The sequence below is a fragment of the Mesorhizobium cantuariense genome, from assembly GCF_042647205.1.
Lineage (GTDB): Bacteria > Pseudomonadota > Alphaproteobacteria > Rhizobiales > Rhizobiaceae > Mesorhizobium > Mesorhizobium cantuariense.
This window is the reverse complement of sequence record NZ_JBHRVD010000001.1, coordinates 6799116-6910883: the sequence shown is the minus strand read 5'-3', so window position 1 is coordinate 6910883 and position 111768 is coordinate 6799116. Positions and strand designations below refer to the sequence as shown.

The window sequence follows — 111768 nt, the reverse complement described above, 5'->3', positions numbered from 1 at the left end:
TTGACGTAGATCGTCGCATGGGCCGGCCCCAGATTGTTGATGCGGACCACCGGCGTGTCGCCGACGGTGTCGAGAATGCTGTCGAACAGGCGGCCGCGGCCGGCGGTCGTCCTGATTTTCTGCTGATGCAACATTTTGATCTCCTCGATTGTCATCGTGTCTTGTCATCACGGGGCCGGTTACAAACCGACGGGTTGGGCGGCGAGGTTTGGTGACCTTGCCGCGCTAGGACTGACATGCCGCACTGCGGCAATGACGGTGTCCGGCGCGTAAATCCGCTGCCGGATGCGCCGTGTCGTGTTTGGTGATACAGGAGAGGCCGACAGGCCAGCGTGGGAGCAGGCGTGGAAACGCACGTGGAATCCACCCGATCGAGGCCGGACGGCGACATGCCGGTCCTTTCCGTGCGCCTGCTCGGACCGCTGATGATTTCCCGCAACGATGTGCCGGTGGCGCTGCCGTCGTCACGCAAGCTGCGCGCTCTGTTCGCCTATCTGGCGATGGCGCCGCATCCAGTCGGCCGCAGCCGCCTGTGCGAATTGCTGTGGGATGTGCCGAACGATCCAAGGGGCGAGCTGCGCTGGTGCCTGAGCAAGCTGCGCGGCGCGCTCGACGCGCCGGGCCGGCACCGGGTCGCGACACAGGGCGACACGGTCGCGCTCGATCTCAGCGATTGCCTGGTCGATGCGCTGGAGATCAGCCAGGCCGCCACGCAGGGGCTCGGCACGCTTGATGTCGAGCGCTTGCGCGTGCTGGCCGGACTGTTTGCCGGCGATTTCCTCGACGGGCTGGAGCTCGAGCGCAGCCCGCATTTCAACAGCTGGCTAACCACACAGCGGCGCCGTTTCCACTCGTGCCACGCGGCCGTGCTGGAACAGCTCGTCGGCAGCCTGCCGGGCGATTGCGACGAGGTCATCGCCCACCTCGACACATGGGTGGAACTGGCGCCGTTCGACACGCGTGCGCATGCGGCGCTCTTGGCCGGTCTGGCCGAGCGCGGCAAGATTGGCGCGGCCGAAGCGCATCTGGCGGCGGCGGAACAGTTGTTCCGGTCGGAGGAGCTGGATTTCGCACCGCTTCGCGCGGCCTGGCGAGCAATCCGTGACCAACGGCCCGGTGCCTCGCTCCGGGCGGCCTGCCTGTCCACACTATCGCCATTGGTGGCGACGCCTGCCGCACCCGGCCCGGTGGAGCCCAGCCATGCTTCGCTGGCGGTGATGCCGTTTGTTGAGGAGATCGGCGGCACGCGCGGCGGATTGGCCGACGGTTTCACCCACGACATCATCACCCGTCTCGCCAAGCTCAGGGACTTCTTCGTCATCGCGCGCGGATCGGTGTTTGCGCTGGCCGAGAAGAACATCGCGCCCGAGGATGCCGGTCGCCGGCTGAATGTCGACTATGTCGCTACCGGCACGGTGCGTAGCCCGCCGGGCCGCCTCATTGTCAGCGTCGAACTGATCGAGGTGCGCACCGCCAGAATCGTCTGGGCCGAGACGTTCGAGCGCAGGCCCGATGATATCTTTTCCGTGCTCGACGATATCGGCAACAGCATCGTCTCCTCGATCTCGGCCGAGATCGAAACGGTCGAGCGCAATCGCGCCATGCTGAAGGCACCCAGTTCGCTCAACGCCTGGGAGGCCTATCATCGCGGCCTCTGGCACATGTACCGCTTCACCCAGGCCGAAAACGAGCAGGCGCGGCATTTCTTTGCCCAGGCCTTGCAGCTCGACCCGACCTTTGCCCGCGCCTATGCCGGCCTCTCCTTCACCCATTGGCAGAATGCCTTCCAGCGCTGGGGCGACCGCGACCGCGAAAGCGCGCTGGCCTTCGAGAGCGCTGGCCACAGCCTGCTGGTCGACGACCACAATCCGGCAGCGCACTGGGCGATGGGCCGGGCGCTGTGGCTGCGCGGCGAGCAGGACAGCTCGCTGATCGAACTGGAACGGGCGGTGGACCTCAGCCCTAATTTCGCGCTTGGCCACTACGCGCTGTCCTTCGTCCACTCGCAGTCGGGCGACCCGCAGGCGGCGATCGGCTCCTCCGACCATTCGCGTCATCTGAGCCCCTTCGACCCGCTGCTGTTCGGCATGCTGGGGGCGCGCGCCATGGCGCATGTCCGGCTCGGCCAGTTCGAGGAGGCGGCCGAATGGGCGCTGAAGGCAGCGGCGCGGCCCAATGCGCACGCCATCATCCTGGCGATCGCCGCGCACTGCCTGGCACTGGCCGGACGGCTCGATGAGGCGCGCGGCTTTGCCGCCGCCATCCGCAAGACATTGCCGAGCTACGGCGTCGACGATTTCATCGGCACCTTCCGCTTCGAGCCGGACGCCGTGGCGCTGTTCCGGCAAGGGGCAAGGCGGATCGGGCTGGGCTGAAGCCTGGGATCGCCTGAGAATTTGGCCTCAATTCCGCCCGGTTAACACTATCGGAAGGGGTTGCTTAACCGTTCGCGGCTATGTCAAGGCCGGGGGTCCGACAAAGTGAGTATGATGAGCAACAGCCCCGACAAGCGCAATGAATGGCGCGCCATCTTTTACGTGCAAGCCCGCATTGCGATCCTGTTTGTCCCGGTTGTTGCCAGCCTGCTGATCATAGCGGCACTCGCCGGCAACGAACGCAAATCCGTTCCCAGCACGCTCGACCCGACCGTCACCGGCTCCGTGCGATAAATGCATCAGACGGCGTTACCCCTGTCGGGGAGAGCGCCTTCTTTTGCCGGAACCCCACGCACCGTCGGACATTGTGTTTCCAGACATGGAGGACATGATGACCAGAGCCCTCGACGTGAACGAGAACACCGAGCAAAATCCAAAGCGCCCGCCGCAGCAACAGACCGGCGACACGCTCAAGAAAAAGAAGGTTGAAGGAATAGCCTTCCAGATCAACGAGAACAGCGTGGACAACCAGGAACTCGCCCCGGCGCCAGCACGGCGAGACTGATCGAAATCCCGGACGGAAAACCGTCTCACATTTTCCCGGACTTGCTCTAAGAGCCCGTGCCTTCCGGCAGCATTCGCTTGAGCACGTCATCCTTGCGGATGAAGTGGTGCCACAGCGCCGCGGCCGCGTGCACTCCGGCGAGGATGAGAATGGAATTGGCGCAGAGGCTATGCAGTTCCCTGATGAACCGAGCCGTGTCGCGGTCGGGCGAAACCGGAGCCGGGATGGTGAAGAGGCCGAAGAAACTCAAGGCGTCGCCCCTGTACCAGGTCAGCAGGATGCCGAGAACCGGAATGGTCACGAGCAGCGCATAAAGCAGCAGATGCGCGATCTTGGCCGACCATCGTTCAAGTTCCGACATCTCCTTCGGCAGCCCCGGCGTTCCCAGTGTCAGGCGCAGGCCGACACGGATGACAACCAGCGCAAACAGCAGCAGCCCGAACGAAATATGAAACCACCAGACGAGCGCGCGGCCGGGATCGCCGCGCGGAAAAAGCTCCTCCACATAGGTCAAGCCATAAAGGCCGACGACCAGCAGAAACACCGCCCAGTGAATGGCCTTTTGCGTGCTTGTATAGGTGGGATGCATGCGAGCCTTCCAGTTTTGAATGCTTCTAAACTAGCCGCGATCATGTCAAAGCTTTGTCGGGCTCTGGTGATCGTGAGCTGGCAGACACTGGAACGGGTAACCTGTCAGTTCGCTGACAGTCGGGCATCAAGCGGCGATTATGCTTGGACAAAGAAAGGCCCGGGCGAACCGGGCTCCTTCTTCGGGTCTCTCCAGCACACCTCAAACAAACCGCGGGATCGGACCGTTCTGCGGGGTCACGTCGTCGCCGAGGTCGACAAACACCTCGTCGACATAGCACCATGCCCAGCCTTCCGGCGGATCGTAGCCCTCGATGATCGGATGCTTGGTGGCGTGGAAATGCTTGGTGGCGTGGCGGTTGGGCGAGTCGTCGCAGCAGCCGACATGGCCGCAGGTGCGGCAGAGCCGCAGATGCACCCATTGCGACCCGCTCTTCAGGCATTCCTCGCAGCCGAGCGCACTCGGCGTCACCTTCCTGATATCGCGCGTATGCCTGCATTCATCCATCATGGTCTCCCGGCCGTTTGAGGTGCGTCGGCGTTGCCGCGCGCAAGATATGCATGCAAGGCCGCGACCACCTGGGCGCCTTCGCCGACAGCCGCCGCGACACGTTTGACCGAGCCGGCGCGGACGTCGCCGATGGCGAACACGCCGCTGCGGCTCGTCTCCATCTGCGCCGATCCCAGGTCCGGTCCGGTGCGCACGAAACCCTTGGCGTCCAGCGCCACATCGCAGTTCGCCAGCCAGTCGGTGTTCGGGTCGGCACCGATGAACAGAAAGAGATGGCGGATCGGTCGCGTCGTTTCCGCGCCGATGGCGCGGTTGCGCCAGCGCACCGTGCCAAGATTGCCCTCGTCGCCTTCCAGAGCCTCGACCTCGGTCCCGGTCAGCACCTCGATGTTCGGTTGCGCCCTGATGCGCTCGACGAGATAGCGCGACATGCTGGCATCGAGGCTGCCGCCGCGCGCCAGCAGCACCACTTTGCGCGCATGGCTGGCCAGATAGACAGCTGCCTGTCCGGCCGAATTGCCGGCGCCGACCAGCGCCACTTCCTGGCCCGCGCAAAGCCGGCTTTCGATGGGCGACGCCCAATAATGGACGGACGTTCCCTCGAACTGCGCCAGATTGGCAATATCGAGGCGGCGATAGCGCGCGCCGCTGGCGATCACCACGCTGCGCGTGCGCACGGTCTCGCCATCGCCGACATCGAGCCTGTAACGAGCGCCGTCGGTGGCGGCACTCAGCAGCTTCGCCTCGTCCGGAATCGCCATTTCGACGCCGAATTTCTGCGCCTGGTTGTAGGCCCGCGCCATCAGCGCCATGCCCGAAATGCCCGTGGGGAAACCGAGATAGTTCTCGATGCGCGAGGAGGCGCCAGCCTGTCCGCCGAAGGCGCGGCAATCGAGCACGATCGTCGACAGCCCTTCGGAGGCCGCATAGACAGCAGCCGCCAACCCCGCCGGTCCGGCGCCGACAATAGCGACATCGTACAGTTTGTCGGCATCGATCGGCCGCAGCAGGCCGATGCAGCGGGCGAGGTCCTTTTCGCCGGGGTTCATCAGCAGCCTGCCGTTCGGACACAGCACGATCGGCAGATGGTGAGGGTCGACATGAAAATGCTCGATCAGCGTTTTGGCGCACGGGTCGCTGTCGGAATCGAGCGCCCGGTGCGGTTGGCCGCTGCGGGCGAGGAAACCCTGCAGCCGCAACACGTCGGCATTGTCCTGGGGTCCGATGATGATCGGCCCGCTGGTGGCGCTCTCCAAGAGCCCGACCCGGCGCAGGATCAGCGCCCGCATGATGCGCTCGCCGAGGTTGGCCTCCTGCACCATCAGGTCGCGCAGCCGCTGCGAGGCGATGACGAACGCCTCCACCGGCTCGGCGGCCTGCGCATTGACCAGCGAGGGACGGGCCGAAAGCTGGGCCAGCTCGCCGACAAAACTGCCGGGGCCATGGGTGACGATCGTTTCGCGCCGACCAAGCCCGCCGTCTTGGATGATGTCCACCTCACCCGACAGCACCACGATCAGCCCCGGCGCCACATCGCCAGCCTTGAAGATGGGCTCGCCGGCGGCATAGAAGCTGGCCTCGCCGAACCGGCGCATGCGGTCGATGTCCGCCTCGGCCAGCGTCGGAAAGGCCTGGTCGCGACGGGCGCCGAAGATCGCGGTGCTGGATTGAGACATGGCTTCGAGCGTAGCGAAGCGGGCGTAGAGTTTGAAGCAGTTTGTTCGGCGCCTGGCCGCAAGGGTAGGCTGGCGGCAAAGAAAAAGCCCGGACGAACCGGGCTTTTCTCTAAGTTTCTGAACCGTCGAATGGTTCGAAACGGGAATTTGGTGCCCAGAAGAGGACTCGAACCTCCACTCCTTGCGGAACACGGACCTGAACCGTGCGCGTCTACCAATTCCGCCATCTGGGCTGGTGCGGGCTCATGTAAGCGGGCAAGCGATGTGTGTCAACGCGCTTTTTTGATGCGTTGCTCGGTTGCCGGCCCAAGAGACCATCAGCCCTCCAGCACTTCCTTCGAAGCCACGGTCGAATCAGCGTTCAGCTCGTAGATGACCGGCACGCCGGTGCCGAGTTCCAGCTTGACGATCTCCTCGCCCGACTTGCCGTCCAGCGCCATGATCAGCGCGCGCAACGAGTTGCCGTGCGCGGCGACCAGCACGGTGCCGCCGCGCAACACGTGCGGCTGCAGGTCGTGCAGATAGTAGGGCCAGACGCGGGCGCCGGTGTCCTTCAGGCTTTCGCCGGCGGGCGGCGACACGTCGTAGGAGCGGCGCCAGACATGCACCTGCTCCTCGCCCCATTTCTTGCGGGCGTCGTCCTTGTTGAGGCCCGAAAGGTCGCCATAGTCGCGCTCGTTGAGCGCCTGGTCGCGGATGGTTTTCAGATCGCTCTGGCCGACCGCGTCGAGAATGTGCTGGCAGGTTTTCTGCGCCCGGATCAGCGCCGAGGTGAAGGCGATGTCGAATTTTAGCCCGCGCGCCCTGAGTTTTTGCCCGGCGGCCTTGGCCTCGGCGTGGCCCTGCTCGGTCAGGTCGACATCGCGCCAGCCGGTGAACAGGTTTTTCAAATTCCATTCGCTCTGGCCGTGGCGCACGAGCACGAGGGTTCTCGACATGTTTGCTCCGTTCAAGAGCAATTCCAGGAAAAGTGTGAAGCGGTTTTCCGTCCGGAATTGCGTTAAAACTAAAAGAGGTGTGGATTGGCCGCTCAGCTGAGGCCGAGCACGTCCCGCATCGAATACAGTCCTGGCTTCTTGCCGCGCGCCCAAAGCGCCGCCCTGACGGCGCCACGGGCGAAGATGGCGCGGTCCTCGGCATGATGGGCCAGCGTGATGCGCTCGCCGGTGCCGGCCAGCATCACGCTGTGATCGCCGACGACCGAGCCGCCGCGCAGCGTGGCAAAGCCGATCGAGCCCGTCTTGCGCACACCCGTGTGGCCGTCGCGGACCCGCACATCATTGCCGGCCAGCGCGATACCGCGCCCGGCGGCGGCGGCCTCGCCAAGCAGAAGTGCGGTGCCCGACGGGGCGTCGACCTTGTGCTTGTGGTGCATTTCGAGGATCTCGATGTCGAAATCGTCGGCGTCGAGCGCGCGCGTCGCCTGTTCGACCAGCACCGCCAGAAGATTGACGCCGAGGCTCATATTGCCCGACTTGACGATCGTCGCGTGGCGCGCCGCCGCCGCGATCTTCGCATTGTCGTCGGCCGAGCAACCTGTCGTGCCTATGACATGGACGATGCGCGCCTGCGCCGCATAGCCGGCGAATTCGACTGATGAGGCCGGGGTGGTGAAATCGAGCACGCCATCGGCCTTGGCAAAGACCGGCAGCGGGTCGTCGCCGATCGGCACATCGATGCGGCCGACGCCGGCGAGCTCGCCTGCGTCCTTGCCCAGATAGGGCGAACCCGCTCGTTCGACCGCGCCGATGACACGAGCACCGGGGATGGAGTGGATGGCGCGGATCAGCGTCTGGCCCATGCGGCCGGCAGCGCCCACCACCACCAGGCCCATATCGCTTGCCGGTCTGTCGGTTGCTGATGTCTCGCTCATCTCGTGCTCCCGGCGATGCTCTGCGTCTCGATGTTGCGAGCCGAAGTCTGGATCGGCGCGCTGTCGTCGACAAGGCCCAGGCCCTTGACGCCCTGGATGCGGTGGAAGCGGGCATAGACGCTGTGCGGATCGGCCATCAGCGAGGCGTGCGTGCCCTCCTCGACCAGCCGGCCCTGCTCCATGACGATGATATGATCGGCATTGACCACCGTCGACAGCCGGTGCGCGATGACGATGGTGGTGCGGCCTTCCATGACCTGGGTCAGCGCCTGCTGGACACGCGCCTCGGCCTCGTTGTCGAGCGCCGATGTCGCTTCGTCGAGCAAAAGGATCGGCGCCTGCCGCACAATGGCCCGCGCGATCGACACGCGCTGGCGCTGGCCGCCAGACAGCGTCACCCCGTTCTCGCCGACCGGCGTGTCGTAGCCCTGCGGCTGCTGGCGGATGAAGTCGTCGGCCGCGGCCTGCCTTGCGGCCTGTTCGATCTCGGCGTCGGTGGCGCTCAGCCGGCCGTAGCGGATGTTGTCGCGAATGGTGCCTTCGAACAGATAGGGCGCCTGCGAAACATAGGCGATGGAGCCGCGCAGCGACTGTTTGGTGACCTTCGAAATGTCCTGGCCATCGATCTCGATGCTGCCCGCCTCGACGTCGTAGAAGCGCTGCAGCAGTGCCACCAACGTCGTCTTGCCGGCGCCCGAAGCGCCGACGATGGCGGTCACCTTGCCGGCGGCGGCGACGAAGCTCAGATCGTGCAAGACCGGCGCCTCCTCGACATAGTGGAAGGAGACATTGTTGAAGCGCACTTCGCCGGAGGTGAATTTCGCCTCGGCGGCACCCTGCGCGTCGCTCTGCTGCGGCTCGATGTCGAGCAGCTCATAGATCATGCGCGCATTGACCAGCGCGCGTTCCATGCCGACCTGCATGCGCGCCAGCCGGCGGGCCGGATCATAGGCGAGCGTCAGCGCCGTGATGAAGGAAAACACCGCACCCGGCGGCTGGCCGAGAACGGTGGCCCGGTAACCGGAATAGGCGATGACGCTGGCGAAGGCGATGCCGGCCAGCAGCTCGGAAACCGGCGTCAGCCGCTCCGAGACGCGGGCGATCTTGTTCGACCGCTGTTCCGCATCCTCGGCGAGCTTGCTGATGCGGCGCGACAGCTCGTCCTCCATGGTGAAGGCCTTGACTATGGCGATGCCTTGCGTCGCCTCCTGCATGGCGCCGATCAGCCGCGAGTTGATCTGCACCGATTCGCGCGTGATGCGTCGCACCCGCCGCATCAGGTAGGTGACGGTCAAGATCAGCGGCGGCCCGATCAGCAGCGAGCTCAGCGAAAGGATCGGATCCTGGTAGATCATGACGCCGACCAGGCCGACCAGCGAAACGGCGTCGCGCGCGGTCGAGGTCACCGTCATCGACAACAGATCGCGAATGCCGTTGACGTTCTCGTTGACCTGCGCGGCCAGCCGCCCGGACCTTGTGTCGTTGAAGAAGGAGACGCCGAGCTTCATCAGATGGTTGAAGATGCGCTGCTGGTAGCGCGCCACCAGATTGTTGCCGATCCTGGCCATCGTCACCGCCTGGCCGTAGCCGGCAAGGCCGCGCAGGATGAAAGCGCCGAGCAGTGCGGCGCAGATCCACGGGATCAGGTCGCCGCGCCGTTCATAGAAGATCTGATTGACGACCGGACTCATGATCCAGGCGGCAAGCGCCGTCGTCGCCGACACGGTCAGCAGGCAGAGGATCGTGAAGACATACGCGCCCCGATATTCGCGGCCGTTTTCCTGGAGAATGCGGCGGATGACCGCCACGATCTCGCCCGCACGGGGTTTCGACAGATTGGGGGGCTGAAATGTCAAATCGGAGCGCTTCGTAGGTTTCCGCTTCCCGCGGCCGGGCAATTTGGCACCCCTCTTAACGCCAAGGAGCCGGCTTGCCTATGCCTTGGGGTGACTAACTTCGTCGCGCCACCGCCGACCCTCCGTCTGGACGCCGAACAGCGAGGGGTTCCTGGCATAGGCGGCAAGGCCCAGAAGGGCGGCCAGCGGGTGGGTGATGACATAGACCGGCATGGTGCGCATCAGCGCGCTGTGCGGCGCCTTGTCCTCGAAGGCGGCGCGGAAATTGCCGGCCTTCAGCGCCGGCACGATCTTCTGCGCGATGCCGCCGGTGAGGAACACGCCGCCACGGCTCATGAACACCAAAGCGAGATCGCCGGCGGTGCGCCCGAGGCAAGTGACGAACGTCTCCAACGCTTCTTCCGCAACCGGATCGGTCTTCGCAAGTGCCGCGGCAGTGACTTCCGCCGGCGTGGTGAAAGGCGACGGCTTGCCGTCTGCCTTGGCCACCGCCCGGTAGACGTTGACCAGACCGCGCCCACACAGGATCTGCTCACCCGAAATGCGGCCTTCGAGCTTCTCGATATGCGGGAAGACCTCGAAATCGCGGGCTGAGCGCGGGCCGATGTCCATATGGCCGCCCTCGCCGGGCACCGGTATCCAGTGGCGTAGCGCATAGACCAGCCCGGCGACGCCGAGCCCGGTTCCCGGTCCCAGCACGACGCGACCGGCGTTAGGCTCCGGCGTGCCGCCGCCGATCTTTTCCATGTGCTCCTCGCCGAGCGCGACGACGGCGAGCGCCTGCGCCTCGAAATCGTTGAGCACGACGATGTCGCTCAAGCCGAGATTGGCGAACATCTTTCTCGGCTTGACGATCCACGGGCAGTTGGTGAGCTCGATCTCGTCGCCGTCGACCGGGCCGGCCACCGCCAGCACCGCCGAATTGGGACGGACGGATGAGCGGTCGAGCACGGCCGCCTGGATCGCCTCGTCGATGGTGTTGTAGTTCGCCGTCTGGACGATGATCGGCTCGCCCGCCTCGGAAGTGGCGTCAAGCACGATCGAGAAGCGCGCATTGGTGCCGCCAATGTCGCCGATCAGGATCGGAAACCGCAACAAGGTATCGTCGTCGCCTGTGCCTGGCATGCTCTCGTCCGTCTCCGGCGCCCCCGATGGCGTATCGCCGTTCTCCCGTTGACTAGCGCATGAGTTTGAAAAGGGAAACGGTTTTCGAACCCGGCGGCGCGCTGAGGCCGGCTCTGCGGCCAAACGGCCACTGTTTCGCAAAACCGGATCGCTAAACCGATTGAGCCTGCCGCTGGCATCAGCTCCCTGGCGGCCGTGGCCGCGGCAGCGGGACGCCGATCTCGGGCGTCGCGGTGAAGGCGTTCACGGAGCTTGGCAATCCGGCCGCGACCGGGGTGGCGGGCAGCGAAGGCGCTTCGGGTTCAGGCGCGGCAACGGCCACCGGCGCGCCGCCGCCGTGATAGGTCGCCGCCTCGGCGGACGCCGGCCCCGGCGCGTCGAGCACGACGCGGCATTCGCTCGGCAGGTTCGCCATCGTCATCAGGTCTCGGGCTTTCGGCGCATCCGGGTTCTTGTTGGGCCGCCACGGCTCCTGCGTGAACCACCAGGCCAGCGGCTCGCCGCAACCATCATCGGCGGGCGTCGCTTCCTGCGCCTTGCAGCCGGGCGATCCCGGCTGGCAGCCGATGCGCATGTGGAAATGATAGTCGTGGCCCCAGAACGGCCTGACCTTGCGCAGCCAGCTGCGGTCGCCCTTGACGGTGTCGCAGAGCTTTTTCTTGATGCCCGGGTTGACCAGGATGCGCTCGACTTGGCTGTAGCTCGCCGCCCGCTTCAGAAGCCTTGTGTGCGCCGGCGTCCACAACGCGTCCTTCACCAGGTGGGTCTTCTCGTCGACCATCAAGGTGGCGCTCATCGATTCGCGCTGCGCCGTCGACAGCGGGCGGCTGGGCATCGGCGTCAGCCAGATGTCGGCGTCGAGCCCTATCTGGTGCGAGGCGTGCCCGGTCAGCATCGGGCCGCCGCGCGGCTGCGAAATATCGCCGATCAGCAAGCCCGGCCAACCATCGGCCGCGGCATCGCGCGACAGTTTCTCGATCACCGCGATCATCGTCGGATGGCCCCAGCGGCGGTTGCGTGACGGCCGCATCACCTCCCAGGTCGGACCATCCATGGGTATGGCGACGCCGCCGGCGAAACAACCCTTGGAATAGAAGCCGATCGACTGCGCAGCGGTCGCGGCCGGCAGTTTCTTGGCGCCGAACAGGTCCTTCGCCCGCTCCTCGGCGCTCGCCGGTTGCGCGGCGAACCCGACCAAGGCAGCCAAGCCAAATGCCGCGGCCAGGATTGCGACTCCGCCCAGCGACAATGGCTTCGATGCTTTCATGAATCCCACCTCCACAGCTCGACCCGCCGAATCATAGCATGCCCGACGCACGGCTTCGATCGCTAGCGCTTCATCTGGCTGCGCGCCTCGCCGTCACGCCAGTCGCCGCTTGCCCACATATGGTCGAAGGCGGCGCGGTAGTCGCGAAAGCGAAAGCGATAGCCCGCCGCCTTGATCGCCGCGTTGGCGACACGCTTGTTTTCGCCATAGAAGGACCGTGCCATGGGCGAAAGTTGGGCGGCGTCGAAGGGAATTTCGGGCGGCGGTGTGACACCCATCAGGGAAGCGGCATAGGCGACGACATCCTGCGGCGGCGCCGGCAGATCGTCGGTGACGTTGAAAATGCCGCCTGTATTGCCTTCGATCAGCTGCCAAAGCGCACCGGCAATGTCGTCGCAATGGATGCGGTTGAACACCTGGTCCGGCTTGACCAGCCGCCTTGCGCTGCCGTTTTCCAGATTGACAAGAGCGTTGCGGCCGGGGCCGTAAATGCCGGAAAGCCGCAGGATCGCCACCGGCCGGCCGATGTCCGTGCCCAATTGCTGCCAGTCCTGTTCGGCGGCAACCCGCATCACCGAGCGCTTCGACACCGGCCGGCATTCGGCCGTTTCATCGACCCATGCACCGTCATAATTGCCATAGACGCCGACGGTTGAGAGATAGCCGATCCATTCAAGCACCGGCATTTGAGCCAGGATTACCGCTCGCGCGGCCCTCAAAACGGGATCGCCGGCCTCTTCCGGGGCGACCGAGATCAGCAGATGCGTCGTTTTTCCCAGCGCATCGCCGATTTTGTCGGTCAGCGCACCGTCGAACAGCAGCGGCGTGATGCCGGCCTGGCGCAACACCTCAAATTTGTCCGCCGAGCGCGTCGTGCCGAAGATCGCCGCGGCGCCTTTGTTAGCCCGAGCAAAAGCCCTGCCCGAATAGCCGGCGCCGAAGATGAATATCCGTTTTTCGCTCATGCATGCGCCCTGGTTGACCGTGCCAGACGCCATTCGTCGCGCACGGCTTCGTCACTCTCGGTGTTCAGGCCGGCAGCGGCCCGTTCGGAATATTCGGCGTCCAGCACCAGCCGCGCCAGCGCCCATATTGCCGCGCCCCGCACCAATGGCGAGGCGTCGGCCAGCAAGGCACGCACCATGTCGGCAAGTGCTGCATCGCCGGAATTGCCGGCGGCGATCAGCACGTTGCGGACAAACCGGTCGCGGCCGATGCGTTTTATCGGCGAACCGGAGAAGAAGACGCGGAAGGAAGCGTCGTCCAGTTGCAACAAATCGCCAAGCGGCGGCTCGCGCAGATCGTCCCGGGCGGCGAGCTTGGCTTCGGAAGCTGCCCGGGCGAACTTGTTCCACGGGCAGGCAGCGAGGCAGTCGTCGCAGCCATAGATGCGGTTGCCGATCTTCTCGCGGAATTCATGCGGGATCGGTCCCTTGTTCTCGATGGTGAGATAGGAGATGCAGCGCCGCGCATCGAGCCGGTAGGGCGCCGGGAAAGCATCGGTCGGGCAAGCATCGAGGCAGGCGCGGCAGGAGCCGCAATGGTCGATCTCGGCGCCGTCGGGCGCAAGCTCGGCCGTGGTGAAGATGGTGCCGAGGAACAGCCAGGAGCCATGCTCGCGGCTGACCAGATTGGTGTGCTTGCCTTGCCAGCCGAGCCCAGCGGCTTCCGCCAGCGGCTTTTCCATCACCGGCGCGGTGTCGACGAACACCTTCACATCACCGCCGGCGCGCGCGACGATCTTGCCGGCGATTTCCTTCAGCCGGCCCTTCATCACCTCGTGATAGTCGCGGTTCTGCGCATAGACCGAGATCGCGCCACGATCGCGCTTGGCCAGCACGCCGCGCGGATCACGGTCGGGACCATAATTCATCGCCAGCACGATGATCGAGCGCACTTGCGGCCACAGCGCCGTCGGTTCGGCGCGGCGTTGAAGCGTCTCGGCGATCCAGCCCATCGAGCCGTGAAAGCCGTCGGCGACGAATTCGGCCAATCGGGCAGGCGCCAGCGGGATTGCATCGGGGGTGGTGACGGCGACGGCATCGAAGCCGGCGCGGCGCGCCTCCGCGTCGATCAAGGCGCGCAGTTTTGCGGCGTCAGAAGTCGAGGTCCGCATAATGCGACACCGGCGACAGGCCGCGCACCCGGTCGGTCAAAAGCGGCCGGAAGGAGGGCCGCGACTTGACCCGCGTGTACCATTCGCGCGCAGCGGCGTGTTCGCGCCAATCGATCTCGCCGAGATAATCGAGCACCGACAGCGTCGCCGCGGCGGCGAGGTCGGCATAGGTGACCCTCGAGCCGGCCAGCCAATGGCGGGTGCCGGCCAGCCAGTTGGTGTATTTCATGTGCTGGCGGATGTTGGCGCGCGCGGCACGGATCGCGCCTGAATCGGGCGAGCCGCCGCCCGCCGTTTCCGGCATGACCGGCTTCAGCACGCGCTCGCGCACCAGATGGCGGGTGACTTCGCTTTCGGCCTTGTTGAGGTACCAGTCGATCAGCCGGCGGATTTCTGCGCGCTGCATCGGATCCTCGGCGAACAGCCGCTTGTCGCGCTTCAAGACGCCGCGCGTTTCATCGAGATACTCCGATATCACCGTTGCTCCGACGATCGGCACGTCGCCTTCGGCCAGCAGGATCGGCAGCGTGCCGGCCGGGTTCAGCGCCAGGAACTCCTTGCGCCGTGTCCACGGCTTTTCCTCGATCAGGGCCAGCTCCTCGCCATACTCGCCGAAAGCGAGGCGGACGAAGCGACAGGTGGCGAACATGGGATGGTGGAAAAGCGTCAGCATGGTTCCGCGATGATAAAGCGCACTGGCGAATCGCAGGGCGCACCGGTAAGTCTTTGCCGCCCGGTTAGCGGGCCGTCAGGGTGTTGCGACCTATAGGGGGACTTGCACGCCATGACAAGCAAGCCGTTCTGTCAGCCGTCACGCAAATGCCGAGGTAGCCATGGAAAGCCAGACCATCGTCGAAGCCCTGCTGCTCGGCCTGCTGGAGGGGCTGACCGAGTTCATCCCGGTGTCGTCGACCGGCCATATCCTGCTCGCCGGCCATTTCCTCGGCTTCCACTCGACCGGCAAGGCCTTCGAGATCCTGATCCAGCTTGGTGCGATCCTGGCGATCCTGAGCGTCTATTTCCGCCGGCTGTGGCAAATGCTGCTCGACCTGCCGCATGACCGGCTGACGCGGCATTTCGCCATCGGCATCCTCATCGCCTTCCTGCCGGCGGCGATCATCGGCGCGCTGGCGCATGATTTCATCAAGACGGTGCTGTTCGAATCGCCAAGGCTGATCTGCATCATGCTGATCATCGGCGGCGTCGTGCTACTGGCTGTGGACCGCATGAACTTCAAGCCCGTCTACCGCGACGTCGAGCGGTTCCCGACCCGGCTTTACCTGCAGATCGGGCTTTTCCAGTGCCTCTCGCTGATCCCCGGCACCTCGCGCTCGGGTTCAACGATCGTCGGCGCGCTGCTTTTGGGCGTCGACAAGCGGGCGGCGGCGGAATTCTCCTTCTTCCTCGCCATCCCGACCATGGTCGGCGCCTTCGCCTTCGACCTGTTCAAGAACCGCGACGTGCTGAGCAGCGCCGACCTGCCGATCATCGCTGTCGGCTTCGTCGCCGCCTTCGTCACGGCGCTCATCGTCGTGCGCTTCCTGCTCGATTACGTCTCGCGCAAAGGCTACGCGCTGTTCGGCTGGTGGCGGCTGGTGGTCGGCGGTGTCGGACTGGTGGCGTTGATGATCTGGGGGTGAGCTTACCCTCCCCCTTGTGGGCATATGCGCTAAGATAGGTGTTGCAGTGGGGAATCGGTTGTGATTCTACGCTGCGATGACTCACGAATCGCTTGTAGATGACGGCTGGGCCGAGACGATTGAGCTCCTCGGCGGTGAAGAGTTGATTGCAGGGAGTGCCCGCGAGACGAAGGCGTTTCTGCGGCCGCGGGGCGTCAGGTCGGCTACTGATCTGTTGCGCCTGACACTGGCTTACTGCCTTGGCAAGGTGGGCATGCGGGGCGTCGTGGCCTGGGCGGCGGCAAGCGGGATCGCCGACATCTCGGACGTGGCGTTGCTCGGCCGGCTGCGCAATGCAGGGCCGTGGCTGCAGCAGTTGATCGGGCACCTTTTGAAGCGCGAGGAGGAAGGCTTGCCTAAGGGCCGGCTGATCCGCATCCTCGATGCGACATCGGTTGCCAAGGCGGGTGTGCATGAGAAGAAGAACAATGGCCTTTGGCGTATGCACTGCGCCTTCGATCTTGAGCGCGAGCAGTTCGATTTCCTCGAGATCACCGACCAGAGCGAGGCCGAGCTGATCGACCGCGTGCCGGTGGTGCCGGGCGAGATCCGCATCGGCGACCGCGCCTATCTGCAGGCCGAGCGGATCGCAAAGGTCATGGCGCAAGACGGCGACGTTGTCGTGCGCGCGCCGTGGAAGAATGTGCGATGGCTCGACGCCAACGGCAAGGCGTTCGATCTCATCGGCCACCTGAAGAGCTGCCGGGAGGAGGTCATCGAAACGCCTGTCTGGCTGGGCCTCAAGAAGGGCGAGCCCCTGAAGATGCGCCTGATCGCCTTGCGCAAATCCGAGGCTGCGACACAAGAAGCGCGGCGCAAAATCAACAAGGAAGCCAAGGCCAAGGGCAAGCAGGTTCAACCGGAGACGCTGATTGCCGCCGGCTTTGTCATCCTTGTGACCTCGCTTGACCAGGAGGAGTTTCCCTCCGGCACAGTTCTCAAGCTCTATCGCATGCGCTGGCGCATCGAGCTCGCCTTCAAGCGTCTGAAGAGCCTGATCGGACTGCGCGCGCCTCCAGCCAAAGACCCAAGGATCGCAAAGCCTTGGATTCTTGCCCACTTCCTCATCGCGCTTGTGACCGAACCCCTTTCGCAGGAGTTGGGTGTCTCTCCCCCTTGAGCGACGGGCGCCCGCTGCTGTGGCGCGCCACCCGCCAGATCGTCGCCTCTCTGATCGCAGCGATCTTTGCTCAACCTCCCTTGGCAGCCCTGCGCCAAAATCTCCATGCCTTGCGACATCGATGGCGTGAGCCACCACGAAAGCGCAAATTTCAGTCCATGCCGAAGCTATCTTAGCGCATATGCCCTTGTGGGGAGGGTCGATCCGCAAAGCGGATCGGGGTGGGGGTCGGCGCCATACCCCCGCCCCGCCAACGACGCTTCGCGTCCCTTGCTTGCCGACCCTCCCCACAAGGGAGAGGGTAAGCTACTCAATTCCTTCCATAAAACACGTTTTCGACATGCACCGGCCAGCGCCAGGGCAGCACCGCGACCATGTCGAAGCGCATCGACAGTCTGCCGTAGTCCGCTTGGCGTGACAGCCAGATGTCGGCCGCACCTTCTATGCGACGCTCCGATTCGTGACCGATCGCCTCCATGGCTTCCATCAGAGTGCGGCGCGCCTTGACCTCGACGAACAGCACCAGGTCGCCGCGCCGCGCGATTAGGTCGATCTCGCCGAAGCGCGTGCGATGGCGGCGCGCAAGGATCCTGTAGCCCTTCAGCATCAGCGCCGCAGCCGCCAGCCATTCGCCGCGGTGGCCGCGTCGATAGGCTTTCAGGCGGCTGGCGCTCGGGCGCTCAGCCACCATCCTCTCCGGAGGCATCCTTGAGTTCCAGCAGACGCCGATAGAGCGCCTGTTTCTGGCCGCCGGTCATTTTCGCGGCTTCCGCCGCCGCCTTGGAAGCCGGCATCTCGGCGGCGAGCGACAAAAGCAGGCGATCGATGTCGGCCGGTTCGTCGGCCTTGGCCTCGGCCGGACCGACGCAGACGACGATCTCGCCCTTTGGCGTATCGGCCGCCGCATAGTGGTCGGCCAGCACCTGCAGCGTGCCGGTGCGCATCTCCTCGAAGGTCTTGGTCAACTCCCTGCCGATAGCCGCCTTGCGCTCACCGCCGAGCGCTTCGACCATGGCAGCCAGGGAGTCGGCCAGCCGGCGCGGCGATTCGAAGAAGATCAGCGTCGCCGGCACTGCCTTCAGTGCCTCCAGCCGCGTCAGCCGCTGCCCTGTTTTTACTGGTAAGAATCCAGCGAACATGAAGGCATCGGAAGGCAGGCCGGACGCCGTCAGCGCGGCAAGTGGCGCCGACGGGCCGGGGATCGGCACGACGCGAATGCCGTGGTCGAGCGCCTCGCCGACCAGCCGGTAGCCGGGATCGGACACCAGCGGCGTGCCGGCATCGGAGATCAGCGCAATGCTCTGTCCGGCCTGGAGAGCCGCGATCAGCTTCGGCCCGGCCTCGCCGGCATTGTGCTCGTGATAGGCCGTGGTGCGGCGGCGGATGCCGTAGCGGTCGAGCAGCACGCGCGACACCCGCGTGTCCTCGCAGGCGACGATGTCGGCGGCGGCCAGCGTTTCCAGCGCGCGCAGCGTGATGTCGGCGAGATTGCCGATCGGCGTCGCCACCAGATAGAGCGCCGGCTCCAGCGGCCGGGCCGCGATCTCCGTCTGACCGACCACATAGCTGCGCTTGCCCGTCTCGCCGGTCACTGATGCCTTCTCCATTCAGAACCTGTTTGGCACGGCTGACGTCGGCTTGCAAAAGCTGACGTTGCGTCTCCCCCGCCATTCCTTTGCCACAGTAGGGAACGAAACCAGCTACGGCAGATTTACCCCCTGATTCCCGAGGAGGACAGGATGGATAGCCTGAAGATACAGGACGCTTTCGAGCCCTATTATGCCGACCGCAAACGCGTTGCCGCACCCAGGGACAAGCGCCTGCCTGCCAAGACCGAGCACAGCCCGACCAAGCAGGCCGCCTTGCCTACGAACGTCAGGCTTTGCGACAACAAACCCGACAGCACGACGGAGCACTGACCGGACGATGCCCAATCGCTTCGATATCTTCATCACCCGTCTTGAAACAAAAAGCGCCCGCAACGGCGTGCCGCTACCCCCGGTAGGCGACCAGCACCGCGCCCCCCGCGATAAGGGCGACGCCAAGCCAGTTCGCTCCGGACAACCGCTCGCCGAGAAAGGCCGCGCCAAACACCGCCACAAGCACGACGCTTAGCTTGTCGATCGGCGCCACCTGCGCCGCATTGCCGATCTTCAGGGCGCGAAAGTAGCAGAGCCATGAGGCGCCTGTGGCCAGACCGGACAGGCCGAGGAACAGCCAGGTCTTTCCCGAGATCGTCGCCGGCGACTGGAACTGGCCGCTGGCAAGCAGGATCGCACCAAGCACCACCAGGATGATGATCGTGCGGATGAAGGTGGCGAAATCGGAATTGATGTTCTCGATGCCGACCTTGGCGAAGATCGCCGTCAAGGCCGCGAAGGCAGCCGACAGCAATGCCCAGAATTGCCAGGAGGTGACGGTCAGGTTCATGCTGGTGGCCTTCGCGGATAGCGTCTCAGCTGAGATACCGTGAAACGCGGGCCTTCAGAAGGCCAATCAGCTCCAGGTCCATGAATTCATAGTTATCAGGTATATCGAGACAAATGACGCGGGCCTTTTTCAAGCTCGTCTTGAATTTTTTCTGCAGCTTGGTGCGGTGCACCTTTTCCATGACGAAGATGATGTCGGCCCACGCCACCAGCTCATGCGTCAACGGCGTATCGGCATCATGGTTGGTTCCCGCCGACGCGACCTCGATATCCCCGCGTTTGGAGAACACCTGCTCGGCGGTCGGGCTGCGCAAGCGGTTCTGGCTGCAGACGAAGAGGATGTTCTTCAACAGCTTTGATCTTTGGTTTGACTATTGCCCCAGTCGAAAACCAAATCGTGCTCTGTCGAAGGCAATTACTCCTCCCATATTTCGCGTATAGTTTTTGTTAGAGGAATGTACTGGTCCATAGTAAGTCCATATAGCTCGAATTCTATCGAATCGTCTTTGACGATCGCTCTAAGCCTGATCCCTATGTAGGTTATAAAGCTGGTTAGAACGCTAAATTCGCTAAGATTGCTTATCTTTCTCCTGGCCAGGACTTTTCCATTTTTGATGAAAATCCCCTCTGCCTCGTAGAAATCTTCCTGTTCCGACGGTCTGGAGATCTCACCTAGTCCAAACTCGAACACATCATCCGTGTTCAATGTCCGCAGCGTCTCGTGGAATAGGAATTTCATCGAGGACCCATATTAGATGCGGCGCGACGCGCCTTCGGCCAAGCAAGCCGAACAATAGCATCCTTGCTCCAGTCGACAAATTGTCCACCCTACCGCGCCAGATCGGCGACCACGGCGTCGAGCACGATCATGCCGGCGGCCGTGGCGCGCAGGCGCGCATTGCCGATCGACGCCACCAGCCCCTCGCCCTGCAGCATCGACAGCAGCGCGCTCGACAGGCCGCGTCCGGAGAACGCCTCGTAGCGGGAGAGATCGATGCCCTCGGCCAGCCGCAGGCCCATCAGCAGGAACTCGTCGGCCTCCTCCGAGCGCGTCAGGATCTCGCCGCCGGTGACGCCGTGGCCCTTGGCCTCGACCAGATTGGCCCAGGTTTCCGGCATCCGCTCGGCGATCGTGACCGTGCGGCGGCCATTCTCGACGAAACGGCCATGCGCGCCGGGGCCGACGCCGACATATTCGCCATAGCGCCAGTAGGTCAGGTTGTGCCGGCTCTCGGCGCCCGGCCTGGCGTGGTTGGAAATCTCATAGGCCGGCAGACCATGCGCCGATGTGATCTCCTGCGTCAGCGCATAGAGGTCGGCGGCGTGGTCGTTGTCGGGAATGATGAATTTCTTCGCCGCATGCAGCGCGTGGAAAGGCGTGCCTTCCTCGATGGTCAGCTGGTAGAGCGACAGATGGTCGGCGGCATGGCCGATCGCCTGTTCCAGCTCCGATGCCCAAGCCTCCGGCGTCTGGCCGGGCCGGGCATAGATCAGGTCGAAGGAGAGCCTTGGGAATATTTCCCGCGCGAGCCCGATCGCGTGCAGCGCCTCATCGACATTGTGCAGCCGGCCGAGGAAGCGCAAATCCTTGTCGTTCAGCGCCTGCACGCCGAGCGAGACGCGGTTGACGCCGGCCGTCCGGTAGCCGCGAAAGCGTTCGGCCTCGACCGAGGATGGATTGGCCTCCAGCGTCACCTCGATGCCGTCAGGAACGGTCCAGTTCTTCGCCACCGCGTCCAGAACCCTGGCCACCGTTTCCGGTTTCATCAGCGACGGCGTGCCGCCGCCGAGAAAAATGCTGGTCACCTCGCGCGGCCCGGTGCGCTCGCGCATCGTCGCCAGCTCGGCCTCGAAGGCGCTGGCGAAGCGGTCCTGATCGACCGGCTGGTGGCGGACATGGCTGTTGAAGTCGCAATAGGGGCATTTGGCCGCGCAGAACGGCCAATGGACATAGACGCCGAAGCCAGGCGTCCGATCGAGCAGCATGCTCATGCCGAGCCCAATCTCGCTTTGGCGAATTTCTGGAAGGCGCGGGCGCGGTGCGACAGCGCCGTCAGCTGGCCGGGCTTCCAGCCGTGCTTTTCCTCAGCGCTCATCTCGCCAAAGGTTTTTTCGAAGCCATCGGGCAAAAACACCGGATCGTAGCCGAAGCCGAGCTCGCCGCGCGGCGGCCAGACCAGCGTGCCTTCGGCCTCGCCCCGATAATATTCCGCCTCGCCGTCAGGAAACGCCAGGCAGATGACGGCGACGAAGCGCCCCTTGCGCTGTTGCGGCAAGGCCGCGCCGACTTCCTGCAACGCCACTTCGGTGCGCTGCATGGCCATGCCGAAATCGCGCGATCCATCCGGGGTTTCGGCCCAGTTGGCGGTGTAGACGCCGGGCGCGCCGTCGAGCGCGTCGACGCACAGGCCGGAATCGTCCGACAGCGCCGGCAGGCCGGTCGCCTTGGCGGCGGCCAGCGCCTTGATGTAGGCGTTCTCCTCGAAGGTGGTGCCGGTTTCATCCGGCTCCGGCAGATCATACTCCTTGGCCGATTTGGCTTCGAAGCCGAACGGCCCCATCAGGTCGGCGAATTCGCGCAGCTTGCCTTCATTGTGGCTGGCGACGACGATCTTCTTGCCATCAAGAGAATGCATCAAAGGCCCCAGATTCTTGGCTCGGCAAATTCGATCGAATTGCCCGAGGGGTCGCGTATATAGATCGAACGGCCGCCCTGCGGCCACTCGAATTCGCTTTCGATGGCGATGTTTTTCGCCTCAAGATGCGCTTTCCAGCGCATGATTTCGTCGGCTGTCGCCGCAAAGCACAGATGGCCCTCGCCGACCGCGCCATGCGGCGGCACCGGCAGCCTGGCGTCGGGCGCCGGCGGCACTTTCGTCGCGTCGGCGTTGAAGACGAGCAGCACGCCCGGCCCGCAGCGGAAGAAGAGGTGGCGGCCTTCGACCTTGCCGAGGAGGGGGAGGCCGAGGATGCCGGTGTAGAAGGTTTCGGCGGCGGTTAGGTCGGTGACGTAGAGGGCTGATTCAAGGATGGCAGAGGGAGTCACGAGGCGCCCCCCTCTGACCTGCCGGCCATCTCCCCCTCAGGTGGGGAGATTGGCAGCTTCGACGCGTTCACGCATCCCGCGCCGCCGATGGTTGGCGAAGCCCCATCGGCTAGCTGATCTCCCCCCTTGAGGGGGAGATGGCCGGCAGGCCAGAGGGGGGCATTCACGCTCGGCATTCGAAACCTCAGGCCACCGCCATCTGTTGCAAACTCACCAGCCTCTGGATGCCTTTCTTGGCCAGACCCATCAATTCCGCGAACTGCTCTTCCGAGAAAGGCTCGCCCTCGGCGGTGCCCTGAATCTCGACGATGCCGCCCTTGCCGGTCATGACGAAATTGGCGTCGGTGCCGGCCGCGGAATCCTCGATATAGTCGAGGTCAATGACCGGCTGGCCGTCATGGATGCCGCAGGAGATCGCCGCGACATGGTCCTTCAGCACCTTGGCGACGCTGGCCATCTGGCGTGCTTCCATCCAGCGCAGGCAGTCATACAGCGCCACCCAGCCGCCGGTGATCGAGGCGGTGCGGGTGCCGCCATCGGCCTGGATGACGTCGCAGTCGACCGTGATCTGCTGCTCGCCCAGCGCCTGCAAATCGACCACGGCGCGCAAGGAGCGACCGATCAACCGCTGGATTTCCAGCGTGCGGCCGCCCTGCTTGCCGGCCGAAGCCTCACGGCGCATGCGCTCGCCGGTCGAACGCGGCAGCATGCCGTATTCCGCCGTCACCCAGCCTTTGCCCGAATTGCGCATCCAGCCCGGCACCTTCTCTTCGAGGCTGGCCGTGCACAGGACATGCGTGTCGCCGAACTTCACCAGGCATGAGCCTTCGGCATGCTTGGAGACGCCGCGCTCGAAGGAGATGGCACGCATTTCGTCGAATTGGCGTTTGGAAGGGCGCATTCAGGCTGCTTTCTCGTCATTTTCGGAATCTTGGCCGGCTTGTAACCGCATGGGACGCGTGGCGCAAAGGAAAATGGCCAGATGATCTGACACAGACACCGGGTGATCTCACAAAGACACCGGGTGATCTGGCACAGACACCGGGTTGCGCAGGCCGTAGCGAAGTCTATATCTTGGGCCGGAGGTTTTTGGCCGTATGACCAAGGCAGTCGATCCGAGTTCGCAGTCGCCGGCGCTTCAGTCGCTCGACATGCGCTCGCGCGACATCTTCCGGCGTATCGTCGATTCCTATCTCAGGGACGGTGAACCCGTGGGATCCCGCAGCCTGTCGCGCATCCTGCCGTCCTCGCTGTCGCCGGCCACCATCCGCAACGTGATGAGTGACCTCGAGCATCTCGGTCTGATCTACGCGCCGCACATCTCGGCCGGCCGGTTGCCGACGCAGGCCGGCCTACGTTTCTTCGTCGACGCCTTCATGGAGCTTGGCGACCTCTCCGACGAGGAGCGCCGCGCCATCGAGGCACAGGTGCGGGCGTCCGGCTCGGGTGCGACGCTGGAGCAGATGCTGACCGAGGCCAGCCAGATGCTGTCGGGCATGTCGCGCGGCGCCGGTCTGGTGCTGGCCGCCAAGAACGAGGTGGCGCTGAAGCACATCGAATTCATCCAGCTCGAACCGACCAAGGCGCTGGCGGTGCTGGTGTCGCAGAACGGCGACGTCGAAAATCGCGTCGTCGAGCTGCCCGCCGGCATCACCGTCTCGCAACTGCACGAGGCCTCGAATTTCCTCAACGCCCATATCCGTGGCCGCACGCTGGCCGAGGCGCGGATCGAGATTGCCCGCATCAAGGAAGAAACCAGGGCCGCACTCGACACGCTGTCGCAAGACCTGGTCGAGAAAGGGCTGGCGGTGTGGGCCGGCGCCGACAGCGGCCTGCCGGCGCGGCTCATCGTGCGCGGCCGCGCCAATCTGCTCGAAAATGTCACCGCGCAGGCCGACATCGAGTTGCTGCGCCATCTGTTCGAGGACATGGAGACGCAGGACGGTCTGATCCAGTTGCTCGACCTCGCCGAACAGGGGTCGGGCGTGCGCATCTTCATCGGCTCGGAAAACAAGTTGTTTTCGCTGTCGGGCTCGTCGCTGGTGGTCGCCCCCTATCGCGACAAGGACGCCCGCGTCGTCGGCGCGCTCGGCGTCATCGGCCCGACCCGGCTGAATTACGCGCGCATCGTGCCGATGGTGGATTACACCGCGCAGCTGATATCGCGCATGCTCCGTTAAGCTGATCTAACCGAGGAGACGACGATGGCGCTCGAAGAATTCAAGGCCCGGATCAGCCTGCTGCTCGAGGAAATGGTCAACCAGCCGGAGGACCAGCACGAAATCCAGGAGCAGTTGCGCGAAAAACTGCGGGAAATGCGCGCCATGGGCCTGCCGCTGCCGGCCGATCTCGTCGCACTGGAAAAACGCCTCGACGACGATTTCTACGCCGCCGGAACCTGAGGCTTGACGCTGGATACGGCACTTCAACTCATCGTGTAACGCGGAACGATCGACGAAACCTGCCGTTCCTGTCCTCAATACCAAATATCGGAGGACAGGATGATCCGTTTCGCCGGTCTGGCTATTTCCGCCACCCTGTTTGTCACCACAACGGCATTCGCCCAGCAGGCGGAGGAGCCCGTGCTGAAAGGTGCGGCCGCTTTCGGCGACTGGCGCGCCGACCGGCCGGGGGTGCGCCGCCTGATCAGGCCGAACGATCTGCCGAAGCCCAACGTCACCAAATCCACCTCGAACAGAGCTGGCCTGGCGGAACGGCCACAAGACGCCAAGCCGCAATTGCCGCCGGGCTTTTCGGCCGAATTGATCGCGTCGGGCATCGACAATCCGCGCGTCGTGCGCGTGGCGCCGAATGGCGACCTGTTCGTCGCCGACAGCGAGGCCAACCAGGTCCGCATCTACCGTCTGGCCGAGGGCAGCGCGACGGCAGCTGAGGACGGTATATTTGCCGGCAATCTCAACCAACCCTATGGCATCGCCTTCTATCCGCCGGGCAACGATCCGCAATGGGTCTATGTCGCCAACAGCGACAGCGTCGTGCGCTTTGCCTACCGCAATGGCGACCTGAAGGCATCAGGCGATCCGGAAACCATCGTCGACAACATCCCTGCCAGTCATCACTGGACCCGCGACATCGCCTTCTCGCCGGACGGCAAGACGCTTTATCTGTCGGTCGGCTCGGGATCGAACGTCGCGCAGAGCATGGGCAAGGAACCGGAGGGCGGCCTCGACGCCTGGGCGAAGTCGCAACCGTTGGGTGCTGCCTGGGGGTCCGAGGACGGCCGCGCCGATGTGCTGGCCTTCGACCCGGACGGCAAGAACGGCCGTATCGTCGCCACCGGCTTGCGCAACTGTTCGGGCATGACCGTGCAGCCGGCGACCGGCGCACTGTGGTGCGTCGTCAACGAGCGCGATGCGCTTGGCGACAATGTGCCGCCCGAATACGCGACCGTGGTCAAGGACGGCGCCTTCTATGGCTGGCCCTGGTACTATATCGGCAACAATGAGGATCCGCGCCACAAGGGCGAACGCCCCGATCTTGCCGGCGAGGTGACCATTCCCGATGTGTTGATGCAGGCGCATTCGGCGCCGCTCAACATCGCTTTCCACGATGGGAAGAATTTTCCGGCCGAATACAAGGGGGACGCCTTCGTCGCGCTGCATGGTTCATGGAACCGCGGCAACAGGACCGGCTACAAGGTGGTGAGATTGCTGTTCAGGGATGGCAAGCCGACCGGCGAATATGAGGATTTCATCACCGGCTTCGTCGTCTCCAACGGCGAGGTCTGGGGCCGGCCGGTCGGCGTGGCGGTGGCGAGCGACGGCGCACTGATCGTGACCGAGGACGGCAACGGCACCATCTGGCGTGTCACCCATGGCGACGGTCGCTCCTGAGCAATCTTACTGAGACGGAGCAGGCCCCCTCACCCGGATTGCCAAAACCGAATTGCAAACAGCAATCCGGGGCAATCCGACCTCTCCCCGAGGGGAGAGGAGGTCGCCGGCGCTTCCCTCTTCTCCCCATCGGGGAGAAGGTGGCCGCGAAGCGGCCGGATGAGGGGGCCTTCTTCCCGTGTTACAGCGATATCTGGTGCAATGGATTCCGACCCCTACGGAATTCAATTCTCGCCCGTTCCATGCGACAAGGCATTCTGATTTGAGACGAATGACATGACCCTCACCGGATTCCTCGCCTACAGTGCCGCTCTCGGCATCGCCGCCGCCATTCCTGGCCCCGGCATCACCGCGCTGGTCGCGCGTGCGCTCGGCTCCGGCTTCCGCTCGTCGCTGGCGATGTCCTTTGGCCTGATGGTTGGCGACATCACCTATCTGACCGCCGTGGTGCTTGGCCTCGCCTTCGTCGCACAGAGTTTCGGCATGGTCTTCCTCGCCATCAAATGGCTCGGCGTCGCCTACCTCGCCTTCCTCGGCTGGCGTTTCTGGAACAGCGGCATCACGTCCGAGACCGTCGAGGCGAGGAAAGGCAAAAGCGGGCTGCTGTCGAGCTTCGTCGCCGGCCTGACCGTCACGCTCGGTAATCCGAAGACGATGATCTTCTACCTCGCGATCACGCCGACCATCGTCGACCTGAAGACCATCACGCTGGCCGATTACGGTATCCTCGTCGCGCTGACGGTCGTCGTGCTGTTGGTGGTGCTGGTGCCGTATCTGGCGCTGGCGGCCAAGGCGCGCTGGTTCCTGAAGTCGCCGCGCGCGCTCAAGGCGCTGAACCGCACGGCCGCCGGCTTCATGGTCGGTGCTGCTGCGGCGATTGCCGCCCGCCAATAGCGGGCTTTCGGCCAAAGCATTTCGCAAACAGGCCTTTGCGGGAAATGCTTTTCCGGGACGGGGACGTTTTAGACACAGGTCCCACTCGGATATTTTCTGCCGACAGTCTATCTTGCGCGGCCGAAGGTCCTATCTTGCCATTTGCCTGAAATTCTGGGAGCGAAACCAATGAACAAGCCCGTCACACCAGCCCGCGTGCCCGGTCGCGGCCGCGTCTACGATTCCATCACCGATACGATCGGCGACACGCCGCTGGTGCGGCTCGACAAATTCGCCAAGGAAAAAGGCATCGTCGCCAATCTCATCGCCAAGCTCGAATTCTTCAATCCAATCGCTTCGGTCAAGGACCGTATCGGCGTGGCGATGATCGAGGCGCTGGAGGCATCCGGCAAGATTTCTCCCGGCAAGACCACGCTGATCGAACCGACGTCCGGCAACACCGGCATCGCGCTTGCCTTCGCCGCCGCCGCCAAGGGCTACAAGCTGATCCTGACGATGCCGGAAACGATGTCGACCGAGCGCCGGAAAATGCTGGCGCTGCTCGGCGCCGAACTGGTGCTGACCGAGGGCCCGAAAGGCATGAAGGGCGCCATCGCCAAGGCCGACGAACTGGCGGCGACGATCCCCAATGCGATCATCCCGCAGCAGTTCGAGAATCCGGCCAACCCGGAAATCCATCGCACGACGACGGCCGAGGAAATCTGGAACGATACGCATGGCGAGGTCGATATCTTGGTCGCCGGTATCGGCACCGGCGGCACCATCACCGGCGTCGGCCAGGTGCTGAAGAAGCGCAAGCCTTCGGTGCATGTCGTCGCTGTCGAGCCTGAATCCTCGCCGGTGCTGTCGGGTGGCCAGCCCGGTCCACACAAGATCCAGGGCATCGGCGCCGGCTTTGCGCCCAAAATCCTCGACACGACGATCTATGACGAGATCGTCAAGGTTTCGAACGAGGATTCCGTCGCCAATGCCCGCCTCGTCGCCCGCCTCGAAGGCGTGCCGGTCGGCATCTCGTCGGGCGCCGCCCTGCAGGCAGCCATCGTCGTCGGCTCGCGGCCGGAGAACAAGGGCAAGAACCTTGTGGTGATCATCCCGTCCTTCGCCGAGCGCTATCTGTCAACGATCCTGTTCGAGGGGTTGGGATCGTAGTCCGATGCTTCTTCGTGGCTAAGCTGGCCCGTTGAAAAACCGTCCGTGGCCGTCATCAGCGGCTTGAGCGCGACATCGCTTCCGGTTCATATCGCCCCGGCCTGCTTTGCGCGGGCTGGGGAGGATTTCATGTACAAGCTCTACACCCGTCCGGGCAGCGGCGGCTTCGTCGTCGAGGCGGCGCTGGCGCTGGCAAATGCGCCGTTCGAGCAGATCGATGTGCCGAAGACGGACCGGCCCGATCCGGCCTTCCTCGACATCAGTCCGTTGAACCAGGTTCCGGTGCTGACCTTGCCGGACGGAAGCTCGATGACCGAATCGGCGGCGATCTGCATCCTGCTTGCAGAGCGTCACCCCAATGCCGGCCTGGCGCCAGCTGTCGACGCGCCTGCCCGCGCCGACTTCCTGCGCTGGATGACTTTCATGTCGTCGGTGCTCTATCCGGCGGTGCTGCGTTTCTACTACGCGTATCGATACACGGCCGATGCCGATGGCACCAAAGCCGTCAAACAGGCAGCCGTGGCCGAGATGGATCGCGGCTTTGCCGTTCTTGATGCCGCTCTCGAAGGCCGTGACTGGCTGGTCGGCGACCTGATGTCGCTGGCCGACATCTATCTGGTCATGCTGGTGGCCTGGCATCCCGACGTCGACAAGGCGCGCGCGGCCTGGCCTGATATCGAGCGTCTGTGGTCGAAACTGCGCGAGAACCCCCTGATGAAGACGCTCAACACATCGCATGAGATGTGGCCAAGCTGAACGGACGGCCGGTGGCGAGGTTCAATTTCTGAGGACTGCCCGTTTTCCCTGCAGGAAGCGGCGCACCGCCGGGTCGCGTTCGAGACCGATCGCCCGGTCATAGGCCTCGGTTGCCTGTGGCACCTGACCGAGCCTGGCCAGGAGACCGGCGCGTGCTGCCCAATAGGGCTGATAGTCATCAAGCCGCTTGTCGTCGCCCAGCACGTAAAGGGCCGCCAATCCCGCCACGGCGCCCTCGGCCTCGGCGATCGCCACCGCGCGGTTGATCGCCACCACCGGTGATCCTGCGATCGAAAGCAGCGCGTCGTAGAGTTCGCGGATCGCCACCCAGTCGGTGCGGCCGGTCAGCCGGCGTGCCGCATGTGCGGACTGCACGGCTGCCTCAAGCTGGTAGCGGCCGATGACGCCCCTGGCGGCGGCGTGGGAAAGCAGCGCCTCGGCCTCATCGATGAGGGCGCGGTCCCATAAAAGGCAATCCTGTTCCGCCAGCGGCACGAAGTCGCCTTCGGCACTGCGCCGTGCGGCGCGGCGCGCCTCGGCAAACAGCATCAGCGACAAGAGGCCAAGCGCCTCGGGCTCCTCCGGCAACAGCGAAGCCACCAGGCGGCCGAGCCATATGCCTTCGGTTGCCAGATTGCGGCGCCGCGTTTCGGTGCCCGCCGGATCGGACCAGCCTTCGGCGAAGGCGGCGTAGATCGCTTCCAGCACCGCATCCAGCCGTTCGCCGAGCTCGGCCCGCTCCGGCACGCGGAACGGAATGCCGGTTTCACGGATGCGGGTCTTGGCGCGCACCAGGCGCTGGCCCATCGTTGCCGGCGAGACCAGGAAGGCAGAGGCGATCGTTGCCGCGTCAAACCCGAGCACGGTCTGCAGGATGAGCGGCGAACGCACGCTCGATTCGATCGCCGGATGGGCGCAGGCGAACATCAGCCGCAGCCGTTCGTCGGGCAGGTCTTCGTCGGTCATGCGTGCCTCCGCCTCCTCGGCAATCAGCTTGAGATGCTCGCGGCCAGCCTCGCTGGTCAGCCGCCGCCGCACCGCATCGACGCGACGCCGCCCTGCCACCGCCAGCAGCCAGGCTTCCGGCTTTTCCGGTACGCCGGTTCGCGGCCAGCGTTCGAGCGCCGCGGCAAAGGCGTCGGCCAGCGCGTCCTCGGCGCCGGCCACGTCGCGCGTGCGCGCCGCGAGCCAGGCGACAAGCTTGCCGTAGCTTTGCCGGGCGGCCGCCTCGGCGGCCGCCCGGGCGATCTCCGGGCGACTGTCCATCACATCGTCATCTCTCAGACAGGTACTCGGTCAGTTCCCAGATCGGCCGCAGCTCGACAGTGCCGGTGCTGGCCGCCGGGCAGCGCGCCGCCCAGGCGATCGCGGCGTCGGCATCCTCGGCCTCGATCATGTAGAAGCCTGCAAGCTGCTCCTTGGTGTCGGCATAGGGGCCGTCGAGGACGTTGGTCTTGCCACCGGCCACCCGAACCGAGGTGGTCACCTGACTCGGGCGCAGCCGGTCGCCGGCCAGCCACGCGCCGGACTTCTTCAGGGCTTCGGTATAGGCGCCATAGGCGGCACTCATCTGGTAGGTCGCCTCGGCCGGTGCATTCGCCATCGCGGCTTCGTCGGCGTAGATCAAAATCATGTATCGCATGGTCTTCTCCCGTTGTTTCGAAGGCCGCTTCGTTGCGAGCCGGACGTATGTCGCGCGGCAGCAGCCGATTTCGACAGGCAGTTCAAAAAAACTTTCGGCTCCGATGGCTTTTTGCGCAAGCCGCCATCTGTGTCCTGATCCCTCAACCGTTCGTCTAACGAGCGCAATTGCGGGTTGGCATTTGCGGCCCGCTGTCTAAACTCGCCCCGGTTCGCTTCCAGGGAGGCGGTGCGGTCGTCGATATTTCAGGGAGGAAATCAGATGTTGCATTTCAGAACGAAATTTGTTGCGGCCGGCGCGGTGGCGCTTTCGCTTGGCCTGGGCGCTGTCTCAGCCAAGGCGCAGGAATTCATCAATGTGCTGACCGGCGGTACGTCCGGCGTCTACTATCCGCTCGGCGTCGCGCTGTCGGAGATCTACGGCAAGGGCATCGAGGGCGCGCGCACCCAGGTGCAGGCGACCAAGGCTTCGGTTGAAAACCTCAATCTGCTGCAGCAAGGCAAGGGCGAGATCGCCTTTGCACTCGGCGATTCCGTCAAGATGGCCGCCGAAGGCAACACTGAGGCTGGTTTCCCCGGCAAGCTCGACAAACTGCGCGGCATCGCCGCCATCTATCCCAACTACATCCAGATCGTCGCCAGCCAGGAGTCCGGCATCAAGACGCTGGCCGACCTCAAGGGCAAGAGCCTGTCGGTCGGCGCGCCGGCGTCCGGCACCGAACTCAACGCCCGCGCCATCTTCGCCGCCGCCGGGCTGAAATACGAGAATCTCGGTCGGGTCGAATATCTGCCCTTCGCCGAATCGGTCGAGCTGATCAAGAACCGCCAGCTCGACGCCACGCTGCAATCGGCCGGGCTCGGCGTCGCCTCGATCCGCGACCTTGCCACCTCCGTGCCGATCAATGTCGTGGCGGTGCCGGCACAGGACGTCGCCAAGATCGGCTCGCCCTATCTTTCGGTGGTCATTCCCAAGGGCACCTATGAGGGCCAGAGCGAGGACGTCGCAACCGCCGCGGTCGGCAATTTCCTCATCACCCGCGCCGATGTCTCCGACGAGACCGCCTACCAGATGACCAAGCTGATATTCGACCATCTCGACCAGCTTGCCGCGGCACATGCCGCCGCCAAGGCGATCGACCCGGCCAAGGCACTCGACGGCATGCCGGTGCCGCTGCACCCCGGCGCGGAACGGTATTACAAGGAGAAGGGGCTGCTGAAGTAAGTGGGCATAGCCCGGCAATCCGACATGTCTTCGCTAAGCACCCCCCTCTGCCCTGCCGGGCATCTCCCCCTCAAGGGGGGAGATTGGCCGTCACCACACCCTTCGCCAATCGCTGACGTTGCAGGACGAACGCCGACATCGATGCTGCCGATCTCCCCCCTTGAGGGCATATGCGCTAAGATAGCTTCGGCATGGACTGAAATTTGCGCTTTCGTGGTGGCTCACGCCATCGATGTCGCAAGGCATGGAGATTTTGGCGCAGGGCTGCCAAGGGAGGTTGAGCAAAGATCGCTGCGATCAGAGAGGCGACGATCTGGCGGGTGGCGCGCCACAGCAGCGGGCGCCCGTCGCTCAAGGGGGAGAGACACCCAACTCCTGCGAAAGGGGTTCGGTCACAAGCGCGATGAGGAAGTGGGCAAGAATCCAAGGCTTTGCGATCCTTGGGTCTTTGGCTGGAGGCGCGCGCAGTCCGATCAGGCTCTTCAGACGCTTGAAGGCGAGCTCGATGCGCCAGCGCATGCGATAGAGCTTGAGAACTGTGCCGGAGGGAAACTCCTCCTGGTCAAGCGAGGTCACAAGGATGACAAAGCCGGCGGCAATCAGCGTCTCCGGTTGAACCTGCTTGCCCTTGGCCTTGGCTTCCTTGTTGATTTTGCGCCGCGCTTCTTGTGTCGCAGCCTCGGATTTGCGCAAGGCGATCAGGCGCATCTTCAGGGGCTCGCCCTTCTTGAGGCCCAGCCAGACAGGCGTTTCGATGACCTCCTCCCGGCAGCTCTTCAGGTGGCCGATGAGATCGAACGCCTTGCCGTTGGCGTCGAGCCATCGCACATTCTTCCACGGCGCGCGCACGACAACGTCGCCGTCTTGCGCCATGACCTTTGCGATCCGCTCGGCCTGCAGATAGGCGCGGTCGCCGATGCGGATCTCGCCCGGCACCACCGGCACGCGGTCGATCAGCTCGGCCTCGCTCTGGTCGGTGATCTCGAGGAAATCGAACTGCTCGCGCTCAAGATCGAAGGCGCAGTGCATACGCCAAAGGCCATTGTTCTTCTTCTCATGCACACCCGCCTTGGCAACCGATGTCGCATCGAGGATGCGGATCAGCCGGCCCTTAGGCAAGCCTTCCTCCTCGCGCTTCAAAAGGTGCCCGATCAACTGCTGCAGCCACGGCCCTGCATTGCGCAGCCGGCCGAGCAACGCCACGTCCGAGATGTCGGCGATCCCGCTTGCCGCCGCCCAGGCCACGACGCCCCGCATGCCCACCTTGCCAAGGCAGTAAGCCAGTGTCAGGCGCAACAGATCAGTAGCCGACCTGACGCCCCGCGGCCGCAGAAACGCCTTCGTCTCGCGGGCACTCCCTGCAATCAACTCTTCACCGCCGAGGAGCTCAATCGTCTCGGCCCAGCCGTCATCTACAAGCGATTCGTGAGTCATCGCAGCGTAGAATCACAACCGATTCCCCACTGCAACACCTATCTTAGCGCATATGCCCTTGAGGGGGAGATGCCCGGCAGGGCAGAGGGGGGCGCCTCGCACTACAATTCGCTCCTTTTGGAGACCGTCGGATGAGCGAAGCAACGTCTGCAACAACCGACAGCAAATCCACCACCTTCCATCTCCCTGCTGTCGAAGAGCAGGTCGAAGGCCTCCCGCCCGGCTTCGGCGACGGCCTTTCCGGCAAGGCCGCCTTTCTCATCGCCGTCGCCTTTTCCGTGTTCCAGATCTATGTCGCAGCCTATGGCAGCATTCCGAGCCAGGTGGTGCGGGCCATGCATGTCGGCTTCCTGCTGCTGCTTGGCTTTGGCCTGATCGCCAATCTGCGCACCAAAAGCATGCCGGCCAAAGCCATATTCTGGACGCTCGGTGTGCTCGGCTTCGGCACGGGTCTGTACAATTGGGTGTTCTATGCCGACCTCATCCGGCGCTCCGGCTTCCTGACCACGCCGGACCTGATCGTCGGCGCGGTGCTGGTGCTGCTGGTTTTCGAGGCTGCGAGGCGGCTGATGGGCCTGCCGCTGGCGGTCATCGCCTTCATCTTCCTCGCCTACTGCTTCGTCGGCAACCATCTGCCGCCGCCGTTCATTCATCGCGGTTATGATTTCGCCCAACTCGTCGACACCTTCGCCTACGGCACCGAGGGTATCTACGGCACGCCGATCTATGTTTCGGCTGCCTACATCTTCATCTTCGTCGTCTTCGCCGCCTTTCTCGAACGCGCCGGCATGATCGCGCTGTTCAACGATTTCGCCCTCGGCCTGGTCGGCTCCTGGCGCGGCGGCCCGGCGCAGGTCTGCGTGCTGTCGTCGGCGCTGATGGGCACCATTTCCGGCTCGGGCGTCGCCAATGTGGTGGCCAGCGGGCAGTTCACCATTCCGCTGATGAAGCGCTTCGGTTTCCGCTCGGCTTTTGCCGGCGCCGTCGAGGCGACCTCCTCGATGGGCGGCCAGATCATGCCGCCGGTGATGGGCGCCGTCGCCTTCATCATGGCCGAGACGCTGAACGTGCCTTATGCCGACGTGGTCAAGGCGGCGATCATCCCGGCGCTGCTCTATTTCGGCGCCTGCTTCTGGCAGGTGCATCTGGAAGCCGGCAAGGCCGGGCTGCACGGCATGGCCAAGGCGGACCTGCCCAACCCGTGGGACGCGGTGCGGCAGCACTGGCCGCTGGTGCTGCCGCTCGCTGCCCTCATCTATCTGTTGTTCGCCGGCTATACGCCGATCTTCGCCGGCACGATGGGCCTGGCGCTGACCATCGTGCTCATCCTCGGCACACCGCTGGCGGCAGCGATCGGGCCGCTCGCCTTCCGCATCGTCTTCTGGTTGGCGCTGGGGTTTGCCGCCGCTTCATTCATGAAGTTCGGCGTCAACCTCCTCGGCCTGGTCATCGCCGCGCTGGTTGCCGCCTGCTTTACGTTCAAGGGCGGCCGCGAAACCCTGCAAATCTGCGTCGACTCTCTCGCAGAAGGGGCGAAGAACGCGCTGCCGGTCGGCATTGCCTGCGCCATCGTCGGCATCGTCATCGGCACGCTGACGCTGACCGGCATCGCCTCGACATTCATCGGCTGGATCATCTCGATCGGCGAGGACAATCTGTTCCTGTCGCTGGTGCTGACCATGGTCACCTGCCTGGTGCTCGGCATGGGCATCCCGACCATTCCCAACTACATCATCACCTCGTCTCTGGCCGGGCCGGCGCTGCTGGAGCTTGGGGTGCCGCTGCTGGTCAGCCACATGTTCGTCTTCTATTTCGGCATCATGGCCGATTTGACACCGCCGGTGGCGCTGGCCGCGTTTGCCGCCGCGCCCATGGCCAAGGAAAGCGGCCTGAAAATCGGCATCCAGGCGACCAAGCTTGCCATTGCCGGCTTCGTCGTGCCTTTCATGGCGGTCTACACGCCGGCGCTGATGTTGCAGGATGCCGGGCCGATCGCCGCCCAGTTCGGCTATCCCGTCGAGGTCGCCTACATCGTCGCCAAGGCGTGCATGGGCATCGTGCTGTGGGGCGCTGCCGCCGTTGGCTTCCTTATCAGCCGCATGGCGTGGTGGGAGCGGCTCGTCGCCTTCGCCGCCGGCGTGCTGCTCGTCGCCGCGGTGCCGCTCACCGATGAGGCGGGCTGGGTGCTGGCGCTTGCCTGGATCGGCTGGCACTGGTGGCGGGCACGGCCGGCCACCGCATGAGCCTGTGCATCCTTGCCGCCGGCAAGACGGTGGCACTCTCCGTCGCCGCCTTCACTTTGTCCTGGACGCATTCGGTGGAACGGACGCGTTGGGAGGAAGACTGGAAGGTCACGCCTATCGGCCTGCAGCTGGTCGAGGCGCGGATCAAGGGCTCGGGCGCCGGCATGGAACCGCCGGAAGGTGCGGTGCTGAAGAACGGCTGGTGGGTCTATGTGCCCAAGGTCGGCCCGCAGCGACGCGTCGTGCTCGCCGCCTCTGGCGCAACCGGCGACGGCTGGACGCTGTGCACGGTTCAGGGCTGCCGTGAACTGGGCAAGGCGGCCGGCAGCACCATCGTGCTGGAGCCATGCGAATCCACCGGTTCGAGCCAACCGCGATAGCGCACGATCAATGCGCTGAGCGGCGGCTCGTTCTCCAGCAGCCACACCCTCAGCCAAGGAACCGCTCCCGCATCTCGGCGGAAGGAACCTCGCAACTGTCCTTCCTGCCGAACAGCGCGTAGCGATTCTTGGCAACGCGATCGTAGAGCCAGTCGCGCAGCGGGCGCGGCAGCAACAGCAGAGCCTTCATCGCCCGCCACGGCCAGCCGAGTTCCGACATCACGGCAACGAAGCTGTCGAGCCGCGTGAGGGCGACGCCGTCGATCAGGACGAGATTGGTTTCGTAGGAGTCCGTGCGCAGCCCGTGCTTCCTGAACAGCGCTTCGCCGAATGGCGACTGCGCGGTGGCGAAGCGGAAGCGGCTTTGACGGTCGAGCCTGACCACCATGCGCACGAAGCCGGAGCACAGCACGCAGACGCCATCGAAGACAATCAGTGGATGGCGTGCATCGAAGGATGTTTCAGAGGGACGGCTTGACTTGCGACGGCTTGACTGGGGAAGGTCGGTCACGCGGGCCTCGGCTGCTTGTGCCCTGGGACACTAAGCCAGCCGGAGGCGGTATCAAAGCCGTGGCGATGTCGCACGCCGCCTGTCGGCGAGAGCGGGACGCTCGGCGCGATAGGTGGTGGCGCGGGTAGAGGCGGCCGGCCGGCAGATCCGGCTGTCGTGGCGATTTTCGAAAGCCATGATCAGTGCGCGCCTAGCGAGTTGCCGCGACGGGCGCAGGCCGGGCCGGGGCCGCGCATGTAATAGCGCTCGGGCCGATAGGTCGGCGCGACGAATTCGCGGATGGCGGCGGCATAGCCGATGAGGTGCGCGAGGAAGTTCATTTACCTTGTCCCTGTCCCGATTTTCGGATGTCCCTTCCGAATTGCGGTCATCATAGCGTCGAGGCGTGAATAGTCGGTGAACGTGATGTTAATATCTGGTCGAAAATGCCTTGGTTCGTGGCCGGAATGCGGCTGATTCGGGGTCTTTCGGTGCAGTTGGTCGGCATTCCGCCCAATGTGACTTTTCCATCACATATGTTTCGTTTGAATGTCGCCCGCGCGCGGTTCTGTTTCAACTTTTGCCGCGTCCGTGAAATTTCCGTGCTGGCGGCCAGAACGCCTCAGGCGCGCTTGCCATCCAGATCGGTGCGTGAGCGCGGAACTGGAGCGGGCTCTGTCCGTTCTCACCTTCATCTGGTTCTGGAAGGGAAGATATCATGGCGCCGCGTCCAGCCTGGAAGGGCTATTTGAAGCTGTCGCTGGTCACCTGTGCCGTCGAGCTGACCAATGTCGTCACCCACACCGAGAAGGTCTCGTTCCGGGTGCTGAACCGCAAGACCGGCAACACGGTGAAGCGCATCTATGTCGATTCCGAAACCGGCAAGCCGCTCGGCGACGACGACGAGATCAAGGGCTATGAAGTCAGCGACGGTGATTTCGTCCATATCGACGAAGACGAGATCGAGGCGGTGCAGATCGAATCCTCGCATACGATGGCGCTCGACGGGTTTGTCGACAAAGCCTCGATCCAGCAGATCTATCTCGACACGCCCTATTATGTCGCACCGGCCGACAAGGTGTCGGAGGAGGCGTTCGCCGTCATCCGGGATGCGATGGCGGGCAAGAAGATGGCCGGGCTGGCGCGTATCGTGCTCTATCAACGCGAGCGCCCGGTGGTCATCGAACCGCTGGGCAAGGGCATGGTGCTGACGACCCTGCGCTATGACAACACGGTGCGCCAGCCGGAGAGCGTGTTCGGCGACATCAAGGCGGTGAAGACCGATCAGGAGATGACCGATCTGGCCGAGCTGATCATCGACAAGAAGAAGGCAAAGTTCGATCCCTCGAAATTCGACGACAAATACGAAGACGCACTCCTCGAATTGATCCGCGCCAAGAAGGCCGGCAAGAAGGCGCCCGCGGCCAAGGCCGCGCCCAAACCCTCCAATGTCGTCAATCTGTTCGATGCGCTGAAGAAGAGCCTGTCGTCGGACGGCGGCTCAGCGAAGGCGTCCTCTTCGGCGAAGGTCAAACGCGCCAAGCCGAAAGCCAGCGCGCCCAAACGCAAATCGGCCTGAGGACATCAAGAGATGGCCAGCCTCGAACAATATCACTCCAAGCGCGATTTCAAGAAGACCGCCGAGCCGGCCGGCAAGGTCGCACGCGGCAGGAAAGACAGTGCCGGCGGCATCTTCGTCATCCACAAGCACGCGGCGACGCGGCTGCACTACGACCTGCGGCTCGAACATGAAGGGGTGCTGTGGAGCTGGGCGGTGACGCGCGGCCCGAGCCTCGACCCGCACGAGAAGCGGCTCGCCGTGCATGTCGAGGACCACCCGATCGACTATGCGCCGTTCGAGGGCACCATCCCCAAGGGCGAATATGGCGGCGGTTCGGTCATCGTCTGGGACGAGGGCACCTGGACCCCCGAGATCGACCCGGCCAAGGCGATGAAGAAGGGTCATATCAGCTTCGAACTCAAAGGCCACAAGCTGCATGGTCTCTGGCATCTTGTGCGGCTGAAGCCCCGGGCGGGTGAAAAGCGCGACAACTGGCTGCTGATCAAGTCGGACGATGCCGCAGCGCGTCCCGGCGAGGACATCCTCAAGGAAGCGCCGGAATCGGTAAAGTCCGGCCTGACCATCGAGGAGGTCGGCGAGGGCAAGACCGCGAAGGGCGAGAAGCCAAAAGTCTGGCATTCCAACAAGCCGGCCGCCGCCAAGGCGAAGGCCGGGGTCAGAAAGCTCGAATTCATCGAGCCGCAGCTGGCCACGCTGGAGCGCGATGCTCCGCCGGGCAAGGACTGGCTGCACGAGGTCAAGTTCGACGGCTATCGCATGCAGGCGCAGATCGCCGGCACCGAGGTGCGGCTGCTGACCCGCACCGGCCTCGACTGGACGGAGAAATTCGGCGGCGAGATCATGGCGGAACTGGCCGGACTGAAATGCAGCGACGCCATTATCGACGGCGAGGTGGTCGTGCTGGCCGACAGCGGTGTTTCGTCGTTCGCGCTGCTGCAGCAAGACCTGTCGGCAAGGAGGACAAATCGCTTCATCTACTATGTCTTCGACCTGATGCGCCTCGACGGCGAGGATCTGCGCCGCGAGCCGCTGGTCGAACGCAAGCAGGCCTTGCAGGAGCTGTTGGCCAAGCAGCCGGAGAATGCGGCAGTCCGTTTCAGCGACCATTTTGCCGAGCCCGGCAAGATCATGCTGGAGCATGCCTGCCGCATGGGATTGGAAGGCGTCGTCTCCAAACGCGCCGATGCGCCCTACCGCGGCGGCCGCGGCCCCACCTGGGTGAAGTCGAAATGCACGGCCCGCCAGGAATTCGTCATCGGCGGCTATCTGCCGTCGGACAAGACCGGGCGCGGACTGCGCTCGCTGCTGGTCGGCTATCATGAGGGCGGCAAGCTGCATTACGCCGGCCGCGTCGGCACCGGCTTCTCCGCCAAGGGCGCCACCGATTTGAAGACAAAGCTCGATGCGCTAAAGGCAAAGTCGTCGCCGTTCGGCGCGGCCGTGCCGAAGGGCAAGGGCCTGGTCTGGGTCAAGCCGGAACTTGTCGGCGAAGTGGAGTTTCGCAGCTGGACGTCGGACCGTATAATACGCCACGCCTCGTTCCAGGGATTGCGCGAGGACAAGCCGGCGGAGGAAGTCGTGCAGGAAAAGCCGAAAGCGTCGACAGGCAAGGCAGCGACAGGCAAAGCGAAGCCGGCATCGGGCAGCGCGGCCAAGCCCGCCGGATCGATGACGACCACGGTAAAACTTTCCCACCCCGACAAGCTGCTGTGGCCGGACGAAAAAATATCCAAGCAAGGCCTGCTCGACCATTACGCGTCGGTGTGGCCGCGCATGGAGCAGTTCGTCGTCAACCGGCCGCTCAGCCTGGTGCGGGCACCGGACGGTATCGGCGGACAGCGCTTCTTCCAGAAGCACGCCTCGGCCGGCATGAGCGACAAGATCGCCCGCATGAAGGACCCGACCGACGGCGAGGAGATCCTGTTCATCCGGGATTTCGACGGCATTGCGGCACTTGTCCAGTACGGCGTGGTCGAGATCCACATCTGGGGCTGCACGACAGACAAGCTTGAACAGCCCGACCAGATCATCTTCGATCTCGACCCCGATGAAGGCGTCGACGTGAAAGCGGTGCGCGAGGCGGCACTCGACATCAGAGGCAAGCTCGATGAGCTGTCACTGCCGAATTTCGTCAAGACCTCGGGCGGCAAGGGTTTTCATGTGCTGGTGCCGCTGAAGCCGTCGGCGGATTGGGACGCGGTGAAGACTTTCGCCCATGATTTCGCCCGCGCGCTGGAGCAGGGTGCCCCCGACCGCTACACGGCGACGCTGTCGAAGAAGGCACGCACCGGAAAGATCTTCGTCGACTATCTGCGCAATGGCCGGGGCTCGACGACGGTCGCACCCTATTCGTCGCGCGCCAAGAAGGGCGCCACTGTGTCGATGCCGGCGACCTGGGCGGAGATCGAGGCCGGGCTGGCGCCGAACGCTTTTCCGATCGGCGACAAGACGACGCTTAAGCAGCTGGCGCAAGCCGATCCGTGGGCGGATTTTTTCGGGCGGGGGAAGGTGTTGAAGCGGGGGTGATGTCGTCGGATGCAGCGTCAGCCGAATTGCAGACGTAGCGATCCTTCGCACCCCCCTCTGTCCTGCCGGACATCTCCCCCGCAAGGGGGGAGATCGGCCGTTATCGCAGATTTCGCTAATCACTATCGTTGCAGAATCCGGTGAGCGTTGAAGCTGCCAATCTCCCTCCTTGCGGGGGAGATGGCCGGCAGGCAGAGGGGGGGTGCTGTCCCGCCGACACCTCAAGGCCAGGAGCCAACCCCTCAGCTCAAAAACGCCCTCTCAAAAGCCTGCTTGCCCGGCGGCGAGAAAATGACCGCACGGCTGTCCTTCTCGCGGCGCGCCCATTTCTCGGCAAGGATCTTGTCGAGGATGGCGGCGCCCAGTGTGCCGGCGAGGTGCGAACGGCGCACGCTCCAGTCGAGACAGGCGCGGCAGACCGGCCGGCGCGGCCTGGTGTAGACATCGATGCCGATGGCGGCGAAATGCGATGCCGCCGACGGCCCGAGCCTGATCTCCTTGTCGTCGCGGACCAACACGTTTTTGTCGACGAGACGATCAAGCATTGCCACCGCCTGCTCGCCGGCGAGGTGATCGTAGCAGACGCGCGCCACGCGCATCGCGCCGTCGCGGGGGCCCGGCCGTACGCGTTGCGGCCCGACGGAAGCGGCGACACCGGTGATGGCCTCGATCATGCCCGCCACCTGCGGTCCGGCGAGACCGTAATAGCGATGCCGGCCCTGGCTCGCCACCGTGAGCAGCCCGCCTTCCATCAGCTTGCCAAGATGCGAGCTGGCGGTCGGCAGCGAGACGCCGGCCTCGAGCGCCAGCTCGCTCGCCGTCAGCGCCGTGCCGCCCATCAGGGCATTCAGCATGTTTGCCCGCGCCGGGTCGCCGACCAGGCTGGCGATGCGGGCGATGTCGGGTCCTTCACGCATAGTTCGTTCCTCATCGAAGCATTCTTGTCAGATAACCACTATTCTCCGATCAGATCAAGGAGACGACGATGACCGCACGAACCGCTTTCCCCTCGGCACCGCTCCCCAGTCGCCAGTCGTTCCCGTTCGTCACTTGGTTGCGTTCGCGGCTGCTGGTCCGCTGGTATGACCGCCATTTGCAGCGTCTCGACCTTGCCGAGATCGACGATCATCTGCTGCGCGACCTTGGCCTGACACCGCAAGATGTGCGCCGCGAATGCGCGAAGTCCTTCTGGCAAACGTGACCCGCAATGGAATTGCCTAGCAGACCAGGCGACACGACGTTTCGACGCCGCTCGAACTATCGACGCGGAAACCCAAGGAGACCACAATGACCATCACCTGCTTCATCCGCTACGAGATCGACCCTTTCGGCAAGGCGGCCTTCGAGGAGTACGCCCGCAGCTGGGGCCAGGCCATTCCACGCTGCGGCGCCGATTTGATCGGCTATTTCGCGCCGCATGAGGGCTCGGCCACGACCGCCTATGCCGCCTACAACATCGATAGTCTGGCGGCCTACGAAGCCTACCGCGCCCGACTTGCCGCCGATCCCGCCGGCAAGGCAAACTATGAGTTTGCCAAGCGTGAAAGATTCATCCTGAAGGAGGACCGCATGTTCCTGAAACACGTCTCGGGACCGCACGCGAAACTGGTGCTGCCGTGATTGCCGTCATCTTCGAGGTCGAGCCGGCGGCGGGCAGGCGCGATGCGTATCTCAGCATCGCCGCCGACTTGCGGCCGCTGCTCGACGGCATCGACGGCTTTCTCTCCATCGAGCGCTTCCAGAGCCTGGTCGACCCGAACCGCATCCTGTCCTTGTCGTTCTGGCGCGACGAGGAGGCGGTGAAGGCCTGGCGCAACACCGAGGAACACCGGCAGGCGCAGAAGGCCGGCCGCGGCGGTATCTTTGCCGGCTACCGTCTGCGGATAGCGCATGTCATGCGTGATTATGGGCTGACGGAGAGGGACGAGGCGCCTAGGGATAGTCGGGCGGTGAATGGTTAGCTCCGCTTTCTTCCCCCCCTTGTGGGGGAAGGTGGCCTCGCGAAGCGAGGTCGGATGAGGGGTGTTCCAGCTTGGCGAGACGTCTCAATTGAACTGGGCAAAGCGGCAGAATCGCTAACGCCTCACTTCGCTGGAACACCCCTCATCCGTCTCGGCGCTGCGCACCGATCCACCTTCTCCCACAAGGGGAGAAGGACAAGTTGCTACTACGCATTCCCGATCAGCACACCGGCCGCGAACACCAGGGCGCCGCCCAGCACCACCTGGAAGGCGGCGCGCAGGAAGGGCGTCTGCATGTAGCGGTTCTGGACGAAGGCGATCGCCCACAGCTCGAAGAACACCACCACCGCTGCGACACCTGTCGCCGTCCAGAAATGCGGGATGAGATAGGGCAATGCGTGGCCAAGGCCACCCGCCGACGTCATGACGCCGGTGGTGATGCCGCGTTTTATCGGCGAACCACGGCCTGATAGCTTGCCGTCGTCGGAAGCCACTTCGGTGAAGCCCATCGAGATGCCGGCGCCGATCGAGGCGGCAAGCCCGACCAGAAAGGTCTGCCAGGTGTCATGGGTGGCAAATGCCGCGGCGAAGATCGGCGCCAGTGTCGATACCGACCCGTCCATCAATCCGGCCAGCCCCGGCTGCACATAGGTGAGGATGAACTGGCGCTGCTCGGCAGCGGCCTCTTCGTCCTTCACTTCGCCCGGTACGTGCTTTTGCTCCAGACGCTGCGCCAGCGTTTCGTGCCCCTGCTCGGCCAGCGCCAGATCGTCGAGCAGTTTTCTGGTCGAGGCATCCGTGGTGCGCTTGGCCGCCTCGACATAGAACAGATAGGCCTGCCGCTCCATCGCCTCGGCCTGGCTGCGCACGTGCTCGATGCCGAGCGGTCTCACCAGCCAGTCGGGCTTGCGCTCGTAATAACCCTTCACATGCTCGCGCCGGATCAGCGGAATGCGCTCGCCGAACCGATCGCGGAAAAGCTCGATCAGCGCATCGCGATGGCCATCCTCTTCCTCGGCCATCTCCTCGAACACTTTTGCCGATTGCGGAAAACTGTCCGCCAGCCCGTCGGCATAGGCCCGGTAGATGCGCCCGTCATCCTCCTCGGACGAAATGGCCAGCGCCAGGATTTCCTGTTCGGAGAGCGATTCGAAGGGACGGCGGCCGAAGCCGAAAACACGGGAAAGCATGAGGAATTCACCCTAGTTTAGAATGGTTCTAAACTAGGGTTTGAGATGCCTTCGGTCAATTGCGCGCTTGGGTCGCGGTCAAGAATTGTTGAAGCCGCGCGCGCGAGGGTGGCCCTTCATTATCAGTGAATGTTCGCCTATATAGCTGGACTCAAGCCAAGAACAAGGAGCCCGCAGATGATGGCAAAACAGCCTCCGCACTCCTATGATCCCAAGCCCGTTCTCGATCTCATCGCCAGTATCGAAGCCGATCTGCAGCGCCTGAAAAGCCTGGTCGAACAACAGGTCGAGAAATTCGATCCCGCCAACCCGCACAACAAGGCGCCGGACGGCAAACTGACCGAGGAAGGCGTCGAGTGCTGCTACCGCATGTTCGACGACGGCAAGTCGCGCTACTCGGTCGCCCAGCAGATGAAGATCTCGTTTGCGGCCGCCAGCCACCGGTTCAACAACTGGCGCAAGCTGGGTGGGAGCAAGCGGCAGAGGACGCTGTTGGGGTGAGAACCCAGTTCGCCGCAGGCGAATTGAAAGGTCCGGTGGACCTTTCAAAGGATTCGAACCGGGGAGCTGCCGCAGGCAGCGGGCCCCCGGTTGGCGCACTCGAGCGTAGTGCAGAAATCACGGCGATGCAGGATTTGCGAGATGTCGGCGGGACAGCGCCCCCCTCTGTCCTGCCAGGGGGATTGGCAGTTTCGACTTCGGCGCTTCTCTTGTCGACATTGTAAGTTGGTGAGAGCGTTCGTGACGTCCAATCTCCCCCCTTGAGGGGGAGATGGCCGGCAGGCCAGAGGGGGGCGTGCAGCCGTGGCGTTGGCGACCGCCCCGCCAAACTTTGTAACGGTCACATTTTTTCGTTGGTGTCGCGCGGCCCTTTCCGTGCACCATGGGCGGACAGCACTTCCGTAGGACCCGCCATGACCACGCCTCCCGGCATCGCCGACATCCACACCGCCGCCGCGCGTCTCTCCGGCCTGATCGTCGAAACCCCCTTGATCGAATCGCAGGAGCTGAACAAGCGCTTCGGCGCCCGCATCCTGTTCAAGCCGGAAACGCTGCAGCGGACCGGTTCGTTCAAGTTTCGTGGCGCCTACAACAAGCTGTCGTCGCTGAGCGAGGACGAGCGCAGCCGAGGCGTCGTCGCCTTCTCGTCGGGCAATCATGCGCAAGGCGTCGCGGCGTCGGCGGCGATGTTCGGCGTCAAGGCGGTCATCGCCATGCCGGCCGACGCCCCGGCGATGAAGATCGCTAACGTCCGCAAGATGGGAGCGGACGTGGTGCCGTTCGACCGCTTTCGCGACGACCGCATGACAGTGATCCGCCCTTACATGGAAAGAGGGATGGTGCTGGTGCCGCCCTTCGACGACCCGGCCATCATTGCCGGCCAGGGCACGATCGGCCTCGAATTGATGCGCCAGGCAAAAGCGCTTGGCGTGAGCCTCGACGCGGTCGTCGTTCCCTGCGGCGGCGGCGGCTTGACCAGCGGCATTTCCATCGCCGTCAAGGATGCCTCGCCCGACACCGCGGTCTGGGCGGTGGAGCCCGAGCATTTCGACGATACCCGCCGGTCGCTGGCCGCCGGCGCCAGGGTTTCGAACGAGCCCGGCCATGACTCCATCTGCGACGCGCTCCTGACCGCCGAGCCCGGCCTGATCACCTTCGAGATCAACCGCAGGAACCTCGCCGGCGGCATCGCCGTCTCGGACCAGGCGGCGGCGCAGGCGATGCGCGACGCCATGGCCTATCTCAAGCTGGTGGTCGAGCCCGGCGGCTGCGTGGCGCTGGCGGCACTGTCATCGGGCGAGATCGAGCTGTCGGGCAAATGCGTCGCCGTGGTGCTCTCCGGCGGCAATGTCGATTTCGGGACGTATTCGGAGATCATGGCGGCTGCTTAGCGTGGCCGAAAAATACAGCGGCGCAGAATAAAGCCGTTCCGTCGCGATCCTTCGCGCCCCCCTCTGTCCTGCCGGACATCTCCCCCACAGGTGGGGAGATTTTGCCGTCACCACTGCCTTCGCCAATCTCCGATGCTGCAAAGGAAGAGCCGGCGCCAGAGCTGTCGATCTCCCCCCTCGTGGGGGAGATGTCCGGCAGGACAGAGGGGGGCGCTGTCCCACTGGCCTCCAAAACTTTCTACACTGCACAAGCGCTCCGCCGCTATACGGCATGCCTCTAATCCAGCGTCCGCCTAAACCGCACCAGTGCAACGCCGGCAAACAATGCCACGAACACCACCAGCCAGCCGATCTCCGTTGCCACCGCCGGCAGCTCGGCGCCTTTCAGCATCACCGCGCGGATGATGCGTAGGAAATGCGTCAGCGGCAGGACCTCACCGAAGACCTGCGCCCAGCCCGGCATGCCGCGATAGGGGAACATGAAGCCGGACAGCATGATCGACGGCAGGAAGAAGAAGAAGGTGAGCTGCAGCGCCTGCATCTGCGTGCGGGCGATGGTCGAGATGGTGTAGCCGAGCAGCACCAGCGCCAGCACGAAGATCAGCACGGCGGTGAGCAGCAGCGACATCGATCCGGTGAACGGGATGGCAAACAGAAGCTTCGCCGCCGCCAGCACCACCACCACCTGCACGGCGCCGACCGCCAGATAGGGCAGCACCTTGCCCAGCATAATCTCGAGCGGGCTCGACGGCATCGCCAAAAGGTTCTCCATCGTGCCGCGCTCGGTCTCGCGCGTCAGCGCGATCGAAGTCATCATCACCATGGTCATCTGCAGGATGACGCCGAGCAGGCCGGGCACGATGTTGTATTGCGAGATGCCTTCGGGATTGTAGCGCCGGTGCACCACCACTTCGAGCTGGCCAAGCGCTGCCTCGGCCGCCGCCTCCTGCATGCCGCGCGCCCTGAGCAGCGCCTGGCTGGCGACGGTGCCGAGCGTCGAAATGGCGCCGCTGGCGACTGCCGGGTCGGTGGCGTCGGCCTCGATCAGGATCTGCGGGCTGTCGCCGCGTTCGACCCGCCGGGCGAAATCGGCGGGAATGGTGACGACGAAGGCGACATCGCCGCGCGACATCAGTAACTCCGCATCGGCAGCACTTTGCGAGACATGGTCGAAGCGATAGTAGCCAGTCGTCTGCAGCGCCGAAACCATGGCCCGCGTGTAGGGGTCGCTGCTTGTCGCCACCAGTGCGGCAGGCAGGCTTTTCGGATCGTTGTTGATGGCGTAGCCGAACAGCACCAGCTGCATCAGCGGCACGCCCAGCATCATGGCGAAGGTGATGCGGTCGCGCCGCATCTGGATGAATTCCTTGATCAGCAGAGCGCCAAGCCGGGCGAAGGACAAGACGTTGTTCATGCCATGTTGTCCTTCGAGCCGGACATGAACTGGATGAAGACGTCTTCGAGGCTGGTTTCGCCGGGCGAAACCTTCACGCCCTTGTGCTGTCTCTCGACATCGGCAAGTGCGGCCTCGAGCTTCTTCTTGTCGGAGCCGACGACATGCAGCGTCGCGCCGAACGGCGCCACCTGGTCGACGCCGGGGCGGCCCTGCAGCGCTTCCGCCACCTGATCGAGGCGCGGTCCCTGCAGGACGAACGTGGTCAGCCCGGCATTCCTGACCACCTCGGCGACAGTGCCGGTGGCCAGCATCTTGCCGTAGGAGATGTAGCTGATGCGGTGGCAGCGCTCGGCTTCGTCCATGTAGTGGGTGGAGACCAGCACGGTCAGCCCGCCGCTGGCCAGGCGATGGATCTCGTCCCAGAACTCGCGCCGGGCCTTCGGATCGACACCGGCCGTCGGCTCGTCGAGCAGAAGCAATTTCGGCTTGTGCATGATGCAGGCGGCCAGCGCCAGCCGCTGCTTCCAGCCGCCCGACAAGGTGCCGGCCAACTGGTTGCGGCGCGTGGTCAGGCCGAGGTCTTCAAGCGTCCCGGCAACATGTTCTTCGACCGGCTTCAGCCGGTAGAGCCGCGCCACGAATTCGAGATTCTCGCCGATCGTCAGATCCTCGTAGAACGAGAATTTCTGCGTCATGTAGCCGACTTCGCGCTTGATGCGCAGGCTGTCGGTGCGGATGTTGAAGCCGAGCACCGTGCCTTCGCCTTCGTCGGGCGTCAGCAGGCCGCACATGATGCGGATGGTGGTGGTCTTGCCCGAGCCGTTGGGTCCGAGAAAGCCGACGATCTCGCCCTCGGCGACCGTCATCGTCACATGGTCGACGACGGTCTTGTCGCCAAAACGCTTGACCAGGCCATGGACGTCGATGGCGTTCATTTTGCGCTGTCCGCGAGATCGACATCGACGATCTGGCCAGGCTGCAGCGGGCCGGCATCGCCCTCCGGCCGCGCCTCGACCAGATAGACCAGCTTCTGCCGGTTCTCCAAGGAGTAGATCACCGGCGGGGTGAACTCGGGATCGGGCGAGACGTAGCTGACGCGCGCCTTCACGTCCGGGCCGCAGCCGTCGCAATGGACGCCGAGCAAGGTGCCGACCTTGACCGAGGAGAAGGCGCTCTCCGGTATGTAGACGCTGAGCTTCACCGCGCCGTCGGGCAGGATCGAGATGACCGGCGCGGTCGGACCGGCCGTGTCGCCCGGGTTGCGGATGACATCGTTGACGCGGCCGGGCGAAGGCGCTGCCAGCACCCGCTTGGACAACCGCCATTGCGCCTGCTCCAGGGTCGCCTGTGCCTGCTTGACCTGGTTGTCGGCGGCCTTGATCGTTTCGGGTCGCGCCGGCAGGCCGCCGACGGCGAGATTGGCGGTTGCCTGGCCGACCTGCGCATTGGCCGTCTCCAGCGTCGCGGAGGCGGTGTCGAAATCGGCCTGCGTGCCGGCGCCGCGCTTGAACAGATCGGCGGCGCGGTCGAATTTGCGCTTGGCGTCGGCGGCCTGGGCGCTGGCCATGTCGACCTCGGCCTTCAGCACGGCGATCTCTTCCGGCCGCTTGCCGATCTGCAGGTCGGCCAATTGCGCCTGCGCCTGGGCAAGGCCGGCCTCGGCTTGCGCCACTGCGATCTTCGCATCCGCACTTTCCAGCGTCACCACGGTCGTGCCGGGCACCACACGGTCGCCGCGCTTCACAGTAACAGTCTCGACCTGCGCCACCTCGATCGGCGCCAGCAGCACGTAATCGCCTTCGACATAGCCGACGGCCAGCGGGGCAGCCGGAGCACAGGCGCTGAAAAGCTGCACGGTGAGCGGCAGCGAGCACAGAAAGCTCATGGTCTTTGCCCCTTCATCTTTACCCCTTTTCTGGCAGCCAATATGGCCTTGAGATTGCCCGATGTGGCCGCCACCACCTTGGCGGCCTCGGCAGCGCCGATGTCGTTCCAGCCCATGCGGCGCATCACCGCCTCGCGGCCGATGCGGAAATAGATGACCTGGCCGATCAGCGTGAACACGGTGAGCCTTGTGGCCTCGCTTTCGGCCGGCTCGCCGGTCGCCTGCTCCCAAAGCTGGCACAGCCGGCGATGCGTCGGCTCGAAGACACCGTCATAGATACGGTCGAGGGCTGCCGTCGGATGCGAAAGCTCGCGCAACACGAACTGAACGATCTCACCGGCCTGCGGGCTTGCCACGACAAAGCCGACCATCCGCTCCAGCGCCGCGAAGAGTTGTGCTTGCGCCGCCTCCGGACCGCCCGGCATGGGCGCCTGCGCATTGCCGAGCGCCTGGCCGGCGACCGTCTGGATGGTCTCGACGATAAAGTCGGCGGCAGCGGCGCGAAGGCCCTCCTTGCCGCCGAAATGATAGGCGATCGAGCCGATATTGGCTTGCGCTTCCGCCGCAATCTCGCGCGTCGACGTGCCGTCAAAACCCTGCCGTCCGAACAGTTTCAGTGCCGCCTGGACAAGTGCCGCGCGCGTCATTTCGGCGGGCACGCGGCGAAGGCTTCTGGTGTCTGGCGCTTTGATCATCACCCACTTTAATCAATCGATTGATTAAAGTCAACTTGTGACCCCACATCTTGCCATCGTCGGCGGTAAACGCTTTAGTGCGGTGCCATGGGCAAGGAAGTCGAGCGCAAGTTCCTGGTCTCCAGCACCGCATGGCTAGAACTGGCCGAGGCGGATATCCGCATCCTCCAGTTCTATCTCGCTGCCGGCCCCGGGCGCACGGTGCGCGTACGCATCAGCGATGGCACTTCCGCCAAGCTGACGCTCAAATTCGGCAGCACGGCGCGCGAGCGCGACGAATTCGAATATCCGATCCCGCTGCCGGAGGCGGTGGAGATGCTGGACTTCGCCCTCGGACGTGTCATCGAGAAGACACGTCACCATGTTAGGCACCGCGGCTATCTCTATGAAGTCGATGTCTTTGGCGGACCACTTGCGGGACTTGTGGTCGCCGAACTTGAGACGCCGGAGGACGTGCCGGACGAAATGCTGCCTGACTGGCTCGGCCGTGAAGTCACCGGTGAGCAGAAATTCTACAACGCGTCGCTCGCCCTCGGGGGGATTCCGGAGATCGCCGCATGAGCTTTCGCATCGACCCGCGCCTGCCGCTGACCGGCGAGGTCAGGCGTATCCTTGCCGAGGAAATTGGCAAGGCATTGGCCCATCTTGACGCCGCGCGCAGCCGGCCGGAACAGGCGCTGCACAAATGCCGCAAGCGGCTGAAGAGCGCACGCGCCTTGCTGCGACTAGTTCGTTCCGGGGACGAAACATTCTGTGAGACCGAAAACCAGTGCTATCGTAACGTGGCCGGACTGCTTGCCGGCCCGCGCGAGGCGACGGCATTGATCGAGACCATCGACCGGCTGGCGGCAAGCTTTCCCAAGGAGAGCGCCGACGACGGGCTGACTGCTGCGCGCGACAGGCTGATCGCCCACCAGCATGAATTGCACGAAGGCGCCGGGCTTGAAGCGGCGATCGGGGCGGCGACCGCGGCTTGCGAGGAAGGCATGAAGCGGATCGAAAGCCTCGCCTTGCCCGACCAGCCGGAACAGGCGGCCGACGTGCTTGCCGAAGGCGCCCGCGTCACGCTGCGCCGCGCCAGGAAGGCGCTGGACAAGGCCGGAACGCGCGGCGCGGCCAATGATTTCCATGATCTGCGCAAGGCGGCCAAGACCCACGGCATGCATCTGTCGCTGCTCGGCAGGCTGTGGCCGACACCGATCAAGGCAAGGCGCAAGGCGGTCGACGAATTGGGCGAGCGTCTGGGCGACCTGCATGATGTGCTGGTGATGCGCGATCTTCTCGAAGCCGATGACCGGCCGCTCGGACCGCCCGAGGACACGAAGCTTCTGGACAAGCTTTTGAAGCGATCCGAGAAGCGACTGAAGAAGAGCTGTCTTGCCGAGGCGGCCGAGCTGTTCGGCGACAGCCCGAAACGCTCGACTCGCAAACTGGCCCGCAAGGCGCGCGACGACCTGGCTGGTTCGGGTGAAGACACCGGCGCAACGGCGACCGCAAGCTGACCGACATGCGGCTGGCGCCCAGTCGCCCGCTTATGCTAATCGCCATAGGCATGACCGAGCCCGGCGACACGCTTCTGTATCGACTTGGCCGCTGGCTTGCCGGCCGGCTTCAGGAAGAATCCTCCGGCTACGAGCCCTATACGCCGTCCGATGCCGAGACGCTGCGCCGCACGCTTGAGCCTGGCGATATCCTGCTGATCGAGGGTAACCAGAAGATCTCGGCGGCGATCAAGTACCTGACCCAGTCGACCTGGTCGCATGCGGCCTTCTATGTGGGCGACGCGCTGGCCGAACCGGAAGACGGAACGGAACGGCGGCGGCTGATCGAGGTCACGCTCGGCGAAGGCTGCGTCGCCGTGCCGTTGTCGCGCTATCGCACCTACAACACCCGCATCTGCCGGGCGAGCGGGCTGGCGCCGGAGGACCGCGACAAGGTCGTCGCCTTCATGATCGGCAAGCTCGGCCTGAAATACGACCTCAAGAACATTTTCGACATGCTGCGTTTTTTCTTCCCGACGCCGCCGGTGCCGGTGCGCTGGCGCCGCCGCATGCTGGCCTTCGGCTCCGGCGACCCGACACGGGCGATCTGCTCGACGCTGATCGCCGAAGCCTATGGCCAGATCCACTATCCGATCCTGCCCGAGATCACCCGTGCGCCTGGCCGCGCTTCGGCGCAGTCGAACTTTTCGCGCAAGGAAATCCTGCACATCCGCCACCACTCGCTCTACACACCGCGCGATTTCGACCTGTCGCCCTATTTCCGCATCGTCAAGCCGACGCTGGAATATGGTTTCGATTACCGGCAGATGGTCTGGGACGATAAGGCAAACACAGACGCCGCAGCCGTAAAGGCTGGCGCAATCGCCTCAGACACGTGATGGCTTTCGGCCTGGGTCAGGACATGCCCCTATGGCGCGGCCTACCGCTATCCAGCCGAGGTGCAGGCGTTTCACATGGCGGCCTATATCACGCCGAAACCGCAATAGCACCCTGGTTTTCGACTCTGTGTTCGACCCAAACATGGACCGGTTCGTCCCGGCCGCGGATGCTCACCGGTCCATGATCGCGCGCATTCAACTGTGTCGTGGGCGATTCCGCCTTCGCGGCCTCAATCAGTCGTGACCCAAAGCAAATATTCGCCTGAAGCTCACGGCAGAGCGACTGCAAACGGCTGGCGACGTTGACGGTGTCGCCCACCACCGCGAAGGACAGATTGCGCTCGCTGCCGACCGCGCCGATGACCACTGCGCCATATTGTGCACCGATCCGAACGTCCAGCGGCGGGTACCCCCTGGACACCCGCTGTACATTCCAGTCTTCGAGAGCGGCGACCATCGCTTCAGCGCACTGGATGGCCCGAGTCGCGTCGTCATGGCTGGCTTGCGGAACCCCGAATGTCGCCATGATGCAATCGCCGATATAGTTATCGACGGTGCCATGGTGGTCGAAAACGACCTGTTCCATGCGACGGTGGAACTGACGCAGAAGTTCGAACACTGCTTCGGCCGGATGATCCTCGGAATAGTGTGTGAAGCCGACGATGTCGGCGAACAGCACCGCGATATCCTGCCGGCGGACCGGGCCGAAGGGCTCGTCATCGGTGGCGAGCTGGTCGACGACATTGGGCGAAAAATGCCGGGCGAGATTGGCGCGGGCGCGCTCTGCCTTGACATAGTCTTCCGACAGATGTCGGGAACGATAGACGACCAGCGCCATGATCGCGCCGATAATCAGCACAACCAACACGTTGGTCGCCTGTGCAAATGTATCGACGAAATTGGGGTTGAGATAGAGGTTCAGTCGCTCTGTCATCGGCAGCGAATAGAGGTTCGTCGCCGGAATGACGGTTCCCGGATGAGAAATCACCCATCCCACCCCGATCGCCCATGTCAAGGCCGCGAGCGCGCCGAGATAGAGCGCCAATCGTGTCGAAAGGGTCAGCGCGCCAAGGCATACGAAAATCAGCAGGAATTTGAAGCTGCCCTCGCGCAGTTGCATCGCGGCCGGCGCGACCTCCAGGGAAAACGGGTTGGGCGTTACCAGCAGAACGGTCAACAGAATGATGTCCAGCGTACCGACGAGGTAACCGATCCACCATCGCGCCGTGCGACGGCGCGCAAAGAGAAACTGGATCAGGCCGACGAGCTGGAACAGCACGAGGCCCGCCAGCACGAAGAGCAGCGAAGCATCCCAGCGGCTGATCAATGAAAAGAAGCAGGAGATCACAGCGAGCGATGCCGTACGGGCCCAGAACTGCAAAGCAGCACCCTGGCGTTCTGCGCGCGCCCGCAAATTTTTCAGGCGCGAATAGCGGCGAAGTTCAAGTGTTGGCGCGGTCGGCATAGGATCACTTCGATTTCACAGGGACGTGTCACGCATTCGGCAAACCCGCCCTCTACAGTCTGGCAAATCAGTGCGCGAACTCTATCATGAATGTGGTTTCATTTTTGAACCGCGGCTGCAAAGAGCAAAAATGTCCGGACAAAAGATCATGATGAAAACCGAAGCAGGACAGGCGGAGGCTTCCCTGTTCAGGTCACCAAAAAACCGCAGCGCCCGGCGTCATTCTCTACATGGATGCGTTCGGCCCGCGGCCGGCGCTGGGCGGCATGGCGGAACGCCTGGCTGCAGAGGGCTATACCGTGTTGGTGCTGGATCTGTTCTATCCCAACGCGCCATATCCTGCTCGGGATGATTGGCCGTGTCAGGCCGGTAACGGGCGGCGTCCCTTTGCAGGAGCGGCGGGCCGATCGAACGCACCGGCATCGCGCGGGTGTGGGCCGATCGGCATGATCGCCGGAAATGGCGTTGCACCAAAGGCAAACGTCCATTTGTAGCCAACCAGCCCGTCCTCCGGCGTGGTGTGTTGGTCGTGATGGGCGAGCAGCTTGGCGCGATCGGCGAGATCCTCCGCCTCGCGCCGCACCATCTCCGCTGTCTCCGGCCGCATCCGCCTGGAGAAGCTGACGAAGGTTGCTTCCCGCTCCAGATGCGTGATCGCCCAGCCGATGAAATTCTTGTTGGTCATTTCGAACAGCGGCCTGAGTGGCCCTTCGAAGTTCCACTGGATCGGCGTCTCGACCAGCACTCTTGCGGTGAGACCCCGACCGAGCGCGACCAGGCCGAGCTCCTCGAGATCGCGCAGGTAGAGAAACATCGAGGCTTCGCTCAGGCCTTGCGAGCGCATGATGCCTTCGGGCGTGAATTTTTCCGACAGCATGACGAAGACGAACAGCAGCGCCGGCCGGCCGGCGAGCCTGCGCTCGATCTCCGGCGCGATGTGATTGACCGGCCCTGGCCCCCGGTTCATCGAGCCGAGCACGTTTTCCAGTTCGACACCGGCGGCAGCGCAGATCTCCATCAGCCGGTCGAGCTTGCAGTTGCGCTCGTGGAAGATGCGCTTCACCGTCGGTTCGGAAACGCCCATGCGTTCGGCAAGGGCGCGATAGGTGACGCCCTTCGCCTTCAGCGTCCGCTTCAGCGCTTCGAAGATCAGACCGTTCATCGGATGCACCTCTTGCCGACAGTTTCGTATCGAGTTTCGATACTAGCGGTAATCGGCCTTTCCGGAAAGTATCGAAAATCATAGCTCTCCGCCGTCATCACAGGAGAGCAGCCATGAACACCCTCATCACCTCAGCCTTTCTCGCTGTCATCGGCATTGCAGCCGTGCTCGCCGCCGAGGCCGGCGAACTCTGGCGCACCACCGGCCTCGAGCAGCCGGAATCGGCCCTGTTCGACGCCACCAACAACCGCATCATCGTCTCCAACATCGTCGGCAATCCCGGCGAGGCCGACGGCAATGGTTATCTCTCCGTGCTGTCCGTGGACGGCAAGACGGTCACCCAACACTGGACCGACGGCATGGACGCGCCCAAGGGCATGGCGATAGCGGGCGGCAAGCTCTATGTCGCCGACATCACGAAAGTTCGCGTCGTCGACCTTGCCAGCGGCAAGCTCGTCACCAGCATCGCGGTGCCGAATGCCGTCTTTTTGAACGACATGACCGCCGATACGTCGGGTAAGGTCTATGTCACCGACATGCTGGCCGACGCCATCTACCGCATCGACGGCGACCGGCCGGAGCTGTTCGTCAAGGACGCGATGCTGGCCTCGCCCAACGGCGTCTTCGCCGATGGTAACAGGCTGATCGTCGCCTCCTGGGGCAAGGGCATCAAGCCCGACTTCAGCACGGCGGAGCCGGGTGGCCTGCTGTCGGTCGACATCGCCAGCAAAGTGGTTTCGCCTTTGCCGGGCGCCCAGAAATTCGCCGACCTCGATGGCGTCATTGCTATTCGTGACACCATCTACGCCACCGCCTACATGACTGGCACGCTCTACCGCTATCATACCGGCGGCGCGCCGGAAGTGGTGGCGCATTTCAAGCCCGGCAGCGCCGACATCGGCACCGACGGCAAGTCGATCCTCTATGTTCCGTTGATGAACGAGGGCGAAGTGGCGGCGCTGAAGCTCGATTGAAAACTGGCGCCTCGCCGCCGCTCCCCGAGACGCTCGCCAACAGCCGATGGACTGTCGTTCGTCGGCGAGGATCGCCAACTCGAACTCGTATTGCGGCCAATTAACGACGTCCCCCGGATCGGCCCACCTTGTGGCCAAGCGCCAATAGCGGACATTGCCGAGCAGATATTCTGATGTCGCCTTGGGCCGAAAGCGGACAGAGCGCTGGCAGACATTCAAACAGGTGGGGTTGAAGTCTCTACTGGCCAACCACGACAGCCGACATCCCAGCCAATAGGTCCGCTTGCGCTGAAGCAAATCTCAACCAGTGCAGGGAATGGTATTGGAACCACCGGGAACTCGTGCCCGCGCCGGTTTTCAAGTCCGGTATCTTGGCAACAGTGCGTCGCGACTGAACGGATTCATGCCGCGCGCCTTGGCTTATCCATCTCTTTGAACCAAAATTACTGGCACTTGGGCGAATGTACTAATGCCCGATTCCCGCGGCCTTTTGCCGATGAGACCTGATCGTCTCAAGCAGTTCGCGCTCGCTGGTGTGAGCATTTCGAAAAGTGGCCACAACCATTACCGCCAAGATTTCGGCGTCCGGGTCTAAAGGGTCGAGATGCTCATCCGCGCAGACCTGATCGAACACGCGTTCGCAAATAGCCAGATCATGAGGGCTGAGGCAGGTGCGATTGAAATGCCGACGCAGCATCTGTGCGAACCTTTTCAGGGCCCGCTACAGCGGACTTTTACCGACGAACCGCTGAAGGGAGGGCTGTCTAAGTGTCTGACCCGAAAAGAAGTTGGGTGATATCAGCGGCTTGTGATTCAGTCGGTGTTGCGAAGCATCGACGGAGAATCCCATGTGGACCGATATCACCCGAGCCAAGCATGCCCGCAAAGGGCTGCGGTATTCAAGCGATTTGACGGATATGGAGTGGGCGGTTCTTGATCCGGTGATTCCGCCCCGGTCCCGACTTGGGCGCCCGCCGAAATGGTCGCGGCGCGAGATCATGAATGGACTGTTCTACGTGCTGCGCAGTGGCTTGCCATGGCGGATGCTGCCCAGGGACTTGCCGCCGGTGTCGACGCTGCAGCGCTACTTCTACGCTTGGCGCGACTGCGGCCTTTGGAGCACCATCAATCATCTGCTGCTGATGAGCGTGCGTCTGGCCACCGGTCGCCAAGCCTCACCCAGCGCCGGCGTGATCGACAGTCAAAGCGTGAAAACCACGGAGAGCGGCGGGCCTTGCGGTTACGATGCCGGCAAGAAGATCAAAGGCCGCAAGCGCCATATCCTCACCGACACCCTGGGTTTGCTCGTCGGCGCGGTCATCCATACCGCCGATATCCAGGACCGCGACGGCGCTCCCGACGTTCTGGCCTCCATTCGAGCCAGCTTTCCTTGGCTGCGCCACGTCTTCGCCGACGGCGCTTACGCCGGTGAGAAGCTTGAGACCGCCCTTCATGGGAAAGGCGACTGGACGCTCGAAATCATCAAACGATCCGACACCGCCAAGGGCTTCGAAGTGCTTCCACGTCGATGGGTCGTCGAGCGCACCTTTGCATGGTTCGGACGAAACCGACGCCTGGCCAAGGACTTCGAGGCCACGATCGAAAGTTCCACCGCATGGCTCTTGCTGGCCTCCGCTCAGCTCATGACGCGCAGGCTGGCAAACCATTGATCCGCTTCAAAAACATTATGAGTCAGACTCTAAGTGCCGATAACATCTGCAGTGCATTGGAATAAGTTTACTTGCTATCTGATGATTTCTCCGCGATTAATCCTAAGATAAGCGCGCACTCACGGGCTTTATATTGTCCTGCAACCATAAGCTGATAGTAATCTTGCCGCTTGTGTTCCGGGATGTGAAATCCTCGCCGAAATTCGGCTGCCTCCTTCGGCGTTCGAGTGCAACCGATTTTACTGGCGGTGACTTTCAAACTCGCCAGTGAGCATCCGACCTTTGCCGCAATACTTTTTAACGGCTCGTTGTTACCATACCCGTCAAGAATTATCCTGCGACGAGTTTCGCTGTTGAGCTTTGTGGTCATTTCGGTGACTCCTCAACTAATATTCCACGATCCCCGATTTATACGCACAAGGGTGAAGAGTGTCGTTGGCCCCGTATCCAGAAACTTATCTCGGAATGCATTTCTTTCCGTAATCCAGCGTGATCGCCGTTTCAGTCGCCTCGAGTGCCACCCGCCTTGCCAGATGCCTGAATTGCACCACATGATTGCGAGGGGGCATGGGACATACCCGATTCGGATATGGCACCACGCGATGGACACTAAGAGGCAAGACGAGGCTCCTGCGAGGCAGCCGCGGGACCGCGACCGACGTCGTTGGCCGCGCGAAGGTCAACCCCACTATGGGGCCGCTCCATCGCTCGCGCCGGCGCTCGAACCTCTGCCCCTTTCAACACTCGAACTGGCGCCAGGTGATCAATTCGCCGCTTGGCAAGCGCATATGGCGCCGCTTGTCGAGGTCAGGTTGCCGGATGGCAAATCGCTGAACGATGGCTTTCCCGCCGTCCACACGGCTTGGAATCTCGGTGGCATGCTGATCGTTCAACAGCGCGCGCCGGCACATAGCTACGTACGTTCCGCCGCGAAGCTTCGGTCCAGTTCGATCGATCACTGGTATATCGTCTTGCCTCGTACTGGCCGGTCATGGACGGAGGTCGATCGTCGCGTTGCGGAAAACCAGCCGGGCAAATTGGAGATCAGATCGCTTGGCTATCCGTTTCGCGGGAGGGTAACGGACTCGGAAAGCCTCTTTCTCTATCTGCCGCGTGATTTGTTCTCTGATGCGGCGTCAACCCTGGACGCAAAGAACAATTCGATTCTGTCCGGCAACTTTGCCGACCTCCTGGTCGACTACGTCAACAGCATCGAAGCAAGGCTGCGCAGTCTCACGGCTGAAGATTTGCCCCGCATCGTACACGCAACACGCAGCATGATCATTGCCTGCCTTGCGCCTCCGACGGAACATGCCGCGGCCGCCGAACAATTGGCGAGTGTCGCGCTGATGGAGCGAGCGCGTCGATACGTCCAAAACAATCTGGATGCGGCTCATCTGACACCTGATTCAATGTGCCGGGCGCTCGGCGTATCGCGCTCTCGTCTCTATCAATTGTTCGAACCGAGCGGTGGTGTTCTCCATTACATACAAAGTCGCCGACTTCTGGCAGCCCACGTTGCGCTTAGCGATCCGGCGGACAGCCGGCGAATTGTTGATATTGGTGAGGCCTTCGGATTTAGTTCAGCGGCTAATTTCAGCCGAGCGTTCAGCAAGGAATTCGGTTACAGCCCTCGCGAAGGCCGCAGCATTGTGGTGTTGCCGCGCCCCACCCATTCTGTTTCGGATGCCGGACCCGAGGAGGCCTCTTCCTTTGAAGGTTGGCTCAAGGCACTCGGAAACTGATACGGGGGCGGTTGAAGTGGGGCGGCTCAAAACAGGGGTGGGAAGATCACGCCGCCTCATGGACCAGAATATCTCGTGTCGCCGCCACCGCGCCATCAATCATACAGTCAATTCCCGATTTATTAACCAACTGTTCATGGTTATCGCCGCCAATCACAGCGGAGCTACACTGCAGCTACGCAGCATGCGATACTTGTTGAGACTGCCAGTTGAATGTTTGCCAAGCTTGACAGTTATGCTATTTCTGGACTGGGTGGGTGGATTCTCACCGCCTATGGAGGTGGCTATTGCACCCGGAGGCATCAGGCGTCGGCGCGGAGAGTGAGGGGGCTTCCTCAAGCGATGTACCACGTCCCGGCGAAGCGCTGCTCATTGACCTTTTGGCGAACACGACCGAACTTTTGTCGTTCTATGATCGCGACTTCTGTCTGACGCACTACGCAGCCAAGCTCAAAGGCGTGTACGGGGGCGCGGTGGTGCCGGGTGCCGCCGTTTGGGAGATCTACCCGAGTTTCCTCGATGCGGGTTGTCGCGACGAATTTCTTCGTGTGTTCCAAGGCGGCTCACCGGCAAGCATCGATTTGCCGCCATCATCGGGCGAAGCGCCGCGGTCCGCTTTCGTTTTCGCCACTGCAAATGGTGTGGGAATCATTGAATCAAGGGAGCGCGATGGGCGCAGCGTAGTGGAGGAGCAAGAGCATGTAATTCTGCTCCATCAGGCGACGCACGACGTGCTGACTGGACTGCAAAATCGGCGGCGCTTCGGCGATCAGCTGCAGCAGGCAATGGCCGCCCTCGGCGGATCAAATCCAAAAGCCGCCCTTCTGCAAATCGATCTTGATGATTTCAAAGCGGTCAACGACACGCTTGGTCATGGAGCAGGCGACACTCTTCTCCAACTCGCGGCGGGTCGTATCTGCGACGCCCTGCAGGACGGCGTATCCGCATACCGGTATGCCGGCGATGAGTTTGCCGTCATCCAATTGGGAAAGGAGCAGCCAGCAGAGGCTGAGCGCCTCGCCGGTTCGCTTGTCGACGCCTTCAAGAAACCGTTCGTCATCAACGGCATTCCCGTCTTCGTCGGCTCGAGTATCGGAATTGCTTTCGGGCCCGAACACGGGACCGATGGCGAACAGTTGATGAAAGCCGCTGACATTGCGCTTTACGCGGCCAAGACAGATGGACGCGGCTGCGCTCGAACATTCAACCGTTCGATGCTGCTCTTGCTCGAGCAACGCGAGAATCTGAGGCGCAGCCTTCGAACCGCGCTGGAGCGGGGCGAGCTTTATCTGGAGTATCAGCCGCTCATTCGGCCTCCTTCGTCGGTGATCGGCTTCGAAGCGCTTCTGCGATGGCGGCACCCCGAGTTCGGAACCATTCCACCCAACGTGTTCATACCGATCGCCGAAGCCGACGGTCTGATGGACGAGATTGGACGATGGGTGCTCGAGGAAGCCTGTCGCCAGGCATTGACATGGCCTTCCTCGTTGACAGTCGCAGTGAACCTGTCGCCGGCTCAGTTCCTTAGTGGTTTGCTGACGGACACGGTCGCTCAGATCATCGACGCAGTTGGAATCGAAGCCGACAGACTTGAACTTGAAATAACCGAGACAGTCCTGCTTGAAAAGACGGTCGACAATATCGACACGTTGAATACTCTGAATGTCTTGGGAATACGAATTTCGCTCGACGATTTTGGAACATACTATTCATCGTTAAGCTACCTTAAAAACTTTCCCTTCGATACTTTGAAGATAGACCAGTACTTCATTGCGGACCTGGAGACCGATCTCAAAAGCCAAACGATCGTGCGATCGATCATGAATCTGGCGCACGGCCTGGGAATAAATGTCACTGCCGAGGGGGTCGAGACGTCGGCACAGGCACGGTGGCTGATCAAGGAGAATTGCGATTGCTTGCAAGGCAACTTCCTGGGAAAGCCGCTTGGAGCCGAGGCGATCAGCGATTTCATCAAACGGTCCCCGCTGAGGGTGGTGCGAGCGATGGAGGAATCAAATCGGGCGCTCTAGGGCCTTGCACCCTTTGTTAACGGTGAAGTGGAGATTTGTAGAACGATCGAGGGCAAATACCGCGCAATTCTTCGAGTCGGTGCGAGACTGACCCATCGGGGGCGCGGTGACATTTTTCGTCGCGGGCCCCTGGCCGAGAGGGCTCAATACTGATGGAACAAGTGAGGATGTCGATGGGACCTGTTCATCATGACCTGGCTGGCGAGCCGACTTTTGAGCCGATGATCCAGATCGACATGGAAATCAAAGCTTTCGTCTCCGCTTGGAAACATTGCGATTATGTCTCGACATACATGGCCCGGATGATCAGCCAAAACAGGTCAGACTCGGTCCATCATGCAAATCTCTTTTCCTCTGCCTTCAACGAATTGCTGGAAGTCGCCTTTCGTACGCGCCATGCCGAGGGCGAACTGGCATGCAGGGTGTCTCGCCATGGCGCCACGGATAGGATCGAGTTGACATTTCCTTGTGTGCCGGAGGAGCGCCAATACTACGAAGAAGCCGTGTCGCAAGTCGCTGGAACAGAGGCCAGAGAGCGCTACCTGAATTCGGTCTCCGGGGATCTCGCGCCCAGCCGCGAGGTCGTGCTCCTTGAACTGGCGGTCGACTACAACGCGACACTCTGGATCGAGCAAGCCGAGGGCGATGCAATCAAGCTTGTCGTGGATCTTCCGCTCGAGGGCTTGCAACATTGAGCCCTTACGACCTTCTCCCGCGCTTCAAGGCGCAATACGACGCCAACAACCAGGAGTTCTCCCTATCGGGAGTGGTCCGGCCTCAAGCGATCGATGAGCTTGGGCCCGCCATAGCATTGCTTCGCGATGCGATTGGCCGCGTGCGCGGCGTTCTCTACGTCAATGTCAGGCGCCTGACGCAGATGAACAACGCTGCGTTTCACACCTTCTCGAGGATCATCATCGACGCTTGCCGCGCTCGACCCGATCTCAAATTCGTCGTCATCACGTCAAGCGTCGTCGGATGGACCTCGCGAAAATTTGGTCGCCTGAGCGGAATCGAACCGAACATAACGGTCGAGGAATATGACACCGAATTCTATCCGGGGCAGGGCTTCCTTGAGGAAGGCGGGTTCGTACCGATCCTGCGCACTCAGACAAAGATGACTTGGCGCCACGAGCGCGCAATCTTGCCGCGACACGGCATGCGGCCCGGCATCGTCATGGCCGACATCTGTTGCGGGATCGGTGATTTCGCCGTGCTCGCGCATAAGGAGTTCCAGCCATCGCGGATCGTCGCCCTCGACCACTCCATATCAAGCCTGAACTATGCTCGACGAGTGATGCGGGAGTTCGATATCCGGGGTATCGAGTATACCTATGGCGATGCGTCGGAGATGCTGCTCGACGAAGCGCAATTCGACTTGGTCACCTGCCGACATTCGCTTCAAATCTTCAATCGGCCTGAACTCATCCTCAAGGAACTCTACCGCATCTGCAAGCCGGGCGGGCGGGTCTACATCACCAACGAGAAGAATTCGCATTGCCTCGGCGAGCCGCGCGCCGAAAGCATTCGTTGGACCTACAACGAGGTGGCGAAGCTGTTCGGGCATTTCGAGATGGACGTCGAGCTTGGGCCCAAGAGCCGGCGGTATCTGATGGAAGCCGGATTCGAAGACATCCGTGTCGAGACCTTCATGGTCACTAACCTGGACGGCGATCCGCAGGATTTCGCCGATGTCATTGCGGCCTGGGCGGATGTCTATGCGGGCGAGATGGCGACCAGACGTGGCGATGGACCGGAGTTCGTCGCACGGTTCCGGCAGGGCTTCCAGGACCACATTTTCGCTGCGCTCCACCCCAAGGGTTACGCGGGTTGGCCGATCTGGGTTGCATCGGGGCGACGGCCGCAATGAAAGCCGACAATGAGCCTGCACCGCGCTTCGGCCTGCGCTCCTTTCGAGCGAAATTCGTATTGGTCGTTGGCGGCGCCGTACTGTTCGACCTCCTGCTGAGCGGTGGTCTGGCGCTTTGGAACGTTCAACAGCTGTCGCGCGACGCCACATCGGAAGTCGGTGAAGGCCTGACGACCGCAAACCAGGAATACATTCGTTCCTACGCCGAGTCGACAGCGTCAAGTGTGGACCTGCTGCTCGACCGGGTTCATGGCGACGTCAAGGCGCTGGCCGGCGTGCTGCAGGCCCAGATCGATGATCCAAGCAGGCAGCAACAGGTCGGAGCGACCCTTTCGCATGGGGCGCCCGGCTCCGTGAACGTCGTCTACGACGCGCGGGGCGATTGGGCGCAGAATCTGCCGGGCGCGCCTTCCGTGGTTAGTGTCTGGGGCTACCTGCTGGGCGCCGACCACACTCCGCTGCCGGGCGTTCAGCAGGAGATAGAAGACAGTACCGTGCTGGATCTCGTCGCGCCAACTCTCATGGCCAGCGGGTCGTCCAAACTGCAGATGTACTATATTGGTCCAAAAGAACGGCCCATCTTCAGGACGGTGCCGTATACGGACCAGGCACAGACCTTCGACCGGCTATATCCAGGCCACAACAAGGCGGAGTTCTGGGAGTTCTTCTTTCCGGGAATCTATGGGTCATGGCAGCAATGGGCCAGGGATCCAGCCTCTCGTCCCGTCCCCGACGACATTACCCAGACAGCGCCTTACACCGATGCAATCACGGGAAAGCTGATCGTCAGCTTTTTCCAGCCGCTGTGGACGCGCGATCGCACTGGTATCGCCGGTACGGCCGGGGCAGACATCACTCTCGACCAGCTTGCGGAAGTCGTCGAACGTGTGAAGATCGCCGAAACCGGGTTCGGCTTCCTCACGATGTCGACCGGCAACGTGGTGGCGATCAATCCGTCGGGCCAGGCGATCATCGGCCTTACGTCATCAAGCGATGCGGGCACGCAGGGCGTCACCGGCCTAGAGAGGTCCCTGCGCGGAAGCACGCAGCCGGCCATCGCGTCGCTGCCGCTCGACCAGAACAATGACGGTGTCATTCAGCATATCATGCTCGACAACAAGGGCGAACGCGTACCCTACATGGTCGTCCTCAAGAGATTGAAGCCGACCAATCTGTGGAATTCGGGACCGATCAAGTCCGAAACGATGTCGGTCGGGATCGTCGTCCCCGAGCGGGAGATCTATGCGGCCCTGTTCGCCGCGCAGGAGAGTATTTCACGCGCAACCAATCGTATCCTGCTCTTTCAGGTCGGTGCGATCATCGTTTCGCTTCTGATTGTTTTCGCGGCCGTGCTCGGAATTTCGAAGCGGATCACCGCGGGTCTCAGGGCGCTTGCCAGCGCCGCCCAGCGGCTCCAGACCAAGGACTACTCAGTCCGCGTGAGCATTCCGACGCGCGACGAGGTTGGAGCGGCAGGGATCGCCTTCAACCGGATGGCTGAGCAGATCAGCTTTCACACGGAAAACCTCGAGCAACTCGTCGACGAACGAACCAGCGAACTCGGGGAGGCAAATCAGGAGATTTCCGCACTCAACGAAAAGCTGCGGGACGAGAATGTACGCCTTGGTGCCGAACTGGCGGTCGCCAGGCAGATCCAGATGATGGTCCTGCCGAAACAATCCGAACTTGAAGCGATTCCGGGGCTGGAGATCGCAGCCTACATGCGACCGGCCGACGAGGTCGGCGGTGATTACTACGACGTCCTGCAGAGCGGGTCACGCGTCAAGATCGGCATCGGCGACGTGACCGGTCATGGTCTGGAGAGCGGCGTGCTGATGCTGATGGTCCAATCCGTTGCACGCGCGCTGCAGGAGACCAACGAGGGGAACCCACATCAGTTTCTGGATCGATTGAACAGGGCGATCTACAAGAACATCGAGCGGACGAACACCGGCAAGCATCTCTCGCTGGCCTTTCTTGATTTTGAGGATGAGCGGGTAACGCTATCTGGCCAGCATGAGGACGTTCTGGTCGTGCGTGCGGATAGGGAAATCGAACGCATCGATACCCTTGATCTGGGCATGCCGGTTGGTCTTGACAATGACATCTCGCAGTTCATCGCAACGCGTGACATCCTGTTCGGCAGGGGCGACGTGATCGTGTTGCATACCGACGGTGTGACCGAGGCGGAGGATCAAGACAAAACTCTGTTCGGGATCGAGCGTCTCTGCCAGAGCGCACAAAAACGTCACGGCTGCAGCGCCGAGGACATCAAGACCGGGATCATCGACGATCTCATGGCCCATATCGGGATCCAGAAGATCCACGACGACATCACCCTCGTGATCATCAGGCACACATAGGCATGACAACGCTGTTCGGTACCCCTGACATTGCAATCGGGATGAAGGAGAGCGTCAGTCGCGTGCGGCTGTTCGACGGACCTCTCGACTTGAGTTGGCGTCATTGCGCCACGACCTCGGACTTCATCGCCGATCTTTTCGCGTTGCGCTTCCGGTCGTCCCGCAATGATTACATGGAAGTGCGGCACAGCATCGGATATTTGGTCAACGAACTCATCGAAAATGCCGTCAAGTTTCGCGCACCGGGCGAGATCTTGATCGAGGCGTCGATGGATTCGGAGTGCTTCAAGCTCAAAGTCTCCAATGACGTCGATGGTGAAGACGCATCTGAGTTCCAAAGCCTGCTGGCGGATATCACGGTTGGCGACCCCATTGACCTGCTGATACAGCGTATTGAAGCGAATGCCGCGAACCCCGACGTGGCAAGCTCCGGACTTGGATTGCTGACGTTGATGAGCGACTACGGCGCTCGCCTGGCTTGGATATTCAGCGCCGCCGACGAAAGTGATCGGATTTCCGTCGAGACATATGCCTCCATTCCGATCTCGCAAATTCACAACTAGATGAAACGAAGCCAGGATATGGAAATCAAGACCGACGACTACCGCGTGTGGACCGAAGGAAACGAAATTTTCTTCGACGGTGCAATGCGACTTGCCAGTTCCGAGGCCGGTGCGCCTATCACGGCTTTGGCGACCAGCGTTCTTGCCTCGAAACCCGCTTCCATTACGCTCAATCTGAAGGACCTTCACTTTCTCAACTCTTCCGGCATCAACCTGCTGGCGAAATTCACCATCGAGGTGCGCAAGCATCCCGATGTTCGACTCGTCGTGCGTGGAACGCCCGACATACCCTGGCAGTCGAAATCATTGCCGAATCTGAAGAAGCTGCATCCCGCTGTGGTGCTTTTGATGGACTGACCATGGTCGTCCGCAATCAGGGGCAATTCCAGGAATAGTGTGAGATGGTTTTCCGTCCGGAATTGCGTCGAAAACAAAGAGATAGAACGGATCTGCGTTTCCGTGAAATCACGAACCGCCCGAGACAAGGGGGGCGTTGGCTGGCGCAATCCCGGACAGCAATAAGCCGGTCGGGAACGGTGCAAGAGCGCGGCGCCGAGCAAAGATATGTACGCCCGGATAAGTATTAGGATGCGAAGCTAACGACAAAACGGCCCCGTGCGTAGATGCTTGCAATTGCTTGGCGGGGGCTCGGCACAGGTGGCAGGCATCATGTTGGGATGATGCCCTGCTGCCTGTGCCGATCAGCCTGCCGCTACGCGGTCAAAGGTGGCGTTATTGAGTAAGCGTGCCAAGGTCAATGGCGGCCGGCTGGAGTTTGTTCCGCCGCAGATCCCGACTCGGGTCGAGCGGCCGCCTGAAGATGAGGGATGGGTCCACGAGGCCAATCTCGACGGCTATCGGACGCAGATCCTCATCAACAATGGCGGCGTGCGTCTTTACAGCAAGGACGGCCGTGACTGGACCACGAAATACTGGCCCATCGCTCTGGCCGTCGATCTGCCATGCCGGACTGCCATTCTCGACGGCGAGGTCATTGTACCGGGCGGACAGGGCGCTCCCGATTGCCCTACGCTGGAAGCCGCGATCTGGAACGAGCCGAGCCGGCTGGTGTTCGTCGCGTTCGACATCCTCCATCTCGACGGCCGCGATCTAGCCTCCTTCCCGCTGCTGCAGCGCAAGCAGGCGCTGCGGCAACTGGTTGAACCTGGCCTCGGCAAGATCCAATATAGCGAGCATTTCGAGGGCAGTGCGCTGGCGATCTTCCGCACCGTCGGAAAAATGGGGCTCGCGGGCATCATTTCGAAGCGCGCCGACAGCCGCTACAGAAGCGGACTGTCAAACACATGGCTAAAGGCCAAATATTTCGAAGAAGCCGATTTCTGAGCGTCAACGAACGCATCTAGCGCAACCGCGGCCTCAGCGTCGGCGCACCTTGTGGCCAAGCGCCAATAGCGGACATTGCCGAGCAGATATTTGATGTCGCCTTTGGGGCCGAGGATCGGGATAGGGGGACGCCTCGCGACGCCGCCCCTCCCACACCACCGGGCATACGGGTCCGTACCACGGCGGTTCGATCGTATTAAGCTTGGGCAGAGACATGAAGTCGAGGGAGACCGAGAGACTCGAAGTAATGGTTGCGCAGGGCCTGTTGGACCGCCGGGTGTCCTGACATGCGCCAGAATCCCGTCGGTGAACCGGCGGCAACCGCAGCTCCGAACTTTGGTACGCCATGACGACGTAGTTCCTTGAAGCGGTTGTGCCCGTTCCCCCATTGCCACCAGAGATACATGCGTAGTCTCCGGCGGGTCCACGCTTCCAAGTTCGTAAGCACCCGTGGGGTCTGGCAGAAGCCAAAGTAGCCGCGCCATCCGATGAGGTATGACTTCAGCTCCTTGATCATCTGCGGCAGACTGATTCCCCGTGTCCGGCGTGTCATGTCCCGGATCAGCGCCTTGAATTTGTCGAGGGCCTTTGGCGCGATGCGCCGTTCGCTCCCGTCATTTGAGATGCTGAACCCAAGGAATTTCCGCTCCTCCGGTCGCGCCACCGCGCTCTTCGCCTCGTTGACCTTCAGCAGCAGCTTCTTGGTCAGGAACCGGCCGACAGAGGTCATGACCCGTTCGCCGGCGCGGCGGCTGCGAACATAGATGTTGCAGTCATCCGCATAGCGGCAGAAGCGGAGACCCCTTCGGGCCAGTTCCTTGTCGAGGTCGTCGAGCAGGAGATTGCTTAGGAGGGGCGAGAGCGGGCCACCTTGCGGGGTCCCCTCGTCCACCGGACGGACCAAGCCATCCTCCATCACCCCCGCATTGAGGAATGCGCGGATGAGTTTGAGCACGCGCTTATCGGATACCCGCGCGGCGACGCGCGCCATCAGGCTGTCGTGATTGACTCGGTCGAAAAACTTTTCGAGATCGATGTCAATCACGTGGCTGTAGCCCTCGGCAACGTAGCGTTGCGATTGGGCTACCGCCTGATGGGCGGAGCGTCCTGGGCGGAAGCCGTAGCTGTGCTCGGAGAACGTCGGGTCCCACTGCTCCTGGAGAACCTGCAGCAGGGCTTGCTGGATCAGTCTGTCGACGACGCAAGGCACGCCGAGTTTTCTGACCCCGCCCTCCGGCTTGGGGATTTCGACCCGCTTGACCGGCTGCGGCTGATAGGTTCCTTCGTGCAATCGAGACCGGATGCTTGGCCAGTGCTCACGCAGGTAGCCCTTGGCGTCATCGATGGTCATCCCATCCACGCCTGGACCGCCCTTGTTGCTTCGAACGCGTTTCCACGCTGTTTCCAGATTCTCTCGGCTACATACCGTCTCCATTAGTTGTTCTGTCCAGGCCGGGCTTTCGGGTGCCGACTTCGCCACGAGTGGTTCGGCCCCTTGGTAACCGCTGACAGGGGCTTCACCCCGGTCCCTCGGTTCCAGGGCCAGTGAGTACTGGGTCTTCTGCCGCTTTCCACTCATGAGTTGCCAGTCCTATTTGCCACTTCCAATCGTTCGGGCCTTCGGTCATCGTTTCCGGCTCGGCCTATCCGTTTGCTCCGCCTTTCGGCTTGGAGTGCCTCACTAGCCTTGCCGACAGCATCACCTACTACGCCCTCTGCTGACTCCTGCATCACGGTCAGGTCACCTTGCGGTTCCCTCAGTTCCGAAGTCGGAACATGACGCAGGCCTCCCCAGGTAAGTTCAATCGCCTTCCCCGCGCACCTGCCGGATCTACAGCCCTGCCCCTTGATGGATATGGACTTCGCGACACGTTGCCCGCTCGTCCGGCCAGGGATGCCTCATATCCGGTTTCTGTTCGTCAGGTCGCGGTTTTGCTCCACGCTTCCTTCAGACACCACCTCGCGGTAATGCCCTTGCGCTTTGCTAAGCCTTCACCTCCATCAGGTTGGCAAGGGGACTTTCACCCCCAAGCGGTTGAACATGCTGGGCACACAACGAACCCGCTGCGCGGGAGGGCGCCTGCGGTTGAGGTAGAGATCAAGAACCGGTCGTCGCGCCCGCGTTGAGCAGGGTTCGGCAAGGGCAGAGCATCACAGGCTTCTTCAACAAGGAGCCTGACTATGCCTCATTCAATTCTCGAAGCTTCGATCAGCCCGTTGCGCCAGCGACTGATCGACGACATGAACATGCGACGTTTCTCACGGGAGACACAGCGCAACTATCTCCGCGACATCGGACGCCTGGCGACATTCCTTGGGCGATCACCAGACACAGCGACCACCGATGACCTGCGCCGGTTTCAGATCGAGCAGCAGGAGGACGGCGTTCCGGTTCCGACGATGAACAGCATCGTGTCAGCGCTGCGCTTCTTCTTCACCCACACGCTCGACCGCCCGGACCTGGCGCGCCGGCTCGTCCGGCTGTCGCATCCGCGTAACCTGCCCGTGGTGCTGAGCCGCGACGAGGTTGCCCGGTTGCTCAACGCCACCACCTGCCTCAAGCACCAGGCGGCACTCTCGGTCGCCTATGGGGCCGGCCTGCGTGTCGCGGAGGTGTCGATGCTGAAGGTCGCCGACGTCGACAGCGAGCGCATGCTGCTGCGCGTCGAACGCGGCAAGGGCGGGCGGTATCGCAACGCCATGCTCTCGGAGGATCTGCTCACGCTTCTGCGTGAGTGGTGGAAGGTCGGGCGGCAGCAGGGCGTAATGCATCGCGACGGCTGGTTGTTTCCCGGGCAGCACGCGATGAAGCCGATCAGTACGCGGCAGCTCTATCGCATAGTCGTCGAGGCGGCCCAATCCGCCGACATCGCCAAGCGGGTCGGGCCGCACACGCTGCGTCACAGCTTCGCCACCCACCTGCTGGAGGACGGCACCGACATCCGGATCATCCAGGTCCTGCTCGGGCACGCCAAGCTCAACAACACCGCCCTTTACGCGAAGGTTGCGACCCGGACGGTGCGTGCCGTGACGAGCCCGCTCGACAAGCTCGGCCTGTTCAAGCCGGGAGAGACCTCGCCCGGTGGCTAATCCGTGCGCGCCTCGATCGAGGTCGCCGACATCTTCCGTGCTGCCGGACCCGCCTACCGGGCCGCCCATGCAGGTCACCTGAGCCTCGTCCAGCTCAAGGTGATGTCGGCGATCGAGCATTGCCGCACCGCAGCCCTCGGCGGTCACGTCGAGGCCTGCGAGGACTGCGGCCAGTGGCGCATCGCCTACAACTCCTGCCGCAACCGGCACTGCCCGAAGTGCCAGGGCGCAGCCGCGCGGACATGGCTTGCCGAGCGCGAGGCCGACCTGCTGCCGGTCGGCTACTTCCATGTCGTGTTCACGCTGCCCGCCGAGGTCGCCGACATCGCCTTCCACAACAAGGCGCTGGTCTACGACCTGCTGTTCAAGGCGGCATCGGAGACGATGCTGACGATCGCGGCTGATCGGAAGCACCTCGGTGCGCGCATCGGCATCACTGCGGTCCTCCACACCTGGGGCTCGGCAATGACCCACCATCCCCATGTCCACATGATCGTGCCGGGCGGCGGCATCGCGCCGGACGGGTCACGCTGGATATCGTCGCGGCCGGCCTTCCTTCTCCCAGTCAGAGTACTGGGCAAGCTGTTCCGCCGTCTGTTCCTGACCCGGCTGGTCGCGCTGCACGACGCCGGTCGGTTCGCCTTCTTCGGATCGGCGGCGCACCTCACCGACCGCCGGGCATTCCTGCGGCACCTGTCGCCGGTCCGGACGAAGCGCTGGGTGGTCTACGCCAAGGCGCCGTTCGCCGGACCGGAGGCAGTGCTCGCCTACCTGTCGCGCTACACCCACCGGGTGGCGATCTCGAACAGCCGGCTGATCGCCTTCGACGAGGCTGGAGTCACCTTCCGCTACAAGATCCCATGAGGGTATGGATAGCGACCGGAGCTGTAATAGAGCGAGGTTGTTTGAACTCTCTGGAGACCCACCATGTCTATTACAACTGATCAATCTGCAGCGCCTGCCGCTATCCGTGTCGAGCTTGACGCAATTTTTATCTCTTTGGAACTGAGCAAATCAGCCTGGCTGATCACCTCGCTGTCGCCGGGTGCCACCGATAAGATGTCCCGGCACACGGTTGTCGGTGGCGACATTGCCGGACTGTTTGTACGTATCGACGAACTCCGTTCCAAAGCGCTGGCCAGGACTGGCAGGCTCTATCGAGTGGTATCTATTCACGAAGCCGGACTTGATGGATTCTGGCTTCACCGCTTACTCGATCGCGAAGATTGGATAGAAAGCCATATCGTGGACGCCGCCTCGATTGCCGTCTCGCGCAAGCGCCGGCGGGCGAAGACAGACCGGATCGACGGCGAGACGCTTATCCGGACGTTGTTGGCCTACAAGCGAGGGGAGCCCCGCGTCTGCTCTATGGTGCGAGTTCCAACCTCGCAGGACGAAGACCGTCGCAGGATCGGTCGCGAGCGCAAAGTACTCGTCGACGAACGAACGCTCCATATCAACCGCATCAAGGGTTTGCTGTTTAGCCAGGGCATTCGGGGCTATGAGCCTGGGCGCCGCGATCGCCGCGAGCGCCTTGAGGAGCTCCGCACGGGTGATGGTCGCGATCTGCCTCGGCACACCAAGGCCCAGCTTCTTCGCGAGCTCGGTCGCCTCGAATTACTGATCGAACAAATCAAGGCGGTGGAGGCCGAGCGTGACGCGGTTCTAGCGCAGGAGAAGGCGGCCCTGACCGAACCCGCAACGATGCTGCTCGGCATAAGGGGGATCGGCCCAGAATTCGCCAATGTCATCTACAGCGAATGCCTGTCCCGGCACTTCGACAACCGAAGACAGGTCGCATCCTACGCAGGACTTGCCGCAAGTCCCTGGCAAAGCGGTTCAATCAATCGTGAGCAGGGTATCTCGAAGGCAGGCAACCCACGTCTTCGAACAGCAATGGTCCAACTCGCATGGCTGTGGTTGCGTCACCAGCCGAATTCGATGCTGAGCCGCTGGTTCCAGGAACGGGTGAAGCACAATGCCGGAAAGCGCAAGGCGACGACAATTGTTGCCCTGGCCCGCAAGCTGCTGGTGGCGTTCTGGAAATATGTGACGTTCGGTGTTCTCATCGAGGGAGCCGCCATCAAAGCCACCTGATGCGACGACAGACGTAAAGTTATTCCCATCCCCAGGGCCTGATTAGCCCTGACGGATCCAGGGGGACGAACCGTGGTAGTCCATGGCTCAAAGCAAGCCGCCTACAAGAATGGTCTCGTCCTTCTGAGCCCTTGCCCGCCGAAAGCGGGATAGTGGTGCAGCCGCTGGGCGGCGACCGGATGTGAGGTTGATCAGGCCCGGATATCGGGCAGTGTCGTGCAACCGGGCTCAGACCGTGGATACCGTCTTCGAATAAGGAACGAATAATGTCGCCATGATGCCCCGACTTGACGTGATGACCCTCATGTGAGGACTATCGCCGCGATGGTGTCGAGCGGCAGCAGGTCATGACGCTTGGCCCCGCCGAGTTCATCCGCCGCTTCCTGCTCCACGTGTTGCCGCGCGGCTTCCATCGCATCCGGCACTACGGCCTGCTCGCCGGCTCCGCCCGCAAGGCCAGCCTCGCGCTTGCTCGCAAACTGCTGAACGTCGCCGTGCCACCCGATGGCAACACGTCGGTCGAGCCAGACGACATCCGCCCGTCATGCCCCTGCTGCGGCGGATGCATGATCGTCATCGAGACGTTCGAAAGGTGGAGGCAGCCACGCGGACCGCCGGACGCAACGGCGACGAACCGGGAGTACTGTTCATGACCCGGCCTGGCCTACTCCAATCAGCCGCAGGCACTCAGCCTCCGGCAACGGACCCACGCGTGTCCATGGTGATCATCAACGCCGACAGGACCGCGCCCAGCTGCCCAATGTCCCGACAACACCGCGCGCAGGCGCAACGAAGCGGCCTGTCCGCATCCATCCCCGCGCTTCCAGGCGGCGGACACGCCATCGCCGACACCTGCCGCAAATCGAAATCCCCATAGCCATCGAATGTGGCCCGCGGGTTCCTTCCTCGGGGACTTTCGTACGCCTGCCGGCGCCCGAAACTCTTCACGATTGCGGACTTGCGGCTTCGAGGCGTGCAATGTGAGAAGCGGACATTCAGGCGCCCCCCACGCATCGAACTGACCCCAACCGGACGTTAGCGGGCAGCGCTGCGCCTGGCTTTTCAGCGCCTTGGCGTAGAGACAGTGCAGTCCCTTGTCGCGCCTCACATGCTCGAAATCGACGTCAATGGTCCACTGGCGAAGCCCGCACACTCAACGTAGTGTTAACACGCGCCGCTTGTGTGGGAGGGGCCCGCATGCTTCTTCGAAGCTGGATAACCTTCTCGGTAGTCATAGCCCTGCTGCAGGCCGTCGTGGGTCTGCTTTCGGTTCTCCAGCACAATGCCGTGCTTTCCGACCTTCTAAGGCAGCGAATTTCCGTCATTGCTCAGACGACGGCAACGTCGTTCAAACCGATCATCGACCTTGGCCTGCCGCTCTCCATGATCCGCAACGGCGACGCCATCGTCGCGCGGCCGCTGGAGATCGACGATCAGGTCAAGGCAGTCCACGCGCTCAATCCGTCGGGAATCATCGTCTACACCACCGATGCGTCACGGCCAAAGGAGGTTCCGCACGAGGTGCTGCAAGCCATGCGGTTGTCGAAGAGCGTCAAATGGAGCACTGAGACAGCCGAACAAATCTACAGTGGGTTCAACGTGGTGGGTCGTGATGGCGCCACCAGCGGCGCCGTGGTTGTCGCCTACCCGAAGGACCGGCTCCAAGCGGCGTCACAGACCATGGTGGCCAAGGTCGTCCGCACCGCTCTGCTGATCTGGGCCGCCTTCTCGGCGCTGTCCTACCTGCTGCTGAGGCTGCTTCTCGGAACCCCCCGGCGCCGGCTTGCCCGCCTGGAGGGCATTGCCCGCGGCGAACCCGATGCGGAGACCAGCACCAATGGCAATCTGCGGACGGGTGGCCCCGGCGCGTTCTGGCGTGATCTCTTCGGCCCCCAGATCCGCCAACTCGGCGCAAACCTTTCAGACGCGAGACGGCAGTATGATGAGGCCAGCCGGGAACTCGGCGCCTTCGCATCACCGGTTGCAGAGGACAGGCGCCCCGAGGGCGAAGGCACGGTCATTGCGGCCAACCCGGCTCCTGAGACCGAGATTGCGTCCAACCCCTTGCGCTCGCTCGCCCGGCAGATCGCATCGCGTCTGACCCCGCTGGCTGCGGTGCTGATGGTGAGTTCCGCCCTTGTTCTGGGCATCATCACCCTGGGCAATGTCAATCGCTCCATTGAGCCTGAGCTGTCGGCCCGCACAAACCTAATTGCCACGGTCGTTGGCGAAGACGTCCAGCGCGCACTGGCGACGGGCGTGCCGCTGGATGGTCTCGTCAACGCCGAGAGCTATTTTGGCGATATGCTCAAGCAATTGCCCGAGATCGCATACGTCGCGGTGGCCACGGGTCGGGTGGTGCTGGAGGTCGGCAAACCGATCGACCCTTATCTTGCTCCGCCGCGCGAGCGCAAAGGCGTGCGCAGCCACCCGATCATGCACGATGGCAAGGAAATCGCCTACGTGGTGATCGATGTCGACCCCGCCTTCATCGCCAAGAAGTTCCTCGACGTCTTTCTCGATATGGGCGTCGTCGTGGTGGTCGCCGTGTTGATCGCCTTCGAGATCATGGTGCTGATGAGCAGCCGCTCACTGACAGCCGCTCTCGATCGGTTGCAGCGGCTGGCGGCGATGCAGGCGGCGGGGGACTTCTCCAAGCGAGTGGTGGTGGGCGCCCGGACCGCCATCGACCGCGCCACCCAGATACTGGTCGAGCGCACCGAAGGCCTCAGCGCACAGTTCGCCGCGGCATGGCAAGGCGTCGACGGTTCTCAAGCGAGGGGAGCCAGGCTCGCCGCATTGCAGGCGCGCTACGGTCTTTCACTGAACGGGCCGACCACCCTGCGCTTTTCCTATTTCACCGATCTGCGGCTGGCGCTGTTTCTGTTCGCGGCCGCTGACGAACTGCCGCTTTCCTTCATGCCGCTCTACACGAGGGCGGCACACAATCCCTTTCCGTGGCTTCCCGAGAGCGTGCTGATCAGCCTGCCGCTCGCCGGATACCTGCTCGCCATCGTGCTGGTTTCCCCGTTTGCACGGCCGCTTGCCGGCTGGCTCGGACCGCGGAGGCTGCTGATCCTGGCTGCGGCGCCAACAATCGCCGCCCATCTTTGGCTCTATTGGGCAAGCAGCGTGCTCGAGATCGTGGCGTCGCGCACCATTCTCGGGGTGGGCTATGCCTTCGTGACGCTCGCTTGCCAGGACTACGTGATCGACAACACGCCGCGCGACGAGCGAGACCGGTCGCTCGGAATGTTCTCGACGGTATTGTACGGGGGGATATTCTGCGGCACGGCGCTGGGCGGGGTGCTGGCAGACCGGCTGGGCCAAACCAACGTGTTTCTGCTCAGCGCCATCCTGGTCGTGGTCTCGGCGCTGCTGATCTTCTCGCTGGTCGCCGAGACCGGGGGGCGGGAAGCCGGACCGCTGGCGCGAGCCGCGCGGCAGCCGCTGCTTGCCTCGTTGCGCAACTGGCATTTCGCCGCGCTGGTGTTCGGCATCGCCATCCCCGGCAACGTCTGGCAGCAGGCATTCATTTCCTATCTCGTGGCCTTGACGCTCGATTCCCTCGGTGCCTCGCCGGGGGATATCGGACGCACGCTGATGGTCTACTTCCTCGCGATCGCCCTCGTTGGTCCGCTTGCGGGGCGCGCGGCGGAGAGAGGGATTCCGGTGTCTGCAGTGGCCTTGTCGGGGGGGCTTCTCGGCGGCATCTCGCTGCTGACTGCCGCCGTCTGGCCGAGCCAGATCGCCATCTTCCTTGCGGTGCTGGGCTCAGGAATCGGTAACGGCATGGTGCGTGGATCGCAAGTTTCGCTCTCGATGTCGATCGCTGAGACGGAGCTGAAGCATCTGGGAGTCGATCCGGTTCTGGGTGCATTGCGAACGGTCGAGCGCTTCGGCAGCATCGCCGGCCTGCTACTGGTCGCAGCTGTCGCGGGCCTCTATGGCTACGCCGTGGCGACGGCAACCGTGGCGGGGCTCGCGCTTGGCGGCGCCATACTGTTCGGGCTGTCGGTCCTGGGCAAGCGAGCGGCGCGGGGCCCGATGGCCGGCGCATAGACCTCGGAAGTAATTTAGCTGGCACTGAATTGGTTTGCCGGTCAGGACCTGACGGCGTTAAACTGGCGTCCGGCGCCTCGGGGCGCATCATGGGGAATCGTCGTGAGATCGATCGTACGCGGACTGCTCCCAATGGCCCTATGTGTTATGCTGACCGCCCTGGCCCATGCGGCGGACAGAAAGCAGATATTGGGCATCTTCTACGAGGGATGCGAAAATGTCTGCGAAGGGTTCAAGGCGGGGATCGCAAAGAGTGGCTTCGCCGCGGACGTCACGATCGTCGACCTGGCGCAAGACAAGTCGCGCATACCCGCCGCAATCGCCCAGGCCCGGGCGATGCCGGCCGACCTCGTGCTTACCTACGGCACGAACGGGACGCTTGGCGTCATCGGCACGCTGAACGATGTGGGCAATCCCGCATTTCTCACCGAGATTCCCGTCGTCTTCGTGAAAGTTGCCGACCCTTTCGGCACGCACATCGCCAAGGCCTTCGAAGGCAGTGGACGCGCCAATGTCGCTGGAACTTTCAACCGGGTGCCGGAAGCAATCAACATCGAGATTGTCCGCCAGTACGATCCGACGTTCGACAAGCTCGGCCTCCTCTACAACTCCAACGAACGCAATTCGGCGATCACGGCGGAAGAACTCAAGAAAGTTGCGCCGACGCTCGGCATCGAGCTTGTTGCGCTCGAAATCGACCCCGGCAATGACGGCGTGCCGGACGTCGCCCGGATTGCGGAGCGCATGGCCGAGTTGCGCGCGCAGGGGGTCCGCTGGCTTTACGTCGGATCGAGCTCGTTCCTGAACGCCAATGGCGAGTTGTTCACGAAGACGGCGGTCGACAACGGCATCGCCGTGGTCAGCCCCTACGAGCCGCTGGTGCGCGAGCACCATGCGATGCTCTCCATTGCGGCGCGGTTGGAAGATGTTGGGCGTCTCGCGGCAGAACAGGCACTCAAGATTCTGCGCGACGGGGCGACCCCTGGAGACCTTCCGATCCTGCGGGCAACGGACTTCGCCTATGTCGTGAACATGGAGGTCGCCAAAAAGCTGGGCCGCTATCCGCCGTTTGCCTTTCTGCAAGTGGCCGAGGCTGTGAACAACTGACCCTTGGGGGCAGACGAATAGCACCACGGGACACGGGATTGGAACGCCCGATTCTGGCGTTAGTTGAGGTGCCAGGCTGGAGAGTTTCAATCATGAGCTATGCCGCGTGGCTAGCCTATGTGCATCTCGCTGCCTGTTACTTGGCGTTGCCGTAAGCCAAGTTACAGGAAACCATCAACGGAACCGAGCGAGACAGAAGTTAGAACAGAAGAGATAAGTCTTCGCGCCAGGGCTCGCGCACGTCCGGAAATGGCGCAACCTCGACCTCCAATTTCGCTGTCGGCGACAGTCTGCTTTCAGGCAGTGGCAAGGGCACCTGAACGGCCGCATGGCGGCGCAAAGCGGTCGTTCACGTCGCGCCGTGCGTGAGTCAATTCAGAGTCAAAAGTTGACCTTCAACCGGCGGAAACCTTGTACTAAATGGCCACCAGCCGGCAAATCTTGCTTGCTACTCCGCCTCCAGCTTCCCTTTCAGCTGCGCCCGTGCGTCGCGGATCGAGGCGGCGTAGGTCACCAGCGGACGCTTGACGCCGTGGTTGATCAGCATGCGCCGTATCTGCGGCGCGGCACCTGAAATGATGAAGCGGACACCGGCGCGCTTGGCCTTGTGGGCGGCGCCCTCGATGACATTGGCCGCCGTCGAATCGAAGAACGGCACGGCCGAGCAGTCGAGGATGAAGTTCTTGCGCTGGTCGGCGATGCGGTCGAGCACGGTGCCGACGGTCGACGCGGCGCCGAAGAAGAAGGCGCCAGAAATGCGGTAGACGACGGTGTCGGCGTCGGTCGCCTCGCTGGAATCGTAGGCGTAGGTGCTGTCGGCGACATCCTCCTGCACCAGCGGCTGATCGGCCTCGACCGCAATGGACTTGGCCATGCGGTCGATGAACAGGATCGACCCCAGCACGAAGCCGACGACGATGCCTTCGGTGAGATCACGGAAGATGACGAGCAGGAAGGTCGCCGTCAGCACCAGCGCGTCGCCGCGCGAGGTGCGCAGCAACGTGGCGAAGGCCTGCTTCTCGAACATGTTCCAGCACACGACCGCCAGCACCCCGGCAAGGGCGGCGAGCGGGATGTAGCTGGCGAGCGGCGCCGCCACCAGCATCAGCGCGAGCAGGATGGCGGAGTGGACGATGCCCGAAACCGGTCCGTGGGCGCCGGCCCGCACATTGGTCGCGGTGCGGGCGATGGTGCCGGTGGCGCAGATGCCGCCGAACAGAGCGGACGCGATGTTGGCGAAGCCTTGCGCCACCAGTTCGCAGTTGGAACGATGCCGCCGGCCCGTCATCCCGTCGGCGACCACCGCCGACAGCAGCGATTCGATGGCGCCAAGCAAGGCAAAGGCAATGGCATCCGGCAGCACGTCAATCATCCTGTCCAGGCTGATCGGCGGCAAGGCAGGCATTTGCAGGCTGCGTGGGATACCACCGAAGCGGGTGCCGATCGTCTCCGCAGGCAGCGAGAGAAGCGCCACCACCAGCGATGCCAGCCCGATGGCGATGAGCATGGCGGGCCATGTCGGCCGCCAGCGCTTCAGGCCAGCGATGGTGAAGATGGTCAACACCGCCACGAAGGTCGCCGCAGGGTTGATGGTGCCGGCCGCCTCACCAACCGCGATCAACTTCGGCACCAGCGGTCCCGGCTCCTTGCCGGCAAGCTTCAGCCCGAACAGTTCGACGATCTGCCCTGAAAAGATGATGACGGCGATGCCGGCGGTGAAGCCGACCGTCACCGGATAGGGAATGAACTTGATGTAGGTGCCGAGACGGAGATAGCCGATGGCGAGCAGGAAGACGCCTGCCATCATCGTTGCCAGCAGCAGCCCATCGATACCGACCCGGGCAACCGTCGCGGCCACCAGCACGATGAAGGCGCCGGCCGGCCCGCCGATCTGGAAGCGGCTGCCGCCGAGCGCCGAAATGATGAACCCGCCGACGATCGAGGTGTAGAGGCCGCGCTCGGGAGTCACGCCCGAGGCGATGGCGATCGCCATCGACAACGGCAGCGCGACGATGGCGACCGTCAGCCCGGCGATGGCGTCCGCCTTGAAGTCTGCGAGCGTGTAGCCCTCGCGCCAGACCGTCACCAGCTTTGGCGTGAACAATTCGGAAAATGTCGGCTTTGCCGACCTTTGGGCCGACCTTTGGGCCGACTTCTGGGCCCGTTGATGCGCTGCCCGCTGCGTCTGATCCATGGACTGCCTTCCGCACCCTGAAAGGCGGCGGGATCGTCGGCAGGACTGTCGGCGGTCGCCGTCGCGACTTTATGCCGGCTCAGCCTTGGGATCTGGCGGCACGACAGGCTTGATGCGCACGCCCCTGCCGCCGCGCTCGCTGGTCTGGTTCTCGCCGATCAGTTCCACCCCGGCCTCGTCGAGGGCCTGGATGACCTTCATCAGCGTGTCGACCACGCCCCTGACCACGCCGTCGCTCGCCTCCATGCGCTGGATGGTCGGAAGCGAAACGCCGGCGCGCTCGGCGAGCGTCTTCTGATCGATGCCGGCCAGCGCCCTTGCGGCGCGCATCTGCGCGGCAGTGATCATCGGCCGGTATCCCCGTCTGAGTCTGCGGTATCAACGTATAATACAGTCATGTTGATGTTTCAACCATCATAATACATATATGAAACATGTATCCTCTCGGGAAGCCGGATGGCGGGGAGCAAGATAAGCATGCTACGCTGGCCGTCAGTGCCGGGAAGATATCTACGCAACCTTCCCTTTTCAGCATCGACCAAGGGGTAGCCGTTGAAGATTTCCAGGGCTTTGATGACATCGGCAGCCTTGCTGTCGGCGGTTTTCCTGTTGGCGGGTTGCGGGCACGGGCTGATCAACCGGCTGATCTAGTCTCCAGTCTCGCTGTCGCCGTTCAGGCGCTGCCCGCGCCATCGCTGCCACGCCCGGGCAGTGAGCCAGCACAGCATCGCCCAGACGAAGCCGGCGCACCAGCCGGCCAGCACATCCGACGGCCAGTGCACACCGAGATAGATGCGGCTGATGCCGACCAGCAGCGTCGTCAGCACCGCCAGCGACAGCACATAGATCTTGGTGGTTCGCCCAGGCAGGAAGCGCGCTGCCAGCGCGCCCAGCGTCAGATAGGTCACTGCCGACAGCATGGCGTGGCCGCTCGGAAAAGACAGCGTCGTTTCGTTGACGAGATGCGAGACGAGTTCGGGGCGCGGCCGGTCGATGCCGGCTTTCAGCAGGCTCGACAGCACCTGACCACCGGCCACCGCCACGAAGATGAAAAGGGCGGTCGCCGGCCTGCGGATAAGCAGGAGATAGACGATTACCGCCGTTACGATCAGCACCAGCACGCTGCCGCTGCCCAGACTGGTGATGTCGCGCATCGCCCCTTCCAGCCAGAGCGGGCCGATCGGGCTGTCGGGCTGGCCCGCCTTGCGGAAGGCGAGCAGGATTTCGGTGTCGAAGGCGTGCGGCGTGGTGGCACGCGCCACCTCCATCAATTCCTCGAACGCCCACAGCCCGCCGGCGATGACCAGGCCGGCCAGCAGCACCGGGAATTCGACCCGGTTGAGCAGAGCGTTCGCGGCGTTCTTCATCGGCAATTCGCCCGTTACAATCGCCCTTGCAGATAGGGTCCAAGCGTGATCAGCGCCACCGCGGCGATTGCCAGCATGATGCCGGTCGCCTGCAGCGCGTTGACGCGCTCGCCGAAGAAGATCAACGCGACGACATTCACCGAGACCAGCTGGATGACAGCCGAGAGGCTGAACGACACCGACATGCCGAATTCGCGGATCAGCCGCAGCATGATCAGATTGCCCAGCGAATAGAGCGCCAGCGTCAGCGCGATCTTTCCCAGGCTCGGCGCCAGGCCCCATTGCTTGGCCGCCGTCGCCGCCAGCAGGAAAATCACCGTCGAAAAGCCGAGCTGCAGCAATCCCGAAAAACTCAACGTCCCGTCCCCTCTCGAAGCGGCTCCGCCGCGTGTGTCGCGGACGTTGTTTCCGAAGCGCGCCGGGACGTCAAGCGACCCTCGATCAAACGTAGCTCTTGGCAACGGCAAGACGGAAGCTCAATGTACAGCTATCGCCCAGTCTGTCGATTGAAGGGCGGTCAGGGGTTCATGATTCGTATAGTTCAAAACCTGGTGCGACGCTGGAGCGAACTTTCTCTTGCCCTGCAATTCGTCGTTGCCGGCGGCTTTGGCCTGCTGGCCGTCATGCTGGTGGTGGGCGCCTGGGTGACGGCGCAGATCCGGGAGGGCGTCATCCGCAATTCAGCCGCCACGACGGCCCTCTATGTCGACAGCGTGATTGCGCCGCTGCTGCCCGACCTGCGCAAGGACCAGGAACTCAGCGACTCCGTCAAGCGGGCGCTCGACGAGACGCTTGGCCAGGGCGCGCTCGGCAAGCGCCTCGCATCGTTCATCCTCTGGCGACGCGACGGCACGGTTCTCTATGCGAAGGAGGCGGCCCTGATCGGCCGCCGCTTCGGTCCGAACGACGATCTGCGTTCCGCCTTCGAAGGCAATGTCGTTGCCGAATTCAATACGTTCGATGACGATGAAGGTGAGGAGAAGGCTTCCGGCCTGCCATTGCTGGAGATCTACAATCCGGTGCGCGAGCCCTGGTCCGGCGAAGTGGTGGCCGTCACCGAATTCTACGAGATCGCCGACGACTTCCAGGCCACACTGTCTTCCGCTCTGTGGTCGAGCTGGCTGATCGTGGCCGGCGCGACCCTGGCGGCATTCCTGCTTCTGTCGGGCATCGTCCTGCGCGGCAGCCGCACCATCGACGATCAACGCGGGGCGCTGCGCCGTCAGGTGTCGGAGCTGCAGGGTCTGGTGACACAAAACAGCGCCTTGCGACTGCGCGTGCAGCGGGCCTCCCGCCGCGCCACCGCGCTCAACGAAAGATATCTGCGCCGCATCGGCGCCGATCTTCATGACGGTCCGGCCCAACTCGTGGCCCTGGCGGCGCTGCGCATGGACAGTCCGATATTTTCCGGCGACGCCCATTCGGGCGAAAGCCGCTCGACCGAGGTCGCGATGATCCGTAAGACGCTGGAGGACGCGCTGCGCGAAATACGCGGTATCTGCACCGGGCTCGTCCTGCCGCAGATAGAGACGGCTGCCGCGCCGGACATTCTGCGGCTGGCCGTCAACGAACACGAGCAGAGGACGGGGACGTCGGTGACACTCACGCTGACCGGACATCTGCCGGAGCCCGGCGCCTCCGAGAAGATCAGCATCTATCGTTTCGTGCAGGAAGGGCTGAACAATGCCTATCGCCACGGACGAGGCAAGGATCAAGCGGTGAGTGCCGGGATGAAAGGCGGCAGGCTTTTTGTTGAAGTATCGGACGGCGGCCCAGGTTTCGATCCGGCACGGGCCGAAGGTCTCGGTCTGGCCGGCCTCAGAGAGCGGGTCGAAAGCATTGGTGGCCAGTTCGAAGCCTTGACCGGGCCGCAAGGCACGCGTTTGGTGATCCGTCTATCGATCGAGGAGCAAGCATGACTGGTGTCATTCGCATCGCCATTATCGACGATCATCCCCTATTTCGCGAGGGTGTGACGCGCAGCCTGTCGGAGATCGGAGGCTTCGAGGTGGTTGGCGAGGGGGCCACGGCGCAGGATGCCGAACGCATCGCCGCGACCGTGCAGCCCGACATATTGTTGCTCGATATCTCCATGCCGGGCGGCGGTCTGGCCGCGGTTGCAGGCATCCTCGCCGGCCATCCCGCCCAGAAGATCGTCATGCTGACCGTTTCGGAGGCCAATGCCGATGTGACCATGGCCCTGAATGCAGGGGTGTGCGGCTATGTCCTCAAAGGTATCGGATCGCGCGCGCTTGCCGACATCCTGCGCAACGTGGCGGCCGGCGAGAGCTATCTTTCGCCGACGCTGTCGGCCCGGCTGCTTTCGGATCTCCAGTCCCAGCAACCCACCAACGGCATAGCGGACCGCCTGCGGCAACTCACCGAGCGGCAGACGGAAATCCTGCGGCTGGTGGCTGAGGGGCTGAGCAACAAGGAAGTCGCCTTGCGGCTGGAGCTTCAGGAGAAGACCGTCAAGCATCACATGACCGGCGTGCTGTCGAAACTCAATGTGCGAAACCGCACTGAAGCAGCCTTGATGATGCGTGAGGCGCGCGACCACGACAGGAACCGTACTTAACAGTTCAGCGCTTCAACCAAACCCGAACCGCTCCAGGGACTTCAGTCATCGCGGTGCCGGAAAATCGCGCGGCGCCGGCCTAAAAACGAGGTCACCTCCGCCGGGGGGCGGCGGAGGTGACATGTGAAGCCGGCCGTTGCCTGTTGGCAAGCTTCACAAGGCCTTGAGACGGCTGACATCGGCCGGCGTGGCCCGACGGTCGATGATCGTGCGACCGAGCGCATCCTCCATGCTGAAACGACCGTTCTCGAGCTTTTCCGTTATGCCGTCGGGATGCCGAACTGTGATCTTGTTACCTGTCACGTCGACCTTGTCGCCGGTCGCGGCATTGACATGACTCGCGCTCTTACCCTGATTGGATCCCGATTTGCCGTTGTTGCCGCTGTTGCCCTTCCCGTTGCCGCTATTACCGCCGCTGCTGTTGCCGCCGCTGTTACCGCTGTTGCCGCCGCCGGAATTGCCGCCGTTTCCGTTTCCACCCCCGCCATTGCCGCCCTTGCCAGCCTGTGCGCTGGCAGCGTAGATCCCGGGAACGGACCCGTGGAAGGCAATTTGATAGGGAGCGATGATCAACGCCAGCGCGGCCGCCAATCTGAGCGCAAGCCGGCAACAACGGATCGTGACCGATCTGTGCATCCTGATCTCCGACGATTGAGCCCGGCGCGCCCACCCCAACGTTGCAGTTGCAACCAACATCGCCGAAAGACGTGGTGCCCGGAAGCGACCTCCGACCGTTGCGGTTGTCACCCAGGACCTTTGCAAGCGCAAGGTTGGACTAAAGTCCTATTCGTATGCTATATTAGCTTCGCATGAACGGCGCCGCGACCGCCATCGCCGAACGGGAGACTGGCTTTCCCCATGCCTGGTGGCGGCAGACGCCGAACATCAAGTCACCTCCGCCGGGGGCGGCGGAGGTGACTTGTGAGGCCGGGCCGCTAGATGCTGGCCTTGCCTCATAATGCCTCGAGGCGACTGAAATCGTCCGCCGTCGCCGGACGTTCGACGATCGTGCGCCCGAGGGCATCCTTCATCTCGAAACGACCGTTCTCTATCTCTTCCTTGATGCCGTCGGGATGCTCGACCTCGATCTTGTTGCCGTCCACATCCACCTTGTCGCCGGTGGCTGCATTGACATGATGGCTGGCTCCGCCGTTGCCGGATCCGGAATTGTCGGTTCCGCCATGAGCGTTACCGGCGCCATTGTTACCGCCACCGGCCCCGGAATTGCCGCTGTTTCCGCTGCCACTTCCACCGTTTCCACCACTTCCGCCATCCTTGGCGTGCGCGGCCGCGGCAACGATGCCGGGAGCGGAGCCGTGGAAGGCGAGTTGATAGGGGGCGATGGCCAGCGCCAATGCCGATGTCGCTCTCAGAGCCAGCCAGCGATAGCGGGTGGGGATCGATCCACGCATCTCGGTCCTCCTTTTCATCAGGCCGACGCCGGCGTTGGCAAGCCGCCGACCATTGCCGACATAGCTGCCTTGGCATAAGGGGCCCACGACCGATGCCGCGCCAACAGGGACCTTTGCTTGGCCTGATCAGGGACCTTGGTCCCCCGCGTTGCGCAGTTGCGAAGGGTCGGCTGCCGAGATCGTGGAATGCGGTTGAAAGCGTTTGAGATGTCACGAAAATGTGATCGACCGGATATAAGGGGTTAAACACGCAGCACGCTCCAGCCATCCCCAAAAGCCAGAGGCAAGCCCCAAATGACCGAACATCGCTTCCCCGACGCCCGATTCCGCACCAGCCTGCTCGAGGAAAACGACGGCCCGGCCACCAACCCCACCGACAACCGCACCATGGGCGAGATCATCGCCGCGCGGTTCTCGCGCCGCGGCTTCCTTAGGGGTTCGCTGGCCGTCTCGGCCATCGCCGCAACCGTCAGCCCGCTGGCGCTGATCAGCGCCGACGAGGCCCGGGCCACTGAGGCCTCCGCCTTCGCGTTCGACGAACTGGAGGCCGGCATCGACGACAAGCATCATGTCGCGCCGGGCTACGATGCCGATGTGCTGCTGCGCTGGGGCGACCCGCTGTTTGCCGATTCGCCGGAGTTCGACCCGACGAAACAGTCGGCGCAGGCCCAGGCGAAACAATTCGGCTACAACAACGATTATGTCGGCTATCTCCCGATCGACGGCTCGGCCGAACACGGCCTGCTGGTCGTCAACCACGAATACACCAACCCGCATCTGATGTTCCCGGGCATCGTCAAGATCGTCGAAAAGGACGGCAAGAAGTCGGCGGAAGTCGCACCACTCTCGAAGGAGCAGGTCGATGTCGAGATGGCGGCCCACGGCGGCACCATCGTCGAAATCCGCAAGGACGGTGGCAAATGGCAGGTGGTGCGCGACGGCAAGCTCAACCGCCGCATCACCTCCAACACCGAAATGGCGCTGTCGGGTCCGGTTGCCGGCCATGACCGCGTCAAGACCAATGCCGATCCATCCGGCACCAAGGTATTGGGTACCGTCAACAATTGCGCCGGCGGTGTCACGCCTTGGGGCACCTATGTCATGGCCGAGGAGAACATCCACGGCTATTTTTCCGGCGAATTGCCGGAAGGCCACAAGGAAGCCGCCAACTACAAGCGCCTCGGCATTCCCGAAGGCGCCTATGAATGGGCGGCGCACTATGACCGTTTCGACCTTGCCAAGGAGCCGAACGAAGCCAACCGCTTCGGCTGGATCGTCGAGGTCGATGTCAACGATCCGACCTCGACGCCGAGGAAGCGCACCGCCATGGGCCGCTTCAAGCATGAGGGCGCCGAATCGATCGTCGCCAAGGACGGCCGCGTCGTCTTCTATCTCGGCGACGACGAGCGCTTCGACTATGTCTACAAGTTCGTCACCAAGGCGGCGTTCAATCCCAATGACCTCGCCGCCAACAAGGATCTACTCGACGACGGCACGCTGCATGTCGCCAAATTCGCCGAGGACGGCACTGTCGAATGGCTGCCGATCGTCTTCGGCCAGGGGCCGCTGACGACTGAAAACGGTTTTGCCAGCCAGGCCGATGTGCTGATCGAGACGCGCCGCGCCGCCGATTTGCTCGGCGCCACCAAGATGGACCGCCCCGAGGACATCCAGCCCAATGCCGTCAACGGCAAGGTCTATGTGATGCTGACCAACAATTCGAAGCGCAAGGCCGACCAAATCGATGCCGCCAACCCGCGCGCCGAAAACGCCTTCGGCCACATCATCGAGATATCGGAGGACGGCGGCGATTTCGCCGCTGCGAAGGGCAAGTGGGAAGTGCTGTTGAAATGCGGCGATCCTTCGGTGGCCGATGTCGGAGCCACCTTCTCGACGGCGACGACGGCCAATGGCTGGTTCGGCATGCCCGACAATTGCGCGGTCGATTCGACTGGGCGCCTGTGGGTCGCCACCGACGGCCAGGGCCCGAAGGCCACCGGCCGCACCGATGGCCTGTGGGCGGTGGACACGGAAGGCCCGGCACGGGCGACCTCAAAGCTGTTCTTCCGCGTGCCGATCGGCGCCGAAATGTGCGGCCCGCTGTTTGCGCCGGATGACCAGACCGCCTTCGTCGCTGTCCAGCATCCGGGCGACGGCGGCGATGACTGGGAAGCGTTCGGCCGCCCGTCCTACTATGAGGACCTGTCGACGCGCTGGCCCGACTTCAAGCCCGACATGCCGGTGCGGCCGGCGGTCGTCGCCATCACCAAACAGGGCGGCGGCAAGATCGCGGTCTGATATCAGGCACTCGTCTGCAATCTCAAGGGAGGGACTTCGGCGACCCGAAGCCCCTCCCTTTTTCGCGTGAAATCAGTCAAGCCTCGGGAAAGATTGGCAATTTAAACGTGGCGCCCTAGGTCTTTATCAGGAGATCGCCATGCCGAAGTCCATCTATGACCGTGGCCTGCTCAAACCCGACGACATCGCAAGGCTGCAACGCGTGTTCGACGAAGCCTGCCGGCGGCGCGAAGCACACCCCGAATCGGCGGAGGCGCGCGAACTTGCGCTGACCCTGCTTGCCCTGCACAATGCCGGCATGGTCGAAGAGGATATGCTGATGGAGGCCGTCGGCTTCCGGCGGCTCGAGCCGAAATCAGCGTGATGCACCGGATCGGTGGGAGGCGGAACCTGCAATCCGTTTGGCGATCGCCTTGGCCAGGATGCCGGCATTGGCGAAGCAGCCGCGAATGCTTGGCCGCATGCCGGTGAACCACAGGCCGGGCAGTTTCGGATCGGCCTGCCCGCCGTTGAAGAGCGGGACGCCCTTGCCGTCGAGGACGCCGAGCTTGCCGACCATGGGCTCCAGCCCGGTGCGATAGCCTGTCGCGGCAATGACGATGTCGGGGTCGATCAGGCTGCCATTGGCCAGGATCACGCCGTCGCGGGTGAATTCCCGTATGGCCGGCACGACGGTGATCTTGCCGGTCTTGATGGCGTGAACGGCGCCATCGTCGGCGGCGATCGCGGTGTAGTCCGAAGTCAGGCGGCTGGCCCCACCCGAAGGTGCGGGCGGCATGCCGAATTTGGTCAGGTCGCCGAAAACCAGGCGTTGCGTCGCCGCGATCACCGCATCGGCGACCCGCAAGGGCAAGCGCGCCATGAACGGCGAAAGCCGATGCACGGCGATCTTGGCGATCCGCTTGGGCAGAAGGGCGGGGCCGTTGCGGGCCGACAGCCAGATGGCGGCCGTGTCTATGTCGGCCAGATGATTGAGCGCGTCGAAGCCCGAATTGCCGGCACCGACGACCAGGACTTTTTGGCCCGCATAGGCCTGCGCGTCGCCAAAATCCGCCGAATGGATGGTGCGGCCGCCGAAATCCTTCATGCCTTTCCATTTGGGAATGAAGGGCTGCCTGTCGCGGCCTGTGGCGATGACGACATTGCGGGCCAGGCGCAGCCCGGCGCTGGTCCACAGCGCCCAGTGATCGCCCTTGAACGCGATCTCTTCGACAGCAACGCCAAACTGCACCGGCAGCCGGTTCTCCTCCCTGAAATCATTCATATGGCGGATGACGACCGTCCTGTGCGGAAAGGCAGGGGTGCCCGGGGGATAGGCAAGACCAGGCAGCGAAGAAAGATCGCGGTGGGTGTTGAGATGCAACTGCTGGTGCCGCCGGTGCCAGGGCTCGGCCAGCCGGCTTTCCTTTTCCAGGATCGCCGTCGGCACGCCGGCGTTCATCAAGGCATGCGCCGCGGCCAGTCCGGCAACACCGGCGCCGACGATGATTGCCGGCTCGACTGTCACCGGCAGGTCCGTAACCGATCTGATTGTCGTATCAGTCATTCACTCTCGAATCCCATTCGACCGTCCTGCCACAAGGCTCGCAGCACGCTGTAACCGTTTGATCCCGCGCAGGACCCATCAAGCAAACCGCCGCCGAATTTCGAGCCACGCGAATTTCGAGCCGTACGCTGGGCTGCGGTTGCGCTCTATATGGCATATGCGCGATATCAGCGGTAATCAGGTCGCGGCAATGTGATTGATTCGAGGCCTGGGGGGCTGGCGGGTCTCTGTTATCCCCCACGCGTATGCCCGGAATCGAGTTCGGTTTTTCGAGGTCATGCGCAGAATCAAAATGTTACAGCAACCTTGCGCGACTTAAACGCGCGGCGCTGTGGCGGCACGCGGAATCTCGACCATGCCCTCCTTGCGGATCTATTTCGACAAAATCCTCGAGGGTGCCTCGCCCAAGGTCGAGCGCCAGGCGCTGACCCATGTCGAACGCCTGGCGCTGGTCCGCCGCCATGGCGACTTCTCGCTCGCCTATTCGACCGCCGTTCAAAACAAGCTTTCCTATTTCGGTGACGCCGACGGCTACATCGCCTTCGGCACCAAGATGAGGCATCATTTCGCGCTCGGCGATCCGGTGGCGGCACCGGTGCATCGGCCCGACTACATCAGACGCTTCGTCGAGACCGCCGGCAGCCCGTGGTTCGTGCAGATCGGCGAGGAGACGGCGCGCGTGCTGGCCGGGCTCGGCTACAAGGTCAATCGGTTCGGCATCGACACGCGCATCACCCTGCCAGCCCATGATTTTTCCGGAAAGCGCAACGAGACCGTGCGCTACTCCGAGCGCTGGCTGTTGAAGAAGGGCTTTTCGTTCGAAGAGGACAAACGCACGATCCACCTCGACGAGATCGCCCGGCTCTCCCAAAATTGGCGCGGCGACCGCATCGTCAAGCGTTGGGAGATGGGCTTTCTCAACCGCCCGTTCGCCGACCATCTCGGCATGGACATGCGCCGTTTCGTCCTGCATGGCCCCGATGGCGAGCTGGTCGCCCTGCTCGACTTCGACCCGCTATTTCGCGACGGCAAGGTCATCGGTTACACCACCGCCTTCAAGCGCAAGCATATCGATGCCTCGCCGCATGCCGAGATCGGCCTGACCAAATTCGCCGTCGACCGTTTTCGCGAACAAGGCATCTCGATGGTCACGCTCGGCCTGTCGCCGCTCGTCGACATCGGCCCGAGCGGCTTTGCCGAAAGCGATTCCTGGCGCAATGCCTTCCAGCGCGCCTACGATTCGCCCTGGATCAACCGCCGCAGGTTCAACCTGCAAGGCCAGGCGGCGTTCAAACGCCGCTTCCACGGTGTCGAGGAGCCGGTCTACCTCGCCTTTCGCGAGGGGACCTATGTGGAGATGCTGGGGCTGCTGCGGCTGGTCAAGGCGATCTGAGGCTGGTTCCTCGCAGCCCCGATCAGTTCCTCAGCCGGTAGCCGGTCTTGAAGATCCAGGCGACGATGGCTATGCAGACGGCCAGGAAAACGACGGTCATGCCGAGGCTGATGCCGACCGAGACGTCGGACTTGCCGTAAAAGCTCCAGCGGAAGCCGCTGATCAAATAGACGACCGGGTTGAACAGCGTCACCGTGCGCCAGATGCCGGGCAACATGTTGATCGAATAGAAGCTGCCGCCGAGGAAGGTCAGCGGCGTGATGATCAACAGCGGCACCAGCTGCAGCTGCTCGAAGCTCTTGGCCCAGATGCCGATGATGAAGCCGAACAGGCTGAAGGTCACCGCCGTCAGCACCAGGAAGGCGACCATCCACACCGGATGCAGGATGGTGAGCGGCACGAACAGCGAGGCGGTGGCCAGGATGATCAGGCCGAGGATGATCGACTTGGTCGCCGCACCGCCGACATAGGCGATGACGATTTCAAGATAGGAGACCGGCGCCGACAGAAGCTCGTAGATCGAACCGACGAATTTCGGGAAGTAGATGGCGAAGGAGGCGTTGGAGATCGACTGCGTCAAGAGTGACAGCATGATCAGTCCCGGTACGATGAAGGCGCCATAGCTGATGCCGTCGATCTCGGTGATGCGCGAGCCGATGGCCGAACCGAAGACGACGAAATACAGCGATGTCGAGATGACCGGCGAAACGATGCTCTGCAGCACGGTGCGGAAGGCTCGCGCCATTTCCATCCGGTAGATCGCCCATACCGCACGAAGATTCATGGCCACGCGGAGGTTCATGGCTCTCTCCTCACCAGATTGACGAAGATCTCCTCGAGCGAGCTGTTTTGCGTGTCGATGTCGCGGAACTGGATACCGCCGGCCTCGAGATCGCGGATGAGCGAGGCGACGCCCGGCCGCTCGGCCTGGTTGTCATAGGTGTAGGTCAACTGTCCGCCATCGGGCGACAGCTCCAGCGCGTAGCGCGAGAAGGCTTCGGGAATGGCCGTCAGCGGGCTGCGCAGTTCCAGCACCAGCCGCTTGCGGCCGAGCTTGCGCATCAGTTCGGCCTTGTCCTCGACCAGGATGATCTCGCCGCGATTGATGACGCCGACGCGGTCGGCCATCGCTTCGGCTTCCTCGATATAGTGCGTGGTGAGGATGATGGTGACGCCATCCTCGCGCAGCCGGCGCACCATCGCCCACATGTCCTGGCGCAGCTCGACATCGACGCCGGCGGTCGGCTCATCGAGGAACAGGATGCGCGGCTCATGCGACAGCGCCTTGGCGATCATCAGCCGGCGCTTCATGCCGCCCGACAGGGTGATCGCCTTGGCGTCCTTCTTGTCCCACAGCGACAGGTCGCGCAGCACTTTTTCGACAAAGGCCGGGTTGGCCGGCTTGCCGAACAGGCCGCGGCTGTAGTTGACCGTCGCCCAGACGCTCTCGAAAGCGTCGATGGTCAGCTCCTGCGGCACCAGGCCGATCAGGCTGCGGGCGGCGCGGTAATCCTTGTTGATGTCGTGGCCATCGACCGTGACGGTGCCCGACGAGCGGTTGACGATGCCGCAGACGATCGAGATCAGCGTCGTCTTGCCGGCGCCGTTCGGACCGAGCAACGCAAAGATCTCGCCACGCTGGATGTCGAGATTGACCTCCTTGAGCGCGGTGAAACCGGTGGCGTAGGTCTTGGAGACCCCGGAAATAGACAGGATGGAGGGCATGGATGAAAACGGCTGCTTGAAAGAGGTCCCCTGATATAGGCCGAATGTCGTTCCATGCAACCGGAAGTCAATGCCGCTGCTGACAGTTCTCGACAATCGTGGGACGCGCAGGAGATCGAGGAACTCGTGCGCCTGATGCGCAAGTTCGCCGACGCGCTCGGCGAACTACCGGACACCGGCGCATAGGCTGGGCACTGCACGCATGCGTCATATCGCCAAGGCGCTGCGGCGTTCCGCCTCGCGGCGGGACGCCGCTTTGACCTGGTCCGGCATGCGCCCTATTCTTCAACCATTAGAAGCAGCCGGAGCCCACCATGGACCCGCTCATCCTGTCGCGCATGCAATTCGGCGCGAATATTTCGTTCCATATATTGTTTCCGACGATCACCATTGCGCTTGGCTGGGTGCTGCTGTTCTTCAAGCTGCGCTACAATGCGACCAACGATTCCGCCTGGATGCGCGCCTATTTCACCTGGGTGAAGGTGTTCGCGCTGTCCTTCGCCATGGGCGTGGTTTCGGGCGTCACCATGAGTTTCCAGTTCGGCACCAACTGGCCGGGCTACATGGAAAAGGTCGGCAACATCGCCGGGCCGCTGCTGGCCTACGAGATCCTCACCGCCTTCTTCCTCGAAGCGGCATTCCTCGGCATCATGCTGTTCGGCTTCCGCCGCGTCTCCAACCGCATCCACACGCTGGCGACGGTGCTGGTGGCCGGCGGAACGACCGTCTCGGCCTTCTGGATCATCGCGCTCAATTCCTGGATGCAGACGCCGGCCGGCTTTGAGATCCGCGACGGTGTGGCGCATGCCGTCGACTGGTGGGCGATCGTCTTCAACCCGTCGATGCCCTACCGGCTCACCCACATGCTGCTGGCCTCAGGGCTGACGGTGTCGTTCCTGATCGCTGGCCTGTCGGCGCTGCGCTATCTCTACGGCGACCGCTCGGAATCGATGTGGAAGGCACTGCGCACCGGCGTCTTCACGGCGGCGATCCTGATCCCGATCCAGATCTTTGCCGGCGACCAGCATGGGCTCAACACGCTGGAGCATCAGCCGCAGAAGATCGCCGCCATGGAGGCCAACTGGAACACCGGCCCCAACGTGCCGCTGGTTCTCTTCGCCCTGCCCGACGAGGCGGCCAAGGAAAACAGGTTCGAGATCGCCATTCCCGATGGCGCCAGCCTGGTGCTGCGGCACAGCGCCAGCGGCGTGGTGCCAGGGCTGAACGACTACCCTGGCAACCATCCGCCGGTGTTCCCGGTGTTCTGGGGTTTCCGCATCATGGTCGGCACCGGCATATTGATGCTGCTCGTCTCATGGTCGGCGGCCTTCTTCCTCAAGCGCCGGCACAGCCTGCCGAAGCCGCTTGCCATGCTGATGGTGCCGATGGCGCTGTCGGGCTGGCTGGCGACGCTGGCCGGCTGGTACACCACCGAAATCGGCCGCCAGCCCTGGCTGGTGACGGGCGTGCTGAAAACCGCCGACGCGGTCGGCCCGGTGGCCGGCAGCCATGTCGCGCTGACGCTGGCCATCTATCTCATTCTCTACGTGCTTTTGCTGATCGCCTATCTCGGCGTGCTGGTGCACCTGGCGCTGAAGGCGGCGAAGGACGGCGATTCATCGCCGCTGCCGGGCGTGCTCAACGCGCCGATGTCGCAGCCGGCTGCGGGAGAGTGACATGAGCTTCGACTGGCCAACCGCGCTTCCGCTGATCTTCGCCGGCCTGATGGGCCTCGCCATCCTGATCTACGTCATTCTCGACGGTTTCGATCTGGGCATCGGCATCCTGTTTGCCGCAGCCGAAGACGCCGAGCAGGATACGATGATCGCTGCCATCGGCCCGTTCTGGGACGCCAACGAGACCTGGCTGGTGCTGGCCGTCGGCCTGCTGCTGGTCGCATTCCCGCTGGCGCATGGCGTGATCCTGACCGCCCTCTACATTCCGGTCTTCGTGCTGCTGGTCGGGCTGATCCTGCGCGGCGTCGCCTTCGATTTCCGCGCCAAGGTGCCGACCGAGCGCAAGCACCGCTGGAACCGTATATTCTTCCTCGGCTCCATCATCGCATCGCTGGCGCAGGGCTACATGCTGGGCGTCTATGTGCTGGGCCTCGATGTCGGCCTCAGTGGCATGGCGTTCGGCGTGCTGGTGGCGTTCTGCCTTGCCGCGGCCTATGCGGCGATGGGCGCGGCCTGGGTGATCTACAAGACCGAAGGCGAATTGCAGAAGAAGGCGGTGCGCTGGCTGCGCACGACGCTGGTGCTGACCGCGCTCGGCATGGCGGCGGTGTCGCTGGCGACGCCGTTCGCCAGCCCGCGCATCTTCGACAAATGGTTCGTCTGGCCCTCGATGCTCTATCTGTCGCCGCTGCCGATCCTGTCGGCGCTGCTGTTCCTGTGGCTCTGGCGGCAGACCTTCCATCTGCCGAAGCCCGACGACCGCCATTCGCTGACGCCGTTCCTGACGCTGGCCGCCATCTTCGCGCTCGGCTTTGCCGGCCTGGCCTGGTCGTTCTACCCCTTCGTGGTGCCCGATCGCCTGACCATCTGGCAGGCGGCTTCGGCACCGGAGAGCCTGGCCATCATCCTGGCCGGCACGGTGGTCGTGCTGCCGGTCATCATCTTCTATTCGTTCTATGCCTACCGGGTGTTTGGCGGGAAGGCGACGGATCTGACCTATGACTGAGACGTGATCTCCCCCCTCGAGGGGGAGATGGCCGGCAGGCCAGAGGGGGTCGGTCCGACCGGACGCGACATCTTATGCGGCGAAAGAAGAAGTTAGAGCGGGATGAATTTAGGTTGGGCATATCCGGCCTCAGTGAAGTAATTTCGGCATTCGGTTGAAGTGACGGTGCCGAGGATTTGGCCGATGGCGTCACAGACAGTTTCGACTGTTCGCTTGGCAGCCTTGCGCAGCCAGTGCTTGAGCTTGGCGAAGAGCTTCTCGATGGGGTTGAGGTCGGGCGAGTATTTCGGCAGCAAGAACAGCCTGGCGCCGGCTGATCGAATGGTGCGGCGCACGGCCTTGCCCTTGTGCGAGCCGAGATTGTCCATGATGACGATGTCGCCGGACTTGAGGGTTGGGACAAGAACCTCATCGACATAGAGCTGGAAGCGCTCGCCGTTGATCGGTCCGTCGATCAGCCATGGTGCTTCGACACGGTCGTGGCGCAGCGCCGCCAGGAAGGTCATGGTCTTCCAATGGCCGTGCGGCACCTTGGCTTTGATCCTCTCGCCGCGCGGCGCCCATCCCCTGAGTGGAGCCATGTTGGTTTTGGTCCATGTCTCGTCGATGAACACCAGGCGGGAAGGATCGATACGATCCTGATATTTTGCCCACTGTGCCCGCCGGCGCGCCACATCTGGGCGATCCTGCTCGGCCGCGATCAGCGTCTTTTTTTGTGACTGAGCTTCTCGGCGTGGACGAACTCCCATACCGAGCGGTAATCAACCTTCAGGCCGCGCTCAGCCAGTTCGGCCACCAGTCCGCGCAACGTGAAATCAGCGGCCCGGCAGCGCAGCAACAGCCACTCCCGATGCTCTCCGGCAATGTTCTTCGGTCTGTGCCCACCCATCTTGCCGGGCGCAAGACTGCTCGTCTCGCGCAAGCGGCTTACCCATCTGATGACGGTGCTGATCCCAACCCCAAAGCGCACTGCTGTCTGCCGCCGCGACAGCCCCTCCTGCTCAACTGACGCTACAACCCGTTCGCGAAGATCCATCGAATAAGGCTTGCCCATCCATGCCGGCCTCCTTGTCCAGCCAGCATGTTGAATCAGATTTGCAAGCCTTAGGGAATCCCATCCGATTCAGCCTCAATTCATTCCGCTCTAGCGCTCCACGCGCGGCGACCCCCTCTGTCGCCTTCGGCGACATCTCCCCCTCGAGGGCATATGCGCTAAGATAGCTTCGGCATGGACTGAAATTTGCGCTTTCGTGGTGGCTCACGCCTCGATGTCGCAAGGCATGGAGATTTTGGCGCAGGGCTGCCAAGGGAGGTTGAGCAAAGATCGCTGCGATCAGAGAGGCGACGATCTGGCGGGTGGCGCGCCACAGCAGCGGGCGCCCGTCGCTCAAGGGGGAGAGACACCCAACTCCTGCGAAAGGGGTTCGGTCACAAGCGCGATGAGGAAGTGGGCAAGAATCCAAGGCTTTGCGATCCTTGGGTCTTTGGCTGGAGGCGCGCGCAGTCCGATCAGGCTCTTCAGACGCTTGAAGGCGAGCTCGATGCGCCAGCGCATGCGATAGAGCTTGAGAACTGTGCCGGAGGGAAACTCCTCCTGGTCAAGCGAGGTCACAAGGATGACAAAGCCGGCGGCAATCAGCGTCTCCGGTTGAACCTGCTTGCCCTTGGCCTTGGCTTCCTTGTTGATTTTGCGCCGCGCTTCTTGTGTCGCAGCCTCGGATTTGCGCAAGGCGATCAGGCGCATCTTCAGGGGCTCGCCCTTCTTGAGGCCCAGCCAGACAGGCGTTTCGATGACCTCCTCCCGGCAGCTCTTCAGGTGGCCGATGAGATCGAACGCCTTGCCGTTGGCGTCGAGCCATCGCACATTCTTCCACGGCGCGCGCACGACAACGTCGCCGTCTTGCGCCATGACCTTTGCGATCCGCTCGGCCTGCAGATAGGCGCGGTCGCCGATGCGGATCTCGCCCGGCACCACCGGCACGCGGTCGATCAGCTCGGCCTCGCTCTGGTCGGTGATCTCGAGGAAATCGAACTGCTCGCGCTCAAGATCGAAGGCGCAGTGCATACGCCAAAGGCCATTGTTCTTCTTCTCATGCACACCCGCCTTGGCAACCGATGTCGCATCGAGGATGCGGATCAGCCGGCCCTTAGGCAAGCCTTCCTCCTCGCGCTTCAAAAGGTGCCCGATCAACTGCTGCAGCCACGGCCCTGCATTGCGCAGCCGGCCGAGCAACGCCACGTCCGAGATGTCGGCGATCCCGCTTGCCGCCGCCCAGGCCACGACGCCCCGCATGCCCACCTTGCCAAGGCAGTAAGCCAGTGTCAGGCGCAACAGATCAGTAGCCGACCTGACGCCCCGCGGCCGCAGAAACGCCTTCGTCTCGCGGGCACTCCCTGCAATCAACTCTTCACCGCCGAGGAGCTCAATCGTCTCGGCCCAGCCGTCATCTACAAGCGATTCGTGAGTCATCGCAGCGTAGAATCACAACCGATTCCCCACTGCAACACCTATCTTAGCGCATATGCCCTCGAGGGGGGAGATTACCAGCGCTCAGCTCAATTGCTCGCCGACAGCACCAGCACCGGCTTGTCGCTGTACAGCGTCGGGAACAGTGCCCTCAGGTTCGCCACCTTGGGCAGGTCGTTGTAGACGATGTAGGGATAGGTCGGGTTCAGCGTCAGAAAGTCCTGATGATAATTCTCGGCCGGATAGAAGGTCTTGCCGGTTTCCAGCGTGGTGACGATCGGTTTCGGAAACACCTTGGCCTGGTCGAGCTGGGCGATGTAGCTCTGCGCGATCTTCTTTTGCGCATCGTTTTCGGCAAAGATCGTCGAGCGGTACTGCGTGCCGGAGTCCGGACCCTGGAAATTCAGCTGGGTCGGGTTATGCGCGACCGAGAAGTAGACCTGCAGCAGCTGGCCGTAGGTCACCTCAGACGGATCGTAGGTGATCTCGACGGATTCGGCATGTCCGGTGCGGCCTGAGCCGACCGTCTCGTAGACGGCGGTGTCCTTGTCGCCGCCGGCGTAGCCGGAGACGGCCTTGGTCACGCCCTTGACGTGCTGGAAGACGCCCTGCACGCCCCAGAAGCAGCCGCCGGCGAAGATTGCCTTCTCACTGCCGGCAGCGGACTTCTCGTCCAAAGCCGGCGGCGGGATCTTCACCGCGTCCTCGGCCGAAACCGCCGGCGTTAGCCAGAAGGCGGCGCCCGCGGCGGCCAGCGCAAGGGCGGCAAGAGCGCCCTTGATATACCCGAACGAACTGTTGTGCTTGATGTCGGTCATGGCTGCACTCCTCATGGCTTCCATTGGGATCAGTCTATTGGATCAGTTACGATGGCGCGATGTGTGAGTTGCGGCGGAGCCTCACATTCGCGTGCGCCCCGGCTGGACAGGGAGCCCGCCAGGGACAGAAGGCCGCGAACCAACGTTAGTTGGCAGGGGCCATGGCGTCCGCGGCGGGTTTCATGGCATCGGCAGCCGGCTTCATCGCGTCGGCGGCCGGCTTCATGGAATTGGTGGCCATAGGGTCGGCGGGCTTCATTGCATCCGTTGCGGGCTTCATCGCATCGGCGGCGGGTTTCATGGCATTGGCTGCCGGCTTCATCGCGTTGGTCGCGTCATCGGCACGGGCGATGCCGCCGGCAAACAGCGCCGTCGAACACAAAGCGAGAGCGAGCGCCGGCAGCGTCAGGCGGGACAGAACGATCATGATGGTCTCCTTGGGGTTGGTCGTTGAAGGGCGCGCTTTCGGCGGCCGGTTCTTGCGACGCCGCTCATGCGGCGCTGCGCAATCTCTTGTTGAAGCGTGATCTAGTTTGTCGCAGCGGCCAAGATCGGCCCGCCACCGGGCGACTGCACGAGCACGGCGGTGCTCAGGCCGTCCGAAGCTGGCGGCAGATCCAGCGCCGTGGCGTCGCCGGTCCAGCTGCCGAGCTTTTTGAGCGAATGGACGACATTGGCGTGCGGCAAGGTGCGGCCAGTGTTCTCACCGCGCGCCACCGGCACCTCGACGACGCCTTTGGCATAGCGCACCAGCCAGACATCGGCCCGGCCGGCCGGCGCGGCGCCAGCGCCGATGCTGATCTTGCCGCCTGCGAGCGACAGCGACGGCCCACTGGTGCGGCCAGTGCTTGCGATCAGGTTCTGGATCTCGCCGGGTGCGGCGCCGACGACATCGGCATGGCCGTTGACCACCACTTGCGGCGTGAACGGCCCGTCATGGCCGAGCGGCGGCTCGTAGCTGACCTGGTGCTGGGTGAATTCCTGGCGGCCGAAAGTGTCCTTCCAGCCGAGATAGTCCCAGTAGGTGACGTTGAACGACAGCGCCAGCACGCCGGGCTGGTCCTTGACCTTGATCAGATTGGCGTTGGCCGGCGGGCAGGACGAGCAGCCCTGGCTGGTGAACAGCTCGACCACGGTGAGCGGCTGGGCGGCTGCCGCAGCGAGCGACACGGCGAGCGCAAGCGCTGAGAGGCTGAACACTGTGACGAACTTGCAGGACATCGGCTTGCTCCGTGGGCGGCGGCGCCTGGATGCACCGCTCATGTCCCCACTTCGCTGCTGCCACGGACTTCGTTACAGCGCTCACCGGTTTGTGATGAAGGTTCGGGAGATTCCAGGGAAAGCCGGAGGGACAGCACCCCCCTCTGGCCTGCCGGCCATCTCCCCCGCAAGGAGGGAGATCGACCCTCATCACGGCTTTCGCCAATCACCAACTTCGCCAGAGGAGCGCGGCCAACGAAGCTGCCAATCTCCCCCCTTGCGGGGGAGATGTCCGGCAGGACAGAGGGGGGTGCGAAGGATCGCCAGGCCTCACAAGCCCGCAGGGCGTTGAGCCTTCAGCGTCTACTGCGTCAGCCGCGTGTTGTTTGGCCGCTTGTTGAAGTCGCACATGCCGGTCACGTTGTAGAAGAAGTCGGCGTTGCTGACAGGCGCCGGAACCGCGTTGCCGCCGTCTTCCCAGGCCTGGTAGCCTGTGGTGCCGCAAGGCACGATGCTGAAGATATCAACGATCTGGCCGGTCGCGATCTCGTTGTAGTTGATGGGGGACTGCGGATTCGTCGGATCCGATCTAAGGCCGTTATAGAGCCGGTTGGAGGTGGCCGGATCGTTCGACATGAGCTTCTTCGGGTTGCCCGATGGCACGTCCATCTGCAGAGTGAGTCCGCTCATCTGGCTGACGTCGATTGACGCACCGGCGGCGTTGCCAGGAGACATCGTGTCGACACAGTAATAGTTCGTGCCAAACTTGTCGGTGTTGAGCGTCACCCCGGTGGGCGGGTTTTTGCCGACCTTGCAGACCTGCGTCTGGGCCACCGTGGCGACGCCCAAACTGTCGATCTTGCTGACCGTGGTGGTGCCGTAACCTTTTGGATCTGTGCCGCCGCCATAGACATATTTGATCGTCATCAGCGGCTTGGCCCCCAACGTCGAACCGAATTGGGTGCCGTAGAGCGTCATTGTCTTGCTCCAGTAACCCGACACGCCGGTGACCTTGAAGGTCGCCTCCACCAGGGCCGGCGCCTTGTTTACCGCCGACGTGACGCCGATCGCCACCGTGGGGATCCTGGCGATCTGCATGAACACGGTCTTCATGGCAAAACTCGCCGAGGCCTGCGCGGTGGCGGTGCCGTTGGCGCTGACGTCGAAGCTGTTCAGGGTCGCTGTGCCCTGTCCGCCGTTTTCTCTGTAGGTATCCTGCAGCACCACCTGGCGCTGCGGCTTCGTCGAGGCCGTATCCATCGTGGTGATCGACAGGATCGCTGCATCGAGTGCCGCCTGCTCGGCCGACCTGGTCTGGACCGCCGAGGTGTAGTCGACCGAAAAGCCGACCGCGGTGATCAGCGGAATCATGATGGCGATGAGGATCGGCGCAATTGAACCGCTCCTCGACTCGATAAACCTGCCTGCAAGCCCCCGCATGCCTTCGTCCCCGCCAGAAATATTCTCCCCGCTAACATGCCGATCGCAAATTTTGCTCTAACGCACTTGGTTAAGATTTATCGATTTTTCGAGAATTCCCCCGACAAAGCCGATAAACGCCCACACCTAGCCCGGCAGCGGGCCGCACCGCTTGCCCCGGCAGCAGCCCTTGCGCCGCAAGCCTTGCCGCCGCTTGCCGCCCCTGCTAAAGCGCGCGCCATGAGCACACCCCTCGACCACATCCGGAATTTCTCCATCGTCGCCCATATCGACCATGGCAAATCCACGCTTGCCGACCGGCTGATCCAGCTGACCGGCGGGCTGGAGCTGCGCGACATGAAGGAGCAGGTGCTGGACTCGATGGACATCGAGCGCGAGCGCGGCATCACCATCAAGGCGCAGACGGTGCGGCTGAAATACCACGCCAACAATGGCGAGGACTATATCCTCAACCTCATCGACACGCCCGGACATGTCGACTTCGCCTATGAAGTGTCGCGCTCGCTCGCCGCCTGCGAGGGTTCGCTGCTGGTCGTCGACGCCAGCCAGGGCGTCGAGGCGCAGACGCTGGCCAATGTCTACCAGGCGATCGACAACAACCACGAGATCGTCGTGGTGCTGAACAAGGTCGACCTGCCGGCCGCCGAGCCCGAGCGCATCCGCGAGCAGGTCGAGGAGGTGATCGGGATCGACGCCTCCAACGCCGTGCTGATCTCGGCCAAGACCGGCCTTGGCATTCCCGACGTGCTGGAGGCGATCGTCCACCATTTGCCGCCGCCGCGCGAAGGTGATGCCGCCGCGCCCTTGAAGGCGATGCTGGTCGACAGCTGGTACGACGCCTATCTCGGCGTCATCGTTTTGGTGCGCATCATCGACGGTGTTTTGAAGAAGGGCCAGACCATCCGCATGATGGGCACCGGCGCCAAATACCTGGTCGAGCGCACCGGCGTGTTCACGCCGGCCCGCATCAATGTCGACGAGCTTGGCCCCGGTGAGTTCGGCTTCTTCACCGGCTCGATCAAGGAAGTGGCCGACACCCGCGTCGGCGACACCATCACCGAGGACAAGCGCTCGACGGCCAAGGCGCTGCCCGGCTTCAAGCCGGCGCAGCCGGTGGTGTTCTGCGGCCTGTTCCCGGTCGACGCCGCCGATTTCGAGGATCTGCGCGCCGCGGTCGGCAAGCTGCGCCTCAACGACGCCTCCTTCTCCTTTGAAATGGAAACCAGCGCGGCCCTCGGCTTCGGCTATCGCTGCGGCTTCCTTGGCCTGTTGCATCTGGAAATCATCCAGGAGCGGCTGGAGCGCGAGTTCAACCTCGACCTGATCGCCACGGCACCCAGCGTCGTCTACCGGCTGCTGCTCACCGACGGCTCGATGAAGGAATTGCACAACCCGGCCGACATGCCCGACGTGGTGAAAATCTCGGCCATCGAGGAGCCGTGGATTCGTGCCACCATCCTGACGCCTGACGATTATCTCGGCGGCATATTGAAACTCTGCCAGGACCGGCGCGGCATCCAGGCCGACCTGTCCTATGTCGGCAAGCGCGCCATGCTGATCTACGACCTGCCGCTCAACGAAGTCGTCTTCGATTTCTACGACCGGCTGAAGTCGATCTCCAAGGGCTACGCCTCGTTCGACTATCACCTCACCGACTACAAGGAAGGCGACCTGGTGAAGATGTCGATCCTGGTCAATGAAGAGCCGGTGGATGCTCTTTCCATGCTGGTGCACCGCACGGCGGCGGAAAAGCGCGGCCGGCAGATGTGCGAGAAGCTGAAGGAACTGATCCCGAACCACCTGTTCAAGATCCCGATCCAGGCCGCGATCGGCGGCAAGGTCATCGCCCGCGAAACCATCTCGGCGCTGCGCAAGGATGTCACCGCCAAATGCTACGGCGGCGACGTCTCGCGCAAGCGCAAGCTGCTGGACAAGCAGAAAGAAGGCAAGAAGCGGATGCGCCAGTTCGGCAAGGTGGATATTCCGCAGGAGGCGTTTATCCAGGCGCTTAAGATGGGGGATTGAGAAGCCGGTTGGCGCGCTAAGCGCGCCAAGCCATCGATCCGGTGGATCGATGGCAGGCTTCGAAAGCGGGGGAGCTGCCGGAGGCAGCAGGCCCCCCGCCAGCGCGGCGCTGAAGCTGCACGATTGGGATCAAGCCATCGGTGCCGCGCCGCGCCGCTCGAGCGCGGTCTTGCGGATGATTTCCGCGATCTCCGGGCTGCTGCTGCACAGCATCTGGAAATCCGCCGCGTGCAGCGACAGGAGTGAGACCGCCGTTGCGGCGCTGACGGTCGCCGAACGCGGTTCGCCGCTGATCAGCGCCATCTCGCCGAAGAAGGCGCCAGGGCCAAGCTCCACCGGGTTCGGCGTCGCGACGCTGACGCGCCCCTCCACGACGAAGAACATCTGATCACCGGGCTCGCCATTGCGGCAGATCACGGCGCCCGCCGGCACCGTGCGAGGTCTTAACGCGCGCACGATCTCGACGAGCACGGCTGGGCCGAGCTTCTGAAACAGCGGCACGGCCGCGACCAATTGCCAATTGCGGACGAATTCCCCGCGACGGACTTCTTGATAGAAGCCCGTGGCAAGAATGCCGGCCCAGAGCGCGAAGATGCCGATGCCACTCATCATGACCACCCCGGCAAGGACGCGGCCGGCGAAGCTTTGCGGAATGGCGTCGCCATAGCCGGTGGTGGACAGCGTGACCACCGCCCACCACATTGCCTGGGGGATGCTGCCGAACTTTTCCGGTTGGATGTCGCGTTCGATGACATAGGCCGCGAGCGCGACGCCGAACAGAACGACGCCGAAGAGTGTGGTGACGCCGATCAGGTTGCGCGCTTCGTTGGCCAGCACCCTGCCCAGGACCGGGAAGAAAGTCGAGTCGCGCAGCGGTTTCAGCAGCCAGACAGCACAGTAGAGGCTCCGGTCGGGCGTGCCGATGAGCAGAAATGCGGCGAGTGGAACCATGACCGCGAGCACATCGATGACGATTGCCGGCGTCCTGTTCCGAACGTCTCCCGCCCGGCGCTTGAGCAGCGTCTCGGCCATCTGCAGGAGATAGGCGCCCCAAATGACAGCGAGCAGAGCAGCCAGAGCCAGTCTGCTTCGTCCGGACATGTTCGGCATCGTGAGCGCAGCCACCGCCAGAAGCCCAGGCGCAGCCAACACCGCGTTGAGCGGCGCGTAAATTCTCAGGAAAGGCAGTATCGACATTCTGTGCCCACGAGCGGCTACTACTCTCCAGGATAGAATGCCTTCAAGGCAAGCGCAAAGGTGCTTGCTGTCGCTGCGCTGTGCCGATATCGGTTCTCGGGCAAGGCTAACTTTGTCTGCTGTGGACGCGGACCGCTCTCTCGACAGTCTCCGCTTTTTCTCTCTCGCTCCCTTGTCAATTTCGAGCCGACACCGGAGCCGCGCGGGGAAGTCAAACAGGCAAGAGCGCCTCGCCATCGGCGAGCATTGGATCAGACACCGCCCTGCAGTATCCTTATCCTTGAGCCAGCTTGGGGGAGACATCACATGCGTTCCACTCTCGACACCATCGCCGCGATCGGCCTCGCCATCGGTGGCGCCTTCGGCCTCGCCGGCACCTTCGTCGCCAGCGCGCCGCTGCGCGAAACACTCTGGACGATCGACGGCGCGGCGCTGGTGGTCGCCACCGCGCTGCTGACCATGAAATACCAGCGGCTGGGTAATGACTGCGTGGCGGCCGGATTCCTGACCTTCCTGGCCGGCGAGAGCCTGCTGCTGGCCGGCAATGCGGCGGGGCTGGAGGCCAGCGTGCCCTCCTATGTCGGCGGCATCTCGCTTTGGGCGGCGGCACTGGTCATGGTCAGCGTGCCGAAGACTTTCGCCCTGTGGATGCGGCTCACCGCGGTCGTGGCCGCCGTGCTGTTTGTTGTGTCGGCTTGCATGATCCTCTGGGGCGCGCCCTTGCTGCCGACCTCGGCGCCGCTGCCCGCCGCCGGCTATCCATTCCTGGTGCTGACCTTTGTCGGCTGGATCTGGACGCTTCTCAGGCCTGCGCGGTGAGCTGGTCAGGACGCGCGCATTGACAGGCGCTGTCGCCGGACGGCGCCTTTTTCAATGACGCAACGGGCATACCAGTCCGCACCAACCCTGAGTTGGTTGATCGCGCAGACTCGGAGCGGTAGAAAACTCGGGCGGCGGACCTTAATCAGTTCGCCAGTGGCCGGCGCGGGCTCAGGCAACTGCCTCACCGGCATTCGCGCCGGCCATTTCCTGCCGCATCCGGCCGACGTTGGCGCCGCCCCTCATCTGGCTGCCGCCATCTTCTCCCCGTAAACGGGGCGAAGGACGCTGCCGTTGATGATTTCGCCAAACGCCAACCTTGCAAGGAAGGCGCCGGCGTTGCGGTCAGCCTCTTTCGCCCCGTTTACGGGGAGAAATGCCCGGCAGGGCAATGAGGGGCGGCGCTGACCTGCGATAGGCGCACGCTAGCCGGGGCCTCTATGCTCAATCCTGACCGGTTTTGACTTTGCGAATGGGTTCCCCCACTCCGTCGCTGCTTCGCAGCGCCACCTCCCCCCCTCCGGAGGGAGAGGAACCAAGACTGGCAAGGCTCACCCCTCCAACCAAACCTTCTCGAAATGCTGCTCCAGCGCCTGGTGCTGCTCGCAGCCTTCTACACCCTTGCGATAGGTGCGGTAGACCGAGCGCCAGTAGGGTTGGATGATGATGCCTGAATCGCGCAGAGTCTGCTCGATCTCGGCCATGATCTCCTTGCGCGCCTTGGCGTCCGGGGTGGCCAGGGCCTTGTCGAGCAGCGTGTCGAACTCCTTGTTGGCGTAGGCGCTTTCGTTCCAGGCGGCGCCCGATTTGTAGGCCAGCGCCAGCACCTGGACGCCGAGCGGGCGGCCGAGCCATTCGGTGCAGGAGAAGGGGTATTTGCTCCAGTCGTTCCAGAAGGTGGCGGCCGGCAGCACGGTGCGCTTGATCTTCAGCCCGGCCTCGCGCATCTGCGCGCCGATGGCGTCGCCGGTGCTCTTTTGCCATTCGACATCGACGGAGATGAGCTCGAATTCATGGTCGGCCTTGCCGGCCTCAGTGAGCAGCTTCTTCGACTGCTCGACGTCGCGCTTGGCCGGGCCGATATCGGCATATTCGGGGTGCATGGGGCCGACATGGTGGTTGTCGGCGGGCTTGCCGCGGCCGCCGAGGCCGAGCGCCAGCACGGCGGCATTGTCGACCGCGAGCTGGGCGGCGCGGCGCACCTTGACGTCGTCATAGGGCGCGTTGGCGACATTGAAGCGGGCGACGATGGTGGAGCCGGTGGCGATTTCCGAATTCATCAGCCCCATCTGTTCGGTCTGCGAGACGGCATCCGAGGCGGTTTCGTGGTCGGTATCGATCTCGCCGGATTCGAAAGCCGACAGCATGGCGTTGGGGTCGGAGCCGTAATCGACCCATTTGATGCCGTCGAGGTGGAAGTCGCCCTTCCACCACGGTTTGTCGCTGCGCTTCACCTCGGCGCCGGTCTCGGCATCCCAGCTGACCAGCTCGCAGGGGCCGGTGGTGATGGCCAGCGCCTTTTTGGGGTCGCCGTCGCCGTCATAGGAGCGGTGCATGATCAGCGCCGGATAGTCGGCCATGCCGGCGATCAGCGAAATGTCGGGCTTGGGCAAATTGAGCTTTATGGTGAAGTCGTCGGCCTTGGCGATGCCGCCATCGACGACCTTCTTGGTGTCGGCATTGACCAGCGCGCCCATGCGCGCGGCGACCGAATTGCCGGGCACGGAAGCATCGCACCAGCGGGTGAGGTTGTGGATGACGTCGTCGGCGTTGAAGGCATCGCCGTTCGACCAGGAGATGCCCTTGCGGACATGCAGAGTGAGGGTCTTGGCGTCGTCGCTCGCCTCCCAGCTTTCGAGCAGCCAGGGCTCGAAGGAGAAGTCGGTGTTCCAGCGCACCAGATATTCGTTGCAGTGGCGGGCGACGTTGGACATCTCGACACCGTCGAAGGTGCGCGGGTCCTTGAACCCCTTGACGTTCATGGCAACGCGCAGCACGCCGCCTTTCTTCGGTTCCGCCGCGCGGGCAGGGGTCGCGGCCAGCCCGCCTAGCGCCAAGGCGCCGGCGGCACTGACGCCGAGCCCGGCCATCAAAGCGAGATACTCGCGGCGGTTGATGCCGCCGGTCTTGAAATCGTCGGCGACGGGTTTTGCTTTCGGGTGCAGTTTGCGGTCGGTCAGCATGAATTTCATCGTCGTTCCCTCTTGTTGGGCGCCCGGCGGAACGCAGGGGCGGACGCGACCGCCGGGGCGCCATTGCCTGAGGGGAATGATAAGGCTGGGTGACGCCGGGGAGTGTTCGGTTTTCCGCAGTGATTGTGCGGCGCTCCGCAGAGGGGTGAGTCGGCGATTGGCTTACGCTTGGACAACGGCGGGGCGCAGATCTCCCCCCTTGAGGGCATATGCGCTAAGATAGGTGTTGCAGTGGGGAATCGGTTGTGATTCTACGCTGCGATGACTCACGAATCGCTTGTAGATGACGGCTGGGCCGAGACGATTGAGCTCCTCGGCGGTGAAGAGTTGATTGCAGGGAGTGCCCGCGAGACGAAGGCGTTTCTGCGGCCGCGGGGCGTCAGGTCGGCTACTGATCTGTTGCGCCTGACACTGGCTTACTGCCTTGGCAAGGTGGGCATGCGGGGCGTCGTGGCCTGGGCGGCGGCAAGCGGGATCGCCGACATCTCGGACGTGGCGTTGCTCGGCCGGCTGCGCAATGCAGGGCCGTGGCTGCAGCAGTTGATCGGGCACCTTTTGAAGCGCGAGGAGGAAGGCTTGCCTAAGGGCCGGCTGATCCGCATCCTCGATGCGACATCGGTTGCCAAGGCGGGTGTGCATGAGAAGAAGAACAATGGCCTTTGGCGTATGCACTGCGCCTTCGATCTTGAGCGCGAGCAGTTCGATTTCCTCGAGATCACCGACCAGAGCGAGGCCGAGCTGATCGACCGCGTGCCGGTGGTGCCGGGCGAGATCCGCATCGGCGACCGCGCCTATCTGCAGGCCGAGCGGATCGCAAAGGTCATGGCGCAAGACGGCGACGTTGTCGTGCGCGCGCCGTGGAAGAATGTGCGATGGCTCGACGCCAACGGCAAGGCGTTCGATCTCATCGGCCACCTGAAGAGCTGCCGGGAGGAGGTCATCGAAACGCCTGTCTGGCTGGGCCTCAAGAAGGGCGAGCCCCTGAAGATGCGCCTGATCGCCTTGCGCAAATCCGAGGCTGCGACACAAGAAGCGCGGCGCAAAATCAACAAGGAAGCCAAGGCCAAGGGCAAGCAGGTTCAACCGGAGACGCTGATTGCCGCCGGCTTTGTCATCCTTGTGACCTCGCTTGACCAGGAGGAGTTTCCCTCCGGCACAGTTCTCAAGCTCTATCGCATGCGCTGGCGCATCGAGCTCGCCTTCAAGCGTCTGAAGAGCCTGATCGGACTGCGCGCGCCTCCAGCCAAAGACCCAAGGATCGCAAAGCCTTGGATTCTTGCCCACTTCCTCATCGCGCTTGTGACCGAACCCCTTTCGCAGGAGTTGGGTGTCTCTCCCCCTTGAGCGACGGGCGCCCGCTGCTGTGGCGCGCCACCCGCCAGATCGTCGCCTCTCTGATCGCAGCGATCTTTGCTCAACCTCCCTTGGCAGCCCTGCGCCAAAATCTCCATGCCTTGCGACATCGATGGCGTGAGCCACCACGAAAGCGCAAATTTCAGTCCATGCCGAAGCTATCTTAGCGCATATGCCCTTGAGGGGGAGATGTCGCCGAAGGCGACAGAGGGGGTCGGTACGACGGGACGCAACCTCCTATGTTCCAACGTTGAAAGGAAGATGCCGGCGCTTCACGCGAGACGACCCCCTCTGGCCTGCCGGCCATCTCCCCCTCAAGGGGGGAGATCAGCGCTTCGCCGTTACGGCCACTCACCCCGGCCCAGCGCAGCAACCGCCGCCACGATCCGCGCAAAGGCCTCCGCTGCCGCCGGCACGGTCGTCCGGGCGCGCAGAAAGCTGTGCACCAGCCTCGGCTCCTCGTGCCACCACGCCTTGCCGCCGCTGGCCAGAATGCGGTCGCGGTAGGTCTCGCCGTCCGAGGACAGCGGGTCGCACTCGGCCGTGACGATCACCGTTGGCGGCAGGCCGGAGAAATCCGTGTCGCGCAGCGGCGAGAAGGTCGGATCGTCGGGCGATTGCCGCTTGGCCGAGCGAACGTCGCGGTAGAAGGCGATGTCGGCCACCGACAGCAATGGCGCCTCGGCGTGCTCGATGTAGGAGCCGGTGCTTTCGTCGCCGCCAAGCTCGGGATAGATCAGCACCTGGCCGATGGCGGCGCTGATATGGCGGCGCGTCGCCTGCGCCACCGCCGCGGCGAGGTTGCCGCCCGCACTTTCGCCGCACAGCACCAGCGGCAGATCGATGCTCGTCGCCGCCCATTCGAAGGCGGTGACGGCATCGTCGTAGGCAGCGGGGTGGAGATGCTCCGGCGCCAGCCGGTAGTCGACCGACAGCACGTCGAAACCGGTGCCGGCGCAGAGCTCGGCGCAGATGTCGTCATGGCTTTCCAGCCCGCCGAGGATGAAGCCGCCGCCGTGGAAATAGAGCACCATCGCCTTCGCGGCGTTGCCGGCGCGCTGGTAGCGGCGGACCGGGATGTCGCGGCCGGCGGCGACGATCAGGCCGTCGCTGGCCTTGACGCCTGCCGGGCGGCCCTGGTGGAAGGCTCGGCTCATCCTGTCATAGACGGCGCGCTGCTTGTCGATCGGCAGGCCGAGGATTTCCGGCGGATACCAGGCGTTGACCGCGTCGATGTAAGCCCACAGGGCCGGGTCGAGCCGGGTTTCGTAGGGGCCGCGAGTCATAGATCGGCGTAGAGCGCGGCCGCGTTGTCGAAGCTGAAGCGCAGCGGCACCGAGCCTTCGATCTGCCAGGCGGTGACGGTCTCGCCGGCCAGCAGCCGGCAGGCGCCGTCGGTGTCGGTGACGGCGCCGCCATAGAGCCGGTTGGCGAGGTTGATTATGCCGGTCTGGTGCATGGCCGCACTGCCGCTGCCACAGGCATCCTTGACCAGCAGCACGCGAAAGCCTTTCGCCACCGCGTCCTTGACCGTGGCGTCGATGCAGGCCTCGGTCCACACTCCTGACACAACCAGCCATTCGATGCCGGCCGACTTGATGTCGCGCGCCGCCGGCCCCGACCGGAAGGCGCTGGCCTCGGCCTTGATCAGCAGCGCCTCGCCGTTGATTGGCGCCACCTCACGGCAGATCTCGGTCAGCGGGTCGCTCTTGTCGGAGAAGGCCGACTTGCCATCCTCGCCGACCGGATGAAAGGGCCGATCCTGCTTGTCGAGATCGACGATGTAGGCCCAGTGGTAGAGCGGCACATGGTTTTGCCGCGCCGCCGCCTGCAGGCGCTGGACATTGGCCAGGATGCCGGCAAAGCCCTCGACCAGATAGCGCTTGTCCTGCCGGTGCTCTTCCTGCAGGTCGATGAAGATCGCGGCCACCGTGCCGCGCTTGATGGCGATGGGGGTTTTCATGCGGCGCCTTCGTCGTGCATGGGCGAGGCAGTCAAAGACCCTTCCGTATGCCGGCGGGACAGCGCCCCCCTTTTCCCTGCCGGGCATCTCCCCCTCAAGGGGGGAGATCGGCCTTCGCCAATCACCAGAGCTGCAGGAAAAAGCGCCGCAGGCGACGCTGCCAATCTCCCCCCTTGCGGGGGAGATGTCCGGCAGGACAGAGGGGGGTGTGAAGGAATGAGGCGCTCGTTCTTCATGGCTGCAGTCTTCGACCACCGTCACGGCAGAGGATGACGAGGGCATGAGGGGTGGGTGCCAACATCAAACCTGCTTCTCCAGAAACTCGTCCTCATAAGGGAAGCGCGACAGGAGTTCGGTGCCGGTGTCGGTGATCAGGATCTCGTCCTCCAGCTTGACGCCCTCGCGGCCGCCTTTCTCGCCGATATAGCTTTCCACGCTCACCACCATGCCTGGCACGATATGGCCGTCGCGGCCATAGGTCTCGTAATCCATGGCATGCGCGATGAACGGGGTCTCGCCATGCATGCCGACGCCGTGCATGACCGAGGTGTAGCGCTGGTCGACGAAACGGTCCGGAATCTTCCACGCCTTTTCGGCGATCTCGCGGAAGGCCATGCCGGGTTTGACGATCGAAATGTTGTGCTGAACCTGGTCATGCGCCATGCGGTAGAGCGACTTCTGATAATCGGTCGGCTTGCCCGGCCCGCAGCGGAAGGTGCGGGAAAAATCGGAATAATAGCCGTAGCAGCCGATCGTGTCGGTATCGAGCGCCAGCAATTCGCCCGGCCTTATCTTGCGGCCGCTGGCCTCGTTGAACCACGGGTTGGTGCGCTGGCCGGAGGTGAGCAGCCGGGTCTCGATGAACTCGCCGCCCTGGCGGATGACCTCGCCATACATGATGGCGAACAGGTCGTTTTCGGAGACGCCGGGCTTGATCGCCTCGCGCACCGCATAGACGGCGGCCTCGGCGCCGGCCATCGACACCTGCAGGCATTTTACTTCTTCGGGCGTCTTTACAGCGCGCACCGCCAGGATCTCGCCCTGGCAATCGCGGACCTCGCAGCCGCGCTTTTCCAGGGCCAGCGCCTGCAGATGGCTGCAACGGTCGAGGCCGAGCTTCATCGAGCCGCCGCCATGCTGCTTCAACAGCTCAGTGATCTCGTCGGCGAAGGGACCGGCGGTCTCGTCGTCGCGGCCGGAGACCGACGACCAGACCAGCTTGGAAGGACGCGCCTCGTCGATCGTGTCGAGCACCATCGAGACATGGTAGCTCTGCGGGTATTCGAACAGCACGATAGGCCCTTCGGTCGGGATGAAGAAATAGCGGGTCGAGTTGCGCAGGAAATAGCCGAACATGTTGCGCGAGCCGGTGGCGTAGCGCTGGTTGTACGGGTCGAACAACACCACGCCGCCATAGCCCGCCTCGCGCATCCATCCGCGCAGTTTCGCCAGCCGGCCTTTGCGCAGCGCGTCGGCATCGATGAAGGACGGCTCGGTGTCCGACAGCCACATGCCGCCGGCTGGGTCGGCCGCCGCCGGGTGGCGCATGCGGTCCTTGAAGTCCACGTCCTCGGTGCTGTCGGGGTCGAAAACGACGATGCTCATGGGGGTACGGCCTTGGCTGGGTTGCGAGGGTTGAGCATGGCGCAAGAGGGGCGGATGGATTGTGCGGAAAACCGCGTTTGTTGTGCGGGATGCCGCTAAGGCTATTGCGGAACGCTGGCGGGACAGCACCCCCCTCTGCCCTGCCGGGCATCTCCC

Annotated in this window: 108 protein-coding genes, 1 tRNA gene and 3 pseudogenes (1 of these 112 cut by a window edge); 53 read left to right on the top strand and 59 right to left on the bottom strand. The window is 63.3% G+C overall.

Annotation, left to right across the window (positions count from 1 at the left end; translation table 11 throughout):
• Positions 1-134 carry the beginning of a PLP-dependent cysteine synthase family protein gene (locus tag ACFOJ9_RS33840; RefSeq protein ID WP_378985743.1) on the bottom strand. Its footprint begins 955 nt before the window's first position, so 134 of the gene's 1089 nt are visible here — the first part of the coding sequence; its start codon is at positions 132-134; its stop codon lies off the left edge, out of view.
• 255 nt (positions 135-389) lie between these two features.
• On the opposite strand from ACFOJ9_RS33840, the gene ACFOJ9_RS33835 reads away from it, so the two are divergent.
• From ACFOJ9_RS33835 to ACFOJ9_RS33825, 3 genes are all read left to right on the top strand, one after another.
• On the top strand, positions 390-2375 hold the full coding sequence (locus ACFOJ9_RS33835) for a BTAD domain-containing putative transcriptional regulator (RefSeq protein ID WP_378985741.1): 1986 nt from the start codon (positions 390-392) through the stop codon (positions 2373-2375).
• Positions 2376-2489: 114 nt separating this feature from the next.
• The gene (locus ACFOJ9_RS33830) at positions 2490-2669 is read left to right on the top strand and encodes a hypothetical protein (RefSeq protein WP_378985739.1); all 180 of its coding nucleotides are present in this window, start codon (positions 2490-2492) and stop codon (positions 2667-2669) included.
• 97 nt (positions 2670-2766) lie between these two features.
• A complete protein-coding gene (locus tag ACFOJ9_RS33825; protein ID WP_378985737.1) occupies positions 2767-2940 on the top strand; it encodes a hypothetical protein in 174 nt (57 codons plus the stop codon).
• Positions 2941-2986: 46 nt separating this feature from the next.
• Here the strand turns inward: ACFOJ9_RS33825 and ACFOJ9_RS33820 are convergent, their stop codons facing one another.
• The 12 genes from ACFOJ9_RS33820 to ACFOJ9_RS33765 all read right to left on the bottom strand — a co-directional run bounded on the left by ACFOJ9_RS33820 (position 2987) and on the right by ACFOJ9_RS33765 (position 14625).
• On the bottom strand, positions 2987-3529 hold the full coding sequence (locus tag ACFOJ9_RS33820; RefSeq protein WP_378985735.1) for a cytochrome b: 543 nt from the start codon (positions 3527-3529) through the stop codon (positions 2987-2989).
• Between the two features lie 201 nt (positions 3530-3730).
• Complete coding sequence (locus ACFOJ9_RS33815) at positions 3731-4039, bottom strand: UBP-type zinc finger domain-containing protein (protein ID WP_027161196.1); 309 nt, start codon at positions 4037-4039, stop codon at positions 3731-3733.
• Entirely contained in the window at positions 4036-5715 is a 1680-nt protein-coding gene (locus tag ACFOJ9_RS33810) for an FAD-dependent oxidoreductase (protein WP_378985733.1), read from the bottom strand. Before ACFOJ9_RS33810 ends, ACFOJ9_RS33815 begins: the two co-directional genes overlap by 4 nt.
• A 148-nt stretch (positions 5716-5863) precedes the next feature.
• Positions 5864-5948 (bottom strand) — tRNA-Leu (locus tag ACFOJ9_RS33805).
• Between the two features lie 84 nt (positions 5949-6032).
• A complete protein-coding gene (locus ACFOJ9_RS33800) occupies positions 6033-6653 on the bottom strand; it encodes a 2,3-bisphosphoglycerate-dependent phosphoglycerate mutase (RefSeq protein WP_378985731.1) in 621 nt (206 codons plus the stop codon).
• Between the two features lie 92 nt (positions 6654-6745).
• Positions 6746-7588, bottom strand: coding sequence for a 4-hydroxy-tetrahydrodipicolinate reductase (gene dapB, locus ACFOJ9_RS33795; RefSeq protein ID WP_378985729.1), 843 nt, complete (start codon positions 7586-7588; stop codon positions 6746-6748).
• Positions 7585-9444: an ABC transporter ATP-binding protein gene (locus ACFOJ9_RS33790; RefSeq protein WP_378985727.1), complete on the bottom strand. Its 1860-nt coding sequence runs from the start codon at positions 9442-9444 to the stop codon at positions 7585-7587. The genes dapB and ACFOJ9_RS33790 overlap by 4 nt, the downstream gene beginning before the upstream one ends.
• A 78-nt stretch (positions 9445-9522) precedes the next feature.
• Positions 9523-10569 carry a glucokinase gene (locus ACFOJ9_RS33785; protein ID WP_378985725.1) on the bottom strand — a complete coding sequence of 349 codons (1047 nt, stop codon included), beginning with the start codon at positions 10567-10569 and terminating at the stop codon, positions 9523-9525.
• 178 nt (positions 10570-10747) lie between these two features.
• Positions 10748-11836, bottom strand: coding sequence for a penicillin-insensitive murein endopeptidase (mepA, locus tag ACFOJ9_RS33780; protein ID WP_378985723.1), 1089 nt, complete (start codon positions 11834-11836; stop codon positions 10748-10750).
• A 62-nt stretch (positions 11837-11898) separates the two neighbouring features.
• Entirely contained in the window at positions 11899-12801 is a 903-nt protein-coding gene (locus tag ACFOJ9_RS33775) for an SDR family oxidoreductase (protein ID WP_378985721.1), read from the bottom strand.
• Positions 12798-13952 carry a tRNA epoxyqueuosine(34) reductase QueG gene (gene queG, locus ACFOJ9_RS33770; protein ID WP_378985719.1) on the bottom strand — a complete coding sequence of 385 codons (1155 nt, stop codon included), beginning with the start codon at positions 13950-13952 and terminating at the stop codon, positions 12798-12800. Before queG ends, ACFOJ9_RS33775 begins: the two co-directional genes overlap by 4 nt.
• Positions 13933-14625, bottom strand: a complete 693-nt coding sequence (locus tag ACFOJ9_RS33765) for a glutathione S-transferase family protein (RefSeq protein ID WP_109667600.1) — start codon at positions 14623-14625, stop codon at positions 13933-13935. Before ACFOJ9_RS33765 ends, queG begins: the two co-directional genes overlap by 20 nt.
• Before the next feature lie 160 nt (positions 14626-14785).
• Here ACFOJ9_RS33765 and ACFOJ9_RS33760 point away from each other — a divergent pair, with 160 nt between their 5' ends.
• The gene (locus ACFOJ9_RS33760; RefSeq protein ID WP_378985716.1) at positions 14786-15592 is read left to right on the top strand and encodes an undecaprenyl-diphosphate phosphatase; all 807 of its coding nucleotides are present in this window, start codon (positions 14786-14788) and stop codon (positions 15590-15592) included.
• A gap of 76 nt (positions 15593-15668) precedes the next feature.
• A complete protein-coding gene (locus tag ACFOJ9_RS33755) occupies positions 15669-16751 on the top strand; it encodes a transposase (RefSeq protein WP_056580349.1) in 1083 nt (360 codons plus the stop codon).
• Positions 16752-17061: 310 nt separating this feature from the next.
• Here the strand turns inward: ACFOJ9_RS33755 and ACFOJ9_RS33750 are convergent, their stop codons facing one another.
• A complete protein-coding gene (locus ACFOJ9_RS33750) occupies positions 17062-17439 on the bottom strand; it encodes a YraN family protein (protein ID WP_378985714.1) in 378 nt (125 codons plus the stop codon).
• Positions 17432-18343: a 16S rRNA (cytidine(1402)-2'-O)-methyltransferase gene (gene rsmI, locus ACFOJ9_RS33745; RefSeq protein WP_378985712.1), complete on the bottom strand. Its 912-nt coding sequence runs from the start codon at positions 18341-18343 to the stop codon at positions 17432-17434. The genes ACFOJ9_RS33750 and rsmI overlap by 8 nt, the downstream gene beginning before the upstream one ends.
• 147 nt (positions 18344-18490) lie before the next feature.
• Here rsmI and ACFOJ9_RS33740 point away from each other — a divergent pair, with 147 nt between their 5' ends.
• The gene (locus ACFOJ9_RS33740; protein ID WP_378985710.1) at positions 18491-18670 is read left to right on the top strand and encodes a hypothetical protein; all 180 of its coding nucleotides are present in this window, start codon (positions 18491-18493) and stop codon (positions 18668-18670) included.
• Between the two features lie 73 nt (positions 18671-18743).
• Here ACFOJ9_RS33740 and ACFOJ9_RS33735 read toward each other — a convergent pair whose 3' ends face one another.
• From ACFOJ9_RS33735 to rph, 7 genes are all read right to left on the bottom strand, one after another.
• Positions 18744-19181 (bottom strand): EamA family transporter, encoded by a 438-nt coding sequence (locus ACFOJ9_RS33735; RefSeq protein ID WP_378985708.1) that lies wholly within the window; start codon positions 19179-19181, stop codon positions 18744-18746.
• Between the two features lie 25 nt (positions 19182-19206).
• Positions 19207-19530, bottom strand: coding sequence for a low molecular weight protein tyrosine phosphatase family protein (locus ACFOJ9_RS33730; protein WP_378985706.1), 324 nt, complete (start codon positions 19528-19530; stop codon positions 19207-19209).
• 65 nt (positions 19531-19595) lie between these two features.
• Positions 19596-19886 carry a hypothetical protein gene (locus ACFOJ9_RS33725; protein WP_378985704.1) on the bottom strand — a complete coding sequence of 97 codons (291 nt, stop codon included), beginning with the start codon at positions 19884-19886 and terminating at the stop codon, positions 19596-19598.
• 122 nt (positions 19887-20008) lie between these two features.
• Entirely contained in the window at positions 20009-21172 is a 1164-nt protein-coding gene (hemW, locus tag ACFOJ9_RS33720; RefSeq protein ID WP_378985702.1) for a radical SAM family heme chaperone HemW, read from the bottom strand.
• On the bottom strand, positions 21169-21816 hold the full coding sequence (rdgB, locus tag ACFOJ9_RS33715) for an RdgB/HAM1 family non-canonical purine NTP pyrophosphatase (protein ID WP_378985700.1): 648 nt from the start codon (positions 21814-21816) through the stop codon (positions 21169-21171). The genes hemW and rdgB overlap by 4 nt, the downstream gene beginning before the upstream one ends.
• On the bottom strand, positions 21816-22226 hold the full coding sequence (locus ACFOJ9_RS33710; protein WP_378985698.1) for a VOC family protein: 411 nt from the start codon (positions 22224-22226) through the stop codon (positions 21816-21818). The genes rdgB and ACFOJ9_RS33710 overlap by 1 nt, the downstream gene beginning before the upstream one ends.
• Positions 22227-22410: 184 nt before the next feature.
• Positions 22411-23127: a ribonuclease PH gene (rph, locus tag ACFOJ9_RS33705; RefSeq protein WP_127261207.1), complete on the bottom strand. Its 717-nt coding sequence runs from the start codon at positions 23125-23127 to the stop codon at positions 22411-22413.
• A gap of 196 nt (positions 23128-23323) precedes the next feature.
• On the opposite strand from rph, the gene hrcA reads away from it, so the two are divergent.
• From hrcA to ACFOJ9_RS33675, 6 genes are all read left to right on the top strand, one after another.
• Positions 23324-24406: a heat-inducible transcriptional repressor HrcA gene (hrcA, locus tag ACFOJ9_RS33700; protein ID WP_378985694.1), complete on the top strand. Its 1083-nt coding sequence runs from the start codon at positions 23324-23326 to the stop codon at positions 24404-24406.
• Positions 24407-24430: 24 nt separating this feature from the next.
• Complete coding sequence (locus tag ACFOJ9_RS33695) at positions 24431-24628, top strand: hypothetical protein (RefSeq protein ID WP_013892036.1); 198 nt, start codon at positions 24431-24433, stop codon at positions 24626-24628.
• A 99-nt stretch (positions 24629-24727) separates the two neighbouring features.
• Complete coding sequence (locus tag ACFOJ9_RS33690) at positions 24728-26080, top strand: PQQ-dependent sugar dehydrogenase (RefSeq protein ID WP_378985691.1); 1353 nt, start codon at positions 24728-24730, stop codon at positions 26078-26080.
• Between the two features lie 276 nt (positions 26081-26356).
• Positions 26357-26974 carry a LysE family translocator gene (locus ACFOJ9_RS33685; protein ID WP_378985689.1) on the top strand — a complete coding sequence of 206 codons (618 nt, stop codon included), beginning with the start codon at positions 26357-26359 and terminating at the stop codon, positions 26972-26974.
• 168 nt (positions 26975-27142) lie between these two features.
• A complete protein-coding gene (cysK, locus tag ACFOJ9_RS33680) occupies positions 27143-28123 on the top strand; it encodes a cysteine synthase A (protein WP_378985687.1) in 981 nt (326 codons plus the stop codon).
• Between the two features lie 129 nt (positions 28124-28252).
• Positions 28253-28879 (top strand): glutathione S-transferase family protein, encoded by a 627-nt coding sequence (locus ACFOJ9_RS33675; RefSeq protein ID WP_378985685.1) that lies wholly within the window; start codon positions 28253-28255, stop codon positions 28877-28879.
• A gap of 21 nt (positions 28880-28900) precedes the next feature.
• On the opposite strand, the gene ACFOJ9_RS33670 is transcribed toward ACFOJ9_RS33675, so the two are convergent.
• Both ACFOJ9_RS33670 and ACFOJ9_RS33665 read right to left on the bottom strand, forming a co-directional pair.
• A complete protein-coding gene (locus ACFOJ9_RS33670; protein ID WP_378985683.1) occupies positions 28901-30145 on the bottom strand; it encodes an RNA polymerase sigma factor in 1245 nt (414 codons plus the stop codon).
• Positions 30146-30152: 7 nt separating this feature from the next.
• Positions 30153-30521 (bottom strand): YciI family protein, encoded by a 369-nt coding sequence (locus ACFOJ9_RS33665; RefSeq protein WP_378985681.1) that lies wholly within the window; start codon positions 30519-30521, stop codon positions 30153-30155.
• Between the two features lie 261 nt (positions 30522-30782).
• On the opposite strand from ACFOJ9_RS33665, the gene ACFOJ9_RS33660 reads away from it, so the two are divergent.
• Complete coding sequence (locus ACFOJ9_RS33660) at positions 30783-31742, top strand: TAXI family TRAP transporter solute-binding subunit (RefSeq protein WP_378985679.1); 960 nt, start codon at positions 30783-30785, stop codon at positions 31740-31742.
• A 351-nt stretch (positions 31743-32093) separates the two neighbouring features.
• Here the strand turns inward: ACFOJ9_RS33660 and ACFOJ9_RS33655 are convergent, their stop codons facing one another.
• The gene (locus ACFOJ9_RS33655) at positions 32094-33176 is read right to left on the bottom strand and encodes a transposase (RefSeq protein ID WP_056580349.1); all 1083 of its coding nucleotides are present in this window, start codon (positions 33174-33176) and stop codon (positions 32094-32096) included.
• 131 nt (positions 33177-33307) lie between these two features.
• On the opposite strand from ACFOJ9_RS33655, the gene ACFOJ9_RS33650 reads away from it, so the two are divergent.
• A complete protein-coding gene (locus tag ACFOJ9_RS33650) occupies positions 33308-35419 on the top strand; it encodes a TRAP transporter permease (protein ID WP_378985677.1) in 2112 nt (703 codons plus the stop codon).
• The gene (locus ACFOJ9_RS33645) at positions 35416-35799 is read left to right on the top strand and encodes a DUF1850 domain-containing protein (protein WP_378988226.1); all 384 of its coding nucleotides are present in this window, start codon (positions 35416-35418) and stop codon (positions 35797-35799) included. Before ACFOJ9_RS33650 ends, ACFOJ9_RS33645 begins: the two co-directional genes overlap by 4 nt.
• 49 nt (positions 35800-35848) lie before the next feature.
• Here ACFOJ9_RS33645 and ACFOJ9_RS33640 read toward each other — a convergent pair whose 3' ends face one another.
• From ACFOJ9_RS33640 to ACFOJ9_RS33630, 3 genes are read right to left on the bottom strand one after another with little or no spacing between them, the layout of a single operon-like run.
• Positions 35849-36310 carry a thiol-disulfide oxidoreductase DCC family protein gene (locus ACFOJ9_RS33640; protein WP_378985675.1) on the bottom strand — a complete coding sequence of 154 codons (462 nt, stop codon included), beginning with the start codon at positions 36308-36310 and terminating at the stop codon, positions 35849-35851.
• Between the two features lie 51 nt (positions 36311-36361).
• Complete coding sequence (locus ACFOJ9_RS33635) at positions 36362-36487, bottom strand: hypothetical protein (RefSeq protein ID WP_281061741.1); 126 nt, start codon at positions 36485-36487, stop codon at positions 36362-36364.
• Positions 36488-36489: 2 nt separating this feature from the next.
• Positions 36490-36630 (bottom strand): hypothetical protein, encoded by a 141-nt coding sequence (locus ACFOJ9_RS33630; protein WP_013528645.1) that lies wholly within the window; start codon positions 36628-36630, stop codon positions 36490-36492.
• A gap of 377 nt (positions 36631-37007) precedes the next feature.
• On the opposite strand from ACFOJ9_RS33630, the gene ku reads away from it, so the two are divergent.
• Complete coding sequence (gene ku / locus ACFOJ9_RS33625) at positions 37008-37868, top strand: non-homologous end joining protein Ku (RefSeq protein WP_378985672.1); 861 nt, start codon at positions 37008-37010, stop codon at positions 37866-37868.
• Between the two features lie 12 nt (positions 37869-37880).
• Entirely contained in the window at positions 37881-40397 is a 2517-nt protein-coding gene (gene ligD / locus ACFOJ9_RS33620) for a DNA ligase D (RefSeq protein ID WP_378985670.1), read from the top strand.
• Positions 40398-40639: 242 nt separating this feature from the next.
• Here the strand turns inward: ligD and ACFOJ9_RS33615 are convergent, their stop codons facing one another.
• Complete coding sequence (locus ACFOJ9_RS33615) at positions 40640-41314, bottom strand: ArsR/SmtB family transcription factor (protein ID WP_378985668.1); 675 nt, start codon at positions 41312-41314, stop codon at positions 40640-40642.
• Positions 41315-41382: 68 nt separating this feature from the next.
• On the opposite strand from ACFOJ9_RS33615, the gene ACFOJ9_RS33610 reads away from it, so the two are divergent.
• The 3 genes from ACFOJ9_RS33610 to ACFOJ9_RS33600 all read left to right on the top strand — a co-directional run bounded on the left by ACFOJ9_RS33610 (position 41383) and on the right by ACFOJ9_RS33600 (position 42358).
• A complete protein-coding gene (locus tag ACFOJ9_RS33610) occupies positions 41383-41598 on the top strand; it encodes a DUF1127 domain-containing protein (protein ID WP_378985666.1) in 216 nt (71 codons plus the stop codon).
• Positions 41599-41684: 86 nt separating this feature from the next.
• Positions 41685-42017: an NIPSNAP family protein gene (locus ACFOJ9_RS33605; RefSeq protein ID WP_378985664.1), complete on the top strand. Its 333-nt coding sequence runs from the start codon at positions 41685-41687 to the stop codon at positions 42015-42017.
• Complete coding sequence (locus tag ACFOJ9_RS33600; RefSeq protein ID WP_378985662.1) at positions 42014-42358, top strand: antibiotic biosynthesis monooxygenase family protein; 345 nt, start codon at positions 42014-42016, stop codon at positions 42356-42358. Before ACFOJ9_RS33605 ends, ACFOJ9_RS33600 begins: the two co-directional genes overlap by 4 nt.
• A gap of 206 nt (positions 42359-42564) precedes the next feature.
• Here ACFOJ9_RS33600 and mbfA read toward each other — a convergent pair whose 3' ends face one another.
• Positions 42565-43548 carry an iron exporter MbfA gene (gene mbfA, locus ACFOJ9_RS33595; protein WP_378985660.1) on the bottom strand — a complete coding sequence of 328 codons (984 nt, stop codon included), beginning with the start codon at positions 43546-43548 and terminating at the stop codon, positions 42565-42567.
• Positions 43549-43725: 177 nt separating this feature from the next.
• On the opposite strand from mbfA, the gene ACFOJ9_RS33590 reads away from it, so the two are divergent.
• Positions 43726-44049, top strand: coding sequence for a hypothetical protein (locus ACFOJ9_RS33590; RefSeq protein WP_378985658.1), 324 nt, complete (start codon positions 43726-43728; stop codon positions 44047-44049).
• 413 nt (positions 44050-44462) lie between these two features.
• On the top strand, positions 44463-45440 hold the full coding sequence (locus ACFOJ9_RS33585) for a threonine/serine dehydratase (protein WP_378985656.1): 978 nt from the start codon (positions 44463-44465) through the stop codon (positions 45438-45440).
• 277 nt (positions 45441-45717) lie between these two features.
• Here the strand turns inward: ACFOJ9_RS33585 and ACFOJ9_RS33580 are convergent, their stop codons facing one another.
• From ACFOJ9_RS33580 to ACFOJ9_RS33565, 4 genes are read right to left on the bottom strand one after another with little or no spacing between them, the layout of a single operon-like run.
• Positions 45718-46854: an ABC transporter permease gene (locus ACFOJ9_RS33580; RefSeq protein ID WP_378985654.1), complete on the bottom strand. Its 1137-nt coding sequence runs from the start codon at positions 46852-46854 to the stop codon at positions 45718-45720.
• Positions 46851-47771, bottom strand: a complete 921-nt coding sequence (locus ACFOJ9_RS33575) for an ABC transporter ATP-binding protein (protein ID WP_378985652.1) — start codon at positions 47769-47771, stop codon at positions 46851-46853. The genes ACFOJ9_RS33580 and ACFOJ9_RS33575 overlap by 4 nt, the downstream gene beginning before the upstream one ends.
• Complete coding sequence (locus ACFOJ9_RS33570; protein WP_378985650.1) at positions 47768-48721, bottom strand: HlyD family secretion protein; 954 nt, start codon at positions 48719-48721, stop codon at positions 47768-47770. Before ACFOJ9_RS33570 ends, ACFOJ9_RS33575 begins: the two co-directional genes overlap by 4 nt.
• Entirely contained in the window at positions 48718-49416 is a 699-nt protein-coding gene (locus tag ACFOJ9_RS33565) for a CerR family C-terminal domain-containing protein (protein WP_378985648.1), read from the bottom strand. Before ACFOJ9_RS33565 ends, ACFOJ9_RS33570 begins: the two co-directional genes overlap by 4 nt.
• A gap of 87 nt (positions 49417-49503) precedes the next feature.
• On the opposite strand from ACFOJ9_RS33565, the gene ACFOJ9_RS33560 reads away from it, so the two are divergent.
• The 3 genes from ACFOJ9_RS33560 to ACFOJ9_RS33550 are packed head-to-tail and all read left to right on the top strand — an operon-like array spanning position 49504 to position 51796.
• A complete protein-coding gene (locus ACFOJ9_RS33560) occupies positions 49504-49977 on the top strand; it encodes a CYTH domain-containing protein (RefSeq protein ID WP_378985646.1) in 474 nt (157 codons plus the stop codon).
• Positions 49974-50918: a CHAD domain-containing protein gene (locus ACFOJ9_RS33555; protein ID WP_378985644.1), complete on the top strand. Its 945-nt coding sequence runs from the start codon at positions 49974-49976 to the stop codon at positions 50916-50918. Before ACFOJ9_RS33560 ends, ACFOJ9_RS33555 begins: the two co-directional genes overlap by 4 nt.
• Before the next feature lie 50 nt (positions 50919-50968).
• Entirely contained in the window at positions 50969-51796 is an 828-nt protein-coding gene (locus tag ACFOJ9_RS33550; RefSeq protein WP_378985642.1) for a lipo-like protein, read from the top strand.
• An 88-nt stretch (positions 51797-51884) separates the two neighbouring features.
• On the opposite strand, the gene ACFOJ9_RS33545 is transcribed toward ACFOJ9_RS33550, so the two are convergent.
• Positions 51885-53261 (bottom strand): adenylate/guanylate cyclase domain-containing protein, encoded by a 1377-nt coding sequence (locus ACFOJ9_RS33545; protein ID WP_378985640.1) that lies wholly within the window; start codon positions 53259-53261, stop codon positions 51885-51887.
• Between the two features lie 130 nt (positions 53262-53391).
• Between ACFOJ9_RS33545 and ACFOJ9_RS33540 the strand changes: the two are divergent.
• Positions 53392-53599 (top strand): annotated as a pseudogene (locus ACFOJ9_RS33540) (dienelactone hydrolase family protein); the annotation flags it as partial.
• A gap of 23 nt (positions 53600-53622) precedes the next feature.
• Here ACFOJ9_RS33540 and ACFOJ9_RS33535 read toward each other — a convergent pair.
• Positions 53623-54423, bottom strand: coding sequence for a helix-turn-helix domain-containing protein (locus tag ACFOJ9_RS33535; RefSeq protein ID WP_378985638.1), 801 nt, complete (start codon positions 54421-54423; stop codon positions 53623-53625).
• Positions 54424-54536: 113 nt separating this feature from the next.
• Between ACFOJ9_RS33535 and ACFOJ9_RS33530 the strand changes: the two genes are divergently transcribed.
• Positions 54537-55397 (top strand): SMP-30/gluconolactonase/LRE family protein, encoded by an 861-nt coding sequence (locus tag ACFOJ9_RS33530; RefSeq protein ID WP_378985636.1) that lies wholly within the window; start codon positions 54537-54539, stop codon positions 55395-55397.
• 466 nt (positions 55398-55863) lie between these two features.
• Here ACFOJ9_RS33530 and ACFOJ9_RS33525 read toward each other — a convergent pair whose 3' ends face one another.
• Positions 55864-56094 carry a hypothetical protein gene (locus ACFOJ9_RS33525; RefSeq protein WP_378985634.1) on the bottom strand — a complete coding sequence of 77 codons (231 nt, stop codon included), beginning with the start codon at positions 56092-56094 and terminating at the stop codon, positions 55864-55866.
• Between the two features lie 151 nt (positions 56095-56245).
• On the opposite strand from ACFOJ9_RS33525, the gene ACFOJ9_RS33520 reads away from it, so the two are divergent.
• A complete protein-coding gene (locus tag ACFOJ9_RS33520) occupies positions 56246-57067 on the top strand; it encodes an IS5 family transposase (RefSeq protein ID WP_378976343.1) in 822 nt (273 codons plus the stop codon).
• Positions 57068-57134: 67 nt separating this feature from the next.
• Here ACFOJ9_RS33520 and ACFOJ9_RS33515 read toward each other — a convergent pair whose 3' ends face one another.
• Positions 57135-57437, bottom strand: coding sequence for a hypothetical protein (locus tag ACFOJ9_RS33515; protein WP_378985632.1), 303 nt, complete (start codon positions 57435-57437; stop codon positions 57135-57137).
• A gap of 232 nt (positions 57438-57669) precedes the next feature.
• On the opposite strand from ACFOJ9_RS33515, the gene ACFOJ9_RS33510 reads away from it, so the two are divergent.
• From ACFOJ9_RS33510 to ACFOJ9_RS33475, 8 genes are all read left to right on the top strand, one after another.
• On the top strand, positions 57670-58812 hold the full coding sequence (locus ACFOJ9_RS33510) for a helix-turn-helix domain-containing protein (protein ID WP_378985630.1): 1143 nt from the start codon (positions 57670-57672) through the stop codon (positions 58810-58812).
• 380 nt (positions 58813-59192) lie between these two features.
• Positions 59193-60842 carry a putative bifunctional diguanylate cyclase/phosphodiesterase gene (locus ACFOJ9_RS33505; protein WP_378988224.1) on the top strand — a complete coding sequence of 550 codons (1650 nt, stop codon included), beginning with the start codon at positions 59193-59195 and terminating at the stop codon, positions 60840-60842.
• 173 nt (positions 60843-61015) lie between these two features.
• Positions 61016-61537: a ubiquinone biosynthesis methyltransferase UbiE gene (locus tag ACFOJ9_RS33500; RefSeq protein WP_378988221.1), complete on the top strand. Its 522-nt coding sequence runs from the start codon at positions 61016-61018 to the stop codon at positions 61535-61537.
• Entirely contained in the window at positions 61534-62712 is a 1179-nt protein-coding gene (locus ACFOJ9_RS33495; RefSeq protein ID WP_378985628.1) for a methyltransferase domain-containing protein, read from the top strand. The genes ACFOJ9_RS33500 and ACFOJ9_RS33495 overlap by 4 nt, the downstream gene beginning before the upstream one ends.
• Positions 62709-65075 (top strand): SpoIIE family protein phosphatase, encoded by a 2367-nt coding sequence (locus ACFOJ9_RS33490; protein WP_378985626.1) that lies wholly within the window; start codon positions 62709-62711, stop codon positions 65073-65075. The genes ACFOJ9_RS33495 and ACFOJ9_RS33490 overlap by 4 nt, the downstream gene beginning before the upstream one ends.
• A gap of 2 nt (positions 65076-65077) precedes the next feature.
• A complete protein-coding gene (locus ACFOJ9_RS33485) occupies positions 65078-65638 on the top strand; it encodes a slr1658 superfamily regulator (protein ID WP_378985624.1) in 561 nt (186 codons plus the stop codon).
• Between the two features lie 18 nt (positions 65639-65656).
• Positions 65657-65995 (top strand): slr1659 superfamily regulator, encoded by a 339-nt coding sequence (locus ACFOJ9_RS33480; protein WP_378985622.1) that lies wholly within the window; start codon positions 65657-65659, stop codon positions 65993-65995.
• A 378-nt stretch (positions 65996-66373) separates the two neighbouring features.
• Positions 66374-66982: an ATP-dependent DNA ligase gene (locus ACFOJ9_RS33475; protein WP_378985620.1), complete on the top strand. Its 609-nt coding sequence runs from the start codon at positions 66374-66376 to the stop codon at positions 66980-66982.
• A 196-nt stretch (positions 66983-67178) separates the two neighbouring features.
• Here the strand turns inward: ACFOJ9_RS33475 and ltrA are convergent, their stop codons facing one another.
• Positions 67179-68417, bottom strand: coding sequence for a group II intron reverse transcriptase/maturase (ltrA, locus tag ACFOJ9_RS33470; protein WP_378988218.1), 1239 nt, complete (start codon positions 68415-68417; stop codon positions 67179-67181).
• 746 nt (positions 68418-69163) lie between these two features.
• Here ltrA and ACFOJ9_RS33465 point away from each other — a divergent pair.
• From ACFOJ9_RS33465 to ACFOJ9_RS33440, 6 genes and pseudogenes are all read left to right on the top strand, one after another.
• Entirely contained in the window at positions 69164-70072 is a 909-nt protein-coding gene (locus tag ACFOJ9_RS33465; RefSeq protein WP_378982693.1) for a tyrosine-type recombinase/integrase, read from the top strand.
• A 3-nt stretch (positions 70073-70075) separates the two neighbouring features.
• A pseudogene (locus ACFOJ9_RS33460) lies at positions 70076-70927 on the top strand (IS91 family transposase); the annotation flags it as partial.
• Between the two features lie 72 nt (positions 70928-70999).
• Positions 71000-72169 carry an IS110 family transposase gene (locus ACFOJ9_RS33455; protein WP_378977626.1) on the top strand — a complete coding sequence of 390 codons (1170 nt, stop codon included), beginning with the start codon at positions 71000-71002 and terminating at the stop codon, positions 72167-72169.
• Positions 72170-72477: 308 nt separating this feature from the next.
• Positions 72478-72822: pseudogene (locus ACFOJ9_RS33450) on the top strand (transposase); the annotation flags it as partial.
• 544 nt (positions 72823-73366) lie between these two features.
• On the top strand, positions 73367-76231 hold the full coding sequence (locus ACFOJ9_RS33445; RefSeq protein ID WP_378985618.1) for an MFS transporter: 2865 nt from the start codon (positions 73367-73369) through the stop codon (positions 76229-76231).
• Between the two features lie 147 nt (positions 76232-76378).
• Positions 76379-77338, top strand: coding sequence for an ABC transporter substrate-binding protein (locus ACFOJ9_RS33440; protein ID WP_378985616.1), 960 nt, complete (start codon positions 76379-76381; stop codon positions 77336-77338).
• 448 nt (positions 77339-77786) lie between these two features.
• On the opposite strand, the gene ACFOJ9_RS33435 is transcribed toward ACFOJ9_RS33440, so the two are convergent.
• The 4 genes from ACFOJ9_RS33435 to ACFOJ9_RS33420 all read right to left on the bottom strand — a co-directional run bounded on the left by ACFOJ9_RS33435 (position 77787) and on the right by ACFOJ9_RS33420 (position 81255).
• Positions 77787-79532, bottom strand: a complete 1746-nt coding sequence (locus ACFOJ9_RS33435; protein ID WP_378985614.1) for a SulP family inorganic anion transporter — start codon at positions 79530-79532, stop codon at positions 77787-77789.
• 69 nt (positions 79533-79601) lie between these two features.
• Positions 79602-79880, bottom strand: coding sequence for a helix-turn-helix domain-containing protein (locus ACFOJ9_RS33430; protein WP_378985612.1), 279 nt, complete (start codon positions 79878-79880; stop codon positions 79602-79604).
• A gap of 299 nt (positions 79881-80179) precedes the next feature.
• The gene (locus ACFOJ9_RS33425) at positions 80180-80899 is read right to left on the bottom strand and encodes a phosphatase PAP2 family protein (RefSeq protein ID WP_378985610.1); all 720 of its coding nucleotides are present in this window, start codon (positions 80897-80899) and stop codon (positions 80180-80182) included.
• Positions 80900-80913: 14 nt separating this feature from the next.
• The gene (locus tag ACFOJ9_RS33420) at positions 80914-81255 is read right to left on the bottom strand and encodes a hypothetical protein (protein ID WP_378985608.1); all 342 of its coding nucleotides are present in this window, start codon (positions 81253-81255) and stop codon (positions 80914-80916) included.
• 171 nt (positions 81256-81426) lie between these two features.
• Between ACFOJ9_RS33420 and ACFOJ9_RS33415 the strand changes: the two genes are divergently transcribed.
• Positions 81427-82818: a sensor histidine kinase gene (locus tag ACFOJ9_RS33415; RefSeq protein WP_378985606.1), complete on the top strand. Its 1392-nt coding sequence runs from the start codon at positions 81427-81429 to the stop codon at positions 82816-82818.
• Positions 82815-83477, top strand: a complete 663-nt coding sequence (locus ACFOJ9_RS33410; RefSeq protein WP_378985604.1) for a LuxR C-terminal-related transcriptional regulator — start codon at positions 82815-82817, stop codon at positions 83475-83477. The genes ACFOJ9_RS33415 and ACFOJ9_RS33410 overlap by 4 nt, the downstream gene beginning before the upstream one ends.
• 153 nt (positions 83478-83630) lie before the next feature.
• On the opposite strand, the gene ACFOJ9_RS33405 is transcribed toward ACFOJ9_RS33410, so the two are convergent.
• Both ACFOJ9_RS33405 and ACFOJ9_RS33400 read right to left on the bottom strand, forming a co-directional pair.
• Positions 83631-84113 carry a hypothetical protein gene (locus ACFOJ9_RS33405; RefSeq protein WP_378988215.1) on the bottom strand — a complete coding sequence of 161 codons (483 nt, stop codon included), beginning with the start codon at positions 84111-84113 and terminating at the stop codon, positions 83631-83633.
• Between the two features lie 317 nt (positions 84114-84430).
• Entirely contained in the window at positions 84431-84832 is a 402-nt protein-coding gene (locus tag ACFOJ9_RS33400) for a hypothetical protein (RefSeq protein ID WP_378985602.1), read from the bottom strand.
• A gap of 351 nt (positions 84833-85183) precedes the next feature.
• On the opposite strand from ACFOJ9_RS33400, the gene ACFOJ9_RS33395 reads away from it, so the two are divergent.
• Positions 85184-87187, top strand: a complete 2004-nt coding sequence (locus tag ACFOJ9_RS33395; RefSeq protein WP_378985600.1) for a PhoX family protein — start codon at positions 85184-85186, stop codon at positions 87185-87187.
• A gap of 139 nt (positions 87188-87326) precedes the next feature.
• Entirely contained in the window at positions 87327-87551 is a 225-nt protein-coding gene (locus ACFOJ9_RS33390) for a hypothetical protein (RefSeq protein ID WP_378985598.1), read from the top strand.
• On the opposite strand, the gene ACFOJ9_RS33385 is transcribed toward ACFOJ9_RS33390, so the two are convergent.
• On the bottom strand, positions 87543-88733 hold the full coding sequence (locus ACFOJ9_RS33385) for a flavin-containing monooxygenase (RefSeq protein WP_378985596.1): 1191 nt from the start codon (positions 88731-88733) through the stop codon (positions 87543-87545). The genes ACFOJ9_RS33390 and ACFOJ9_RS33385 overlap by 9 nt on opposite strands.
• A gap of 355 nt (positions 88734-89088) precedes the next feature.
• Here ACFOJ9_RS33385 and ACFOJ9_RS33380 point away from each other — a divergent pair, with 355 nt between their 5' ends.
• The gene (locus tag ACFOJ9_RS33380; protein WP_378985594.1) at positions 89089-90126 is read left to right on the top strand and encodes a phosphatidylglycerol lysyltransferase domain-containing protein; all 1038 of its coding nucleotides are present in this window, start codon (positions 89089-89091) and stop codon (positions 90124-90126) included.
• 22 nt (positions 90127-90148) lie between these two features.
• On the opposite strand, the gene ACFOJ9_RS33375 is transcribed toward ACFOJ9_RS33380, so the two are convergent.
• Positions 90149-90910, bottom strand: coding sequence for an ABC transporter permease (locus ACFOJ9_RS33375; RefSeq protein WP_378988212.1), 762 nt, complete (start codon positions 90908-90910; stop codon positions 90149-90151).
• 14 nt (positions 90911-90924) lie between these two features.
• On the bottom strand, positions 90925-91851 hold the full coding sequence (locus ACFOJ9_RS33370; RefSeq protein ID WP_378985592.1) for an ABC transporter ATP-binding protein: 927 nt from the start codon (positions 91849-91851) through the stop codon (positions 90925-90927).
• A 54-nt stretch (positions 91852-91905) separates the two neighbouring features.
• On the opposite strand from ACFOJ9_RS33370, the gene ACFOJ9_RS33365 reads away from it, so the two are divergent.
• The 3 genes from ACFOJ9_RS33365 (at position 91906) to ACFOJ9_RS33355 (ending at position 94533) form a co-directional block, all read left to right on the top strand.
• The gene (locus tag ACFOJ9_RS33365) at positions 91906-92037 is read left to right on the top strand and encodes a hypothetical protein (RefSeq protein ID WP_378985590.1); all 132 of its coding nucleotides are present in this window, start codon (positions 91906-91908) and stop codon (positions 92035-92037) included.
• Positions 92038-92165: 128 nt separating this feature from the next.
• Positions 92166-93527 carry a cytochrome ubiquinol oxidase subunit I gene (locus ACFOJ9_RS33360; RefSeq protein WP_378985588.1) on the top strand — a complete coding sequence of 454 codons (1362 nt, stop codon included), beginning with the start codon at positions 92166-92168 and terminating at the stop codon, positions 93525-93527.
• A gap of 1 nt (position 93528) precedes the next feature.
• Positions 93529-94533 carry a cytochrome d ubiquinol oxidase subunit II gene (locus ACFOJ9_RS33355; protein ID WP_378985587.1) on the top strand — a complete coding sequence of 335 codons (1005 nt, stop codon included), beginning with the start codon at positions 93529-93531 and terminating at the stop codon, positions 94531-94533.
• A gap of 92 nt (positions 94534-94625) precedes the next feature.
• Here ACFOJ9_RS33355 and ACFOJ9_RS33350 read toward each other — a convergent pair.
• The 6 genes from ACFOJ9_RS33350 to ACFOJ9_RS33325 all read right to left on the bottom strand — a co-directional run bounded on the left by ACFOJ9_RS33350 (position 94626) and on the right by ACFOJ9_RS33325 (position 100458).
• Positions 94626-95587 (bottom strand): IS630 family transposase gene (locus tag ACFOJ9_RS33350; RefSeq protein WP_378979495.1). Its coding sequence is split into 2 segments (ribosomal slippage): positions 94626-95246 and positions 95249-95587, totalling 960 coding nucleotides; the frame shifts between segments, so codons are not numbered across the junction.
• 333 nt (positions 95588-95920) lie between these two features.
• The gene (locus tag ACFOJ9_RS33345; protein WP_056580349.1) at positions 95921-97003 is read right to left on the bottom strand and encodes a transposase; all 1083 of its coding nucleotides are present in this window, start codon (positions 97001-97003) and stop codon (positions 95921-95923) included.
• 86 nt (positions 97004-97089) lie between these two features.
• Entirely contained in the window at positions 97090-97818 is a 729-nt protein-coding gene (gene msrA, locus ACFOJ9_RS33340; protein WP_378985585.1) for a peptide-methionine (S)-S-oxide reductase MsrA, read from the bottom strand.
• Positions 97819-97963: 145 nt separating this feature from the next.
• The gene (locus tag ACFOJ9_RS33335; RefSeq protein WP_378985583.1) at positions 97964-98245 is read right to left on the bottom strand and encodes a hypothetical protein; all 282 of its coding nucleotides are present in this window, start codon (positions 98243-98245) and stop codon (positions 97964-97966) included.
• Between the two features lie 101 nt (positions 98246-98346).
• Entirely contained in the window at positions 98347-99039 is a 693-nt protein-coding gene (locus ACFOJ9_RS33330) for a DUF1223 domain-containing protein (protein ID WP_378985581.1), read from the bottom strand.
• 342 nt (positions 99040-99381) lie between these two features.
• A complete protein-coding gene (locus tag ACFOJ9_RS33325; RefSeq protein ID WP_378985579.1) occupies positions 99382-100458 on the bottom strand; it encodes a TadE/TadG family type IV pilus assembly protein in 1077 nt (358 codons plus the stop codon).
• Between the two features lie 219 nt (positions 100459-100677).
• On the opposite strand from ACFOJ9_RS33325, the gene lepA reads away from it, so the two are divergent.
• Complete coding sequence (gene lepA, locus ACFOJ9_RS33320) at positions 100678-102483, top strand: translation elongation factor 4 (RefSeq protein ID WP_378985577.1); 1806 nt, start codon at positions 100678-100680, stop codon at positions 102481-102483.
• Positions 102484-102612: 129 nt separating this feature from the next.
• Here lepA and ACFOJ9_RS33315 read toward each other — a convergent pair whose 3' ends face one another.
• Positions 102613-103680 carry a cyclic nucleotide-gated potassium channel gene (locus tag ACFOJ9_RS33315; RefSeq protein WP_378985575.1) on the bottom strand — a complete coding sequence of 356 codons (1068 nt, stop codon included), beginning with the start codon at positions 103678-103680 and terminating at the stop codon, positions 102613-102615.
• 306 nt (positions 103681-103986) lie between these two features.
• On the opposite strand from ACFOJ9_RS33315, the gene ACFOJ9_RS33310 reads away from it, so the two are divergent.
• Entirely contained in the window at positions 103987-104499 is a 513-nt protein-coding gene (locus ACFOJ9_RS33310; protein ID WP_378985573.1) for a hypothetical protein, read from the top strand.
• Positions 104500-105050: 551 nt separating this feature from the next.
• Here ACFOJ9_RS33310 and ACFOJ9_RS33305 read toward each other — a convergent pair.
• A complete protein-coding gene (locus ACFOJ9_RS33305; protein ID WP_378985571.1) occupies positions 105051-106691 on the bottom strand; it encodes an ABC transporter substrate-binding protein in 1641 nt (546 codons plus the stop codon).
• A 261-nt stretch (positions 106692-106952) separates the two neighbouring features.
• On the opposite strand from ACFOJ9_RS33305, the gene ACFOJ9_RS33300 reads away from it, so the two are divergent.
• Positions 106953-108035, top strand: coding sequence for a transposase (locus ACFOJ9_RS33300; protein WP_056580349.1), 1083 nt, complete (start codon positions 106953-106955; stop codon positions 108033-108035).
• A 350-nt stretch (positions 108036-108385) separates the two neighbouring features.
• Here the strand turns inward: ACFOJ9_RS33300 and ACFOJ9_RS33295 are convergent, their stop codons facing one another.
• From ACFOJ9_RS33295 to ACFOJ9_RS33285, 3 genes are all read right to left on the bottom strand, one after another.
• Positions 108386-109330, bottom strand: coding sequence for an alpha/beta hydrolase (locus tag ACFOJ9_RS33295; RefSeq protein WP_378985569.1), 945 nt, complete (start codon positions 109328-109330; stop codon positions 108386-108388).
• Entirely contained in the window at positions 109327-110007 is a 681-nt protein-coding gene (locus tag ACFOJ9_RS33290) for an isochorismatase family protein (protein WP_378985567.1), read from the bottom strand. Before ACFOJ9_RS33290 ends, ACFOJ9_RS33295 begins: the two co-directional genes overlap by 4 nt.
• A gap of 300 nt (positions 110008-110307) precedes the next feature.
• Positions 110308-111612 (bottom strand): M24 family metallopeptidase, encoded by a 1305-nt coding sequence (locus ACFOJ9_RS33285; protein WP_378985565.1) that lies wholly within the window; start codon positions 111610-111612, stop codon positions 110308-110310.
• Positions 111613-111768 lie beyond the last annotated feature (156 nt).

Bases quoted from the DNA above. Each gene is read 5' to 3' on its own strand.
- ACFOJ9_RS33410 (WP_378985604.1), top strand. From the start codon at position 82,815: ATGACTGGTGTCATTCGCATCGCCATTATCGACGATCATCCCCTATTT.
- ACFOJ9_RS33515 (WP_378985632.1), bottom strand. From the start codon at position 57,437: ATGACCACAAAGCTCAACAGCGAAACTCGTCGCAGGATAATTCTTGAC.
- ACFOJ9_RS33675 (WP_378985685.1), top strand. From the start codon at position 28,253: ATGTACAAGCTCTACACCCGTCCGGGCAGCGGCGGCTTCGTCGTCGAG.
- ACFOJ9_RS33485 (WP_378985624.1), top strand. From the start codon at position 65,078: ATGACAACGCTGTTCGGTACCCCTGACATTGCAATCGGGATGAAGGAG.
- ku (WP_378985672.1), top strand. From the start codon at position 37,008: ATGGCGCCGCGTCCAGCCTGGAAGGGCTATTTGAAGCTGTCGCTGGTC.
- ACFOJ9_RS33335 (WP_378985583.1), bottom strand. From the start codon at position 98,245: ATGATCGTTCTGTCCCGCCTGACGCTGCCGGCGCTCGCTCTCGCTTTG.
- ACFOJ9_RS33755 (WP_056580349.1), top strand. From the start codon at position 15,669: ATGACTCACGAATCGCTTGTAGATGACGGCTGGGCCGAGACGATTGAG.
- ACFOJ9_RS33330 (WP_378985581.1), bottom strand. From the start codon at position 99,039: ATGTCCTGCAAGTTCGTCACAGTGTTCAGCCTCTCAGCGCTTGCGCTC.
- ACFOJ9_RS33290 (WP_378985567.1), bottom strand. From the start codon at position 110,007: ATGAAAACCCCCATCGCCATCAAGCGCGGCACGGTGGCCGCGATCTTC.
- ACFOJ9_RS33520 (WP_378976343.1), top strand. From the start codon at position 56,246: ATGTGGACCGATATCACCCGAGCCAAGCATGCCCGCAAAGGGCTGCGG.
- msrA (WP_378985585.1), bottom strand. From the start codon at position 97,818: ATGACCGACATCAAGCACAACAGTTCGTTCGGGTATATCAAGGGCGCT.
- rph (WP_127261207.1), bottom strand. From the start codon at position 23,127: ATGCGCCCTTCCAAACGCCAATTCGACGAAATGCGTGCCATCTCCTTC.
- ACFOJ9_RS33575 (WP_378985652.1), bottom strand. From the start codon at position 47,771: ATGAACGCCATCGACGTCCATGGCCTGGTCAAGCGTTTTGGCGACAAG.
- ACFOJ9_RS33380 (WP_378985594.1), top strand. From the start codon at position 89,089: ATGCCCTCCTTGCGGATCTATTTCGACAAAATCCTCGAGGGTGCCTCG.
- ACFOJ9_RS33365 (WP_378985590.1), top strand. From the start codon at position 91,906: ATGCAACCGGAAGTCAATGCCGCTGCTGACAGTTCTCGACAATCGTGG.
- ACFOJ9_RS33425 (WP_378985610.1), bottom strand. From the start codon at position 80,899: ATGAAGAACGCCGCGAACGCTCTGCTCAACCGGGTCGAATTCCCGGTG.
- ACFOJ9_RS33580 (WP_378985654.1), bottom strand. From the start codon at position 46,854: ATGAACAACGTCTTGTCCTTCGCCCGGCTTGGCGCTCTGCTGATCAAG.
- cysK (WP_378985687.1), top strand. From the start codon at position 27,143: ATGAACAAGCCCGTCACACCAGCCCGCGTGCCCGGTCGCGGCCGCGTC.
- hrcA (WP_378985694.1), top strand. From the start codon at position 23,324: ATGACCAAGGCAGTCGATCCGAGTTCGCAGTCGCCGGCGCTTCAGTCG.
- ACFOJ9_RS33525 (WP_378985634.1), bottom strand. From the start codon at position 56,094: ATGCTGCGTCGGCATTTCAATCGCACCTGCCTCAGCCCTCATGATCTG.
- ACFOJ9_RS33325 (WP_378985579.1), bottom strand. From the start codon at position 100,458: ATGCGGGGGCTTGCAGGCAGGTTTATCGAGTCGAGGAGCGGTTCAATT.
- mepA (WP_378985723.1), bottom strand. From the start codon at position 11,836: ATGAAAGCATCGAAGCCATTGTCGCTGGGCGGAGTCGCAATCCTGGCC.
- ACFOJ9_RS33815 (WP_027161196.1), bottom strand. From the start codon at position 4,039: ATGATGGATGAATGCAGGCATACGCGCGATATCAGGAAGGTGACGCCG.
- ACFOJ9_RS33645 (WP_378988226.1), top strand. From the start codon at position 35,416: ATGAGCCTGTGCATCCTTGCCGCCGGCAAGACGGTGGCACTCTCCGTC.
- ACFOJ9_RS33695 (WP_013892036.1), top strand. From the start codon at position 24,431: ATGGCGCTCGAAGAATTCAAGGCCCGGATCAGCCTGCTGCTCGAGGAA.
- ACFOJ9_RS33315 (WP_378985575.1), bottom strand. From the start codon at position 103,680: ATGTCGATACTGCCTTTCCTGAGAATTTACGCGCCGCTCAACGCGGTG.
- ACFOJ9_RS33650 (WP_378985677.1), top strand. From the start codon at position 33,308: ATGAGCGAAGCAACGTCTGCAACAACCGACAGCAAATCCACCACCTTC.
- ACFOJ9_RS33760 (WP_378985716.1), top strand. From the start codon at position 14,786: ATGGAAAGCCAGACCATCGTCGAAGCCCTGCTGCTCGGCCTGCTGGAG.
- ACFOJ9_RS33735 (WP_378985708.1), bottom strand. From the start codon at position 19,181: ATGAACCTGACCGTCACCTCCTGGCAATTCTGGGCATTGCTGTCGGCT.
- ACFOJ9_RS33775 (WP_378985721.1), bottom strand. From the start codon at position 12,801: ATGAGCGAAAAACGGATATTCATCTTCGGCGCCGGCTATTCGGGCAGG.
- ACFOJ9_RS33635 (WP_281061741.1), bottom strand. From the start codon at position 36,487: ATGGCTTTCGAAAATCGCCACGACAGCCGGATCTGCCGGCCGGCCGCC.
- ACFOJ9_RS33465 (WP_378982693.1), top strand. From the start codon at position 69,164: ATGCCTCATTCAATTCTCGAAGCTTCGATCAGCCCGTTGCGCCAGCGA.
- ACFOJ9_RS33660 (WP_378985679.1), top strand. From the start codon at position 30,783: ATGTTGCATTTCAGAACGAAATTTGTTGCGGCCGGCGCGGTGGCGCTT.
- ACFOJ9_RS33825 (WP_378985737.1), top strand. From the start codon at position 2,767: ATGACCAGAGCCCTCGACGTGAACGAGAACACCGAGCAAAATCCAAAG.
- ACFOJ9_RS33655 (WP_056580349.1), bottom strand. From the start codon at position 33,176: ATGACTCACGAATCGCTTGTAGATGACGGCTGGGCCGAGACGATTGAG.
- ACFOJ9_RS33370 (WP_378985592.1), bottom strand. From the start codon at position 91,851: ATGCCCTCCATCCTGTCTATTTCCGGGGTCTCCAAGACCTACGCCACC.
- ACFOJ9_RS33800 (WP_378985731.1), bottom strand. From the start codon at position 6,653: ATGTCGAGAACCCTCGTGCTCGTGCGCCACGGCCAGAGCGAATGGAAT.
- ACFOJ9_RS33665 (WP_378985681.1), bottom strand. From the start codon at position 30,521: ATGCGATACATGATTTTGATCTACGCCGACGAAGCCGCGATGGCGAAT.
- ACFOJ9_RS33835 (WP_378985741.1), top strand. From the start codon at position 390: ATGCCGGTCCTTTCCGTGCGCCTGCTCGGACCGCTGATGATTTCCCGC.
- ACFOJ9_RS33550 (WP_378985642.1), top strand. From the start codon at position 50,969: ATGACCGAGCCCGGCGACACGCTTCTGTATCGACTTGGCCGCTGGCTT.
- ACFOJ9_RS33300 (WP_056580349.1), top strand. From the start codon at position 106,953: ATGACTCACGAATCGCTTGTAGATGACGGCTGGGCCGAGACGATTGAG.
- ACFOJ9_RS33375 (WP_378988212.1), bottom strand. From the start codon at position 90,910: ATGAATCTTCGTGCGGTATGGGCGATCTACCGGATGGAAATGGCGCGA.
- ACFOJ9_RS33440 (WP_378985616.1), top strand. From the start codon at position 76,379: ATGCTGACCGCCCTGGCCCATGCGGCGGACAGAAAGCAGATATTGGGC.
- ACFOJ9_RS33690 (WP_378985691.1), top strand. From the start codon at position 24,728: ATGATCCGTTTCGCCGGTCTGGCTATTTCCGCCACCCTGTTTGTCACC.
- ACFOJ9_RS33345 (WP_056580349.1), bottom strand. From the start codon at position 97,003: ATGACTCACGAATCGCTTGTAGATGACGGCTGGGCCGAGACGATTGAG.
- ligD (WP_378985670.1), top strand. From the start codon at position 37,881: ATGGCCAGCCTCGAACAATATCACTCCAAGCGCGATTTCAAGAAGACC.
- ACFOJ9_RS33830 (WP_378985739.1), top strand. From the start codon at position 2,490: ATGAGCAACAGCCCCGACAAGCGCAATGAATGGCGCGCCATCTTTTAC.
- ACFOJ9_RS33395 (WP_378985600.1), top strand. From the start codon at position 85,184: ATGACCGAACATCGCTTCCCCGACGCCCGATTCCGCACCAGCCTGCTC.
- ACFOJ9_RS33545 (WP_378985640.1), bottom strand. From the start codon at position 53,261: ATGCCGACCGCGCCAACACTTGAACTTCGCCGCTATTCGCGCCTGAAA.
- mbfA (WP_378985660.1), bottom strand. From the start codon at position 43,548: ATGCTTTCCCGTGTTTTCGGCTTCGGCCGCCGTCCCTTCGAATCGCTC.
- ACFOJ9_RS33785 (WP_378985725.1), bottom strand. From the start codon at position 10,569: ATGCCAGGCACAGGCGACGACGATACCTTGTTGCGGTTTCCGATCCTG.
- ACFOJ9_RS33390 (WP_378985598.1), top strand. From the start codon at position 87,327: ATGCCGAAGTCCATCTATGACCGTGGCCTGCTCAAACCCGACGACATC.
- ACFOJ9_RS33295 (WP_378985569.1), bottom strand. From the start codon at position 109,330: ATGACTCGCGGCCCCTACGAAACCCGGCTCGACCCGGCCCTGTGGGCT.
- ACFOJ9_RS33765 (WP_109667600.1), bottom strand. From the start codon at position 14,625: ATGCTGACGCTTTTCCACCATCCCATGTTCGCCACCTGTCGCTTCGTC.
- ACFOJ9_RS33430 (WP_378985612.1), bottom strand. From the start codon at position 79,880: ATGATCACTGCCGCGCAGATGCGCGCCGCAAGGGCGCTGGCCGGCATC.
- lepA (WP_378985577.1), top strand. From the start codon at position 100,678: ATGAGCACACCCCTCGACCACATCCGGAATTTCTCCATCGTCGCCCAT.
- ACFOJ9_RS33310 (WP_378985573.1), top strand. From the start codon at position 103,987: ATGCGTTCCACTCTCGACACCATCGCCGCGATCGGCCTCGCCATCGGT.
- ACFOJ9_RS33530 (WP_378985636.1), top strand. From the start codon at position 54,537: ATGAACACCCTCATCACCTCAGCCTTTCTCGCTGTCATCGGCATTGCA.
- ACFOJ9_RS33360 (WP_378985588.1), top strand. From the start codon at position 92,166: ATGGACCCGCTCATCCTGTCGCGCATGCAATTCGGCGCGAATATTTCG.
- ACFOJ9_RS33810 (WP_378985733.1), bottom strand. From the start codon at position 5,715: ATGTCTCAATCCAGCACCGCGATCTTCGGCGCCCGTCGCGACCAGGCC.
- ACFOJ9_RS33585 (WP_378985656.1), top strand. From the start codon at position 44,463: ATGACCACGCCTCCCGGCATCGCCGACATCCACACCGCCGCCGCGCGT.
- queG (WP_378985719.1), bottom strand. From the start codon at position 13,952: ATGCGGACCTCGACTTCTGACGCCGCAAAACTGCGCGCCTTGATCGAC.
- ACFOJ9_RS33305 (WP_378985571.1), bottom strand. From the start codon at position 106,691: ATGAAATTCATGCTGACCGACCGCAAACTGCACCCGAAAGCAAAACCC.
- ACFOJ9_RS33355 (WP_378985587.1), top strand. From the start codon at position 93,529: ATGAGCTTCGACTGGCCAACCGCGCTTCCGCTGATCTTCGCCGGCCTG.
- ACFOJ9_RS33610 (WP_378985666.1), top strand. From the start codon at position 41,383: ATGACCGCACGAACCGCTTTCCCCTCGGCACCGCTCCCCAGTCGCCAG.
- ACFOJ9_RS33385 (WP_378985596.1), bottom strand. From the start codon at position 88,733: ATGACTGATACGACAATCAGATCGGTTACGGACCTGCCGGTGACAGTC.
- dapB (WP_378985729.1), bottom strand. From the start codon at position 7,588: ATGAGCGAGACATCAGCAACCGACAGACCGGCAAGCGATATGGGCCTG.
- ACFOJ9_RS33490 (WP_378985626.1), top strand. From the start codon at position 62,709: ATGAAAGCCGACAATGAGCCTGCACCGCGCTTCGGCCTGCGCTCCTTT.
- ACFOJ9_RS33630 (WP_013528645.1), bottom strand. From the start codon at position 36,630: ATGAACTTCCTCGCGCACCTCATCGGCTATGCCGCCGCCATCCGCGAA.
- ACFOJ9_RS33570 (WP_378985650.1), bottom strand. From the start codon at position 48,721: ATGAGCTTTCTGTGCTCGCTGCCGCTCACCGTGCAGCTTTTCAGCGCC.
- ACFOJ9_RS33455 (WP_378977626.1), top strand. From the start codon at position 71,000: ATGTCTATTACAACTGATCAATCTGCAGCGCCTGCCGCTATCCGTGTC.
- ACFOJ9_RS33565 (WP_378985648.1), bottom strand. From the start codon at position 49,416: ATGATCAAAGCGCCAGACACCAGAAGCCTTCGCCGCGTGCCCGCCGAA.
- ACFOJ9_RS33740 (WP_378985710.1), top strand. From the start codon at position 18,491: ATGGATAGCCTGAAGATACAGGACGCTTTCGAGCCCTATTATGCCGAC.
- ACFOJ9_RS33820 (WP_378985735.1), bottom strand. From the start codon at position 3,529: ATGCATCCCACCTATACAAGCACGCAAAAGGCCATTCACTGGGCGGTG.
- ACFOJ9_RS33480 (WP_378985622.1), top strand. From the start codon at position 65,657: ATGGAAATCAAGACCGACGACTACCGCGTGTGGACCGAAGGAAACGAA.
- ACFOJ9_RS33615 (WP_378985668.1), bottom strand. From the start codon at position 41,314: ATGCGTGAAGGACCCGACATCGCCCGCATCGCCAGCCTGGTCGGCGAC.
- ltrA (WP_378988218.1), bottom strand. From the start codon at position 68,417: ATGGAGACGGTATGTAGCCGAGAGAATCTGGAAACAGCGTGGAAACGC.
- ACFOJ9_RS33285 (WP_378985565.1), bottom strand. From the start codon at position 111,612: ATGAGCATCGTCGTTTTCGACCCCGACAGCACCGAGGACGTGGACTTC.
- ACFOJ9_RS33555 (WP_378985644.1), top strand. From the start codon at position 49,974: ATGAGCTTTCGCATCGACCCGCGCCTGCCGCTGACCGGCGAGGTCAGG.
- ACFOJ9_RS33605 (WP_378985664.1), top strand. From the start codon at position 41,685: ATGACCATCACCTGCTTCATCCGCTACGAGATCGACCCTTTCGGCAAG.
- ACFOJ9_RS33560 (WP_378985646.1), top strand. From the start codon at position 49,504: ATGGGCAAGGAAGTCGAGCGCAAGTTCCTGGTCTCCAGCACCGCATGG.
- rdgB (WP_378985700.1), bottom strand. From the start codon at position 21,816: ATGCATTCTCTTGATGGCAAGAAGATCGTCGTCGCCAGCCACAATGAA.
- hemW (WP_378985702.1), bottom strand. From the start codon at position 21,172: ATGAGCATGCTGCTCGATCGGACGCCTGGCTTCGGCGTCTATGTCCAT.
- ACFOJ9_RS33405 (WP_378988215.1), bottom strand. From the start codon at position 84,113: ATGCACAGATCGGTCACGATCCGTTGTTGCCGGCTTGCGCTCAGATTG.
- ACFOJ9_RS33510 (WP_378985630.1), top strand. From the start codon at position 57,670: ATGGACACTAAGAGGCAAGACGAGGCTCCTGCGAGGCAGCCGCGGGAC.
- ACFOJ9_RS33445 (WP_378985618.1), top strand. From the start codon at position 73,367: ATGCTTCTTCGAAGCTGGATAACCTTCTCGGTAGTCATAGCCCTGCTG.
- ACFOJ9_RS33415 (WP_378985606.1), top strand. From the start codon at position 81,427: ATGATTCGTATAGTTCAAAACCTGGTGCGACGCTGGAGCGAACTTTCT.
- ACFOJ9_RS33670 (WP_378985683.1), bottom strand. From the start codon at position 30,145: ATGGACAGTCGCCCGGAGATCGCCCGGGCGGCCGCCGAGGCGGCCGCC.
- ACFOJ9_RS33685 (WP_378985689.1), top strand. From the start codon at position 26,357: ATGACCCTCACCGGATTCCTCGCCTACAGTGCCGCTCTCGGCATCGCC.
- ACFOJ9_RS33535 (WP_378985638.1), bottom strand. From the start codon at position 54,423: ATGAACGGTCTGATCTTCGAAGCGCTGAAGCGGACGCTGAAGGCGAAG.
- ACFOJ9_RS33500 (WP_378988221.1), top strand. From the start codon at position 61,016: ATGGGACCTGTTCATCATGACCTGGCTGGCGAGCCGACTTTTGAGCCG.
- ACFOJ9_RS33590 (WP_378985658.1), top strand. From the start codon at position 43,726: ATGATGGCAAAACAGCCTCCGCACTCCTATGATCCCAAGCCCGTTCTC.
- ACFOJ9_RS33435 (WP_378985614.1), bottom strand. From the start codon at position 79,532: ATGGATCAGACGCAGCGGGCAGCGCATCAACGGGCCCAGAAGTCGGCC.